This window comes from Trichocoleus sp. DQ-U1 (assembly GCF_039961925.1).
In the GTDB taxonomy this organism is placed as follows: domain Bacteria; phylum Cyanobacteriota; class Cyanobacteriia; order Cyanobacteriales; family FACHB-T130; genus FACHB-T130.
Map to the genome: position 1 here is coordinate 1 of NZ_JAMPKB010000001.1, position 115343 is coordinate 115343.

Sequence of the window (115343 nt, forward strand, 5' to 3'; positions counted from 1 at the left end):
TTGATGATGTCTACTTTCTTTATAAATTCTTTTGAGAATCCTTTGAGTTTCTCGGCTTAAATCTCTAATAAATCTCATAAGTCTCTTGTTTTCTTGACTTTTGTTTTAGCTTATTCTACTTTTTATTATGTGTAATTTATTTTACATAAGCACTTATATACATATAATAAAAATGATTAGAACTGATTACATTTGCTGTAAAACTTGTGGAGAAAAATATTTTTTGAGAGTTGGAGTTGGCTATGAAAAATATCAAGTTCATAGCTTTGACTGTAAATCATGCAGTTTACCAATTTCAATTGCTATAAGAGTTTTAGATCCTCCCAATGCACAGTTTGAAGGAGTAGAGAATGTAATATTTTTGGACAAAACTGTTACATCCATTAATCATTCTGAAGAAGACGGTATTATTATTAACCTTCATCCCTTTTTTGCATTCGATCAAGATGAAATTCACAATCGTTTTGCTTTTCCATCAATGCTATACGTATCAAAAATAACGGAGCATCTTCGTTGGCTTCCTCATAGCAGATTTCAAGATATTGAACGTCAGTTCAACATTCCAAGTGCAAATAATGTGTGGAGTACTGTTAAAAACTTACTACTGTTGGAAAACAATAAGGGAAAGACAAAAATCATCAATAAACTGATTAGACAATATGAAGAGCAACGAAAAGTTTATATACCTGAGACTCAGGTTTTCTCCGTAAAAGATGTCGCATTAAATTTTTTTGATAGTCTTTTTTATCCAAGATTTGGCGCAGTTTCTGAACCTGCACTTGATTTTATTGTTGCTATTAAAAAGAATAGCCCTAATGAATTTCAAAAGTTCTTAAGCTTTTACTTAGGGAATATTAAGCAACAGCATTTAACACAGTACCTCCTAACTTTTTCTGACTACTTCAAAATTTATACTCAGCTAAGCCAAGTTGTCGTCCATGCAAGAATCGGAGATGAGGAAGTAGATGATAAAATAGTTGGCTCAAAGTGTTTTGAAGATGTCAAGCTCTATTACGGTCAAGTCTATGAAGCTTTGACAAGTTGTTTTGTTATATTTGCTTGCTTAAATAATATTCATGCTGAAAGAGCATATGATCAATTTGAAAGTATGACTCTCAATAAATATATTAAGGATGTTAGTAAAGAGAAAAAAGCAAATCCTTTTATTAATATCAAACCATTTGCTGTATTTACAGAAGGTTTAGATAGCACCTTGCGAAACGGTTCACATCACGCTTCGATATGGCGTGATGGAGAAAAGGTTTTCTATAAAAGCGGAGGTACAGGGATGCAAAGAGAAATGCCATTTAGCCGATACTTACATCTCTGCAATAAGCTAACTATTTCGTTGGCAGCTATGTTTAGGATAGAGCTTGAGCTAAGAGACTTTTAGTTTAATGTATAGCTAACAACCGTATTGCAGCGGACGGTATCAATATCTCGGTGGAGATGCAAAAGCTACTCGCCGCCGCTAAATACGAACGTTAGGCAGAATAGCTCTTTGACTTTAGTTTTGATGCTGCTAAACTTAGTATTCTCTTGCACAGTACTTCATTTGAGAGAATGAACACCAAATCAATCAAGGATGATTTACTAATTCTTAATTCTGCCGAAAAAAAAGTTTCGGAAATTCAAGAATTTATCAGTCAGGCAAAGAAACTGATAGCAGAAAATAAATATATTGACATTGAAGAAACTAAAAATAGATGCCTCAAAGAGGCTGCTCTTTTACCAATCATAGGAAACTATACGCCAAGCTTTTCTTCTCTTGAAGCTAATTCGAATAATTTGACTTTGAATCTTAATCAGCAGTTAGATGCTGTACAAAGCATTCTAGAAGAATATAGTTCAAGAATTTACACAAAAAGGATGGAGATTACGCCATCATTGCTGCTAGATATACTTGAGGAAATTGAAGACCTATTAGCTAGATTGCAAGATATCTATCTTGGGAAAAATTTACCTAGTTCTCAAAAAGTTGAGGATTCCAGTCTTCCTAAATTAAAAGAGAAAGTTTCGGATATTGAAATATGTTTCGGAAAGGGTATATCTCAGCCTCAGAGATGGACAGATCTAAATCGACACCTTGCTTTTGGTGAAATTCATGATTTGGATGATATTGTATATCACGACTGGCCAAGTGTAAGGCAAGGTATCTTAAGGAGTTTCTTTCGATTGAGAGACATAGCTTCTTTAGATGGGGAAAGTATCAGTGAACTTAGAAGCCTAGTTAAGCATGTAGCGAATCGGAGTCGATTTAGCTGGAAAGAGCTTAGCTCAGAAGAATTTGAAAGATTAATTTTCCAGGTGATTTCATCTCCAGATATCACTTACGAGAATGCAGAATTTTTAATGCGGACAAATGCTCCGGACTGTGGTAGAGATATTTCAGTATGGAGAGTCTATCAGGATAGTTTCTCTGGCTCAATCCGACATAGAGTAATCATACAGTGTAAGCATTGGCCAGATAGGAGTTTATCTGTCAGAGATATAAGTTATCTGAAGGATCAGCTTCAGCTATGGGAGCCACCTAGAGTGGATGTATTAATCATTGCAACAACAGGATGTTTTTCTGCTGATACAGTGAGGTTTATGGAAAAACACAATCAATCTCCTTCTGCGCTAAGAATTGAATACTGGCCCATTGAAAAGATCAGAAAAATAGTTGACTCACGACCATACTTACTAGAGAAGTTTAAGGTCTAGTATTGTTTGGTATTTCTCTAAGGTGCATATGATCTTCTGCCTAACAACCGCAATGCAGTGGAACATCTCAATATGGTTAGTTGGCTGCAAAGGTTATCTGTATCCGGTGATTGCGAACGTTATGCTTCAGAACAAGTAGCGACGTACATCAAGAGGTTGGATTTACTCTGCATGCAGCTGCACATAATGTTGTGGACAGCTATTTTATATATTGGATTTTCTGTGTGCTTTGGGTCATGTTAGCGATCGCACAATTAGGCACCAACAAGAACCTAATTGTAGTTTTTAAGCAGCTTTGCATCAAGGTATAAAGCAGAGAGCGGCGTTTCAAGAAAAGTTGAAACGCTGCTCTCATTTTTGTCTCTGGCTTCTACTCGCGTTCAAAATTACTGCAAGTTAGCGTAGCTGATACTAGGCTTAAAAACTCCTCGCAGAGGTTTTCGCTAAGACTGAGCGAAGGTCATAGCGATCGAGGTTCATCACCTTGTCCCACGCCGCCACAAAGTCATTGACAAACTTCTGCTGCGAGTCCACACATCCATAGACTTCTGCCAAGGCTCGGAGCTGAGAGTTTGAGCCGAAGATGAGGTCAACACGGGTAGCAGTCCACTTCAGGTCGCCGGTTTTGCGATCGCTCCCCTCGAACTCATACTCATCTTCAGAGGTCGCCTTCCACGTCGTGCCCAAGTCGAGCAGGTTCACGAAGAAGTCATTGGTCAACGTCTCTGGCCGATCAGTGAAGACACCGTGCTTAGATCCTCCAAAGTTTGCACCCAGGACACGCAAACCGCCCAGGAGAGCTGTCATCTGAGGGGCTGACAGGCTCAGTAATTGCGCCCGATCAACCAGCAGCTCTTCGAGCGATTCGCTGTGTTTGCCGCTAGTGTAGTTGCGGAACCCGTCCGCAGTCGGCTCAAGCATGGCGAAGGACTCGACATCCGTTTTCTCTTGCAGCGCATCCGTGCGTCCCGGCTTGAAGGGAACCGTCACGTCGTGACCGGCATTTTTCGCCGCTTGCTCAATGCCCGCGCATCCGCCCAGAACGATCAAGTCAGCGAGCGAAACCCGCTTGCCGCCAGACTGCGAGCTGTTGAACTCCTGTTGAATTCCCTCCAGGGTTTGCAGCACTGTCGCCAACAGCGCTGGCTGGTTGACTTCCCAATCCTTCTGCGGCGCGAGACGAATACGCCCCCCGTTCGCTCCACCGCGCATATCGGAGCAGCGGAACGTTGACGCCGACGCCCAAGCGGTCGAAACCAGTTGGGAGACAGACAGTCCCGAAGTAAGAATCTTGGCTTTGAGGGCAGCGATGTCCTGCTCATCAATCAATTCACGATCGACTGCGGGGATGGGATCTTGCCACAAGAACTCTTCCTGAGGAACCTCCGGGCCGAGATACCGCGATCGCGGTCCCATGTCGCGGTGCGTCAGCTTGAACCACGCCTTGGCAAACTGCTCTGCGAACTCATCCGGGTTGTCGTGGTAACGCTTCGCAATCTGGTTGTAGATGGGGTCCATCTTCATGGACATGTCCGCCGTGGTCATCATGGGGGCGTGCCGTTTCGACGGATCGTGTGCGTCGGGCACCGTACCGGCACCAGCGTCGCCCTTTGGCTTCCATTGCCACGCGCCAGCGGGACTCTTCGTCAGCTCCCAGTCATATTTGAACAGGGTTTCAAGATAGCTATTGTCCCATTGCGTCGGCGTGGGAGTCCATGCGCCTTCGATACCGCTGGTGATCGCATCGACACCGACACCCGTGTTGAAGGCGTTCTTCCAGCCGAGGCCCTGATCGATAATGGTGGCACCCCCAGGATCGGCACCTACGTGCGTCGCCTCGCCCGCACCGTGACATTTGCCAAAGGTATGTCCACCAGCGGTGAGCGCGACCGTTTCTGCATCGTTCATCGCCATCCGAGCAAAGGTCTCGCGAATATCGCGCCCTGAGCCGACAGGATCGGGTTCGCCGTCTGGTCCTTCCGGGTTGACGTAGATTAGACCCATCTGAACAGCGCCGAGGGGATTCAGGAGGACGCGATCGCCTTCGTAACGCTCATTGCCGAGCCAAGCTTTCTCAGAACCCCAGTAGATGTCTTCTTCTGGCTGCCAGACATCCACGCGCCCACCAGCAAAGCCCAACGTTTTGAAGCCCATCGATTCCAAGGCGCAATTGCCTGCGAAGATCATCAGGTCGGCCCACGAAATTTTCTTGCCGTATTTCTGCTTGATGGGCCAAAGCAACATGCGCGCCTTGTCGAGGTTGGCATTGTCAGGCCAACTGTTGAGCGGCTCAAACCGCTGGCTACCCGAACCCGCGCCGCCGCGACCGTCGCCAATCCGATATGTGCCGGCGCTGTGCCAAGCCATCCGGATGAAGAGCGGCCCATAGTGCCCGTAGTCGGCTGGCCACCAGTCCTGGGAGGTGGTCATCAGCTCGTAGATATCTGCCCTCAAGGCAGCTAAGTCAAGACTCTTGAATTCCTCAGCGTAGTTGAATTCCTCACCCATAGGATTGGCTTGGGGGGTGTGCTGGTGGAGGATGCTCAGATTCAAATAATTCGGCCACCAGTCTCGGTTCGACGGCATATGACGAGGCTGAGATTTCTGACCGCCGCCCGTAAATGGGCATCCGCTTCCGCTGCTCATACTATTTTCCTATCAAGATGTGTGGGTCGATTTTTTGATGTATTGCGGGTATTGCCAACAAATAGCACATAGTAATTACTGGAATAATCGATGAACAAATAATCGAAGAGAAATATAATCAACGTTATGATTTGAAACAATGAATTTGTGATTTGCAACAATTAGTTAATTACCAATAAACCAAGAGTGCGATCGCGTTAGCGAAGCGGGACGTAGTCCAGCGCTGCTGCATTCGCCCTACAGCCCTCCCTTGCATCCTACGGCAGGCGTTACCGAAGCGTCGCGCAGATGGCAACTCTATTAGGTTTGTTAAGTTACTACCACAGCGTACTCATTGCGATCGCACTGATTGTTCATTATGGAATTGGATCAAACTTTGCCGTAGGTTGAGTTTCCTTCTGTCAACCCAACCTACGGCAAGGGGCGATCGCACTAGACGGACAAGAGTGTCAGTTATGATGCAAGTATTGCCTGCCACAGAGGAATATCAACCATTACGATTCGTTGACGCCTAGATAAAGTGGAGCTAAGCGCTATGAAAGATACTGCCCAGATTACGGGTTTTCATGCTCATATCTACTTCGATACCTCCAGTCGTGATGTGGCGGCGCGTGTACGTGAAGGATTGGGCGGTAGGTTTGAAGTGCAACTCGGACGTTGGCATGATAAACCGATTGGTCCACACCCAAAGGCAATGTATCAAGTTGCATTCTTACCAGAGCAATTTGGCAAGGTTGTCCCCTGGTTGATGCTCAATCGTGAGGGATTGGATATTCTTGTCCACCCCTCAACAGGCGATGATGTGGGAGACCACACCGATCGTTCTCTGTGGTTGGGAGAGAAGCTAGAGCTGAATATCGAGATCCTAAGGGCGATTGGAATCAGCTAATAATGAGACAGCTAGTGGCGATCGCAGTTGTCTATCTCCCCTAATAAGGGTGTTATGGGGCGATCGCACTCCCATTCACAAAGTGAAGGCTAGCCCCATTTTCACACCTCTCGCCCAGTTCGGTACCTAAACTGAAAGCGATCGCCCAGCATCTGATCGTGTACTAGAAGTTGGTTTTTGTAGGCAATTAGCTTGCTTCATTTGTGAGTTGTGACGGTACACTAAGCTATCTATTTTGTCTTCGAGCGACAGTAACTCCTCATAATATTTTTGGGTTTCATCCGGTCAATAATTGATTCTTTGCAACGTGCGATCGCTTCTACTAAAAAGGTACGCAGCTCAGCCCTTCGTAACAAACTTTCAAAAAATAGCTGTAGTGCCAGTAAATCTGGGAATACTTATATAGATTACCGAAAGGTACTAGGGAACCTGAAATTCATCCAAAATTAGGAGTTCCGCTCCCTCACCTAAAACTATTTGTCATCGCAGCAAGGAAACTTCCATCAAGATGAGTAAAATTACGCTTTCAGAGCGCGTCCGCTACGGGTTCGATAATTTCATGGCTAGAGGTACTGTTGCTCTGATTGGCGGATTAGCCTTGACCTCTCTAGCCTTTATCTTTTTAATGGGGTTCTTGGTCAGCATCACCGGAGTTGCGCCGGAAGGAAGCGATCGCCTTCATCCTCTAGAAGCGATTTGGAGCGTTTTCATGCGGACTCTAGACTCAGGCGCAATGGGCGGCGATACAGGCTGGCTATTTCGGTTTGCGATGCTCTTTGTCACCTTTGGCGGTATCTTCATCATCAGTACCCTAATCGGCATTCTCAGTAGCGGCATTGATACGAAGCTAGAAGACTTACGGAAAGGACGTTCCCGTGTCGTTGAAACCGATCACATTGTAATTTTGGGTTGGTCGCTGCAAGTATTTACCCTCATCTCAGAACTCACCCTTGCTAATGCCAATCGACCCGGTACTTGCATTGTCATTCTCAGTGAAGAGGACAAAGTACAGATGGAAGATACCCTTTCTAATATCTTGGGTAAACGTTCCAAAATTCGCTTAGTTTGTCGCACGGGTAGTCCGAGCAATATTACTGACTTAGGGATGGTTAACGTCCAAACGGCACGCTCAATCGTGATTCTAAGCTCATCCAATGCCCATGCTGATATTCAACTCATAAAAACTCTGCTGGCAATTACCAGTATTCCGCGCAGCGTGTCCCAGCCTTATCACATCGTTGCTCAAGTTCAAGACCCCAGGAGTTCCGACGTTGTTAGTCTAATCGGACGCAACGACATAGAGGTTTTACTGACTAACGATCTCATCTCGCGGATCGTCGTGCAAACCTGTCGTCAATCAGGCTTATCAACGGTTTACATGGAGCTACTTGACTTTAGTGGGAATGAAATTTATATCAAAGCAGAACCAACTTTACAAGGAAAAACCTACGGCGATGCGCTTTTAGCCTACAACGATTCTGCGGTACTGGGAATTAAACACGCTGATGGGACGATCCAGCTTAATCCACCGATCGACAGGTCGTTACAACCCAACGAACAACTTGTTTTGATTAGCGAAGATGACAGTACCATTCATCTGTCTCAACTATCTAATATCCCTATCGATCGTCAAGCGATTCAAGTTAAAGAGAAAAATGCGATCGCTGCCGCAGAAAACACCTTAATTTTGGGATGGAATAACCGCATTTCTACCATTATTCAACTACTCGATCGTTACGTTGCTCCCGGCTCCACCGTTACAGTCGTTGCTGAGTTTCCAGAAGCTGAGGTCGTATCAACTGAATCGCTCAACTTACAACAACAAACTGTGCGGTATTCTCAGGGAAATCCTACTGAGCGTCAGGTATTAGAAAGCCTCGACTTAACTAAATACAACCATGTTCTCGTACTCTGCAATACTGACTTAGAACCAGAGCAAGCGGATGCTCAAATCTTGATTACATTGCTTTATCTGCGGGATATTGCCGATCGCTATAAGTGCAATTTTCAGGTTGTCACGGAAATTTTAGATTTGCGAAATCAAGCCTTGGCACAAGTGGCTCGCCCGGATGATTTTGTCATCAGTGAGCAAATTGTTAGTCGGCTGCTGGCTCAAGTTTCCGAACAGAAAAGCCTCAATGCTGTGTTTGCCGATCTCTTTAGTCCTGAAGGCTCAGAAATTTATCTTAAGCCTGTCGGTGAGTATGTTGCGCTCGATCATCCCGTTAATTTTTACACAGTTGTTGAAGCCGCCAAGCAACGTGGTGAATCGGCAATTGGCTATCGTTGTAAAGCGGATGCTAATAATTCAGGTAGAGCTTATGGGGTGACGATCAATCCCAAAAAAGATCAACTGATTACGTTTGCCCCGCAAGATACGATCGTTCTATTAGCAGAAAACTAAATTTCAGTTTCAATCTTTTTGTATTGATGTACGCGATCGCGATTGACTATCTTAAGGATTCCGACCCTATCCTGGGACGACTCATTGACCAAATTGGTGCGTGTCAACTGAATCAGTACGAACTGGAAGGAGACTTGTTCTTTTGCTTATCCCGGTCAATTCTCCACCAACAGCTTTCCACTAAGGTGGCTAAAGTCATCCACCAAAGGTTTCTCCAGCTTTACCCGGACACTCAGTTTCCTTCAGCGCAAGATGTTCTCAACACGCCGGATGAAGTCCTTCGCAGTGTGGGGATCTCACGCCCCAAAATCTCTTACATCAAAGATTTGGCACGTCACGCGAGCGACGGATTGCCCACGCTTGAAGAGTTAGAAGTCATGGATGATGAGGCGATTATCAAGACTCTGACGCCGATCAAAGGCGTCGGACGATGGACTGTGCAGATGCTTCTGATTTTCCGTCTCAAGCGCTGGGATGTTTTGCCTGTGGATGACTTGGGTATACGTGCAGGCATTCGGAATCTCTACAATCTTGAGGCACTTCCCGACGGCAAGACTACAGAACGTTTCGGACAAAAGTGGAAGCCCTATTGCAGTATTGCTTCGTGGTACTTGTGGCGTAGTCTGGAGCTAAAGCCAGTTTGAAGACTGCTGCGAAAAGGGGGGAAGATGCGATCGCTCTTACCGTTCATTCTCTACATTCAGAGTGTGCGAAGGACATAATTCATATTTTCAATTGTTTATCATATTTGTTATACCAGTAATCAATAACCAATAAAGATGAATTTATTAGCTTATCCCAATTTTCGTCATCTAGTTTAATTCCTTCATTCGCAGGCCTAAAATGAACAATAGAATTACGAACTCTATAAATTAATTCTCCATATTTTCCCTCTTCTTGACCGTCAATAGATACCTTGACCTCGCGAAATAAGTGGATAGCTTCCTCTGGTGAATTTTCAATTAGTTTATTAAGTGATTCATTTTCTTTTGGTCTCCAGCCTATATAGTTTTCAATATCGGCAGAAAACTTCAGTAGCGAATCTCCTATTTTTAGGTTTTTGTGAAAATCTTCTAAAGCTGATATACAAAATAATCTTTCTATACATCTATAGATATCGAGGAATGTATATTTCCAAGAAACAGAAACCAAGCTTAATAATAAATTTTCGCAAGGTATGTTTTTAGAACCTTCAATAAAAAGCTTTTCAAATCTACTGAGTGTAGATCCCGAAAAATTTAAGGAAATAATTTGCCTATTTTTAATAGCATAAAAACCTGATAAACTTATGATATCTATATCATCTTGGTTGATAAAAGGAGAATTATCTTGAATTTGATATACATAAATTGGTTCAAAAAACTTAGCTACTTGAGAAAAACCATACTTAATTTTTTCCTGCTCAGACTCATAAAAAATTTCATTGGCAATATCATAGGGACTTGCATTCTGATTAACAATAACTTTCAGTTCAGATACTAAAGCCGTAAATATACCTGCATTAAGTTCTATAATTTGAAGTAATTCGTCACTAATTTTATGAGTATGCCAACCAATCGCAACAAAGTATTTGTTACTCTCAAATTCAAAAGCTGCTGTTTTGAAGTTCGGTAAAATTGGCTGCTCAACTAAAATCTTTAAGTTTTTCAACCATTCTTTTTCTTCGGTGTCGGTTCCAATATATCGTTGATTTTTATCAGAAATAGGAACCCCAATGTTGCTTGTTTGAACAAAATCAGCTAATACAGCGAATATGTATTGATTAGTGGTTATCATATTTCTAGACATAAGCCGCCTATCAGTAAGCTCTCCAACACGGGGTCATATTATTCAATTCAAAGTTCTCATCAATCAAAACCTTAAAAGCTTCTAGAAAGAATTCTCTTTCAAAATAGCTGGACTTACCTGGTTTTTTACGAATTAATTCATTTAAAGTTTGAAAATCTAAGAAATTTCCCATCTCTTGATTATTTAGTGTTGATAGCTTTTGTAGCAGCTTATTAGCATGTTCTTTAATTTGATTCCATTGTCCATTTTGTTTTGCTGAGTCATAATCAAAACCAGGTCTGCCTAGTACTGATAAAGCTATAGCTGTCACAAAACCAACACAAGCGGGTTGACTGCTAAATAAGTCTTTGCCCTCCTTAAAATATCCTTCTAAATTTTCGCCTTTATACACAGCTATAGCTTTATCAAACTTAGCCAAATAGTCCATTACTTCATAAAAAATGTTTGTAAAGTTGGAGTTAGCTGTTGACTCTATAAAGTCTAATCTAGTAAATTCGTCAGCTAGTTTCTCCTGCAAATCAATTTTTTCCTTTCTAGCGCCAAAAACTAAAAATAGTTCAATGACATTATCAGCTTGAAATTGACCAGGATTTGAACGTCGCCTTTCCTCATTTATTTCCATAATTTCTATAGAAGGAAATTTTTCTTTCAATTCTTTAACGTTTGACCTAAAAACTATTTCAATTTGCCTCCTTAAATTCCACGGAACTTGACCCGTATTTAAGACCAACATCCGATAGGTCAGGCTATTGACTTGAGAAGCAATCCAGTATTCTATACGAATTTTGTTGTTTTTTATATCTGAATTTTTCACTGCTTCAAATAGTGCTGTGGTTCTTTGCATTCCATCAATGATGGATATATTTTCATTAGGAACTTCTACAATCCGCTTTAATAAAAAATCTCTGTTTAAAGTTCCTAGCGTTAAGAAAGTTTCTTCCGGAACAATCACTCCTAGTACAATTGGTGGTAGTACTGCTCCTGCTTCTACATCTTTAACCATTCTGTTGCGAATACGGATAGCTGTTGTTGCTTTTAGAGTATCTCTTTGTCCTTCTAACCCTCCCCTGTTCTCAAAGGTATTCCTTACCATGTCTAGATACTCTGCCACACTCAACTGGACTATAACGGAGTAGCAGTTAACTCTTTCATCTTTTAATATGTCAATATCTCTTATCATTAAGATTTCCTTTTCTACTTCAAGCAACTATTGGCTAGGTTGACTTTGTATCGCAAGTAGGCAGCAGTGCGATCGCTAGCTCGTCAGAGTTTGAGTTTAGGCAGTCGCAGCAGTTTGCTCTTCAGGGAGAAATGCAAGAACAATTCGTTCTGGCGAAATCCCTGCGGCGATTAAGTCTTTAGTGATTCCCTGTTCCATCCCGTCATATTCCACCCACACCTTACCCTCACTTAAAGTCACATAAATCAAATTTCCCCTCACCCGTCGTCCTCTATCCCAACCCACTTGCATCAGTGCATAGCGGTTTTGCGTGTCGTCAAATACCGTGTCGAGTCGAATATCGCCGTGAGAAGGTTTGAACTGAGCGTATCGTTGAATCACCTGCTTTACAATGTCCCGCTCTCGCGTGGTGGTATCCATCCCTTCACCTCTACCGCCTTTACCATCTTTAATCATCAAGCGATCGCTCATCCTAAAATTCAGGAGAACAGTATTTCCCAGCTACTCGCAGCATAGCTGCCAAACTTTTTTCTACATCAGCATCCGTTGTTGCCCAAGACGAAACACTAATTCGCATCGCCGTCTGCCCTTGCCAAACCGTACTGCCACACCAACAAGTCCCCTCGGCTTGAATATCCGTAATAACCCGATGAGTCGTTTCTGCATCCCCAAAGGACACTAAGACTTGATTCAACACCACATCGTTGAGAATGGGATAACCCGCAGCTTTTAACTCTTTGGCAAAGTGTCTAGCATGGCGACAGGTACGCTCAATTAAATCTGCCAAACCCGAACGACCGAGCGATCGCAGTGCTGCCCACACTTCAACGCCACGCGCACGCCTCGATAATTCAGGAGTATAGTCTGACGGGTTGCGCTGATCGCTGACGGTGGGTAAATACTCCGCAGTAATCGCCATTGCCGCTTGCAACGCATTAGCATCGCGAACAAACGCCAACCCACTATCATACGGCACGTTCAACCACTTGTGAGCATCTGTCGCCCAAGAATCTGCCTCTTCCATACCTGCGGTGAGGTGCGCCAACGATGGTGCTGCCGCTGCCCAGAGTCCGAATGCGCCGTCTACATGCACCCAGGCTCCCACTTTCTTTGCATACTCGCAAATCGCTCCAACTGGATCGCACGCGCCTGTATTCACATTTCCCACTTGGGTACAGATAATCGCCGGACGAGTCAGGGTGGGAATGGCATCCGAACGCATCCGCCCCTGTCCATCAACGGGGACTTTCACGACTCGGCTTCGACCTAATCCCAGCAATCCCAGAGCTTTCAACAAGCTTGGGTGTGCTTCCTCGCTGACGGCAACCGTAATCGGTGGCGCACCAAACAACCCGTCTGCTTCTACATTCCAACCCTCTCGTTCGAGTACCGTGTGGCGGGCAGCGGCTAATGCGGTAAAGTTAGCAACGGTTGCTCCCGTAACGAAGGCACCACCGCAGTCGGCGGGAAGATGCAGTACGTCGAGGAGCCAGCGCAGAGCTACCTGTTCTAGTAAGGCTGTGGCTGGAGTGATGCGATAGAGTCCACAATTTTGATCCCACGCGGCAGCTAGCCAGTTAGCTGCCAAGGCGGCAGGCAGGGAACCACCCGTAACAAACCCGAAGAAGCGGGAGCCTGCCTGTGCCATTGATGCGGGTGAGCCAACTCGATCGAGTAGTTGCAAGACAAGTTCAGGTTCGACAGGTTCATTGGGGAGGGGTTCATCAAACTCGATGAGATTAGCGATCGCTTCCGCCGTTGGCGCAACTTGACGAGCGTCTAAGCCTTCAAGATAGCGAATCGCGAATTGAGCCGTTGTTTCCAAGAGTTTTCGCATATCTTCTTCCTTCTTCCTTCCCTGCACGGGACTAAACAATCCCGCATAAGCGAGCATAGCGCTGCTGGAATGATTTTTGGATGCAACAAGCTGCCGCCGCGCCTCAATAGGAATAAGCTCCTGTACCTAAGGAAGATAATTTTAAACAGGTAGGGCTGAACAGCGTTAAAACAAGTTTGAGGTAGTCTCTTAGAGAGGTTGTTCGGATCGCGAGAGGGGTTCTTCAGGCAGCGGGATAAACTCGGTTTCGTGTGGAACCTGCTCAAACCGTCCGTTCTTCCAGTCCGCTTTCGCTTGCTCAATGCGATCGAGGCGGCTAGAAACAAAATTCCACCACTTATGTCGCTCACCGACAGGTTCACCACCCACCACAATGCAACGAGCGTCAGCTTTCGCACTAATGCTCACAGTCTGATTGGGATTCAGTACAATCATTCGTTGTGGCTCCAGCGGTTCGCCATCTATGCTCAGACCGTTTGTAACGCTGTAGACAGCTTGCTCACTATAGTCCGGAGGCAGCGTGAACTGGGTTCCACTCGGCAGTTGTACATCAAGGTAAATCATCGGCGAGAACGTTTGAACGGGTGATGTGCGACCATACGCCTGCCCTGCAATCAGTGTGATTTCGACACCCCCATCTTGCCAAGCGGGGATGTCAGTCGCTGGGTAGTGACGAAACCAAGGTTCGGTCTCCTCCTGTTCCGAAGGAAGTGCGAGCCACGTCTGGATACCATGTAGCCGTCTTTCGCGACTCCGAACCGCATTGGGCGTTCGCTCCGAATGGACAATGCCACGACCCGCAGTCATCCAGTTCACTGCTCCGGGATGAATTTCTTGAACAACCTTGAGACTATCGCTATGGAGTAGCACCCCTTCAAACAAGTAAGTCAGTGTTGCTAAATTGATATGCGGATGCGGTCGCACATCCATTCCTTGACCCGGTGCAAAGGTAGCTGGGCCGAGATGGTCGAAAAAGATGAATGGTCCAACCATCTGCCGAGTTGCGTGAGGCAAGATGCGCCTCGCCTCAAATCCGCCCAAATCTTTAACTTCGGGTTCAAGAACATCACCAATGCTGTTGGACATAGCAAAGATTACCCCGTAATTCTGACCAACGCCTGATTAATTTTCTAATCTTAGAGCTATATCAGCTTCTTCCTTCTGATTAGGGATACAGATTGTTGATTGCATCTTCTCTACAGCCTGGAGCTACTTACCTCAAATGGGTTATGCCACGCTATTACTAGGAGTTAGATGGCACAGATAACTTTGGTATTCTGAAGTCATTCAAAGCAGTTTTAAAGTGATGACTCAGGTTGTAATTGTCGGGGCAGGACCTGCTGGTGCAACGCTTGCACTGCTTCTCGTCAAACGTGGCATCGCCGTCAAACTGATTGAATCCTCCCGTAACTTCCGGAGAGTTTTTCGCGGTGAGGGACTGATGCCCAGTGGGCTAGATGCTCTAGAGCAGATGGGATTGTCGTCTGTGCTAGAGAGCATCCCTCATCGACCTTTAGATGCTTGGGAAGTTCTGATTGAGAATCGGTTTCTGTTTCGAGTTGATGAGCCAATCGAACCGGGTGGTAAGCCCTGCACCCTCGTTTCACAGCCAGCTTTCCTGGAAGCAGTAATTGACAAGGCAAACACTTATCCCAATTTTGAGTTTATCCCCGGCAGTCCTGTGCAAGATTTGCTGTGGAGCGAGCAACGGGTTTCGGGCGTGAAGCTGGGTGACGAGCGCTCTATTTCTGCGAATCTAGTCATAGGGGCAGATGGTCGGAATTCTGTTGTTCGGCAGCGAGCTAACTTGCCTCTAGAACAACAGTCCGGAAGCTTTGATATTCTTTGGTTTAAATTGGCTGATAGCGATCGCTTGGAATCCGAGAACGTATTTTATTCGATTGTGCGCGATCGCAATGCATTTGGGCTGTTTCGCTCTTCCGAGGGGAATCTTCAGATAGGCTGGGCACTCCATGAAGATGCCCCAATGGACTGGAAGCAAGCCGATTGGCCTGATATTTTGGCAGAAGCATCGCCCCCCTGGTTAGCCGAGCATATCCGGACTCACACAGAAAGTATTGAACGGCCTGTTCTGTTATCCGTTGTCGTCGGGCGTTGTCCGCGCTGGTATGCACCAGGGTTACTGCTGTTGGGCGATGCTGTTCACCCGATGTCACCGATTCGCGCCCAAGGCATCAATATGGCTCTGCGGGATGCGATCGTTGCAGCAAATCATCTAGTTCCCCTGTTGCGTGAGGGAGCAACAGATGCGGCAATTGATGCGGTATTACCACAGATTCAAGCTGAGCGGGAGCCAGAGATTATTCAAGCGCAGCAGCTTCAAAGTCAGGAAGCTGCTCAGGCTGAGCTACTGCGTAAAAGCGCACTGCTGCGATGGGCGGTGAGTCAGCTAGCACCCCTGCTGGGCAAGGGCGTGCGCCACTCTTGGTTACAAAGGCAGCGCCAGTTGCGCCAAGGGGTAACGCAGATACAGTTAACGGTGTGAACTAGGGGGTAAACTCCTGTCGTCATGTTTGCAATACCAGTAGAGCCGTTACAGGTAATAACAAGATGAGGAAAATACTATACATACTCATTGGTCCAAAAGGCTCAGGAAAAACATATATTGGAAGTCAAGTCAATAAAAATACAGACATAAAGTTCTTAAGAGTAGAGCCGATCTGGCTGAAATTAGCGCCAGGTGAGAATGGTTGGGAAACAGTTGAGAAGGAAATCGATAAGGAGTTTCAGCAGCATAGTAAGGTAATGATTGAAAGTTTAGGGGCAGGAGACGGATTCAATTAGATGCATTCGTCATTAAGAAATAAATACGAAGTCAAGTTGATAAAAGTCTTTGCTGATTTAGAAGAGTGTTTGAGAAGAGTGAGAAACAGAGACAATTCAGAACACATACCAGTATTAGATGAGAAAGTAGAAGAATACAATAAGATAGCAGCAAGCATTAACCATCAATGGGATGCGGTTATTGATAATAATAGTCCGGCTACTGATGAAGATATTCTTAGGGTCATCGAATCTATATAAGCAGCTCCTAAAATTGGCATCAGTGGTGAAAGCATCAGCAGTGAAGGCATCTGTGCCGACGCATCAATCAAGTTGCGCTTCGCTCTTCTCGCTTCGCTATCGCCTAATTTCAGACCCCATAGTATCCCAGCAGCGAATGAGAGCAAGAGGTCTATTGTATCAAGACAGTCCAGCCTTAAACTCATCTATGAGAAAGTCAATAAAGCATTTAATCTTCGCCGACTGAAAGCGTCCTCGACGGTAAACGACCTGAATCGGGATTGGCTCAGGTTCGTATTCTTTTAGGATGACGTTGACCGATTGATTTTGGAGTTCATCAGTAAACGCCCATATGGGGGAGGTGCCAATGCCAATGTTTGCCAACACGGCTTCACGTAGCGCCATCGAGTTATTGACTTGCAGATTTCCACTCACTGTTACTGTCGTGCCTCGAAAATGCCATTCATTACCCGTAGACTGCCGGGTATAAACAATGCAGTTGTGGTGCAAAAGGTCGGCTGGTATTTGTGGCTCACCAAACTTCTCCAAATAGTCCGCCGATGCGGCTGCGACAAATCGGTATGTGCCGAGTGGCTGTGAGATTAAGTTGGGATCGACAAATTTGCCAATTCTGATTGCTAAATCGATACCCTCTCCAACTAAATCGACAAAGTGGTCAGACATCGTCAGGTCAATCTTGATATCCCCATAGCGATCGAGAAATCGTTTCAGGCGAGGGAGTACCTGCATCTGCCCAAACGCAACCGAGCAATTGAGCCGTAATAGTCCAGAAGGGTTCTGCCGTTTTCCCACACTAGACTCGGCTTCAGAGAGTGCTTCGAGAACGGCTTGGCAACGCTCATAAAAGCGCATTCCCTCATCGGTCAAACTCACTTGGCGCGTCGATCGCAGCAGCAATTGCACGTCCAGATAGTCTTCCAGTGCAGCAATCTGTTTGCTAATCGTGGGTTGAGTGGTACCCATCTCTCTAGCAACGGCGGAGAAACTGCCCGTTTCTACGGTTCGCACAAAACTCTTGATGCAGGTGATGATATCTGACATAGAGATTGATTCTTTTTAGGAATAAGCCATATTCTATTTTGCCGTCTTCTCAAACCCAAAGGAATGAAACATGATTGATGTTGTGAGGCAAATCAAGTTTCTCACCTAACAACTTTGAGCTAACCAATAGGAGAAAAATCATGATTACAGCGACAGACCTGAAAGCCAACTTTGAAGACATCAAGACCCTGGTTTTACAAGGGAAAGCGATGGAAGCCTTTGAGAAATACTATGGCGATGATGTAGTGATGCAGGAAAATGAAACGCCTGCCACCGTAGGGAAAGCAGCGAATCGCGCTAGAGAACTGGACTTTTTTTCTAAAGTGACTGAATTTCGTGCAGCAGAACTGAAAGCGGTTGCTTATGGCGAAGACGTGATTATTTCTGAATGGTTTGTCGATTACACTCATTCTGAATGGGGCAAAGTTACGCACGATCAAGTTTCCGTACAGAGATGGAAGGATGACAAAGTCATCCACGAGCGTTTCTATTACGCTGCCTAAACTGCCTCAACGATTTTTATTAACTCGACAACTTGCTAACGGTCGCGAAAATGCTCCGCCGCCTCAATAACCAGTTGTCGGGCTTGCTCCGGTCCAAAGCGACCTTGCGGCTCAAACGTTTTGCCCTTAGCCGCGTTGTACGACACGAAAAAGTGTTCAATCTCGTGGATGAGGTTCTGATTCAGGTCGTCGAGCGTTTTCACGTCATGCTGGTTGCGGGAGTTGGCGGCAACAGCGAGCAAGCGGTCATTGCGTGCGGTTTTCCCCTCCTCGGTTTGAAAAGCGCCAAAGCCGCCAATGAGCCGCGATGGGACAAGGCAGCCGACGAAGGCAGGCTCCTCCATCAATACCAGCACGTCGATAGCGTCGCCGTCGTCGGCTAGAGTCGAGGGCACGAAACCGAAGTCGTATGGGAAAAATGCGCCTGCTGCCAATACGCCGCCCAACTTGTACAACCCGTACTTCTTGTCCCACTCAAATTTGTTACGGCTGCCCTTGGGCGTGTCAATGATGACGTTGAGCGTTTCGGCATCATCTGAGTCAAACGGAGGCAGGTGGAGAGGGTCGGTTGCCATAGTTTACTAGCACGTATCTATTTCTTGCTAGCGATAGCGTTAGCGAAGCGAGGCGTAAGCCTAGCGCTGCTGCGTACTCCGTTGGAGAAGCCGAAGGCTAGCGCAGATCGCACTCATCCTATCCCGATCGATCATCTAGTTTTATCGAGCGTAGGACATAGAGTTCGACTTTGATAAAAGTAGTGGTGTTTTTTCAGGAAAATGGCAAACCTTTTACCTCGGAAACGTTCTGTGGTCTTTTTAAGCAAGTAGCTTACTGCTTGACTGGGAAAGCTTGTAACCCCCAATTGATTCGGGATATGGCGATCGCTCACCTGATGAATTCTAGGACGAATTTGGCAGATTCTAGAGGGACTAGTTAGCTAATGCCTGGGATAGCTTTGAAAGAGTAGGCGCTTTGTCGGAAGATTCTAGATGGACTGGTGTATTGTAGATAGACTACAGCGATCGCGCTACTATGTACTCAACTATCCACAACCCAATCTACTTGATGGGCTTCAGTAAGGTCAGGAACTTCTAAGCGATCGCGCATTCGCCCAATCACCGCTTCCGGTACATTTGCAGTACGAGAATGATTGCGCCGCAGCAATTCTTCTCAGAAACTTCCAGGTAGACAATGCAAATTCGTGCCTGGTAAGCAGAAAATAGATTAATTAGCGATGAACGCAGTTGCCGAGAGAGATTTGTCGCATTCCAAACAAAGGATTTTTCGACTCTCATGTATTCTTTAGCGATCGCCCTTGCTCGATCCCCTACAGCACCTTGGTCATCTTTAGGAGAGATGTTCATTGCTTGTCGCAGTTCATCGAGGGAGTACCGTCCAATCTGGAAGGTACTCCCGAATCCAATAGTCTTTGCCAGCACCCGGTAATCCTGACATCAGGAGAACCTCGAATCGAGTTTCATCAAAGGCAGCATAGTTTGGATCGCGATTGTCTTTTTGGAAATAGACAAATCGACTATGGTCTGAGGGGAACGGTCGGGGATAAAATAAGCAATTATTCTCTTGACAAAATTCCCGAAAGAACTGAACGCGCTCCAGCAGTTCTAGCTGGTCGTCACACTGGCGACCCCGAACATCAGCTTCTGCCAGCAGTGCCAGCAGGTCGCAGCGAATAACTTGACTGGCTTTAATGACAGCACGTTGGGGGTTGGGTTTGTCCCAAAACCAGAGGGGAAGACTGCCATGCTGCACCAGCGAGACAATCGCCTCCCGTTGATGAAACGGCACGTTGAGCGACCAGAGGATTTGCCGCGCCATCTTTGCCCCTTGGCGGACATGACCCTTGGAGGTGATGCTGCCATCCGCTTCAATTTCAGTTGCAGCAGGTTTTGCCACATCATGCAGTAGGGTAGCCGCAAACAGAAGCGATCGCTCGATGGGTGGTAACTCCCGCCAAGCTGGTAAGCTAATAATTCCTTGCGACGTTGAGTACTGAGAAACTGCTGCTGTTCAACGTCTAGCACATCAAATTCCAAGAAATAATGGGGTAAGGAGTCGTAAAAGACGGTGTGTTTGGCATAGAGCCATTCGCCATAGAGTATGTAGCGATCGCCCAGCACCTCCCAGAACGTTCCTGCATGCCTGTACGCCCATTGTTTAAACAAGTTAAAGTGCTTTTCTCGCTCTCCTCCAGTTAAATAATGTCCCCGGCTTCGCAACAGAATTTGCCCATCAGAACTAAAACTTATGGCAGCATTGGCTCCATCGACTTTTTCTTCGACTGCTACATATTGAGACGCGATCGCGCTGAAAGGTACGCTATCCAAATCTTCATCCCCTGGTTGGAGCCGGGAACCTTCAATATGAGGAGTGCGAGGGTATTTGTACATTAAATATCCCTCACTCGCCTTTCTAGGGGGAGCGTGTGAGACAAGGGTGAGGTGAATAGCAGGCGCGATTGCACTGACGGAGCGAGTTGGAATAAAAATGATAGATCCAACTGCCTCTGGGAAAGGATTGAGATGAAGGCGATCGCTAATAATAATGTTTGATAGAGCGTAGTCCGTAATTCTACTTAGGATATCCTGACGCTTCAGCTTTGCTAATACAATACTTCAAGATTACTGATTGAATGATTCCTGTTAACAATCAATTTTTCAGTAGATATAAATACCTGTAAACTATTAATCGTTCATTCCATTACCAGGCTAAGCGATCGGATAGCTAACTTATTATTCAAACTTATGAAATTGCATTTCATCCCTAGAGGTTGGTGGCGATCGCTCAAGAATCTCTTGTTACTGTTTCTGGCATCATTCATCACAGTATTGCTGGCTGGCAACCCCATCTCTGCGATCGCGCAAAGCCCAATGCCACCAGAAGCAATCGAGCAAATCTCAATCCCAGAAGCGACTCCTCAGAAACGTTTTCAGGAAATTCGCGGCGTTTGGATGACCAACAATGACAATAAAATCCTCAGAGATCGCCCCAAGCTGCAAAATGCTGTCAGTCAACTGGCGCAGCTAAACTTCAACACGATCTATCCTGTAGTGTGGAATTCTGGCTATACGCTTTACGAAAGTGCCATAGCACAACGGGAAGGCATTCAATCTTCTGTCAGCAAAGGCTTACAGGGACAAGATATCATCGCTGACCTGATTGCCCAAGCCCATCGCCAAGGCTTGCTAGTGATTCCCTGGTTTGAGTTCGGTTTCATGGCTCCCCCGCTATCGGAATTGACATCAAATCATCCGAATTGGATTACGCAACGGCGGGATGGTAGCCAAACTTGGATTGGCGCTGCGGGTGAGGTTGTGTGGCTTAATCCCTTCCATCCAGAGGTGCAGCAATTTATCACCGATCTGGTGCTGGAAGTCGTCACTAAATATGATGCCGATGGTATTCAGTTTGACGATCACACCAGTTTGCCCAATGAATTTGGCTACGATCGCTACACGCTTGCCTTGTACAAACAGGAAACCAAGAAAGATGCGCCTTCCAATCCCAAAGATCCTGCATGGGTGCGCTGGCGTGCAGATAAAATTACGGCATTCATGACACAACTCAATAAAGCTGTAAAAGAGAGAAAACCCAACGCAATTTTCTCCGTTGCTCCTAATCCCTACGTTACTGCTTACAATACTTATCTGCAAGATTGGTTGAATTGGGTGCGAAAAGATATTGTGGACGAGTTAATTGTGCAAGTTTATCGTCCCAATCTGCAAAGTTTTCTCGACCAGCTGACCCGCCCGGAAATTCAAGAAGTGCAACAAAAAATTCCAACTGGAGTTGGTGTTCTCACTGGCTTGAGAAATAAGCCTGTTTCGATGCGACTGATTCAATCTAAAGTACGGGCAGCTCGCGATCGCGGCTTGGGTGTAACTTTCTTCTATTATGAAAGCCTTTGGGACGATGCACCAGAACCCAGAGCGGAACGGCAATCTAATTTTCAAAATCTCTTCAACTTCCCGGCTTCCCGCTTTGCGATCAGATAACTTGGGGATCCTTAACTAAGCGATAGCTTCGCTTGCGCCAAGGGCGAACGCGCGCTTCTCCTCTATGCACTAAAAATTCATCTATCTGAGCGATCGCTTGCTTCATTCACGCAAGCGATCGTTTTTTGCTGTCAACGTATCAATAAAACTGATTACTTAAATTGCTTATTCTTATGAATTAGAGGTTCCATTTTGAACGAGGAAAAGATAAGGTTAACCTAATGTTAAGATTTAATGACATTTGTTAACGCAGGAGAATATTTTTCATGTTAGATGAGGTTTTTTGTCATCCTTCTGCTTGTATGAAAGAGAATTATGGCATCTATACCTTCTTTCCCTAGATTGAATAACAGCATTTAAGTTTGCTATAGCAATACGGTTGAATTGCAGAATTTACATATTTATCTGAATCATAGCTTGCAAATTTTAGATAAATTTGCAAGCCACTCGGAGTGCTTTTTCATAACTAATTTTACTGAACTTACTTTCTTTTTAAAACAAAAAAAACAATGAGAAGTTATCTGCCTAAAGGGCGAAATTATCGTACCATTCTGCCTCAGTTAAATTACAAAAGTATTCGTTTGAGAGTAGACAATTACTGCTTAAAAATACGCGGTAGTAAACGTGCAGTTCCTTTAGAGAGACCCGAGCATAGGCATATTCTGTGGAGTTCGCTGGGTAGTTTCATCGGCATTGCAGCCACAGCTTATTTATCGGTGAAAACTGGCGCTCCTCTACTAATGGCTCCCTTTGGTGCTACCAGCGTCTTGATTTTTGGTGTACCTGATAGTCCCTTAGCACAACCGCGTAATGTAATCGGCGGTAATTTTATCGCGGCTCTAGTTAGCTTGACGATTTTGCATCTTTTTGGTGCGGAACCCTGGGCGATGGGAATGGCTGTGGCAACTGCTATTGGCATGATGCAGTTCACAGGGACATTGCATCCACCTTCGGGAGCTGTTGCATTAGTCGTAATGATGACGAAGGCACAGTGGCAGTTTCTGCTAACCCCGGCACTTGAAGGTTCTATTATTTTGGTACTCTGTGCAGTAGTTTTTAACAATCTTGCTCAAGACAGGACGTATCCTAAGCACTGGTTTTGAGCAGTCTGAATCTCTACATGAGTAGTGGTAGAAAGGGTCGGGTTAACTAAGGATCGGAGGTTGATTAACCTCCGATTTTTTGCGTAGGGGCTTTTCTTGTGCCATTCTTCGGCGTTGCTGAATAGTGGGAGGAATCAAGCAGGAATCGGGACATCTCCAAATCTCAAGTAGTGAAGTAACAAGCGGATTGAATGTCTCAGCATCTCTTGGGATTTGGAATAACACAATGTTTTGCGATGTAATCGTGCTAGATAGTGCCGCAAACGTGTATTCTCACCTTCGACTCGTGTCATGTAGGTTTTGCTCACAATCTGATCTCCCAATGGAATAAATCCTGGATAAACACTCCAACCATCAGTGACATAGAAATAACATTGCCATGCTCCAACGATTGCCCACAACGGTGCAAACGTCTTTGCACTATGGTCACCTAACACCCAACCTAAAATGCCTGCTCTAAAGTGGTCTACCGCTGTCTACAGCCAGATTTTGTTTTTTTAGCCCCGACAAAGGTTTCCAGTTCATCAAGTTCACCGACTTGTGGAACCACTTCAGGATCATACGCATCAGGCAGGTGTTCTCCAACCTGTTTGACCCAGTAGATGACAGTCGTATGGTGAACACCTGTCACTCGTTCAATCCCTCGAAAGCCCATGCCATTGACATACATCCGTAAGCATTGCTGCTTGATGTCGTCACTGTATCCTTGAGCCATAGTGTAGCGCTCGATAAACTGACGGCGACAACTAACACAAATGTAATTTTGCTTACCCCTTCTCTTGCCGTTTTTACGGATATGAGTAGATTGACAGTCTGGGCATTGCATCAAAACCGACCCTAATTCATCCCTCTATTATGCAATGCCCATTCTTCTACTGTTTGACCCTGAGATAGCCTTCCCTAAGAAGGATCGTCTATAAATCAGCGCCGTCCCTCTGGCAGAGGATCTAGATGAAGGCGATCGCTAATATTTGTAGTGGGTTGTGGAAAGTCTGGGTTAGGTGAAATAGCACTTTACTTACTTCTGCTGGGTTGAGTAGTTTGGAGACTTGAAGCTATGCGCTGGGAATTCGGTCGTAAAAGCAGCAACGTTGAGGACAGACGCGGGGGTGGGGTTTCTGGGCCTGTGGTAGGGGGCGGGATTGGGACAATCCTTTTGGCAGTGATTGTTGCTCTCTTGGGGGGGGATCCCGGTGCAGTGTTGCAACAAGGACAAGAACCAGCGCCAAGCGATCGCACTTCTTCCCAGTCTCCTCGAACACAATCATCTGCTGCGAACGATCGCATGGCTGATTTCGTTTCGGTTGTCTTGGCGGATACGGAAGATACATGGGGTACGCTGTTTCGCCAAAACGGAGAAAACTATGTCGAGCCGAAGTTAGTTCTCTTCTCAAATTCGGTACAGTCGGCTTGTGGTTCTGCAAGTTCGGCAGTTGGGCCGTTTTATTGCCCCGCCGATCAAAAAGTCTACATTGACTTAAGTTTCTATCAGGATTTGAAGTATAAGCTCAACGCACCCGGAGACTTTGCCCAAGCGTATGTAATTGCTCACGAGGTTGGGCATCATGTGCAGAACTTAATGGGAATTTCGAGTAAAGTTCGTACATTACAGCGTCAAGCTAGTCGCGCAGAGGCGAATCAACTTTCAGTCAGGTTGGAGTTACAAGCAGACTGTTTTGCTGGCATCTGGGCGCATCATGCTAATCGTTCCCGGCAAATTCTGGAGGAAGGCGACGTTGAAGAGGCGCTGAATGCTGCTAGCAGTATTGGCGACGATCGCTTGCAGAGTCAGTCTAAAGGGCGTGTTGTCCCAGATTCTTTTACTCACGGTAGTTCAGCGCAGCGAGTCCGCTGGTTCAAGCGGGGGATTCAGACAGGGGAACCTGCACAATGCAACACCTTTGCAGCAGCAAATCCCTAAGAAAATAGGGTGTTGGAACTTTAGTAGGAAGCGATCGCAATCTCCAAAGCGCGATCGCTTTTTTATTCATGGTTGCGATCGCGCTTTGGAGCTTATCGATGGCAAAGACGATAAAATTCTGTCATAGCGGCAACGATACCGAACTCAAGGTGATGACAACAGCGATTCCTTCATCCCTTACCCTCGAAGAATTCCTAAAACTGCCAGAAACTAAACCTGCCAGTGAATTTATTGGCGGTCGAATTCACCAAAAACCGATGCCTCAAGGCAAACACTCTCGCCTACAACTTAAATTTTGTGATGCTGTCAATGCAGTTGCAGAAACTCCACGAATTGCCTTAGCGTTTCCAGAATTACGCTGTACATTTGGTGGGCGCTCGATTGTTCCAGATGCTTCTGTATTCCTTTGGGAACGAATTCCTTTTGAAGCGGATGGCGAAGTACCGAATGCTTTTGAAATTTATCCGGATTGGACGATAGAAATTCTCTCACCCGAACAGAGAGCTACTAAAGTCATTAGTAACATTTTGCACTGCCTTAAATATGGCACTCAGTTAGGATGGTTAATCGATCCAGATGAGCGGTTAATTTTGGCATTTATTCCAGGACAGGAACCTGTCGAGTTAGCAGGAAGCGCTCGCCTACCAATCCCAAAATTCCTCGCTTTGGATTTAACCGTTGATCGAGTCTTTGGATGGCTTAGAGTTGGTTGATTGGTACTGAACTCTGCATCATACTCAATTGACACTATACATAAGCGCGATCGCTTCCGGCACGTTACGCGATCCCAATCGGGTGATGCTGAAACCAACAGATACCATAATATTGAAGAGCTATGCGCCGTCTACTTTGAAAGATTAGGTTCCACAACATTTGGGAAATTTTGAAAATTGCGCCGCACCCAGTCCATACCCACTTCATTATTGAGTTTAATTTTCTGAGGCGTATTCGGATAAATTTTACCCAAAATATCAGCATCTTGATCAACTACCACCTTGCCAAACTTGAGATATGTCCTGCCAAATAGCTTAAAGGCAGGGTGCTTAGCTTGACCAAATAGCAAAATGTAAGTCCTTGTGCGGTTCTCGGCTTCTGGGATAAAGATGTGACACTGGACTACTTTACCTAATGGCATTTCACCATGAAAAATCACCAGAGATGGGAAGTAGTTTTCCAGGTGGGCTTTGATGCTTGTCGGGAGTAGGAATAAATCGAGTTTTCTCAGCTTTTCTGCCAAGCTGTAAGGGGCGGTGGGCATATCATAAAAGGCATGGGAATGATACCCATTGTCAATGAATTGATGAAATTCCACATTGGTAACTCGGAATAATTCCTGGTGAGTACCGTTTTGGTGATTATAGTCGTGCATATTCAGCAACATAGTCAGCAAATCGGTCTCTACACTTGTATCTGCGGTATGCCCGACAAAGTAGTAGGTATCTGCAATGTCATTCAGGACTGCGGGAATCGGCACTTTTGGCTCGTATCCGCCGTAAGACCAGATGAAATCTCCTTGAATTGTTAACTCTAACGGTTTCAGTTGAGGCAACGTTTTCTTTTCCGTTCCCGGCAAAACGGTGCATCCTTCTGAATCAAACGGCAAGGCATGAAACGGGCAGACGACAGTACTCGTACCATCCGTGTGTGCTTCGCACCATCCTTCTGACAACATTGCTCCCATGTGAGGACAGGCATTGGGCAGGGCATGGATTCCTCCAGCAGCGTTTTTCCACATCACATAATCATTACCATACAGAGAAATCTTCCGAGGTTGGTTCACTACCAACATCGACTTGTGCGCCAACAACCAAGGCGCACCGAAAAGCATAGACTGCATAATGTTCTCCGGTAGAGATAAAATTGTGAATAATCCGTCGTGTTTTCAGAATATGACAGAATATTCACATTCGTCAAGAAGTCTGCGCCGTCAACCCAAACAGCAGCGAGGTAAAGAACGGGTCGAAAAAATCTTGGATGCAGCAGCGGCAGTGTTTGACGAAGTGGGCTATGAAGCGGCAACCACCCATCTGATTGCAGCCAAAGCGGGGACGGCAATTGGGTCTTTGTATCAGTTTTTTCCCGATAAAGCTGCCATTTTTAAGGCGATGGAATTACGCCATACCGAGCGGGTTAAGGCCTTGTGGTCAAGCGCAGATACACCAGAGATGGTTCGATTACCACTCCGACAGATGATCAAGGGATTGGTCAGCGCGATCGCAGAGATGTTTGAACAGCCTGTGTCACGGGTGGTGTTTGTGCAGTTTTTTATATCCCGCGAAATTTTCCAGTCGATCGATGAAAGCATGACCCAGGAAGCAATTGACTTTATGGCTGGTCTCTTAAAGCAAAGAAATTCGGCATTAAGTAAGGCGCAATGTAGTCTATTGGCAGAGGTTTGCGTCCACAGCAGTAATGCTGTCATTCTGTCGGCACTTCGGAACCCAGATCAACAACATCGTCAAGAGTTGGTGCAGCAGATTGAGGACTTGTTGGTGTCATATTTAGAGCCGTATGTAGGGAACGCTCAGTTGGACAATGTAATGAAAGTAATGAAGTGTCTGCATTGTCAATCGGAGCAGCTATCTAAAAACGGGTATCGAAGGGGGAAGCAGTGCTATCGCTGTAAGGAATGTGGGAAACAGTTTGTGGAGAATTCTCAGCGTTTCTGACCCCCGTTCGCTAGCAGTATCAATCGCCCTGACTTCACACCCAAAAAAAGCGATCGCTATCTTTATTCATGGTTGCGAATTGCCACCAATCCCAAAATTCCTCACCGTTGATCCGGTCTTTAGATGGCTTAGGGTAGGCTGATGAGCGATGAATGCATCAGTATGGGCGATCGCACTAACAGACACCTACCATAAAAAGCAACCTACGGCAAAATAAGAGGAAGGTTAATACGGTCGCGGCTATGTCTAAAAGCAAAAAGCACAATCTCAAATGGCTCAAAGAAACCTTAGAGCTAAAAGAAGACCATAACTGGAAATCAAAGCCAGGAACTCGGATCTTCGTAGCAGGACGAGGGGCGTTGCGCTTCGATGTCCCTGAGGATTGGCATTTTGAGCCGGATGAGAAGTCATTCCGGTTTTTAGACCAAAAGCCACCCAACGATGATGCTCGCTTAGAAGCTTCCTTTAATTTACTCCCACCTGGAAACTGGAAAGATTTTCCCTTGGTTCCGTTATTAAAGAAGGTAGTTAAAGATGATGAACGTCAGCCGATCGAGCGAGGGGAAATTATTCAACTCAAGCGTCAAACTGCCCGCATTGTTTGGACTCAGTTCAAATTTATTGACCCAGAAGAACACCGCGAAGCTTATTCCCGAACCTGTATTGGCCTAGGTTCTGGTGTTCAGTGTCTGATTACTTTTGACTACTGGGTGGACGATGCAGATCGCCTAATTCCTGTATGGGATACGGTTATGGAATCGTTAGTGCTAGGGCTTTATATCCGCGATCCTCGAACCGGACTGGCATTACCCGACTAGAGGTTGGGGGATCTAAATTCTCAAACTGTGATGGCAAGAAAAGTTTGCGATCGCTTTGTTCATTCCGAAGAGCGATCGCGCTGGTGCCTACGTGCAGCTAATAACCAACCTACAGCAGCTATCTATTAGGCTGTAGTCTGGGTGTGTACGACATTGTACAGATGAAATTCGTTTCGGGCTAAACCTTCCCAATACGGTTGCTCTGGGTTGAAACCAGGTTGCTTGAGAATTGCTTCAAACGCTTCCCTGCTCTCCCATTGACCGTAGTTAAACATTCGAGTACCATCTAGACTTCGATGAAAGGTAGCTGAGAGTAACCCCGGTGATTTGCTCATTGCACGTTCTAATTCAGCAGAGGTTCGTTTAACCATCTCAGGTTGATTAACTGGCATCATGCGGAATTCAGCAAGGTGCGTCACGCGATCGCCTTGGGCAATTTCAACTTCTGCCGATAGCGATCGACTGGCAGTTACTTCCAGTAAGAGTGAATCAGGCGGGAAGAATTCACTAAACACTGTTGGACGAGGCAAGCTGCGGTAATCAAATTTGGGATTCCATTGGCTATAAGTAAAAACTCGCACTCCATCTAAACTACGATGCACGCTGGCTGATACGAAGAAAGGATTGTCAATCCAGGATTTGATTTGTTCTTGGATAACTGCCTCAATCAAGGCTGACTGATGGCGCTCTGCAACAGTGTACAGGTCTAGCCCAACGAGCGCAGTATTAGTCCGGTCAATCTGTACCATAGTTTTATGCTCCTAACCAGTCAACACATGATGATTGTGCTTCAATGTTATGAATTAGTTGATGAGAGTGAAGACTACCTCGTGAAGCGACATTTGAAACTCATTGTTGGCAAGTGAGCGCATCACCATGAGAGGCTCAGCCATCGGAGGATTCGCGTTCATCTTGGCATACAATTCTTGGGAACTCCACAGCCCATAATTGATTGCGCGGGCACCATCAAGACTTCGATGAAAGTGTGTTGTAATTAATCCTGCTTGTCCTGAGATTTGCCGTATCGCTTCTGCGGTAGCTTCTAAAAAGCGAGGTTGATTAGCAGGATCTTTCAATCTAAACATACCGAAGTTGATGAGTTCCGGCATGTTCGCTGTGACTTGCATTTGACTGTCTGCTGGCTCACTCATAAAAATGTCGTAAAGATGGGAGTCTGGAGCAAAGAAGCCAGTAATCTTAGTCGCTAGAGCGATATCGCGGTTATTGATATAGGCTTCATAACTAGCTTGATTTTGCCACTGCACATAATTGACAACACGCAACCCATCCAAGCTGCGATGAATTGCATTTGCAATGTATCCAGGTTGCTGTTTAAGGATGTCGTGAGTGTAGGCTATCAAACTATCTATCAATAACCATTGTTGGTCGGGTTGGGTAACAAAAATATCTAGTTCTGCCAGAACTGGGTTGTCCTTGAATACGGTAAGCATTTAGATGATTCCTTTGTACTGACTAAGGCTGATTGGTCAAACCGAAACGCAACGGATTGCCCAACCGATAATACAGAGTCTGCTTACTGACGTATAGTCGATTTTTGCAGCTTTAGAAGATTCTTGCTATTTCTGAAGAAATTGTTTCGGTGTAACTCCAGTGAGGCGCTTAAAGTGCCTGCCAAATTGACTTTGACTGGCAAAACCAACTTTCAAGGCAATATTTGCAATACTGTGCTGCTCCTGCATCATTAATTCCTGAGCGCGTTCAATCCGACGTTTAATCACATATTGGTAAGGAGAGTAACCTGTAGACTGCTTAAACAGTCGGGCAAAATGATACTGACTCATACCGAGTTCGGTGGCGATCGCTTCTAAGGAAACATCTTCAGCTAGATGAGCCTGGATATAGTCGATCGCCTGTTGCAATTTATGGCTAGGCAAACGACCTGAGTAAGATCGTATTTCTCGCCTTCGAGTTGAATAGTGCCGTAATAGATGAACAGCTAATGCATTTGCCATCGATTCTGCATAAAGGCGATCGCTTAACCCGTCTATTTCTAGTTCGGTTTTGAGTGCCAAACCAATTTGCTGGATCAAAGGATCGCAAATCTTAAGCTGTGGCGCAACTTGAGCATCGTCTGCATCAACCGATTCGTATAGGGCAGAAGTAAACAGCTTCGGTTCAAGGCGAAGTAACAAGAATTCCGCATCAGTATCCCAAAACAGTTTGCGATGTAGATAGGGAGGTGTAATCATAATGTCACCTTCAGCCAGACGATTGCTGCTGCGTCGCCCATCTATCGTTCGTTCTAACTGAATCGGTTGACCAAGATGAATACTGAGGAGATAATTCGGAAGGCAACACTCAGACTCCTGATTAGCGGGTTGATGATGGTGTTCAACCTGAAGAATATCTGAGACAATGTCTTGACTTCGCAAAATTGGCGATCGCGGCACAACCTGTAAGACAGCATTTTTTTGGTAGAGTCTTGGTTCATGCACTCTCTTCTAGCACTTGTGCCGTACTGTCATTAGACCTCCTGCATGAATCAGGAAGCATATGCCAGTTCATAGTTGAGTAGCCCAGCAATCAAGTTTAAGCGCAAACCAAATCGTTTCCTACGGTTACGATAGCGCCCTGAAAAGATGCGAAAAATCTTGAAGCGACGAATTACATGCTCAACCCGCACTCGCAGTCGTGCTAACGCGCGGTTATGCTGCTTTTCTTCTGCTGGCAACGGTTGCTTGCGTGGTTTCTTGGTGGGTGTACACGCGCCCCGATGCAGTTTGGCGAATCCGGGAAGAGCCTCGAAGAGCTAAACACACTTGTGACGTTACAAACGGCAAGCGACTTCGCTTGAGTACCTTAAAGTCATGGGTTCTGCCCGTATCCACTGCGGTACAAATGACTTGCCCACTGTCATAGTCCACCAGCAGTTGAGCCTTCAAGGTATGACACTTCTGCTTGCTACTCTCCGTAGCGCTTCTGTTTTTTTGGGGCGTTCAATCTCCATCTCGCCCACATCTACCACCCACACGTTCCACTCCCAGCCCGGTTGATACAACTACCGTTGGCTTGGCAAGCGAAACTTGCCACTTTTGATCAGCAGGTCTTCCACCTTGTGGATAATCCGCCCCACCGTTGTCTCGTGCAAACCCCAACTGGCTCCAATGTGAAACTGACTCCGATACTCTCGCCAATACTCCAATGCCACCAGCAGTTGGTCTTCCACTCTCAGCTTCGGCTGTCCTCCACGCCTTCCTTGACGCTCTAGGTGCGGGCGTAGCACAGTGACCATCTCGGCAAAAGTTGCACGGCTGACACCACACAATCGCTTGAACTCACCTGCTGAAAGCGGTTGTAAGTCTGGATACGGCATAGCACTTCTGAGGCTTCGATACGGTTTCACTCTAATTGTGCCGCCTGCGATTACAAACTGGCACACTATCTTCCGATTCGTGCAGGAGGTCTAATGATTATCCACCCTATTCAACGGTGTACTACAAATATCCGCAAGTGGCGCTTCGGACGGGAGTTGGAAGCGCATTCACGATCATCTCGTTCAATGGGTCAGGGTTGATGCCAATCGCAACAGCAACCCAACCGCGGCGAGTCTGGATTCCCAAACCGTTCCTACTTCTGTCATGGTTCACCAAGCCGTTGGCTATGATGGCGGCAAAAAAATTAAAGGTCGCTTTCCGCTTTACTCTGGTTGACACATTGGGATTGTTGATTGTCGTGCAGGTGGTTGCAGCCAGTGTGCCCGAACGAGAAGGAGCCAAGCAATTGCTCGCAACGTTGAACCAAGAACGTCACCGGGTTCCTCAACTGACTCGAATTTGGGTCGATGGTGGGTTTTCGGGAGAAGCGTTTCTACATTGGGTCATTGATACCTTCCGTTGGCTTTTAGAGGTGGTTCTGCGACCAGAGGGCGCTCAAGGATTCGTCCTACTTCCTAAGCGTTGGACTGTTGAACGCACTTACGGTTGGCTGCATTGGTGTCGTCGCTTAAATGTCGATTATGAGCGAATCCCAGCTTCCTCAGAAGCGTTCATTTATATCGCCATGAGCCGACTGATGCTACGCAGACTTGCCTGACCCTTTATGTACTCTCTCCGTCTTTCCAAACATCCTCTGACATCCTCAAATATTGAATAATAGTGTTGACAATAGTTATCGATGAAGCCGACTGTATTTACTGCTTCTCTACGTGGCGTAACCATTGCTGTTACTTACTGTTTCTGGTTTTCTTCCTGATTATCCTCTCCCCCTAGTAACAAAAGAGGGATTACACTAAGGCAGACAACGACTACCTCTCCATTTTCTTCATTCTCTTTTTTCTCTCACCAATGAATCAGCCCTGCCCTGTTCTGGAGCTTGCCTAGAGGGATTGGGTGTTACAGGCGTTGGAGCAAATTTAAGCCGTGGGTATCGGTGCCGCAGGTGCTGAACAAACCATAAGTGGCAGCGAGCTGTTCCACCTCCTTGGTTTCTCTAGCACTGGTTTGCCAAGGGCTAGGGTTGTTGTAGGCGTAGTAGGTTTCAACGCCGTCAATGCCTGCCTCAGCGGCAGCAGGGATAAGTTTTGCAGCAGGAAGGCGGTAGCGGGCTGGATGAGCCAACACGGCAAAACCACCCGACTGATGGACGGCGGCAATCACATTGGCAGCGTCAGCATCGCTTCCCTTGGGTGCAGAGCCTTTCAGATATTGCTTCATCGCAGAGTGTTCTGGATCGAAAGCATAGCAAAGGATGTGGACTTCTGTGTTCAGCAGGCTAGAGGTGATTTCGGTGCCGATCCACAAGTGGGGTAAGTGGGCGGAATCAGGATTCGTGTAGGTGTTTTGCAGCCAGTATTGAGCCTCTTTGAAACCGCCAATCGTATGGTGATCGGTGATCGCCAGCCCTTTAAGACCTATCGCGATCGCCTGTTCCATCAACGCACTCGGTGACAAACGACCATCCGAGTAGACGGTGTGCATATGAAAGTTATAGGAGTGCGGACAACTATCAGCCTGAATCGTCTCAAAGACTTGCCTGAGTGCTGTTGTATTCTGGGCTGGTGGCTGGGATGAAGCAGAAGATTGAGCAAGATTGATCGCCATAACCGCCGAGTAGCTGTGCGCGTTCGTTGACAATTGTTAACATATACCCTAACAAAACTAAAGAGGAATTGCGTTGGGACATTCTATGTGTATTCCATGCTGAAAGTCGCCTTTGGCAAAAATTTTCTGCCTAAGTCGGCGACCATTGGCGGGCAGTTTCATTTAAATATTCAGTTTGAAGTTTCTAGCGGCTTAACCGTTCTATTTGGGCCATCTGGCTGTGGCAAGAGTTCGACATTACAAGCGATCGCAGGGTTGTTGCGTCCGGACTGGGGCCGGATTGAAGTGGCGGGAACAATCTTCCTGGATACTAAAGAGCGTTTGAACTTGCCAGCGCACCGGCGAAATGTCGGTTATGTCTTCCAAAACTGCGCCTTATTTGGGCATTTGAACGTAGCGGAAAATATTGGCTTTGCTCTCAACCGCTGGCAACGGCACCGGCGGCAGCAGCGCGTTCGCGAATTGGTAAATTTGTTAGAACTTGAGGATCTGGTACATCAACCCGTGCAGAAGATTTCTGGTGGGCAAGCTCAACGAGTAGCGATTGCGCGGGCTTTAGCTCCCTACCCTAAAATTCTGCTTCTTGATGAACCTTTCAGCGCCCTCGATGATGATTTGAGAGCAACCCTCCGAACCGAGTTGAAAACCATTCAACGTCAATTTAACTTGCCGGTTGTCCTGGTGACTCATTCACGAGCCGATGCCCTGGAACTCGCCGATCGTTTAGTAATCTTGGCAGCAGGACAAGTTGTTGCAGTCGGTCAGGCGGAGCATTTGCTCGATTCCCGTTCCTATTCTATTCCGGGGAAATTCCAGTGGGGTTAGAGGAAAGTGATGAGTGATGAGTGTTGAATTAAGAGAATTATCTTAACTCAACACTCGAAACTCATTAGTCATAAATCTCCTTGGTTGCGGATTTTCCAAGCCATTTCCAGCACTTGAGTCCAGCGCTTTTGTAACTGTTTGGGCGTGCATCCGAGTGTTTGAGCAATCTCCCGCTCGTTGACTTGAGCTTGTTTTAACTGCAATAGCTGCTGCTGTTCCAGAGAAAGTTGATTCCAAAACGCTTCCCACTGCTGAGAAGAGAGTCCCAGCTTTTGGTCGAGATCGGCTCCCAACCATTGATGTACCAGCTTCCAGTTATTTTGACGAGAGAATTTTTCCACATGGTACTTAAAGCGCTGTTGCAAGTAGTCGCGCTGACGTGCGGTTAAACCCAGGATTTCGTCAATCTCTGGTGCGGAGAGGTCTTGCAGCTTTAACACCAGGTAATTGACACAGTCCTCTTGACCTTGAGCTTGCAGGTATTCCATCAGTTCAGCAACGACGCGATCGCGCAACACTGCTTCCGCCGGATCAATCGTATCGGCAACCAATTGCGATCGCAGCTGGTGCATCGCCGCTGACCGACTTTGCGTGTCCGCATCTTCACCTCTGGGAAACTCAATCGCCTTCTCAATATCCATGCTCGTCTCAGCAGGCTGGCGGCGAGCAAACCCCTGTGCCCTCAACACAATCAGCTGCTGGCTGGTGCCATTCGGTAAATTGATGCGACGCTTGGCATACTGTTCGCTGAATGCCATATACTCCGCCAGTTCCAGTTGAGTGCGGGGAGTGTAGTCTATTGTCAGCTCGTTTTCCCGCCGGAAAGCTTTGATTGACTCGGCGTAAAACTCTTGCAAGAAGTCCTCAATCAGGTTGTAGCGGGCTTGAAAACCTAACTGAGAGTTGGGCGACACTACATAGCGATAAACCATCGCGCTGAGGTTGCTGTGCAGTTCAACCCGACCCCGCTTAGAACCCAGCCGGTAGTATGACAGACACTTTTGCAACCGATGCCGTCCCAGATTTAACTGCCAAGAGCGAACCTCGCCAGAAGTCTGGATGCGCGGACTCTTGCTGCAAATCCGCTGTACCTCTAGAGCGATCCGGTTAGCGATCGCCTGAACGTGCAATGACGTCGTTTTGATTTCAGTCCGCAATTCCTCTAACAACAGGCCGGTCATCGTTTCCACGTCGATTCCCAACAGTTGCTCGGTCGAGTGGCATAGATTTTCAGAAGATTGGCTGAGAGAATTAATAGTTGTCATGGTGAAAGCCCCTGGTAGCGACAGTATTCAAAGTCAACAAGAGCCACTGAGAACGGTTCAAAAGTTTTGTCTCCCTTCAGGCAGCGCCTGCGATTGACCGTCTCAACTCTCTATATATAGACTGTAGGGGCTGATTGTTAGACACCGGACAGCGGGTGTGTTACTACTCTCAGCTCACTATGGGTCATCTCTACGCTCTCTCCCCATTCCATCTGACCTAAAAGAAGCACTAACCCTTGCTGTATCTGGGCTTGCGCCCCTCAAACTATCGACGCACAAGTGTTGTCGCAAAGCGGTAGGAGCTGGTGTTGAGTGGACAATCCAGGAAGTGGATTGCTGGTAGGGTTATCGTCCGAATTCCCTAGTGCCGAGGCTGTAGTTAATTGTCTTTAGTTCGCAAAGGGATTTTAGATTAGCGATTGGGGATTTTGGATGTAAAAGCTTTAACTCAATCTTTAATCTTTAATCTTTCATCTAAAATCAACTGACCGATGTCGCCCAAGCCGTTGCAGCCTCCCATCCCAGACCGCGCCGGACGATGACAGGTTCCTCATCTGTCAAATCTAAAATTGTGGAAACCCCATCTCCTGGTTCCGAGCCAATGTCCACAATCAGATCGACTAGCTTGTCTAGCTGGTCAAACAATTTTGCCTTCTCCAACCCTAGGGTTGGGGCGTTGCCATTCTCATCCACGAGGTGCGCTGAGGTGGAAATAATCGGATTGCCTAATGCCTGCAACAGCGACTGGCACACTGTATGCTCCGGAACCCGAATACCCGTCGTTTTGCGCTTAGGACTCATCACCAGCTTCGGCACTAATTTGGTGGCGGGTAGCAGAAACGTGTAAGTCCCAGGAATTAAATTCCTCATAATCCGATAAGCGACATCACTGACGATGGCATATTGGGCAATGTTGGACAGAGACGGACACAGGAACGTCAGGGGCTTATCATTAGATAGCTGCTTAAGGAGCCTCACACGCTCCACCGCTGACTTGACATTTAGGTCACAGCCAATCGCGTAGACAGTATCAGTGGGATATAGCATCACAGCGCCTGCTCTTAGGGCACCTACTATTTGTTCTATTCCACGAGTTTGCGGTGTATCAGGATGGATATTGTAGATTGTCGCCATAATGCAGAATCCAGAACTGAGACTACAGAATTCAGAATCCAGAATTTTTCCTGACTCCTGATTACTCCTTATGAACAAGCTAGCGTATCTAGAATGTCCAACAGGAATTGCCGGTGATATGTGCCTGGGGGCACTTGTAGATGCGGGAGTTCCCCTAGATTATTTGATAGAAAAGCTCAAGAGGCTGGGAATTTCCCAAGAATACCAGTTACGAGCCGAACACGTTCACCGGAACGGTCAGCAAGCTACTAAATTTCACGTAGATTTGAGCGATCGCGATCGCACCGATTTAAATCACCACCCCGAACATCACCGGCAAAATGGTGGGCATCAGCATCCCGATGGCGATCGGGTTCATTTTCATTCCCCGACGCGGCATCTACCAGAAATTGTCCAGTTGATTGCAGCAGCAGAGTTTCCGTTACGAGTACAAGCGTCCAGTTTGGCAGTGTTTCAACGGCTGGCAGACGCAGAAGGAGCGGTTCACGGCATTCCCCCAGAAGAAGTTCATTTTCATGAAGTCGGGGCGACTGATGCCATTGTAGATATTGTCGGCACTTGTCTGGGCTTGGATTGGTTGGGGATTGACGAACTATACTGTTCGGCACTCCCCACTGGTGGCGGGATGGTTAGAGCAGCTCACGGTCAGCTAGCGGTGCCGGTACCGGCTGTATTAAAGTTGTGGGAATCGCGCCAGGTGCCAGTTTATAGTAATGGCATCGATCGGGAACTGGTGACACCGACTGGAGCAGCGATCGCTTGTACGCTTGCCACCGGCTTTGGATCTCCACCCCCCATGACGATCCAGCGGGTTGGAAATGGTGCCGGTTCCCGTCAGTTACCGATTCCCAATATTCTGCGCCTCTGGATTGGTGAGGGTGTGGAGACGCGATTTGCTTCTCAACAAGAGTCGGGATTCCTTCAGCCTTCCGAAAGCCCCTCTTTAGAAATAATTTCGGTGCTGGAAACCCAAATCGATGACTTGAGTCCCCAAGCCATCGGCTATGTGTTTGAGGCACTGTTTAACGCCGGTGCGGTGGATGTCTTCACGCAACCGATTGGGATGAAAAAGTCTCGTCCTGGCATTTTGCTGACGGTTATTTGCCATCCCGAACAAATATCCGCTTGCGAAGCGATCTTATTCCGAGAAACGACGACACTCGGCATCCGGCGTCAGACACAGCAACGCTCAATTTTGCAGCGAGAAATTCAACAGGTTCAGACAGAATATGGCTTCGTTCGCGTCAAGGTTGCCTGGACGGGGCATCCTAACCAGAAAGCGATCGCGAATGTGCAGCCAGAATACGAAGATTGTGCCGAATTAGCGAAGGCAAATAACCTTCCCTGGCGCGAGGTGCATCAACTGGCGCTCAATACCTGGTATCTCCAGAACAGTCGCAATACTTGAATTTGCTGCCAGCAAGACCCAGATACCTAACTAGATTTCTGGAATTGCCAAACCCATTCCTGTATTACGACTGGTTTGAAAATCACGTAAGGAAAATCCTGATGTATCGAATTAAGCAAGTGCCCTTAGCGATCGCGATCGCCATTGCTAGCCTCGTGGCGCTATTGACCATTAGCGGTTTCCTCGGCACTGCTGCGAACTCTCAGCCACCTCAACCAACTTCGGAAATCACTACAACTCAAGGGATAGACCTAGGGCGTTCTTTCCGAGAACTGGGCATTGAAGGGTCAATTGTGGTTTATGACCAAAATAAAAACCAATTCTACGAACATAACGCGCCTCGAAACTCAACGGCATTCTTCCCCGCTTCAACCTTCAAGATTTTCAACGCACTTGTGGCATTGGAAACAGGGGTGATTCGAGATGAGGTGACTGTTTTAACCTGGGACGGCATTCAGCGTAACATCGCAGCTTGGAACCGAGACACCAACCTGCGCCAAGGTTTCAAAGACTCAACGGTTTGGTTCTACCAAATTTTGGCTCGGAAAATTGGGCACGAACGGATGCAGAAATTTATCAATCAAGTCGGCTATGGAAACCGTCAAATTGGGACATCTGAGCAAATCGATCGATTTTGGTTAGATGGCCCTTTAAAAATTACGCCCAAACAAGAGATTGAGTTCCTGCAACGTCTCTATCGCGGCGACTTACCCTTTTCCCAACGCAGCTTAGATTTGGTCAAAGATATTATGGTGCGCGAACAAACTCCAGACTATGTGCTGCGCGGAAAGACGGGCTGGGCGGACAGTACGAATCCTGAGAATGGCTGGTTTGTGGGATATCTGGAACAGAACAAAAATGTTTATTTCTTTGCCACAAATATGGATATACGAAATGATAACGATGGCGTCAATCGCATTGAAATTACCCGGCGCAGTCTTAAAGCCATAGGACTACTTTGATTTTCTTTAAAAACAGTCTCTTAGACGATTTATCGCAATTCTATTTGAGCTGTGAGGCAATCCTTCAGATCCCGGACTTCTTTAAGAAGTCCGGGATCTCGCCTTCGCGAATTATTTAAGACTGCTATATCAGTAGCGTTACTTGCACTCAGCTAACCTTTAGACTCTAAAATAGTCCTCGCTTGATCGAGCCTAGAACCAATCATGACCCTAACCTCCTCAATTAACAACACAACTCGGCTGCAACTCGCCCCTCTAGAAATTCCGACTCGTTTGCTGCTGGGTCCAGGCCCATCCAATGCCCATCCCGCTGTCCTTCAGGCGATGAATACCCCTCCGGTGGGGCACCTCGATCCAGCATTTCTGGCACTGATGGACGAAATCCAGATGTTGCTGCGCTATGTTTGGCAGACAGAAAACCCCCTCACCATTGCAGTCAGCGGGACGGGAACGGCAGCAATGGAAGCAACCATTGCCAACGTTACCGAACCCGGTGATGTGGTTCTAGTGGGCGTTAGCGGGTACTTTGGCAACCGCCTCGTGGATATGGCAGGACGATATGGTGCGGATGTGCGAACGATTACCAAACCTTGGGGGCAAGTGTTCCCTATAGACGAACTCCGAACCGCCTTAGAAACTCATCGCCCTGCGATTCTGGCTTTAGTCCATGCCGAGACCTCCACGGGGGCACGCCAACCGTTAGAAGGAGTCGGTGACCTCTGTCGTGAATTTGATTGTCTGCTATTAGTGGATAGTGTGACCAGTCTGGGGGGCGTCCCCTTGTTTCTGGATGAGTGGAAGGTTGACTTAGCTTATAGCTGTAGCCAGAAAGGGTTAGGTTGTCCTCCCGGTGCTTCGCCGTTTACGATGAGTCCCCGTGCAATTGAGAAATTGCAACAACGTGGCACGAAGGTGGCTAACTGGTATTTAGATATGACGTTGTTGAGTAAGTATTGGGGTAAAGAACGCACCTATCACCACACTGCTCCAATTAACTTGTACTATGCTCTGCGGGAAGCGTTGCGTTTGATTGCAGAAGAAGGAATCGAAAATAGCTGGACGCGCCATCAAAAGAACGTCGAGTATCTCTGGGAAAGTTTAGAAAACTTAGGACTAGCGATGCACGTTAAACGAGAGTTTCGCCTGCCAACGCTGACCACTGTTTGCATTCCAGAAGGTGTGGATGGCAAAGCGATCGCGCGTCAGCTACTCAACGAACACAATATAGAAATTGGCGGCGGACTGGGTGAACTCGCGGGTAAAGTCTGGCGTGTGGGTCTTATGGGATTCAACAGTCGTCCAGAGAGTGTGGATCGCCTTGTGGAGGCATTAAAGCAGGTTTTACCTCATTAGTTGAGGATTGAGGGTGCTAAGGAACCTGGATTAAACAACTTACACTCATTGGCGTTCTGTAAGGGCATGGCTGTACCATGCCCCTACGCAAGAAATCGGAGTCCCAGTCAATTTGTCGTGATTATGAACTTAGTACCCAGCGTCTAATCAGCCTATGGCAGCATTTTGATACCGGCTAAATTCTGATGTCAGATTTATATTTCTTGATCAACACATCTGCAATCCTATTTTGTTTTTTAGTTGCCATCTATAGCATCCCTATCTCTTCGCGAGGCAATTATTGTGAGATAGGATGCCAGAAAGAAGGATAAAAAGAAAAATGTCACAGCAGCAACTTCAATGGCAAATCCAGTCAACGGTTGAACCACCGGCGGCATTTATTGACGAAGTCAGACGCCACGCCCCAGGATTACCCGGACATTATGCCGCACAGATGTTGTGGCAACGGGGGATTCGCGATATTCAGCAATTGTCGGGGTTTTTAAATTCTCAGTTGTATCACCCGGCAAGTCCCTTTGAATTTGGGCAGGAAATGCAATGGGCTGTAGAACGATTAATAAAATCCCGTAACGCGGGGGAAAAAGTTTCCATTTGGGGAGATTTTGATGCTGATGGGATTACCGCAACATCGGTTCTCTGGGATGGACTGGGACAGTTTTTTACCCAGCAGCAGCAGCTAGTTTATTACATTCCCAATCGTTTAACGGAGTCTCATGGACTCAATGAACGGGGAATTGACGCCCTTGCCCAGGATGGAACGAAGCTAATTGTAACTTGCGACACTGGCAGCACAAATCTGAAGGAAATTGAATATGCCCATCAACTAGGGATTGATGTAATTGTCACGGATCACCACACCCTGCCAGAGGAACGTCCAGCGTTGACAGCTATCATCAACCCCCGCTATTTATCCAAAGCTCATCCGATGTTTCACCTTTCGGGTGTGGCAGTTGCCTATAAGTTAGTAGAAGCACTTTATGAAACTTTGCCGGATGTTCCCCAACAGCCGTTAGAAGATTTATTGGATTTAGTGGCAATTGGTTTAATTGCTGATTTAGTCCAGTTAAGCGGTGATTGTCGCTACCTGGCACAGCGAGGAATTTCAGTACTGCAACAGCAAACCAAAAAGCGGAATCGTCCTGGGGTTGCTCGTCTATTAGAATTGTGTCAGAAAAGTGGCGATCGCCCAACGGACATTTCTTTCGGTCTTGGCCCTAGAATTAACGCTGTTAGCCGCATTCAAGGGGATGCTTCCTTCTGTGTGGAGTTACTTACCAGCCGCGATGAGAAGCGCTGTCAGCAGTTGGCATTAGAAACAGAATTAGCCAATGCCCGTCGTAAATCATTGCAAAAAGATGTCGCCGCTGAAGTTAATAAAAAATTAAGCCAGTTGGACTTATCAACCACTAGCGTGATTGTTCTTTGCGATACGCAATGGCCTGTCGGTGTCTTGGGTTTAGTGGCGGGGCAAGTGGCGCAGGAAACAGGGCGTCCTACGATTTTGTTGAGTACAGAGGGCGACTTGAGTGAAAACGCTTTAGCACGCGGTTCCGCCCGTTCTGTGAATCAAGTCGATCTTTACCAGTTGGTGAAAGCGCAAGAACACCTCTTACATCGATTTGGCGGTCATCCCTTTGCCGCTGGGTTGAGTCTCCCAGTTGATAAGATTCCCCTGTTTACAGAAGCTGTTAACCAGCAATTGCGAGCTTCTGTGGGCACCCCAGATGGGACACCTTTAGCGCCGATTGTGCAGGCAGATTTGGTGTGTACGGTCAGTGAATTAGGAAGAGATTTATTTTGGGAACTGAAACTATTAGAACCCTGCGGAATGGGCAATCCAGCACCAAAATTGCTCATTCAAAATTGCTGGTTTGAAAATAGTTGGAATAGCAATACTCAGGACTTAAAAGGCGCAAAAGTTCAATATATCAAAACTACTTTTAAAATTCGGGATGACTCTTGCGAAACTGGGTTTTCCGGAATCTGGTGGGGACATTATAAGGAAGAGCTACCCCAAGGTAGATGCGATGCAATTGTCGAGCTTGATTTTAATAGCTACGAAAATCCTAATAAAGGGATTAGACCTCACTATGAAGTGCGGATAATTGCCGTGCGTTCTTTAGAACAGCCGCAGCAGTTAGGCACTCCGAACCAGATAGACTGGATTTTAGACTGTCGTGAGGAGTCCGCACTTGCTACTGCTGCGCTATCAGTTCTGCCAGTTCGAGAGTGCCCCAGTAGCTGGGATGAGCTGCAAGTGTGGTTCAGGCGGGCAATTCAGGCAAATCAAACCCTCGCGATCGCGTATTCTCCCCCAGAACCCGTTCCCCCCAGCCAAATCTGGCTGCAACTGTTAGGAATTGCCAAATACCTCAGTCGCACGGGTCAAGAGGCGACGTATACTCAACTGCACCAAAAGCTGGGAATTAGCGATCGCACTCTCCAACTCGGATTAGAAGCTATTTCTCATCTCGGCTTCCATGTTAAACAACTCGACTGGATGGTTCAAATTACTTGGCATTCCCAGGAAGATGCCGCTCATTCTGATTTAGGGAACGGACAATTACCGAAAGCAGAGACAGCCATCGAACAATTTATCGCAGCAGTTCAAGAAGAACAATTTCGCCAAAGGTACTTCTATGAAATTCCCTTGTCTACCATTCGAGCGATGGCTGCTCAAACTGCGGTTTATTAAAAAATGAGTCGGCGATCGCATTTGTTACTGCTGGGTAAGAGAGTGCGATCGCGACTCGCTACTGAATATTCCCCTGGTGTTCGCACTTAAAACCCCGCTGACGCCAATCTTTTATATCTACATCCTTCAGGGGAATTAATTTTGAACATTTAGGCTGATAAACCTGACTCACCATTGCCCACAACAAACTACGAGATAAGTCCAATCCTGTCTTGAAAGAGGATTCTCGATTGCCAGGAATGCCTTGTTCGGGAACAATCTCTGGCTCTACCCAAATGCCTTGAGCGCCCATGAGAATCTGTGCTAGCCACTTAGCTCGTGGTAGATGGGTACCGGAAGTAATTAGTTTGACTTTTTTTACTCCCCATTCGCGTAGAATCGGCACACTATAGTAGAAGTTACCAAAGGTGGAGTCTGCACACTTTTCTAACCAAACTTGCTCTATGGGAGCATTTTCCCGTTGAAAAATTAGCAAAATGCACGGTTCGGGAGAACCTTGAGAAATTAATATGCGGGTTTGCGGGTATTCTTTTGCAAGCTGAGCTACGTATATTTCTCTACGAATACTACCTCCTAAAACCAAATAGGCATCTACCGGACCGGACGCCGCAGAGCGCAAAGTTAGCATAATGGTTAATAACCATGTCCCCAAGATGACGCTAAAGATAGCGATCCCTGGTGTTAGAAGTTGTCGCCATCTTCTGAAACTAGCCCGCCTAGATAAGTTGATGCGATCGCGCACAGTTGAACTACCTCTGCGTTTTCCGGGCATTTTGAGAATTTGAAGGGTATTTAGCCGATGCTTAACACTACTTTAGCTAGCCAAGCGATTTTGTTGTTCTTTTACTCTGGCGGCGATTACACTTAGGTAGACAAAAATTTGCAGGGGAGTCTAGCTAAATTAGACTGTTATCCTTGTTACAGAGACGAATAAGGAGGACACTGGGCGAACTGGCACAAAATTGATGCAGCCTGGTTAATTAACCTGAGTATCTTAGAAATAGTTCGTTTCAGGCGTCACGCGGTATCTACACATTAAACCCCACCCGTTCGAGCCACCGTTCATGAATCCATCCCCAAAAAACTTTTCCTTGCTCCATGTTGCTCTCTTTGGTGGAGCGATCGCTACGACAGCAGCTTTATCTTTCTTTGGCTCCTCCGTTCGCGCTGCTCTACAGGAAAGTCCAAAATCAGTCGTCGATGAGGCATGGCAAATTGTCAACCGCGAGTATGTTGATGGCACCTTTAATCAGGTGGATTGGCAAGCAAAGCGGCAACAGCTGTTGAACAAAAACTATAATTCCCGTGAAGATGCCTATAAGGCGATTCGGGAAGCATTGGAAACCTTAGGCGATCCCTACACCCGCTTTTTAGATCCTAAACAGTACCAAGCCCTCACCAGTCAAACTTCCGGCGAACTTTCTGGCGTCGGTTTGCGCTTGGAACTGAACGAAAAGACTCAGGTTCTTACCGTCGTAGAACCCATTGAGAATTCCCCAGCAGTGAGAGCGGGACTTCAGACTGGGGACAAGATTTTGACAATTGATGGCAAAGCCACAAAAGGGATGAGTGTGGAAGCCGCCGCTAACCTGATTCGGGGTGAGGTGGGGACGAAAGTAAAGCTTAAGCTGTCACGAGACGGAAAAGGCGACTTTGATGTGACATTGACCAGAGCGCAGATTGAAATAGCAGCCGTCCGTCAGTCGGTCAAGCAGGAAGGCAAGTTGCGCGTTGGCTATATCCGTCTGAATGAATTTAGCGCTCACTCAGCAGAGCAGATGCGCCGCGCTATCCAATCCCTGAATAACGACAAAGTAGATGCTTTTGTATTGGATTTGCGGGGAAATCCGGGTGGATTATTGCACGCGAGTGTGGAAATTGCCCGGATGTGGATGGACAAAGGTGCTATCGTCCGTACCGTAGACCGCAAGGGAGACAACGAAGAATTTGCGACAAATCGCACGGCGCTGACACAGTTGCCTTTGGCTGTGCTGGTAGATGGCAACTCGGCAAGCGCCAGCGAGATTCTCTCAGGTGCGTTGAAGGATAATGGTCGAGCCACAATTATTGGCTCTCAAACCTTTGGCAAAGCGTTAGTGCAGTCGGTACATTCTCTCTCCGATGGTTCGGGTTTAGCGGTCACGATTGCCCACTACTACACGCCCCTAGGAACGGATATCAGCCACAAGGGGGTGACTCCGGATATCAAGATTGACCTGAACGACGATCAGCGAAAGCGTCTGGGGACGAATCCATCGCTGGTGGGAACTCAGCAAGATCCCCAATATGCTCGCGCGATCGCAGCTTTGGAAAACACCCGCCTTGCCCAACCCAATAAACCTCAACGGACCCGACCGATTAGCGTCCGTTAAGAGCAAAGGAAGTGAGGGCTGAGGACTGAGGGTTGAGGACTGAGGACTGAGGAAAAGAGGAAGAAGTAAGAAGAAACTGGAGAAAAATTGACTGCTTTTAAATATTTCTTTTCTTCTAGCCCAGTCCTCAATCCTCAGTCCTCAGTCCTTTTTTGTTGGTATTTTTGTTTCTCAACGGCAGCGCGAAGACCGCCTGTAATTCGAGCAACTTCTTGTGCCTGTGTTAAAAGCTAGTTGAATTCAGTCTGCTTGAGATAACCAATATCAAAGGCGACATAGAGTTGAGAACGAAGTTCGGCACAAGAAGATTTGGCGATAGAAAGAAACTGATGAAACTCTGCCCGACCACCTCGCTCGAAGCCTTCTGCAATATTAGACATTATGGAGACTGCTGCTCGTTGAATTTGCCTAGAAAGCCCAAAGTCTTTTGCAAAATCACCCTGTTGAGTGACTTTATAAATTGATTTTGTAAGGATTCTAGCTTTTTGCCAAGCAATCAAATCTTCAAATCGCTCTACTCTATCTTTCACTCGCCTATCCCCCTCTATTTCTCACTGACTCGCCTGTAAGACGCCTTCACTCCTGACTCTTGACTCCTGATTCCTGGCTCTTGACTCCTGATTCCTGACTCCTAACTCTTCACTTCTCAGTCCTCAGCCCTCAGTCCTCAGTCCTAACTCTTCACTCCTCACTTTTCTGTAGCTGGCTAACTAAGTGAACAAGTTCTGGCAAAATTAGCTGTTGGATGGCAAGTTTAACGGCATTGGTAGAACCGGGGATGGAAAATACCAATTTGGTTTGATAGACACCGGCAACGGCGCGAGATGCGATCGCCCGCGAGCCAATTTCTTGATAACTGAGAAACCGGAACAATTCGCCAAATCCAGGCAAGATTTTTGAGAGCAAGCTTTCTAGAGCGTCGTAGGTGGTATCTCTCGGCGCGATGCCAGTGCCTCCATTGAAGATCAAAGCATCCAGATCCGGGCGTTGGGCGAGTGCTTGCAGCTGCGCCCGAATCTCCTCCGGTTCATCTTTCAGAATGGCGTACTCTGAGACCGCGTGACCGGCATCTCGGAGCAACTGTTTAATCAATTGACCGCTTTTGTCGGTTTCGGGCGATCGCGTATCGCTAACAGTGATAACAGCGCAAGTCACTGTCATCCTCTCCGGGTCTGGGTGAGGCAGATTGGTCATGGGTAAGCTATTCCCTCAAGAGTTTTGAGTTTTTAAAAACGGGCTTTTCTGGGATATCTTACTGCCACACGGCTGTCCGATTAACCGTTCCTACGAATCTTGACTCCTGATTTCGCTAGCTCTCGGTAAGGGCACGCGCATTCAAATACTGTTCGGTTAACTCAAATTTTGCACCAAGCCCTCAGAATGGAATTTTGCGGCGATTGCATTCCAAGTCCTAAAAGCGCGAACCAACCGAAAATCAAGGGTTCTGTAACCTGCTCCCGGCAGGTTTTCATGTGTGCTTGCTGTCGCTGTGCGGTTTCAACCGCTCAGTGGAGGGGTGTAGAGACGCATTAGCGAAATGGTGCATTCGTGCTGCGACACGTTAACGCAGTGCAGTGCCGCACCATTTCGCGTCTCTACCAGAGGTTACTGGTAGGCAAATGAGCTTATCCGAACCGGATTGCATGGGTATTGCCTGTGCCCCAAGCACTTAGGTCTTTATTTAGGACTGGCTAAGTTCCAAACCATGATCTTTTGCATACCGTTGCATGAAGCGCATGAAGCGATCCCATTCTTCAGGAGACTTCATCAGGTAAGTTGCTTGGAGGTCTTTTGCTTGACCGTTGACAAATACGCCCTTGACTTCTCTCGTCAACAGTTCTCCTTCCTCGTCAACCATGTACATCCCAGTGATTTCCCCTGAGGTTTCGGTGTTAAAGGCGTTGGGACTTTCAAAATAAAACGTAGCGGTGCCATGAGCGCCACTCTTAGAGCGGGTTAGCTTTACATCCGGTATGACTTCTTCGTTGATCCCTCTGGAAAATTGAATTTGAGCCATAATTCTGCCACCAAGTTTTTATGATAGATAACTTAACATTTTCTCATTATTTAGAGCGGACTGGTTCAGCTTTTACGGGTGCTTTTGGGCACTTTAGTACCTCGGATGCCACCAAGAGACCTGAGTTAGACGAGCAATCAAGTTAGAATTAAACATATTTTCCTGAAAATTGGCAGAAATAAGCTTTTTTAGGGCGATTAGTCTGGCTTAGTTTCTTAAGCTCAAAAATGCTACTTTAAGCGCTTCTAAAAGGGAAAATTAGCTTAAAATCACGGATGCGATCGCCTTTTTTGGTGTGAGATGAATCTTGAATCTTTACTCCGACTCAATCGCCTAATTCGCGTCATCGGCTTCGATGATGCGCCGTTTGCACGCCGTAGGGGTGGTAGTGCCTCCATCGCTGGGATCGTTTGTGCAGGCACCCGCTTTGAGGGCATGGTGTGGGGAAAGGTGCGGCAAGATGGCTGGAATGCAACTGATACCGTTTGTAAGCTACTGCTCGGTAAAAAGTTCTTGCCGCAATTACACTTAGTGCTGCTCGACGGCATCGCTTTTGGCGGTTTTAATGTGATTGACCTTCCTAAGCTTGCCGAGCGATTGGAACTCCCCTGCGTTGCCGTAATGCGGCGTCAGCCTGATTTAGCCGCCGTCAAACAAGCCATTCACCACTTGCCACAGCCAGAGCGACGGCTCAAGCTTTTGCAGCGTGCTGGTGGAATTTATACCTTCCCGCCATTCTTTTTCCAAGTGTGCGGTGCTGAGCCAGACGTAACATCTGCGGTGCTGCAACGTCTGACTGACTGCGCCAACGTTCCAGAGGCATTACGTCTGGCGCATTTAATTGGAGCAGCGGTGGTGAAGGGAGAAAGCGGACGTTCGGCGTAAGGATTTGGTAATGAGAGTTTTGAATTTTGAGTTTTGAGGCGAGCGAAAGTCCTTTAACTCAAAACTTTTTCCCAATTATCAAAAAACAACCATTAGGCGGGATGAAAGTAAAAAGCTGCTCCCAAAACGATGTAGGTTGCTAAGAGCAGTACGCCTTCTAACCAGTTAGAGCGTCCGTCTAGACTGATAAGATTGGCAACAGTGACAGCGATCGCTACCGCAATCACTTCAAAAGGATTGAAGTTGAGATCCATTGGTTGACCAATGACAACTCCTACCAAAACTAAAATTGGAGCCACGAGCAGGGCAACTAATAAACTAGACCCCATCGCCACAGAAACAGATAAATCCATATTGTTTTTGAGAGCAACGTTGACCGCAGTTACATATTCGGCAGCACCGCCAACCAGAGGCAACAGAACAACACCTGTAAATAAGGGAGTCAAACCCAGACCTTTTGTTGCTTCCTCCACAACTCCCACAAAAATCTCTGACTCAAAGGCAACTGCAACCGTAGAGGCTACTAACACACCAATCCAGAGCCAAAGATTCGGTTTGTGGGCAGTTGATTCAGCTTCAGAACCGATTGAATTTGGTGAGTCTAAATCGACTAATCCCACCTCGTAAAGATAGCTATGAGTTTTTAAAGAAAACAGTAACGTCAGAGCATAAACTACGATTAACACAGTGGCAACTGTGAGGGAGAGATTGCGAATTGCATCGAGTGGAACACCATTTGAGGTATTGATGACCGTCGTGGGCAAAATAAGAGCGATCGCTGCCAGCGTCATCGAGGAACCATTCACCCGCGCCACAATCGGCTTGAATTCCTGTTCTTTATAGCGCAGTCCTCCTAAAAGCATGGAAAGGCCCATGACCAGGAGTAAATTACTGATAATTGTTCCAGTAATACTTGCTTTAACAATGTCAACTAAACCAGCATTTAGAGCTGCTAAAGCAATAATTAGCTCGGTCGCATTTCCAAAGACTGCATTTAACAATGCACCAATCGAAGGCCCCGTAACGACGGCAACTTCTTCAGTCGCAGTGCTTAACCAAATTGCTAGGGGGACGATAGCGATCCCTGATGTAATAAAAATGGCAAGCGAACCCCACCCTAAATATTCAGCAGCAATTGAAATGGGTACAAAAATTAGCAGGACGTAAGAAATAATTTTCTTGATTGACATAGCGAATTGTGGCTGAAATTGCAGAGCATGATGAATTTTCCCACCCGATGAGACGTAGGAAAGTAGCAACGAGTTCTCCCCTGGATGGTTGAGACGAGTCATACTTTCACTGCTTGATGTCATCGAAAATTGGGCACCTCTCACCTCTGTAAGAATATCTGGAAACTTGTCAATTGCACCCTGTCGTTTCTCGTATGCTGATGTAGAAGCAGGAGGACTCGATGCCAGACGACAAACGAGAGGAAGGAAGAACCGCGCCTCGCCCCAATCGAGTGGGAGTTGCTCTGATAGCCGTCTCCGCAACGGGTTTTGCGACGCTGGCAATCTTCGCCAAGCTTGCCTATGCGGAAGGGTTAGATTTGTCCAGCACCCTGGCTTGGCGATTTACAGGCGCGGCAGTGGTACTCTGGGCGTGGCTGGTGTGGCGAGACGAGTGGCGCTTAAAACCGCAAGATGCGATCGCTGCCACCCTTTTAGGAGGCGTGGGGTATGCTATCCAAGCAACTCTGTTCTTTGGCGCTCTTGCTTACACCAGTGCTGGCGTTGCTGCTTTGTTGCTTTACACCTATCCTGCCTTTGTCACTGTCTTGGCGTGGGTAATCGAAGGCGATCGCCCTGGGTTCTACCGAAAAATTGCCCTCAGTTTAGCCCTCACCGGCTGTTTGCTGACTGCCGATTTGGGTGGAACCACCGTGCAGCCTTTAGGGTTAAGCTTGGGGATCGCATCGGGAGCCTGGTACGCACTTTACCTAACCTTTGGGGCGAGATTAGTGCGATCGCTCTCTCCGGTGACAACCAGCGCCTATCTCTCCTTAGGAGCCGCCCTATCTTTTATGGGAGCCGCTTGCTTGGGGCAGGGGCTGATTTTTCCCCACACGACCGTCGCCCTAGGGACAGTAGCCGGGTTGGCAGCGATCGCCACGGTGCTGCCCATCATTACCCTGTTCGCGGGTATTCAGCGGTTGGGAACCTCCAGAGCTGCCATTCTCTCCACCATCGAACCCGTGGTGACGGTGCTGCTGGGAATCATTTTCCTAGGAGAGCAACTCGTAGGGAGACAAATATTGGGAGGGTTACTGGTAGTCAGTTCGGTGGTGTTAATTCAGGCGTTTCCTCAAGATTAGTCGCTTGATTTACCCTCGCAGGGGTCTTGACGCAATTTGATCCCTTTGCTAAGTTCATGGATGAATGGACTTATTGCATAAAACTTAAATAAAAGAGTGATAAGTTCCATAGCGACCTAGAAAAAACTGGCTTTTGCCAAAATTCTCAGGTACGCAGTAAATTCTCAAAATTAAACCAAATTAGACGCTTCCCCCTATGCTCAGCAGCAGTTTTTACTTTTATTGGTTTAGGACGGTTCACCGGCAGTGAATCCAGTGCCCGCATTGGAACCGCCCGGTGAACCGCAGAGTAAAATCTGCGGTTTTTTTGTTTTAAGGAGCAACTTTTCATGGTGATGACCTATTTCAGTAGCTGGTTTTATGGCTTTTATTTTTGGCCCACAAGTTCCGGGTAAATAGCGTCATGCCAATGAATCGTCTATAGCCCGGAACTAGAAAAGGTTCCGGGCTTTTTTGTCAACTCCCTCGCCCTACTCCCTCCTGCAAGGAAGGGTCAGAAAAATCTTTTAGCTTCAAGGAGACTCAAACCATGATTAACGCCAAACTTGCCTCGCAATCCCACGCCAATCACCAAACTACTGTCAAACTTTCCGAACAAGTTTCCATCGGTGGGACGGAACTTGCGATCATCGGTGGGCCTTGTACAGTGGAAAGCTTAGAACAGATGGAAACTGTCGCTAGCCAACTCGCCGCTGCACCCGTTCAGGCGCTGCGTGGCGGTGTCTACAAACCCCGTACCTCTCCCTATGCGTTCCAGGGAATGGGAGTGGAAGGACTCCAGATTTTGGCAGATGTGCGATCGCGTTATGGCATACCCGTCGTCACAGAAGTGATGTCAATTGGGCAAATAGAAGCTGTTGCGACTCACGCGGATATGCTGCAAATTGGGAGCCGTAATATGCAAAACTTCGATTTGCTGAAAGCTTTGGGTCAAGCTGGCAAGCCAATATTGCTTAAACGTGGTCTAGCTTCTACGATTGAAGAATTTGTCATGGCGGCGGAATATATTTTAAGCTACGGCAATCCCGATGTGGTGCTGTGCGAACGGGGGATTCGCAGCTTCGATAACTATACGCGCAATGTGCTGGATTTAGGCGCGGTAGCGGCTTTGAAGCAGATAACCCACTTACCAGTCATTGTCGATCCGTCTCATGCCGTCGGTAAGCGGGAATTGGTGGCACCTTTGGCAAAGGCAGCGATCGCCTGTGGTGCAGATGGCTTAATTATTGAGTGTCACCCAGAACCCGAAAAATCCGTTTCCGATGCTCGTCAGGCGCTTTCCTTAGAAGATATGGTGGATCTCGTTCATAGCTTAAGACCTGTAGCCGCAGCGGTTGGGCGAAATATATCCGAAGTAGGGGCGGGTTTCAGTTTAAAACCTGCCCCTATTCATTTCTCTGCCAAAAAACCATGTGGACTTACGGCTTAATCCTATTGATTAATTCTGTCGCGATAGCAATCTTCTTTAAGTTATACGCGAGTATTCGCCCGCCTTGTAGAGACAAGGCGGGGGAGAAATCAGCAGGATTACATCACATCTTTATTTTTTGTTTTCACCCGCTCATAAAACTCCTCCATCACTTCAATAAAAGAACTATCTTTCTTCCAAAAAGGCGGAAAATCCCCCTGCTTTTTAATTAAAATTGCTGGCAAGCTTGCCAGCGATGCTACTTCAACAGTTTGAGGCAGTCGCTTAGTCCCCAACCAAAATTCTCTGGGATTTACCTTCTCAGTAACCGGGACTTTTTCCAGTGGGGTGTAGTAAGACGCCGAGGATTCTAAAGGAATTTCTTTTGCTATGAGTTCAGTGGATAAAACCTCTCCTAAAGAAGATTTCGCCAGTTCCGCTTGCAGTGCCTCTTTAGATAAACCTCTGAGTTCAAACAAGAGAAACGGATTGTGGTCTAGTTGGGACGCTACCAAGTAGTAGACACCCGCGATGTGTTTGCAGGGATTGGCGTAATCTGGACAAGAACAATTGGTTTTAAAATCTTTGCGATTGTGGGGGAGAAGATGCAATCCTAGGTCAGAAAAAGCATCTTCAATATTATCGGGAACTTCATTCATCAATAGCTTGGAGACAAAGCTAGCTTTTGATGAAAGGTATTTAATCGCCTTCGACCAACTGGATTTATCAATCGGTGTAATTTCAATATTTATAATATAGGTAGGTTCTTTGTAAACTCCAAAATAGGGATTAACTGAACCTTTGACAGTAGCAGTAATTTGATTTTGGTCAATTTGGTAGTGGAGGACTTTCCCCCCATTCGCATAAGAACGTCCTCGTCCTAATCTCGAAGGATCGGTAAAAGCTTCTAAGGCTTGAATAAAGCGTTTTCCCCACCAGGTACGGCTAAATTGAGCCATGATTACTCCAAGATTGCAGCTTTGTTCAGTGAAATCAGTTGTTTAAAGGCTTCGTTATCAAGTTCTGTCAGCCAAGCTTCATCGGTACCAACAACAGCAGAAGACAGCTTTTTCTTATCTTCAATCATTTTATCGATGCGTTCTTCCAAAGTCCCAATTGCAATAAATTTGTGAACAAATACATTTTTATTCTGACCAATCCGAAAAGCTCTATCTGTCGCCTGATCTTCAACGGCGGGGTTCCACCAGCGGTCAAAGTGAAAGACGTGATTTGCTTTCGTTAGCGTAATGCCAACGCCGCCAGCTTTGAGAGAGAGAATAAACACTGATGGTTCAGTTTCTGGGTTTTGAAATTCGGTAATCATTTGTTCTCGCTTGTTGCGGTTGGTGCCTCCATGAATGTAATAAGTGTTGTAGTGACAAGTATGCTTGAGGTATTTTTCTAGGGAGTCGCAGATTTCCTTGAATTGGCTAAAAATTAACAAACTTTCGCCTTCAGAAATGGCTTCCTCAACCATTTCTGCAAGACGGCTAAGTTTATGCGATCGCGCGGTTGAAAATTCGCTCCCATCTTGTAAAAATTGCGCTGGATGATTGCAGATTTGTTTCAGCCTCAGCAAGGTTGACAAAATTAACCCTTTGCGCTGAATGCCTTCGGAATCATTAATTTTTTCGCTCACATCTTTGACGACAGCTTCATAAAGAGAAGCTTGTTCTTTCGTCAAATTGCAATATAATTTTTGTTCGACTTTATCTGGCAGATCGTTAATAATTGATTGGTCAGTCTTGACTCGACGTAAAATAAAAGGCTCTACCAATTTCTTCAACGTCGTAGATTTTACCCGATTATTATCTTTCTGAATTGGGATCTCAAAACCCTTGCGAAATTGTGCTTCTTTACCCAAATAGCCAGGATTCAGAAAGTTAAAAATCGACCATAAATCCAGTAACCTATTTTCTACTGGGGTTCCCGTTAGTGCCAGTCGATGGTTAGCAGTCAACTTTAAAATTGCCTTGGTTTGAGCAGCTTTAGGATTTTTGATATTTTGCGCTTCATCCACCACCACTCGATGCCATTTCAGACTATGCAAAAGTTTTTCATCTTTTCGAGCCAAAGTAAACGATGTAATCACGACATCATGCTTAAGGCAAGCTTCTTTAAAATCAGCGACTTGTTGAAAGCGGCTACTGCCATGATGCACCATTGCTTGTAGATGAGGCGCAAATTTTTCGATTTCTTTTTGCCAATTTCCGACAACTGATGTTGGTGCAATTAACAAAGTTGGTAGGATTGAATCGGCAGATTCTTTTTCATTCACCAGCCGAGCAATGACTTGAACCGACTTACCCAATCCCATATCATCAGCAAGACAACCATTTAGACCGAGCGTTTCTAAATATTGCAACCAGGACACGCCGCGTTTTTGGTATTCGCGTAAATTTCCCTGCAACTTCGGCGGATTTTGAACCGGCTCTAGTCTACTTTTATCCTCCAATTTCGCCATCATTTCTGACAATGTCTGGTCATGCTCGACTTCAATATCATCCTCCGCTGCTGCGGCTAATTTCATGAAATCTAACAAAGTCATTTCTGGCTGTTCTTTAGCCTGAGATTGCCAGAATTCCAACATCTGCTGCATCTTTTCTTGGTCTAGTTCTATCCACTGACCGCGAAATTGCACCAGCGGCGTTTTAGCTTTGACGAGTTGCTGCCATTCTTTTTGAGTAACCGGCTGACCGCCAATTGATAGCTCGTATTGATACTCAACAATCGCGTCTAAATTAAAGTACCCTTTGTTAGCAGCTTTGGATTTACTAACGCTTCGAGAAGACGTTTTCAGCCGAACTCTAGCTTTCCGACGACCATCCGGCGTCCACCAGGCGGGAACGATGACTTTGTAACCGGAATCTTCTAATACCCAGGCGCTTTCTTTGAGAAATTCAAAGGCTTCTTGCAGATTAAGTTGCAACCCGATTGGCTGGTCAGTTTCCAATCCCTGCCACAGTTTAGGATACATCCGCGCTGCATATCCCAAATTCAAAAGCAGATTATTTTCAAAATCTTTGCCAAAGTATTTTTGAATATCTTTTTTACTTTTCTGATTCAGCTGCCAATAATCCCCTAAAGAAAGTTTTAAGGATGGATCTTGTTTGGAATTAGCCAAAAAAGTAATTTGCCAGTTATCGGTTTCCGAGTTAGCTTCTTGTAACTGAAAGCAGAGGTCAAAATTTCCTGTATTTTGGCTGCGGGTTAGTTTAGCTTTCCAGGCATACCACTGCTTGTATTCTTCTAAAGCTTTTTCGGTAGTTTGCGGGTTTTTGCTGTCCGGATAGAAACAATCATAAAGGATGGTATCTGTAATCTGCTGATCGAATTTAGCAGTCGAGGGAGTATGGGTGACAATTTCATGCAACAGACATTCAGAAAAGTGACGGAGTAAGCTTTCTTTAGAAAAAAATTCTACTGTTGTCCTGGGTACGGCAGAACCGGCAACGCAGACTAAAGGCATATAGTCTACGTATCTTTGAATTAATGTTTCATATTTTTCAGAAACAATTTCCCATCCTGAATAAATTTCAAAGGAATTAGCGGTTTGCTTGCGTTTTCCTTTGGTTACAGCAGGAAGTTCTCGATATTTGAGACTGGGAATATATTGGTCTTTGAATATAATTTGTTTAAATGCTTGGGTATAGTGATACCAAAATAAGAGGTCTGAACCAATGATAATTTCGCCAAAGTTATGTAAAGCCAAGAAGTGAATATCGTTAAGCAGTTTAATAACATTGCTAACCTTGGCATAGCTATAACTGCCGGTTTTTACCCTAGTATTTACTTCATAAGTATCGATTTCCCAGTCCGTAAATTCTTCATAGTCTTCGTTAACTTCTTCTTCCAAATATTTAATTAATTCAGGAGAAGGAAGAGGCTGGTTGTTCGCGGTGGGAAGAGCAATGTATTGAGTAGAAATATTCTCGCTAATCTTATGATAGGGTGCTGTGGCGATTCCCAGTTCATTGCTTAGAAAAGCTTCCAAGTCGTCTTTGGCAAGATGGCTGGGATGGCTGTTTTTTTGCGAGTTGCGGCGTTTTTTTAAAATTGGGGTTTCTACCCACAGGTAAAATGCACCTGTTTGTAGGAAATTAGCTTCTGCCTTAGGAATCCAAGTACCGTGGAGGATTTTCATAGGTAGATGCCTCAAGGAGAGTTTTCTCAAATTGTAGCGGGTTAAGGATGCGAACCTTTCGCAGAAGTCGTCCCTTGGGGACATTGCTTCTTATCTGTTGCAATTATTTAGCTATTTGCGTTCCTAGTGTCAAGTTTTCTAACTGGCTTCTGGATTAAAAAATGTAACGGTAAAAGTTAAAATCCGAGTAAAACAGAGCCTTCTACAAAAAACAAAGATTGGTCTTAGAAAGGCAGCCAATATGCTAAACGGTTAATTTCAGTTGTAGCTGAGACTTTTGGAGGGATTCACCCTCTTGTGAATAGGCTTGTACAGATAGCCGTCGTGGTTGCTGTATACACAGTTACAGCCCGGAACTTTCCCACCAGAGATAGATGTTAGCCATGCTAGTAGTTGCACCTACAGACTGACAGCGGTTCTACCGCTAGCACGACAACATTTAAATTGGCGATTGTTATTCTGATTAAGGAAAAAAACACCGGATGGGCGTTATGCCGCAGTGGCCCAGAATCGGACATCAAAGAAGAGCGACGTCAGATGTCCGAACGGTTTAAATAACAAAAGGCCTAGAAGGTGTGGAGTTTTTGTCGCTTCCTCCACTTTGTTACTACCGAGGGGAGGCGCAACCCTCCATCAGAGCGGTCTTAGGTAGTAAACGCTTGTGCTGTAACAACTCATTGTCTATGCAAAAAAGCCTTGACTCCTTTTGGAGTCAAGGCTTTTCTGTCTGATTATCTTATCTGCATCCTAAATGATTTGTGAAGGCGAGATCCGCGATTTCCAGACAGAAGTTGGGGATCTCAAGGGCTGGCTCATTACTCAAATAAAATTGCTATATCTGCGATCGCTGTTGGCAATTTTCTGTATTTCTTCAGCAATTTATTTTCGCTACCCTCAGCCCCTTTTTAAAACCTGTACGCATAGCAGGCTCCCCAAACCCCTCTCCGACCTCTATAGAGGGGTTTTGAAGAGGAATGCACTAGGTTAGATTTGCGAGGCCTTTGAGCGAATTAGAAAAACTTGCACCTGGCGTGGCTTATCTGGGAACAGGTTCATAGTTTGTTCCTTGCAACAATAATGAAACCAGCGGGGATGCCATGAGGGTAGTGATAATTGCCATAACGACCATGATGGTAAATAAGGTTGGAGTAATTACACCTTCCTCTAAACCAATGTTGAGGATAATTAACTCCATCAATCCTCGTGCGTTCATTAGCGCCCCAATGGTTGCGGACTCGCGCCAACTTTCACTGGCGAGTTTTGCTGCCAACATACAAGCTAGCCCTTTCCCCGCGATCGCTATCAGGATAATCAGTAATGCGATCGCCCAGAGTTGCGGCGTGTTGACTAACCCGATTTGCGTGTTCAGTCCGGAGAAAACGAAGAAAATCGGGAGCAAAAACGAAGTCGTCAAAAACTCCGTGTGGTGGCGCACTTGATCGGCAAATTCGCCCCGTGGCATCACCGTACCCAGAATAAACGCCCCAAACACCGCATAGATGCCTACCAAATCGGTAAACCACGCGCATACCATCAAAACGATTAATACTAATGTCAGGGTTTGCATCGTCACGCCCTTCTCTTGCTTCGTCCGACGTGCGAAAAAGGTAAATGCCGGTCGTCCGACGAAAATCATCAACAACACATAGCCAAAACCCCCGCCAATCGCAAAAGCGGCAATACTGGCGCTGCCTTTAATGCTGGCGAGTACAATCGCCAGCAAACACCATGCCGTCGCATCATCAATCGAACCTGCCGCCAGTGCCAGCGTGCCGAAGCGGGTTTTGGCGATGCCGCGTTCGTATAGCATCCGGGCGAGCATGGGAAATGCTGTAATTGACATGGATGCGCCCAGATATAAGGCTGCTGCCGGACGAGTAATTCCAGGTTTGAAGAGTTCGCCATTGCCGTACAACAACAAAGCTGCGATCGCGCCTAAGATAAAAGGAGCCAAAATTCCTGCCCCAGATACCAAACCGGCACTCTTGACTCGGCGCTTGATCAAATCGGTATTAAACTCTAAGCCGATCAAGAACATATAAATGACCAACCCAATCTGGCTGATGGCAAAGAGAATCGACATCGATGGGTTGGGAATTTTCGTCGCCGCATCAATCACAATCGGGGCTTTGGGGAACAGCCATTGCTGCACATCAGGAAGCAGCAGACCAAATAGAGATGGCCCTAACATCACCCCCGCGATCATCTCGCAGACAACATCGGTTTGACCAAAATAGCGCCGCCCAATCATCGACACAATGCGACAAGTAGCGAGAATAACGGTTAGTTGCAGCAATAACTTTAAAACGAGATCAAAATTCGACATCCTATGCCTCTGGGTCGGGAGTGTTGCGATGTATCTAGGAGTAAAGTGCTGAGAGTTTATATAGAATCAGCGCTTACATCCCGATTTCCGTACCCAAACTTTTTTCAGCAAGTTTTTGCAACATAACCTAGAAAGTTGCTCTAGGAATCTAGGGAATATTATTAATGTGAGAAAATTTCACACCCCATTAGAATGAATACAGCATCAGTAAGCGGCTGTAAGACTTTAACCTGCTAAGCGTGCGGCTTTCTATTCAGAAAATACACCTTTTGGTATTAGGATTGGTTTACTGAGTTCTTCTCCTTCTGCCGTTAGATGCCTTTTCTAACACGGCTAAATTAAGGAAACTCCTCATGTCAGTCCCCAAAGATCCTCTTCAGCCAATAAAAAATCGACTTCTTGCCGCTTTGCCTGACGAGGAGTACGAACGTCTGGTTCCCCATCTAGAACCCGTCTCGCTCCCACTCAATCAAGTCCTCTACGAACTTGGCGTACCAATTGAATACGTTTATTTTCCCCAACAGGGAATTGTTTCTTTACTCAGCGTGCTGGAAGATGGCTCGACTGTGGAAGCTGGAATGGTGGGTAATGACGGAATGGTAGGTCTCCCCATAATTTTAGGAGGCAACAAAACGAGCAACCGAGCGTTGGTGCAGGTCGCAGGCAATGGCATGAGAATGAAGGCAGAGCAGCTCAGATCCGAGTTTAAGCGGGGAGGGGTACTGCAAAGCCTGCTGTTGCGCTATACGCAAGCACTGCTGACTCAGGTTTCTCAAGGAGTCGCCTGCAACCGCCTGCATACGATAGAAGAGCGACTTGCCCGGTGGCTGCTAACCGTTCAGGATCGCGTGGAATCAGACCAGTTTCCCCTCACTCAGGAATTTATCGCCCAGATGTTGGGCACGCGCCGTTCTGGCGTCACGGTGGCGGCTGGCACCCTCAGCAAAGCGGGAACGATTCGCTACAGCCGTGGCAAAATCACCATTCTCAATCAAGGCGACTTGGAAGCGATCTCCTGCGAGTGTTATGGAATTATCAAAGCCGAGTTCGGTCGGTTGCTTGGCACGGAACACCGTTAGATGGCGTTGTACTAGATGGTGTTTCCCTAGATGCTGTTGCACAACTGTGGCTAGGATTAATGATTGGGCGAGCGTTGTATATAGGGTTTCTCTTTTGGATGCAATAGATTCGGAACCTCACCCCCAACCCCTCGACCTTCACGGAGAGGGGAGAATATTCAACCCTGGGTTCACGAATAGCTATCAAATTCATTCTTCAAGCGGGCGACGCTGGGTAAATGGCGGATAAATTCTTTTTAAATTGTTTGTTTTCTCGTATGTGCGAAAGCGGACAGACGGCGTTTGCGATCGCGTTTATTGTTTAGATAGTACCAAGTGTAACTTGAGCTGAAACTGTCATTCTGCGCGGTTTCCTAAGCGCTACTAAGGGGAGCCAAGCACGAAGCGCACAATCGTAGTACATGGTGAGATGCTACCGTCACCATCACAAGAGACAGTTACACATCATTAGATAGACAGCTTTGAAGCTCCGTCGTGTTGCCAAGTATGAAGGCGAAGATGGCAACTGAAAAATGTGATGAGTCTCAGCAAAGCTGAGCTAAAAGGGGTTTTTGACCACAAAACATGACTAGATGCCGATAAATCTTGTAGGTTTCCCTAAATATGTGCGAAACCGGACAGACGTTACTGTTACTCGTGTTTATGCTTGAAATAGTCAGGTATTAAGTTCCTCTCGTGTCCCTTGTTGTCTCCTTTAATAAACGACTGAATTAGGGAGTTTCCATCTGTCAGGGTCAAAGGAAATAAGAGGTGTAAAATGAATAAATTAACAAGAATGCCTTTTACATATAATGATACGAACCAAGAAAAACTTTGGGGAAATGGTTGGAATAAACTAACTCCAAAGCAGAAAGAATTGGTTTCAGAAATTCTTAGGAATTTAAAACAAAGAAGCCTAGAAGCCTGGTAGTGCGACTCCCTGTTAAAAATAGGTGGATAATTATCTTTCAGAGTGCCTTGTCCTCAAAGTTGGTTGCTTTGATACCAAGGGTCTAAAAACCTCTTCATCCTTTGGAATATCTGTTACTGTTTGCTCTACTTTGTGAGGATGAATCTAGATGCATTCACCGATAAAGTAATTACAGCGATCGCAATTTATCTAGATAATGCTAAATATCAAAAAAATAAACATCAAAATCCCGCCTTGCCCCGAAAGCGGGGCAAGGCGGGATCGATTTAGGACAATTGCTAAAAAATACACCTCTACTTGACAGGTCGCTACACTTTTACTTGTATAACGATAAATGATGCCAATATCACAATCAACTGCCTATACGACTCCGCCCCGGACTAAAGCAGCTTATGAGTTAGAAGCTTTGCTGGACTACATAAAGCGAAGTCGTGGTTTTGATTTCACCAGCTACAAGCGTCCTAGTTTGATGCGTCTGGTAATGAGCCGGATACAGAAAGTGGGGATCGACAGCTGTACAAAGTATATTGATTACCTAAAGGCGCATCCCCAAGAATTTACTCACCTATTTAACACACTTTTAGTCAATGTTACTTCTTTCTTCCGCGATCGCTCAGTTTGGGATTATTTGTCTCACGAGCTGATCCCTCAGATCGTTGCGAAGAAGGAACCAGACGAACCGATTCGAGTTTGGAGTGCTGCATGCGCTTCTGGAGAGGAAGCTTACTCGTTAGCAATCATCCTTGCGGAAATACTGGGAATCGAACAGTTCCAGGCGCGGGTCAAAATCTACGCCACAGATATCGATGAGGAAGCGCTTAAGCAAGCTCGTCAGGGAACTTATACGGCTAAGGAAGTTGCGGGGATTCCTCCCGCTTTGTTAGAGAAATACTTTGATAGCACTCCTAACAGCTACATTGTTCATAAGGAGTTGCGTTCTGCGCTACTGTTTAGTCGCCACAACTTGATTGAAGATGCGCCCATCTCCCGTCTCGATCTGCTGATGTGCCGCAACGCCCTGATGTATTTTAATCCCGAAGCCCAACGAAAAATCCAGTCCCGCTTTCACTTTGCGCTCCGGGATAGTGGCTTTCTCGTATTAGGTCATGCGGAGGGACTGCTCAACAGCCCTCAGACTTTCAGCACCGCAGATTTGAAGCGACGTGTTTATACAAAGACGCCAAAGGTGAATGTGCATCTGAATGCATCTGAGGTGCAGGACTCCAAACGCGATCGCATCCGCCAAGGTGTCCAGACTAAAGGTGTCCAGACTAAGGGAGAGGAGTTGCGATCGCTTACCCAGACAAGCCCTGAAAAGGCAGTGAAGCCTCTAGAAAAGCAACCCTCATACTTCCAGCAAGAGTTGCAGCAAGAGTTGCAGCAAGCGTTCCAGCAAGTGTTCCAGCCAGAGTTCCAGCAAGTGTTTCAGCCACAGGTAAAAACCAAGCAACCCTCGTCTACCCATCAAGCGTTAACAACCGAGCAGACACAACTCCTGGTGCTTCAAGAAGAGCTAAAAACCGTTCAGCAAGAACGTCTGGATCTCAAAAAACAGTTGAACAGGACTCAAGAGGAACTCCAGTCCACCCACGAACAACTACAGACGATGAATCAGGAGTTGCAGTCTCTCAGTGAAGAACTGTACCAGCGCAACGAAGAACTCAATCAAGCCAAAGCTTTGTTAAAGAAGATGACTCAACCTAAATTTCATGGAGTCGCCTAGCGCGTTGTGTCCCTCTTATCGCACTTCTCGTTGGGATGCAGTGCAATTTAACCCCATCGCGGCCCCTTTCCACTTGTGGAGATCGAGTTGGGGGTGAGGTTAGGAGTGTGTATTGCAACAAAGTGGCGCAAGTCTAAACAGAGGGATTTCTCGGTGACGCTGCAAGCCCACACGATAGCGCTATTCTTTGTGTAGGTAGTTTACACCTAGCCCATCGCTACTAAATCATGTTCGAGCGGCGCACTGCGATTTCTCTATCGAATATCCTGCTAATTGTCGTCACCAGTTTGTTGGGAGTGTTGCTATGGCAGCTGCGGAGTCTCCTAGTCATCCTCATGGTTGCCGTAGTCATCGCAGCGACGATTTCCCCCCTCATCGACAAGGCTGAACGCTTGCAGCTTCCCCGGTGGTTGGCGGTCATTGTTGTTTATGTAACGCTAATTTCTGGCATCGTTGGGGCGGGATTGATTATTGGCCCTACCGTAGCCGCGCAGATTCAACTGCTTGCCGTCAATTTGCCAATATACATTGAAAATCTTCGGGCACTCATTCAGAAAATTGTAATCAGTTACAACGACGAGCGACCCGATTTAGTCAACCAACTCCTTGATACCCAAGCGCTAACTAGGTGGGTGTTTAGTTCCAGTCAACAAGTCCTGCTGCGCTCTTACGACATCACCAAAGGAATTATTGGCGGCGTTTTTAGCTTAATTTTGGCTTTATTGATTTCCGGTTATATGGTGGCGGGTAGTCAAAACCTGGTTAAAGGTTTGGTGCAGCTATTCCCGTCACCTTGGGATGAACGTCTGGAGGCTCAAGTGGCACCGATGAGCCAGCGGATGGGGAATTATATCCAAGGTCGAGTTGCGGTTTCAGGGATTTTAGGGGTAGCGATTACCCTTGGCTTAGGTTTTTTAGGGCTATCAGAGTTTGCACTCGGACTTGGCGTGATCGCTGGTTTCACCAATTTGATCCCCTTTGTGGGGCCAGTTTTGGGAGCCATTCCCGCTCTCATCGTGGCAGTTTCTCAAGGTGGGTGGACGTTCCTGTGGGTGCTGCTGTTGTTCGTGATTATCCAGAATGTGGAAACTTATGTCCTCGATCCGCTACTGGTAGGTTCTTCTGTGAAAGTCCATCCTTTGTATCAACTGCTGGGGGTGCTAGGAGGAACGCAGGTTTTAGGCATTCTTGGCGCGTTGATTGTTCCTCCTTGGGTGGCGGGTGCCGCTGTCCTGTTGGAAAATCTTTACTTAAAACCTAAATTGATAGCCGAAAATAAAGCGGGTGTTATCGTCGAAGCCTCACCTGATTCCACCGCTATTCCCCTCAAATCTTCAACAATGAAGTAGTCAATTCTGGGTCGTTTTTTTAACTTTGCTTACCTCTGCATTCTTTGCTGAACTCGGAACCTCACCCCCAACCCCTCTCCGTGAACGGAGAGGGGAGAATATTGAACCCCTCTGGGTGAAGGTCGAGGGGCGGGGGTGGGGTTAAACTTTACTGCTTCCAATAGAGAATTGCTATTCGCTGGATCTTGCATCCCTCTTAGGTTTCGTCTTATCAAACATAAAGTTTTACGACAGGTAGTTGATTTGATCGGCAAAAATTCCGTAGCATTTGTTACAGAAATGTTTTGAAAATAGCTTATCAGTGGAGGCTCTTAACTGCGACGGAGAGCAGTCAGCCAACTCTGAGTGCTGTTATCGCTATTGGAGGGGAAACAGATATGACATTGAATTATTGCGTACTTCCTTTGCTGTCTCGGACTAGAAGCTGGGCACCTCAAACCAATCGAACCCAGTCTCAGATGGATTATCAGGATTCAACTTGGGTACAGTTGCTAGAACTTCCCAACCCTTATAGCCACGATGAAGCGTTGCTACTTTGCCAGCAGTCTGAGGACGAATGGGTAGCATGGATTCCGGATCATGGTGAAGCGGTGCTGCATACAAGCCAGTTTATTAGAGTTCGTTAGAAGGATGCGAGTAGAGCGATCGCTACGCTTTATGCAACGCAACTCGATAAGCGATCGCATCACCTCCAACTCCTCTTGTTAAGGCACGAACCGCCCTAAAATGCCTTTCGCAATCTTTCTATCCCTCGGATTGGAAGAAAGCAAGCGCAACAACAATTGACGAAAAACCCAACGCCTCAGCAACGGCAAAAATAACAGCGACAGACGCTTAAAGGCTACTTGCAAGAACCACGCCATCGCCGCCGATGCTAACAGCGTCCATAAATTCAGGCGCTGTAAGTTAGAGATAACTGTCGCAGCCGTAGTTAGTAAAGAGAGCATCCAAGATAGGCCATTCAACCATAAGGCAATCTTGAGCTGTAGCTGATTGAGCAGTTGATCGATTAGCCAGTGGTGAGCAGTTGCGATCGCTAAACACCAAATAGAATCTTTAAGACAATCGTGGCGAATTTGGTGAATGATATCTCCATCGAGAGCGATCGTACTCTGCATGACAAAGTTTTCCGCTACTGACTCTCTACTCTCCGCTTGCTCGTAGTGAGTGCAGAAAATCAGCCCAGACTGCAAGCAGCTTCCCGCATCTACTAGCGCATAAGAACGCAACTCTGCTAGCAAACGCCGGGAAATGGATAAGTTTTGTCCATTGGTTTTAGCTTGCAAAATTTGATCGAGGATGTTTTCATCTAAGTTGAATCTGATGAAATGAGACACTAACTGTCCCTTTGCGTCTTTGACTTCCTCGATTTGAATGCATGAATCTAAATTAAGAGGTTGCCTAAAGGAACCTGATAGATAATTTCCCACTCCTTCTCAGCTCATCTTTCCTATTTTTTTGGCCTATTTTTTTAGCTCGGTTTTTTCAGGATTAATTGCGGTTTTTGAATAAATTTTTCATTGAGGAACTGCCTTGATTGACCAACGATTCCACTAAACTTACCATAAATTCTAATAACCCATGCCACTGTTTTTCACCCGCAGTAACACCCTGTCTGTGGATATCTAAAATGATATCTTTATGCTCGTGTTCAAAAAGTCTCTGATGATAGCGGTTGATAATATCTCCATCTAACTGAATGATTGATTGGGCATAAATCATATCGGTTGTTACTTCTTCAACCGGGTCTAATGCTTGCGATGCTTCGCTTTTTTGCAAAGACTTATTCCGATTATCCAGGGCTGCTTTCAGCTCATCAACTTTCCGCAAGCTCCGTAAAAATCTACTGTCATCGAGTAAGTTTTGAATCTTGTTAATCTCAACAGCCGGATTCGCAGAAGGACTCAGCGGGTTAGGCAGTTTTGTTTTTTGAATATCCAGTTCTGCTGTGGGATCGCTGAGAACTCGGACATATTCCCTGAGCTGTGAAGCATCCTGTTCTAAAAGTTTCTCCTCAAGGCAATATAGGCAATACTCTGTCTCGATTTGTTTACGCAGACTCAGATACCGAGGCCATAGAGATGGATGGATTCCTGTTCTTTCCAAATAGGTTGTGGAAATTGGGTAAATATCTCGATACGCTTCCCAAGGAATAAACTTAGTCCCGCTAATATGATCCACGACCATTGTATTTACTTCGAGAGCCGTGATGTCGATTAGCACATCGGTCAGAGACTGCAAAAAGTTGTTAAAATTTTTCCGCAGGTTGGGATTAATCTCGTTGCTGTTGGTATCTGGTGTATTGACCATCGTTGTATAAATCCAGTTTGGTTTTAATGATTATTTGGAGGGTGGTGGAGGCGATGGATTGTCAAATTCGTTTTCATCTTCTTCAAATTCATCAAACTCATCAAACGGCTTTGGCGGTGTTTGTGAAGGCGGTGTTTGTGAAAATAAAGCCTCTTCAATGTTGACGGGCGATCGCGTATCTGACATCGGTGGAGAAGGCTGGGACGGCTCCACGGGAGTGTCTCCAAACAAAACCGCTATGGGATCTGAAATGCCGCTAGGATTGCTGATATCAGGCGTCGTTGACGGCTCCTCATCTTCTTCCCAGCCATCGTCATTCTCATTCCAGACCTCATCTTCAACAGGCGCAAACCTCGCTGAGAAGGGGTGTGTCGGTTCCTCCTCGACTTCCACTTCTTCCCACTCCTCCTCGGTTCCCCAGTTCACCGCCGAGCCAAATTCCGGCCTCCACCCTGTCTCAAATGGCGGTTCCTGGATGACGGCTTCTTCCCGCTCCTGGGCACTCACGGCTGGCTCTACAGGGGTCTCTGGGGTCGCTGGGGGCAGGAAATCCGGGGGAAGCGCCGAGCCGAATTCCGGCGTCCACCCTGGCTGAAACGGTGGTTCCTGGATGACGGCTTCTTCCCATTCCTGGGCACTCACGGCTGGCTCTACAGAGGTCTCTGGGGTCACTGGGGGCAGGAAATCCGGGGGAAGCGCTGAGCCGAATTCCGGCGTCCACCCTGGCTCAAACGGTGGTTCCTGGATGACGGCTTCTTCCCATTCGGCACTCACGGCTGGCTCTACAGGGGTTTCTGGGGTCGCTGGGGGCAGGAAATCGGGTGTGACGGATGGAGTAGGTGCAATGGCAGGAACGGTGTCAATCTCCACGCGGGGGTCAAATGCGATCGCATCTGTTGGCGACCCCTCAACAAGCAAAACTTCAGGCTCAATTGTCACGATAGAAGCTGCGGTTTCGTCTGGTGGTAGGCGAGGATCAACTCTAGACTTGTCTGGAGGAATCGGGGCAGCTTTAGGATTCTGGTACCCGACTCTTAGCAACATCCCAAATAACTTTTGCAAACTCTTGAGATTGTCGTTGATAATCGCGCGGCTTTGCTGAACTTGCTCTAGATGGAATTGTCGCAGTTCGCTATAGGGGCCACTGTTGAGAAAGCGATCGCCAATCTCGTTGGTGATGTCGCCCTCAACGATATTAATCCGAGTCTGCATCCGAGAACCTGGTTGAGGCTGTTCTTCGCTTGTCCTGTCATCTACGTCGGCAGAGCTAACCCAGGTGGTGATTTCTAACTCAATCGTCTCACTGAGTGCCGTAGAAAGTGCCTCAACAATTTTGCCAGCTTTGAGTTGTTGTTTGAATTTATCGCTTGCCGCCATAACCAAATTTCCAGCCAATTGTGAGTTGTCAATAGAAAGAGGACTGAGGACTGAGGTTTGAGGACTGAGGACTGAGGACTGAGGTTTGAGGACTGAGGTTTGAGGACTGAGGTTTGAGGACTGAGGTTTGAGGACTGAGGTTTGAGGACTGAGGACTGAGGTTTGAGGACTGAGGACTGAGGACTGAGGTTTGAGGACTGAGGTTTGAGGACTGAGGTTTAAAGTAACTAGGGTACAAGCCTTTTCAAAACGGAAATTAGAGGCGCAGTTTGTTTCAAGTTGATGTAGCCCCAAGGAATAAAGCGTCCTGATTTCAAGCCCCTATTTTTAAGTCTGGGGTATACTCAACACTCAAAACTCAGTCCTGAAGAGAAGCTTAACCTTTGACTTGCATTTATTTTGGCTCTCAAGTGTTCTGACTCTTAAGGATTATCTGAATCGATAGGAGGTAAAACTTGCTGTAGATTTGAACGCGATCGCGATCCAGGTATCTCAGACAGCGTGTTCGTTAAAACTGTAAACAGCTGTTGCAAGTTTGCCAGGTTTTCCTGAATAATTTCCCGACCTTCGTGAACTTGCTGGAGGTGAAATTCCCGCAGTTCGTTGTAGGGGCCGCTATTCAAAAATTCGCTGCCGACTTCATTTTCTATATCACCATCCACAATGTTGATGCGGGTTCGCATACAGTGACCGGGTAAAGGTTGACCGGATAAAGATTGGTCTGTCCTCACCCCAGGCGAGGCATCTGAGTCAGCCGATGAAACCCAGGTGGTGATTTCTAACTCGATGGCTTCGCTGAGTGCCAAGGTGAGCGCCTCAAAAATTTTGCCAGCCTTGAGTTGTGCTTTAAACTCGTTACTTACTCCCATGAAGAAAAGCCCTCCAAAAGCTTTGCCTTAGCCAATATTAGACACGCAGATCCTTTGCCTCAATCAAAAATCTAGGAACCTTAACAAATTCCGGAGCAATTTAAGAAAAAGGCACCAATCAATTATCAGTTGTTATTTGCTGGTAGCAATGGACAACAAACTTCTTTCATTTTTTATCCTGCCAAAAGTCGGTGACATCATATCCCAGTTCACCGAACATCTGGCGAAGTAGTGGCAAGCTCAGACCAATGACATTCGTATGGCAACCTTCCAGTTTGTCTACAAATAGTCCCCCTCTGCCTTCCAGGGCAAAGCAGCCAGCACATTTAAGGGGTTCGCCAGTGGCGACGTAGGCTTCAATCTGGCGATCGCTAGCATCGGCAAAATAAACTTTTGTGATGCCGCAGCGTACCACGGTTTTGTCTTGCTGCTGGTCAATTAAAGCATGACCCGTATAGAGTTCGCCGATTTGGGAGCGCATTTTTTGCCAACGGGCGATCGCTTGTGCTGCATCTGCTGGTTTCCCATGAATCTCACCGTTAACCAGCAACACCGAATCGCATCCCAATATCAAAGCATCTGGAAATTGATTCGCAACCGTTTCCGCTTTCCGCAACGCCAGAGTTTGCACCAATTCGGATGCAACGCTAGTTGAGACTTGGGACTCATCAAAATCACTAGGGCAAACCACCGGCTCGATTCCGGCACTTTGCAACAGGCGACGGCGGGCTGGAGAAGCGGAGGCTAAGACTAAAGTGGGAAGGGTCATCGTTCTGTTGTCAGTGGCGAGTTGCTAATTGTCAAAAGTTTTAAGTGTTGAGTTTTGAATTAAATAATTCTCTTTTCGCCTCAACTCTTATCACTCTCATCACTTTTATGAGCCATTAGCCATCAGCCGATCGCTATTAATAGACGGAAAATGAACTAACGACTTGCTCTAACAATGGCTTCAACTTTTCCCAGCGTTTTTCTGTGGTAGAAGCGTTGAAGGTGACAAGTTTACCGCGACTGACGGCGATAGAGGCAAGATTATGGCGTTGCTGATTGGGGAGTTTGACGGTGTATTCCAGTATGTAATAAGTCTTAGAGTTAGATTCCAGCTTTTCAGCGTTCACTAATTCTGCCTCGCGTCCCGATCCTGGGGGTGCGATCGCGCTTTTTGATAATTTGTATCCCACTTCCGTCGGTGTCCCCAACTCAGCGAGGCTTTTCTCTGCCCCAACCGGGTTAATGACGACTGACACATTTTCAGAAGGCTCAATGATATCGTGGAACACCACATCGGCTCCACCCTTCACCTCGACTGGAAGCCAGCCGTTGGGATATAGGAACTGATAACCGTCGGTGCTATCTACATAGCTTTTTAAGCCACTGGTGGCACTAGCGACAGTGCAACTTTGCAAGCTTACGCTTAATACCACCAGTAGTAGTGCGGCAATCCGTTTTAGCATTTCCCTCTTTCCTTGCAATTTTGTCACTAAGCGCCATTTGTCTCATTTTCCCACTTCCGGGGAACTTCAGAGGAAACAACGCTACAGAGGAAATAACCTGGTTTGCCGTCTCAAATAGCCGCAATTCTCTATTGGATGCAGTCCCGAACCTCACCCCTAACCCCTCTCCGTTCACGGAGAGGGGAAATATTGAACCCCTCCCCGTGAACGGGGAGGGGCAGGGGTGGGGTTCCGAGTGTCTATCGCCCAAGATTTTTTGTCCGAATGCGTCGCCCCTACTCGCACCGAATTATTCAGGCAATTTCACCATCTCTCGCACGTTACCGCGCACGCCACCCACTCCCTGGCTAAACTGACGATCTTGCTGATGGACGATCGTTGGCATCCCATATTTCGGTGCCATGATAATCACCCCAAAACGGTCTACCTTCAGATGGGGAATGCATTGCAGGCGGTAGCGTTGTAAAAGCATTGCCAGCACGATTTTGATTTCCATCATGGCAAAGGCTGCACCGATGCACATCCGAGGCCCAGCGCTGAAGGGATTGTATTCAAAAATAGTGGGTTCAAATCCTTCCCAACGGTGCGGATTAAAAACCGCCGGTTCTGGATAGAGTTCGGGCATCTGGTGAGTCTGGTAAATACTGACAAATACCTCCGTTCCCGAAGGCAAGGCATAACCACCGAGTTCAGTCGGTTGCGCGGTGACGCGCCCATTCCAGGGGACTGGCGGCAATACACGCATACTCTCTTTGATAACTCGCTCTAATAACGGCAACTGTTGCAATTGCTCGACTGTCGGCGCTTCACCATGCAGCACGCTTTCGAGTTCGTCGAGGAGATCGGCAAAAATTTGCGGATGCTGCGAGAGGAGGAACAGCGTCCAGGTAAGTGCATTGGAACTGGTTTCGTGTCCGGCTAAAAAGAAGACGCCAGTATGTCCCAGCAATTCATCATCGCTCAGAGCGAGGCCAGTTTCGGCGTCACGAGCTTGGATCAGCATCGACAGCACATCCCCATCGTCAGTGCCCTTTGCCCTTTTAGTTGCAATCAGCGATCGCATCTCGTCGTCAAGTTGGGCGATTAGATTCAGAAAGCGATGGTAGGGCAATCCTGGTAAGTCCACAGGGAATAGTGCCATCATGGGGGTTCCCAGCAAACCTACAGTATCCTGAAAAAGTTTCCCGGTAATGCCGCCCATCTCGCCAACATCAGCACCAAACAGTGTCTTTGTCGCCACTCGCATTGTCAGCAGTCGCATAATCTGGTCAATGTCACTTTGCTCCCCAACCCGGATTTGATCGAGTACCGATTGGGTGATGGTAACGATATCGTTGCGGTAGGACTCGATGCGCTGTTTGTGAAAGGCGGGCATGAGGAGTTGACGAGCTTGCCGATGGCGATCGCTATTGATGCCAAAGAGTCCCACGGCAAAGTGCTTCAGGGGTTCTGTCCGCGCCGAGGCTTCCCGCCTGCGGTACAATTTTCCGGATAAGGGATGCTTATAATAAATCTCGTGCTGGGTCGTTACTTGGCGCACGAGTTCCGGGCCATAGACAAATACAGTACCGGGACAATTGGGGAGCGGTGAATAAAGATTTGTGCCCCCACCATAAGTCAGGGAGACAACTGAGCCATAGGTTTGGAAAAGGTCGCGGGTATAGCCGATCGAGTCGGATGCGAAGCGATAAATATGGGTAGCACGTCCGAGAATGGGTCCTGGACGGGGGCCGGGAACGGTTAAATTAGGCTTTAGGGTGGTCGAAGTCATCGTAGTCTCCTTCGGTGATGACATCAAATCAAGCAAATGCGCGAACAGTCTGTAACTGTATGCGCTTAACCTTAACTGCCTCTTGAGTTTACTTGCTCCGTTGGGTTAACTATCTTCATCAACCGGAAGTTATTGCGATCGCGTTTTTGGTCGGGTGCCAGATAACTACGGCTTAGACGGTTTTATCGAGCTAACTGGACTCAGGATGCATGGGCTTGTATCTCATCTAAGTGGCACTTATCTTGTTCAATGCCCTACAGGAGAGGACAAGCATGGGAACTGACAAAGATTCCAAAAAAGCAGGGCGGCGATATACCTCATTTGAACTTCAGGGCGTTTCCGTACATCTGAAAGAACCCTTCTGGATAACGGTTCTAGGCGTTTTTATGGTTATCCGGGGTGGAATGTTTTTGCTGAATCCTCAACTGGCAACCTTAGAATGCGATCGCCGCCAATCTTTAGGTATGTGTAAACTCGTGGTGTCGAGTTTGCGAGGGGAAACCGTGACTCCCTTTCCACTCGATCGATTGGAGAAAGCAAACGTTCAGAAACATGGAAAATCAACTCAGCTTGTCTTGCAAACATCTGACGGGAAACTCTACTTTCCAATGAATAACGGTTTTAGTTTTACAGAAAACAAAACCTCCCAGATCAATGCATTTGTCCAAGATTCAAAAGCTAAGTCTCTAAAAGTTGAGCAGGATAATCGTTGGTACGTCTATCCGCTCGGAGCTAGTTTGATAATGTTAGGAAGTTTATCTCTCTGGTTTACCTTAAAGGATTTTCTAAATCAGTCTAAACGTCGCTCTAATTTTTAATCCTCTTTGCAAGCGCGAACTGACTTGTCAGCGCCTTCGCTATCGCGTGTTTGGTTGGGTGCGATATAACTACGCCATAGGCGGTTTTCTACAGCTAAGTAACAGTTGAATAAATCGTTATGTCGCTCGCTTGGGAGCCGTCGGTGAAGCAATTTTGCAGAGGCGATCGCTTTTGCAGGGACGATCGAGTTGGGGCAGAAAAAATCAGATTTCCCCCTACCTTCGACAGACGATTGTTTCTGTTTTCCCCCGATTGGTAAATCGAACCTGTGAAACCGAAGTAACGATATGGAAGTTAAAGTTAGCGACACCTGCACCTTTGTCTCCGATTACTTCTAAAGTCAATTCCCCCTGATGACCGGAACTCCCTGGATCGGAAATAATATAGTTTCTGCCTTGGGTCGGTGCCACAACTTTCACGCTGCCTACTCGTTCTAGAATGGGCTGACAAGTTTTGATTGAGTTCACCACTTCCTTGTAATCCCCAAATTGTATGTACGCCCATTCCTGCCGAACTTCAGCAGGAGCTTTGACACTGGGGAAACTGCCGTTGTGAAGCCAGATTAAGGTTAAGGCGATCGCGCACGGAATTAAGGCTCTAAACAATAAAACTCTTAGCGTGGAATTAGATTTACTTCGTTCATATCTACAAGCAATCCGAATTCCTAAAAAAGATAGCAAAAGTGAAATAGGCAAAATAATATATGGAGAATAAAGCAGGTACGGGATTGGGGTTAGGAAATTCAGGAAAAAGGGTAAACTGCCAACCAGCAAACCGATGATGCAACCCAACACCAAAAACGATGGCTCAATTGCCGATTTTCGGGTTGAAATCTGTTGAAACGCCAGAGCCGTCGTATAGACACCCAGAAGATATAGCCCAAGAGCGATAGTTGCCCCTAACCTAAACCAGCCAGGAATGGTCATTGCACGATAGTTGAAAAAATAAGAGTTCAGAGACGTGAAGATCCCGAGCCATGCATAGGAAAGCCCCACCAACACAGCCAGTAGCGAAACTATATTTTTTCTCACCAGACGATCGCTCCCAAACGCACATAGCTCCTCTGAATACATCTGTATCTTGATGTTTTACAGAATTTAACGCTCTATATACTTCTGATTGGATCGACGTTCCAATTAATAACGGTTTTATCCTTTTCTAGAGTTAACAGGCTGATAAAACCCAGCGATTAAATCAGTCTGAATCTTCCCAAAGATTCAGGCAGGAAACCGTTAAAAATCCTAGCGTGAAGGTATGGCTCTCTCTGATGACTAACGAGCCGGGGACGCTGCGCGATCGCTATGAGGCAATACAAAAGCTTTCCTGCTTATTGGACACGGCGACAACTACTCCGGCTTGGGGTAGCAGGCACGATCTTACCGTTCGCGATCTCTCAACTCTCTAGTTGTTTGCAACAGAATTTATTGACAATGGAAAGTTCAAAGCAAGCTGATTCTTCCGCTACAGAAGGACGATTATTATCCCGTCCAACTCGCCCGACAGCAACCGCAACTACTGGATTGCACCCGCTAGGGCTGGACGGACAGCGGGATGGTTTCATCTATGTACCCAAAAGCTATCGGGCAGACCGCCCTGCGCCACTGGTGTTGATGTTGCATGGGGCAGGAGGCGATTCAGAAGGGGCGCTGAATATCGTCCGCCATCTGGCAGATCCCTTCCAGACAATTTTGTTGGCAGTAGACTCGCGCCGACAAACTTGGGACGTTATTCGGAGTGGGTACGGTGCCGATATTACTTTTATCGATCGGGCGCTAGCACAAACCTTCAGCCGTTATGCGATCGCTCAAAATCAGGTAGCGATCGCGGGTTTCTCTGATGGAGCTTCCTACGCCCTTTCTGTGGGCATTACCAATGGCGACTTGTTTAGCCACATCATTGCCTTCTCACCGGGATTCATGGCTCCTGCCGGACAGGAAGGGAAGCCGCAGGTATTCATTTCTCACGGGAAGGGGGACACGGTGTTACCGATTGAGCGATGCAGTCGCCGGATTGTGCCGCAGTTACAACGGGCAAGCTATGACGTGCAGTACCACGAGTTCAATGGTCCCCATACGGTTCCAGGCGCGATCGCTCAAGCTTCAATGGAGTGGTTTACCCAAACAGCACCGAAGGAGAATTGAGCATCCCTGCTTCTTGAATCGCGGCAAAGGCAGTTTCCCCTAAAATGCGATGAGTCGCTGTTGTTGGATGAATGCCATCCCAGAACAAAAACTGGTCTGGACTGCCAGAAGTCCCAGCGCCAGCCAAACAGGCATTGAGGACATTAGTAAAGCCAAACGCTGCCGGATTCGCGATCGCTTCTCGATACAGCCGATTGGCATCTAGAGTCGCAATCTGAAGGTCAGAATGCTGCTGAGCTACCTTAAGCGATCGCCTCAAACCTTGATTATGGGCTTGGGTTAATGCACTGAGTCTGGCAGCATTTGCACTGGTTCGGGTAGTCGGCAACTGTCCCAAATCGGGTAAGTTTACCACCAGGAGCTTTTTAGCACCCTTATCAGCCAGAGAAGCGATCGCTTTAGTGAGATTTTCAACAGGAATTGTGGCTAGCTCGACTCCCTGTAAATAATCATTTCCCCCCGCCCATAGCACATACAGTGCCTCTGAATTCAGCGGTTGATGTGTTTGGATAAACGATTGCACCTGAGCTAGCAAACCAGGGACAAAACTGTTGCGATCGTTTCCTGAAGTTGCTCCTCCGTAAGCAAAATTTTTGGTTTGATTCGAGTCGAGATGCAGGCAAAGGGCAAGATACTCAACCCAAACCCGACCATTTGAGTAACGCCCCTGAAAGTAAGGTGGGTTGGGTGGATACATTCCTCCTGTCGCTCGGAACACCGTCCCCGCATCCGAGAGACTGTCGCCAAACACATAGAGTTCTGTAATCGGATGAGTGTTCTGAATAGATGTTGTGAGTACAGCCATGACAAAAATCAGGTCTCAAGTCCTGCTGATAAAATTCCGTTCTTTCTTGGTTCTTTCTTGAAAGATCCGAAGAGTGCTATTTTTACCTGATTAAAACCAACTTCAACAATTATTGGTGGTTCTAATTTTCAGTAAAGATGTTGGCGATTTGTCGCTTCTCTAGGCTAACAAGCTGACTTCAGCAGCGGAGGACGCAACCGAATACTTTCTAGTGTGGATTTTGCCAATAGCCTAAAATGCGATTGCTGCTCAACGCCAGGGAATTAGCCCAGCTTGTATACCAAAAAACAATCGTCAATCCTCTAGGAGTTAGATGTAATTTCCGAGAGGAAGCGAAACAATTGAAGCAGCCTAATCCCGAAGATAGGTCTGTTTCCGCTTCCGTTTATTTTCTGGGAGTCAAATTCTTCTCCCCATCGTCAATAACGAACCGCACTCAAGAATTCGTTTTCGTTGCGAGTGATGTACGCGCTGAGGTTGTTACAAAGGTATTGCCATGACTTCAAACCAAACTACATCCCAGGCGAGTAGCCAAGAAAATTCTTCCATCCATCAGCGCGATCGCCGCCCTCTGATTGTGGCTGGTATTGTGTTAGGAATGAGTCAGGCTGGATTTTTTGATGGGATTGTCATTCATCAATTATTACAATGGCATCATATGTTTTCCAGTGTTAAAACTGATGCTACCGTTGCCGGTTTGGAACTAAATACTCTTGGCGATGGGTTGTTTCATCTGTTTGATTGGCTATTAACATTAATTGGGCTTTTTCTGTTTTGGCGAGCCGCAAAACAAAGTCATTCTTTGTCAGCACCAACCTTTATTGGTTCACTATTACTAGGATTTGGAGCGTTCAATCTTATTGAAGGAGTTATCGATCATCAGATTTTAGGTATTCATCATGTCAGACCGGGTTCGCATACGTTAGCTTATGATATTGGCTTTTTAGTGATTAGTTCCTTAATCGCTAGTGCTGGTTGGATAGTATTGCAATCAGCAAAATCTAATAAAAATGAAGCTGAAACGTAGAAGTTTGAGCGAGTCAGTATTGAGAACAGTCATTATTGCTACTAGGCAGACCTTATATATGAAGCAGTCCTACTGATTCGTGAACGTCAGAACCCCGACTTCTTAGAGAAGTCGGGGTTCTGAATACATAGAGTATAACTATTGACAAAGATTCAACAATTCAACAGTTAATACCCGGTATTTAAATCAGCTCTCCAGTAACCTCTAACTGAGTATGTGTAATCCTTTATGTTGTAAACTCTGCTCGATCTGTTGCATTTCTTCGGTCGTTTCTCCAGCAACAATTCCGTAAATTTCGGTGTAGATTTTCCCGTATTTAACCTTCTCCAAAGCTGACAATATCGTAAAATCTTTACGCTCCAATTCTGGTTTCAACGTGGCAAGAATGGACTCTAATGTCCCATCCATCCGATAATCGCTAGAATACTTAGCGACTTCTTTTCCCAGTCCCAGCAAAGTATGACGCTGTAAGCAGAGTGGAGTCGATCCATTCACTCGAAAATTGGCATCGATTGCATAGAGTTGTCCGTCTTTATCTTCCAATACATCAAAGCCAATCACGCCGAAATACCCTTGTTGATGAGCATACTTACCAACCGCAGCAATCATCTCAAAGAACTTGCTCATGTCGGTTTCTCGGTAGTGAATGAGTCCTCCTAAATAATTGCCTTCTGGAGTGACAAGTTGGGTTGTAGTGCCAATCAGCGTAATCTCTCCTGTCTTGCTGACATAGAACTGCACGCAGTAGTTCTGCACTTCATTCTTGACAAATTCCGAAACAATAATCGTATCCACGAACTTAATCTCTAGGTATTTCCTTAATTCATGCAAGCAGTAGTTTAACTCGCTGGCGCTTTTGATAATATAAGTACCTTCGCCTGAGAGTCCGTGGGAGGTTTTGATCAAGTATGGGAATTGTGGTAGCTGAATGTCTTCCAGGCTAATTTGGTGCAGATTGTAGGTTTTATATTTTGGACATTGTATCCCCAGATCGGCTAGCGCTACTTTGCTAAGCAAGCGGTAGTGAGTATCCGGATGAACAGCGTGTTTTTCTGGTTTGAGATGATCGAAGGGAAATAGAGTGATGAGTTTGTCAAAGCGATCGCTTTGAGATTCTTCCGGAGTATCTATCTGGCTGAGTTCATCCAGATAAGTTGAGCAGTCTATCCTCTCTATGTTTTTGTAGCTGAAACCAAAATGTTCCCGCCAATAGTTAATCAGCGCGTCTTCTGGCGAACTGATGATAACTCCTGGAAGGAGATCGCCTAACACCGCTAGATTTTTCCAAGCTTCCTTCTGGCAAATTTTATCGAAGGAAGTTTTGGTGGCTTCACTACTACCGTCTTGAATATAGTATTTTTTATTGTTAGGGTAAGCAGCCCAAGTCGCAGTCGCCGGGTAATTTAGGATAAATGCATACCGCCCATCTGTGATGTCTTGAGCAAACAGATCGGAAAGAGAATTCCCCTGAAAGTATTGAAAGTCGTATGTTGAGTTCATAAAAAATTACCCCTATGAAGCAAAAGCAGGCTGCACAGCAAACAATCAGTATTCTCTCAATAAACCAATTTTTCTATCATCTTCCTAGGGAGTATTCACTTCAGGAGCAATGGGAAGATAAGCAAAGCTGATAAAATGCCCACACAACTTTTGCTTAGAGAATGAATGAATTGTTATCATTCAGCAATTTGAGCTTTTCTAGCTACTTGCATCACCGCCTCAATCTGAGCTGAACTGAATACGAGATACCCGACTTCTCCAAGAAGCCGGGTATCTGAACTGCTACCATCTCACAAAGGTTGGGGTGGGGTTCCATCCCGTCTTAAATGGGTAGCCAACTCGATTATGCGGCTGGTGAGTGAGGCGTCTGCATCTGTTCTGTATGTGGCTCAAAGGATGCTACTTTTGAGTTGTTTTCTTCTTCTTTCTTGATAAACGCCACTGGTTTGTCCATTTCTGCGGTCATATAAGCTACCGCCATGTCAGACGAGTTGTACGACCACCCAATACGTCCCTGACGGTCTATCAGGATGCAGCCAGCCTCTCCTTCAACCTTAGAGACAAGAGTGTCAATCGCCTTCTGTGCTGCTTCCTCTGGATGGGTGTCTCCAGCCAAAAAATCAATCGCTGTCTTGGCAAGAACCACTGGGATAATTGACTCGCCATCACCCGTCGTTGAGCAACCGCCCAAGTGGTTATCAGCGTATAAGCCGCAACCAACCAGGGCTGTGTCGCCAACGCGACCCTGTGGCTGACCTGTAGTGCCCCCAGTGGAGGTTCCGGCAACTATGGTGCCGCTAGCATCTAGAGCTACACAACCGACAGTGTTAGGACGGTCGATAACTTCCTGCTCCTCTTCCCACTCCTGCTGCTGCTCCTTACTGATCAGGTCTTCTTTTGCACACATCTCCATCTCGTGTTCAGCAGCGAAGCGTTCGCCGCTCCGCGCTACTAGGAACCGGGCTTTTTCATCCATAATCTTGTGTGCCACCGAGATTGGATGACGCACTCCTTGAACTGCTGCTACCGCTCCCCAACCCAATCGATCGCCCTCCATCATCGCCGCGTCTAGCTCTACCTCACCTTCACTGTTGAGAGTCGCACCAAATCCGGCGTTAAATGTCTGGTCGGCTTCGAGAACCCGGATGGCTGCTTCTACGGCTTCTCCAGCACTGCCCCCACTGCGAAGCACTGTCCAACCTGCTTCTACAGCTGCCAAGCAGCCTGCATGGTTCGCTTCAACCTTGCCCTCTGTAATGGTTTTTGCTCCACCATGAACGATTATGCTTATTGTCATACGTGCCTATTTCTAAATTCTGGTTAGATGTATGTAAATGCGATCGCGCAAACGGCTTTGTGAAACAATCGCACTCATCCCTGCGTTAGCCTAAGTAAGCCTAAGCACCTAGCAGCGTAAAGAAAGACTGCTTAGGGAGCTTGCTCAGCTAAAGCCGGGTTTGGCTATTGACCCGATTGCGATCGCTGTGTCTAGTGGTTGGAATTCCCTACAGGTAATATTCCCCGTCGTTTGTTCCCTGTTTTACATTTAAGGGCAGCCTTTAACTTACAGCTTCATCCCTATAGAATGTCTTACTTGCACTTAAGGCTGAATTCTGTATGAACTAAATTTGTAACTTTAAATACAAAAACTCTTAAAATTGCTGGTTGTTGCATCGGTGTTGCTCCCCGTTCATCCGTTTATCGCTGGGAATGAAATAGCGCTGGTTTGCATGGGGTAGTACATCTTTCAGATTTCAGGGTGAAAACTCTCTGGTTGGAAACACTCTCCTCTATCAAGCCTTCCCTGTAACGCCACGCTTCAAAGATTTCGTTCCTGCCATCATCAAGAGTTTTTGAGTCAATTTTATAAACTTTTAAGAAATTTTTATATCCATTCTCTTTTCTTTTAAATGACCTTAGCTTTAAGCCGAGTAAATTCAAAACCTTGCTAAGCACTTTTATGCAACTTAGGCGCTCTTTTTCGGTTTCCATCGGAATGCTGATTCCGATAGCACGTTTAATGTGTTTGCTACACCGGAGTGCAGTCGCTTTGAGTTCAACTAAGTCTAAATCAGTTTCTTTAAATTCACGCTCCGGATGGATAAATTGCAGCACTCCTAATGCTCTAAGTGCCTCTATTTTCAAAGTGTAAGTATTCAAATCTGGCAGGAAAACTTTACCCTCGCCTCTTTCCAACTGCTGATGCCATTCTTGTTGATCTTGTAGTTGAAAATACTCGCTTTCGTGAGTCAAATAGTAGTGAACCAACAACTGTGAATAATATCCCCGATCGTCCCGTAACTTTAATTGAGGAGTCACTTCTACCCCATAGCGCTGTTTCAAGATGTATTTCTGCACTTGATTTCGCTCCTCATCTGTCAAAGAACGCTTGGTTAACAGACGCTCATATTCTCTGGGTTCAATGTCTGGAGAATTCGCAACTGCACTCGCTGCTTGTAATTCAATTTGATTCCGAATTTTGACAATTTGATGCTTGATAAATTTAGTCTTTTTGCGGCGCACTTCAAATTCTTGTTGAATTTTAACAATTTCTCGAACCAGCTTCTTAGAAGTTTCCCAATCGCGAGGAGCTGCTGCTAAAAGCGCCATCCGTAGCTCTCTGAGACGCTCGTGAGGGGGAGCATCGCTCATGACATTTACCTGATGTCCTTCAGCGATTAATCCTTCTAACATCGATTGACGGTACAGAGTAATCGAAGCATTTACTCTGGCTGCAAATTTTGCCCAACTTCTGAGGTGAATTAAGTCATAAACTAAAGGCAAATCAACATCAACTGGATGAAGCGGACTCATCAAAGCTAGGTTTTCTTTCTGATTTTCTTGGTACCAGTGAGACAGTACCCGATAATTCTTACTACCACTGCCAATCATGCCAATGCCTCGTTTGGCACACCAAACAATTCGCGGCACGCTCTGACGAACTCTGGCTAATGCTTGTCGTGCTTCCGAGTCTGGGATTACGCCTTGAAAAATTCCATAAACCCGGTCGAAATGTTCCACGTCAATGCTGACTCCCGTACCTAGGCTAGGAGTCACAAAAACCGCGTCATAGTCTAAGGCTTTTTGATTGATAGCTTCAACAAAATTGACCGCCTCATGACCGGGAGTGCTGGTTGTTTGGGAACTAACTACTAAGGTCTTGGGGTATTGTCGAAGGAACTGTTCTAGACGTTGTTTGATGTAGCGATCGATGGTTTCTGAACTGTAACGACCGGAACGACTATCGGTTGTGACATAACACTTTCGTCCGGCTATCAGATCGAGTTCCAACTGTTGAATTAGCAGAGTAGGGTTTGGGGTGTTGTGGAAGGTGACATCCCAGCCATCAGGCTTCCACTCATTTAATACAACCCACGGCTCAATTTTAATTCCTGCTAGTCCTTTCAGGTAGTCTAGGGAAAGGTCTGATAAGTCAGCATCTTGAGCGATAACCAAACCGCCAGTTTGCAGCACAGTGGAGATTAGCTGCTGGAAGACTCTTAATATCTTGATTCGCTTGTCTTTACAAGTGTCACTGTTGAGGAGATGCCATAAGGATTGCTCAACTTCATCCAGAATCACGATCGCGCCTTGCCAATGTTCTGGGTTCAGCTTCCAAATGGAATCAATACAGAGTCCTAAAGATGGGGCAATGGGTAATAAGTTATGCAAATTTTTATCCCGCTTTTCGAGTGTGCGGTGATTAATCCAGTTCACTCCAATTTTTTCGCACAAGAACTGCCCTAGTTGGATTCTATGGGTGAGCAGCAGAACGCGATCGCCTCTATTTTTCGCTTCTTGGATTAGCGATACCAATGCGGTAGTTTTCCCGGTTCCTTTAGCAGACTTGATTCCGACTAATCCAGAGGTGGGAAAAGGCAATTTTTCCAGGTAGCGCCGGTTGAGGGTGAGTGCGGGGGAATAGGTTAACTCGGTGTGGGGTTTGCTTTTGGCCAGGTCAGTTTCTAAGTTGAGGCTGGCTTCATAGACTGTCTGGAAGGCGGCAGCGCCTTGGGCGACTATAAAATCATCAACGCCTTTTTGTAATCCGGGAAGCCGGATAATTTTGACCGGGCACTTTTGTTCCTCTAACAGTTCGCCCAGTTGAGTTTGCGCTTGATTGACTGCTTTGATGGTCTTGGGTTGAGTTTCGTAGTCAAAGCAGATAAAAAAAGTGCGTTTGAGTCGCGTGAATGCCAGAAGGTCGGGAATTAATTGTCGGCTAAGAACATTGCCTTGAAAGTCTTTGGTGACGCGGTAGCCGCTAGTAATGCCCGGTAAAGCGATCGCAGCATATCCTTGGGTTAACAAAGCCGCTGCTTTTTTGGCTCCCTCGCAAAGGATCGTCGGGATTTTCATCTCTAGCACCCACTGCCAAAATCCCAGCGCTTCTCCGTTTTGAGCGATCGCAATCTTCTCTGGCATAGGGACACCGTAGCGCGATGCCGTCTGCTGCCAGATATGAAGCGGCACTCTCAGACAAAAAATCCGTGTCGGCGTGCAGGGCGGATGCTCGTACTTGATGAGTTTACCCTTTTTATCTGGTCTGGGATGGTTCGGCTTATAACACCCCCACTCCATCAACCGCCAATCGTTAAGGGGATCGAGTCCCGAACACCACCAGCCTCCTTTTGCCCCATGAGCATAACGATGTAGCCACCAACTGCTCACCATCCCAGTATTCGTCCGGGGAATGCGATTGGAGATCAACAAATACTCATAAAAGGCGTCTCCTTCCAATGAGATGAAGTTGAGCAAAGCCAGATCGCGGTCAATACCGCTGTCTAAGGCTAATTCCTGAAAGTGTTTGGGGTTTAGGCTGGGTGGATGCATTTGGAGGAGTATAAAACTCTTGAGACATCAACGGATCTAAAACCGTACCACGAACCAGCCGATTAAACAGCTAAAGCGTGGATGTCTAATTCACAGACCCAACTCCTGAAACCCTTGTAAAATCGTAGTTTTTTCCGGTGCCGTTCCCCAACAGAGCGCACCAGCGCAATAAATTTTGGAACCTCACCCCCAACCCCTCGACTTCCACGGAGAGGGGAGAATATTCAACCCCTCCTCGTGAACGGGGAGGGGCTGGGGTGGGGTTCATTAAAATATAGCCGTTCTCACTTGAGTCCTTGAGTGCAAGCCACACACTCGGAACCTCACCCCCTACCCCTCGACCTTCACCCAGCGGGGAATATTGAAGCCCTCCCCGTAAACGAGGAGGGGCTGGGGTGGGGTTCAACCTTACTGCATCCAAATGAGAATTGCCGCCATGAATACCGACTATTCCTTTAGGCAATACACAATAATCGGGTGGGGTTGCCCCTTTACCTGCTGGGGAGGCAATTCTTGAGTCGAAATCGTCGAGGGTAATTGCTTATGAGTCGCCGCACTCAGCAGCAACGGTGTTCCAAGTTCTTTGGTCAAAGATTCGATCCGCGAGGCGACGTTCACCGGATCTCCGATCGCAGTGTACTCTAAGCGCTGGGGTGAGCCGATACTGCCTAACACCACAGATCCCGTATGAATGCCAATTCCCATTGCTAAAGGAGCTTGTCCCTGTTTTTCTAAGTCGCTATTAATCGATTGCAGACTGGCGAGCATTTTTTGAGCCGCTGCAACAGCCTTGGTAGCATGATTGTGGGGATCATCTCCGACGCCAAACAGCGCCATAAATCCATCCCCTAAGAATTTGTTTACCATTCCCCCATGTTCCTGCTCAACAATTTTTACCATTTCAGTTAGGAACAAGTTCAGCATCGCCACGACTTGCTGGGGAGAGGAAACCGCACTTCGGGCTGTAAAGTTGCGGATATCGGCAAACATAATTGTTAATTCCTGCTCGACTCCGCCTAAGCTGGGATCGCGCTGGAGAATCTGTTGGGCAGCGGTTTGACCGACATGACGACCAAAGGTTTCTTGCAAGCGTTGTTTGTCTCGCAACTCCTCAATCATGTCGTTAAAATCATCAATTAAAGGGCCAAATTCATCGGCTCGCAGCAATTTAATGTGGATATTAAGGTTCCCAGATGCTACCATCCGAGCCGCCTGTTGTAGCTCCTCTACGGGTTCAACGACTAATTGACCGACCATCAAAGCACTGCTAAACCCGAAGACCATACCCAACACCCCGACGGCGATGGTAAACCAGGGATCGGGCGTTGCGGATGAACTAGCGGTCAAGCTTAAAAGTAATAGCGAAGCAATCGGACATACCCCAGCAGATATTGCCCACACGAGTCCTCGTTGCCGAAGCGAGAGGGGGAAAGCCCCCGGTGTTTCCGCCGGGTGAGCTTCTTGAAACAGCAACGGGTACAACAGTCGCTGGGTAAACAGCTCAACGATAAAAAAACCTTGAGGAACCGCAATCAGCGCTGCAACGATCACCGAAATCGACAGGTGCAAGAATACGCGCCGGTCGAGCGTTCCCGGAGCATAATGCAGGGGGAGTAGAAATGCGGGAATGCACAACAGCCAACCGATTCCAGCTATAAGCATTCCCCACCACGGCAGATTAATCGCTCGTTGTCTGGCTTTAATCAGATGCTCGGCTCTCAAGGTTTGCTGGTGTAGGATCTGCTGTAAAGGGTGCTGTAGCGACAGCACAATCTGCACCCACAGGAACAGCGCGACTGGGTAGACGACAACGTTGTAAACCAACAGAGTATTGACAAAGACTCTATTCTGCGCGGGAGTCAGCAGCGATTGAATCTGGGTCAGGTTGTACCAGATATTAAATGCACTGCCAATCAACTCGGCAGCGAGTGGCGCACAGGCAATCATCCCTAGACGATAAAGAATGAGCCAGTTTAATTGACTCCTATCAACCAATCCATAACGGGATGCCATGTCCGCCTCCTTGATGGGGAAAGCCAATCGTTGTTGGCATGGTTTTACAGCGATCGCTTCCCGGCTTCTGGTTTTACCGATTCCTACGGCAGTGTGTCTTACTCATCATTGTGCGAAAAAGATAAGTATTTCAGTGATTTCTTACCACTATGCTTTACAAATTGAGCTGTTTCCGGGGCATTTTCAGATGAACTGACAAACTCAGCCAATTTTTTAGTCGGGGAGGAATTATTACCCAATGCCTCGCCGCTACGAGATGCCAAGATGAATCCAGATGCATTGCCATGTCCCAATGGCAATGCCGTGTCCCTACGCTCATTGGGATGAATCGCAATTTCACAAAAAAGCCTTCTTTATAGAAGGCAGAATCTCACTGATGAGTAAGCAGTTCTTGAGTGGTAGATAGATTTATATATAGCGATTGTTTAAGGCGGGATTCCAGTCGCTTTTTTGAGCGAACCTTATTTGAGGTAGCTTAAATGCGTGACATTCACTTGCGCGATCGCTTAGTAAAAAAAATGCCCTCTCATCTCTTCCGCTGAAAGGGCATCGTCTAACTGATGGGTGTGAGAAGGGTTTTCACCATGCTTCTTAAAAACAAGCATAAGTCGGCAATGTGACAGGGGTATGACAAGTAAATAGCAATGCTGCGATCGCTGTTGCTCGTCTTGCCCTCGTTCCTCTAAAACAACCAAACCGTGTTATTTACAAACTCAACGATGGACAACCAGAACCGAGCAGGGGGCATGATGGAGGACGTAATTGCTGACGCTACCGAGAACTAACTCACCAATTGCAGAACGACCCCGACGCCCCATTACGATGAGATCGGCACCCCAAGTTTGGGCTAAGTCACAGATGTTTTCACCCCGACTGCCAAGGCTTTGGGTGAATTCGGTACTAATTCCTGCCTTCGTTGCTTCATCTGCACGCGATCGCAGTAGCGCCAAGTATTGACTTTCAAATGCATCCCACTGCTGTCGATAGTCGCTTGGGACATCATCGCGTCGCCAAGGATAGTAATCCAGACCGGGCATGCCAGGAATCCCCGGACTGCCCTCTTCATTCGCAGATAGGACGTGCAATAGCATCAGACTGGCATGGAACGCTTTCGCTAAGGATACGGCTTCATCAAAGACTTGCTTGCCGATTTCAGAGCTATCCATTGCCACGAGAATTTTGTAAAACATACACACCAGTCCCAACCTGTTTTTGTTGCCAGAATGCAGCACTTCTTGACCAGCGAAGCCTGGATGTTTAGCTCTCCTTGCGGTTTGGGCTATGACTACCAGTTCCTCCATTATCAGAGGTGCAGATGATACTCTTCGACCAAATTAGTCGAGACTGGGCAGGAATGCCAAAGAGCAACTGGTCTAGCGCTTTACTTGTCTGGTAGCCGAGGACTAGCTTTCCCAACCAGGGTATCGTTGCCAATCCCAGTCGCGATCGCTATCCATAAAAAAATGCCCTCTCATTCCTTCTGCTGAGAGGACATCGTTCTTTAACTGATGGATATGTCAGAAGCAATTACCCTATGCCTACATAAAGTTTACTCATGCAAATGTGACATCAGGGTGACAACTACATAGCAATGCTGCGATCGCCAATTACCTACCGTGAAGATTGTTTAATTTGATACCGTTTTTCCCCGGAAAAGCTTGTGAAATCAGCGTCCCGCAACGATCCTCTACCTTTCCTTTAGTTGATCCCAGCCCCACTGGTAGGGTTAAACACACTTTACTAGAATTAGCAACACTAGCAGTAGTGGAGTGAAGGGGCTACACTCAAACTAGCATTGCTCGTGGCAGCACTCTTCGCGCCGAGGTCTGAAAATGGTGAACACTAGCGCGGTCGCTCTCAAACCCTGCATCTCACCCAAACTGGTTGAGCAGTTTCCGGTTGGGTGTCGAGTCAGGCGCTTGGACTTTTGTACGGAAGGGGTAGTGGTGAAATACGAGGCGGGCGATCGCATAGGCTACACAACGGATGATGGGTGGTATGATTTTCCTCATCATTCCCAGCTCCAACGGATTGATGCGGATGAGGTGGATTGGTAAATAGCACAGACTTGTCAGGGGTAGGCGAACGCTTCGCTTTGAAGACACGCGATCGCGTCTACCCAAAAGAGTCGCTCATAGCGTTTTTGCCGCCACTTTAATGGCTGAGAAATTGCTGGATGTAGCTAGCCAAACTTTGTTGTAATTGCCAGTCAGTGCTAGGAATCGGAGTTAAATAAAATCGCTGTCCTGATAAAAGCATCAGAGTAAGCCGGTAAAAGCGAATTCCTCCTAAGTTAGATTCTTCTACTTGAACCCCCGTAATCTTGTCAATTGAATAACCCGTTACTTGAGTTCCCAGCCAACCTTTTTGTTTGAGAATTACTCGATTGAGATGTTTATCAAACCGGCAAGTCTTCACCGGACTTCCAAACATCATCAAGTTAGCGCAAAAAATGCAGAACAATCCAAAAAAATCAATCGGCCAATTGGAAGAAATAAAAACGAGAAGCCCTAAAACAGCGGTAAAACTACTCAGCATCCAAATGCCAACTGGGCGTTCTCGCAGGGTGAGTAATGTAAAAGTTTGCTGAATTACCTTCATCGGTTTAGCTGTGGATGCGATCGCACCTCAAGAGCAGATTTGCTCTTGCTACTGTCATAGGCCACGCCTGACAAGAATAACCAAAACTGTTGCCACGAATCATAAAAAGCAAAAATCCCACTTCCCAACTCGACGCAAGTCGATGTCTTGACGCGCCATAAACCCATCATAAGACTGCCAACTTAAGTTGGGACAAACCTTCTCGACCAAGCCGTCTCTGGTTCCTGGGAGCGAATCAAGGAGCCACTCAGTAGTTTTTACCACCTCCTGCTAATGGGTGACCAACAAGCGGGATATTGAAATATCCAGTTGCATGAACTGAGCGTGCGAGGTGGAAGGGAGAACGCTTTGGTTAGTTTGGAATAGTCAAACACAGGAATTCCAAGAGACTTAAGCCATGCTTGCTAAAGAATCAACTCAAATATCAGTCAAACCAGCTCAACTCAATAAGCCCGTACTGCAAATAGGGAACTCTGGAGCCGCAGTAAAAGAATTACAACAACTATTAACTAAAAGGTTTGCTTATAACGGAGCTATCAACGGAAACTTTAATGGAGAAGTCGAATTTGCCGTTCTTGTTTTTCAAAATTGGATGTTTCTCAAAGAAGATGGCGTCGTGGGTCAAATGACCTGGCAGGCTCTCTACACCGGCGCTCCCGTAAATATGCCAGTGCTGAAACGAGGCGCTAAAGGTGAGATAGTCATCACGCTTCAGAGTGTACTGTCTTTATCTGGTGATTTTGATGAAGAAGTGAATGGAATCTTCGGACCCCACACTGAAGCTGCTGTGAGATCCTTTCAACTGCGTAGTGGTCTATTAGCAGACGGAATTGTGGGCGAAAAAACCTGGTACGGGTTGAGTAAGGTGCGTCAACAAATCGGGGGGTGTTGAGCCGGTTGCGTGGATACGCTTTTCAATACTTGCACATTTCAAGCGATCGCTAGCCGTAGATTTTGACCTGGTGACGCCACCGGCTGAATTCTACCAAACCGCTCTCCTGCTTGCGAATGTGATGCACCTCACACTCACCATCCGAGGTGCATCACGAGGGGTTCCAAAGTTCTGTCACCTAAATCTTTTTAAACAATCACTTTTGCTTGCGGGTTGAATCACGATTCGCCATAGTATTTTCACCGATATTTAGGGCATTAAGTTCCCGTGCCCTAATGATGATCCCACCGAGTCAACCCCAACCCTCAGTAACATCCAACGTCCTTGATACTGACGTTAAAGAAGTTCCCAGCCAATATAAAGGCTGGTCAATTAGTACAAAAGTGATTGATGGAAAGCTATGGTTGCGTTGGCAACATCCCCAAGAATCCTTCCCCCGGTTTGGGTGTCCTGTAAACGAAGCTGGCCTTGCTTCAACCATTGGTCATGTGCGATTCCTCATCGATCTCGCCATCAAGTTGGAGTCAGGAGTGCCCGCGAGAAAGCCTTTGACATCAAATGACTCAAATGTCTCCGACCGGATAGAGCGATCGCTTTTTCGGGTTGATTATATGGATGGGGATTCACCACTTGCATTTGTAGGCTGAATTTCACTGACAATTTCATAGAAAGCAGTGGTCGGCGCTTCCTCAAACAAAGGATTCATCTGATTTAAGATGGCTTGGTATGCCTCGCTTTGATTGGCTTGCATATCTTCGATACTCTCCCAAAGAATAATAGCGATTCCTCGGTCAGTCCCCGGTTCTTGCAGTAAGTACGACCCCTTAAAGCCGTGCGTGTACGTTGAGACAGCTTTTTCATAGAGTTGCTCAGCCTCATCAAATTTGCCAGGTTTGAATTCTCCAATCGCAACATAGGCAAATTTGTGCTTTAAAAAATCTTGAAACTCTGTCATGGTTTCCTCCTAGAAGCTGGGGTTATCGCGGTTTTGTCGGGGCTAAGCCTACGGTACGCTAATGGGTTGAAGGGAGAACCGCTTGATTGATGCGATCTGCTGAAAGCAGCAGCGCTTCGCTATCGCGCCCTTCATCCTCGATCATTGATCGGGAATTTGCTTGATGTAGGCTTCGGTATAAAGGGTTAAACTACCCTCTTGTACATCCATCTCCTTAATGCGGATTGCCATCCCTTGGAGGTCAAAATAGGGCAAGTTTGCCAGTTCTCCTAACTTCTCCATCAAGGCGATCGTGAGTTCCAGTGAAATGCCTTGTCCAGGATTACAGCTAAACCCCTCCAACAAGATTGGCGTTGAAGAAGTGCGCGGACGCACTACGGCGGCGAAACCGACTTGTCGAGCCTTATCCACGTCATGCAGTAGCATTTTTCCACTGAATTCCATCTTGCCCTCACCCGGCAGATGCATTTCCAGTTCTTGCGGTTCCAAGGTCACGAGTTGACCATCTGCATTCAACTCCATGCTTTGAAACTTGCTGCGGATGTAGTCTGAGTTTAAAGCGCGGTTGATATCTTGTTCGGTGAGGACAACACGGGCAGTCGCGTCTAGCGGATGGTTCAGCTTAATCTGCCCGAAAATCGCGTCAAATAGATTGATCGCAATATTATCGGCGTGCAATTCCATTTCCTGCACGCGAATATCTTTCTGAATCGCCAGACCCCGACCTTCAACCGAAACTGAATTAGCCTTTCCTTGAGCCATCTTCAGCAAATCGGTTCGGACATCTACATTGATGTTCTCTACGCTATCCATCTGGCTAGATAACCCCATTTCGACAGCCTGGGAGAGGGCCTGCTCCTCTAGGCGTGGCTCGTCTGTCATAGTGCTTAATCTCAAGAAGTGTGCTGATACTGGTTACTCTAGACGCTCATCACTCAGCAGCGTATCTGCATCTCGGAATAAACAAAATGTAATAAATCATCTAGTCCAATATTTTTTGGCTCTGACAAACCTAACCCCCAACCCGTTCCCATGCAGGGAACGGGAGCCAGAGCCATTTTCACAGTTCCTCTGGGGATTGGAGAGGGTTTGGGAAGAGGTAAAACGCTCCATCCATTCCCGATCTCAAAGTATTGCCTACTTGCTTATCAGTCTAAATGTGTCGTTTCTGGAGACAAGATAAGCCATGAATCTGGGCTGTAGTTCGTTGTTGAAGGATTTTGACAGATATGAAAAAGCGCCTGGGAGTCTTGCCGTGTTTCGACCCCAGACGCTTTTTCTTCTAAACTTGCTCCTCACACAACTAAAGAATATCGCTTGTTCAATCGAGCCGATACTCTAGTACGTGACACTTGATCAACTGACACGCGCTTGATAAAAATCTTTACATTATGGTTGATGAGCGCCCAGACGGAGGAAAATCGCTCGGCGGCTACAATATTAAGCTGGTCTCTGGGCGATCGCTCTTTTGTAACGTGACACACCCAATACATTCCAGGTTGCCGAAGCGTCGGTCATCTTTACAATCCCCGATCGGGATTCATCCAGAACAACCCACGCCATTTTTCAGTATCAGACCCGATTTAGGAATTTTAGGTGTATTCAATTTGAAGGAAAACCGCGAGAACTCCGAGAATTGCCACCCCAACAATGGTTTCCCGTTGCTCATCCCAAAGACGGCGCAAGCCATAAAAAACATAGGTAAACGCTGCACGGCGTTCTCGTCCGAGTTCAGCCATGAGCAATTGAACTTTAGCATCTACCTCTTCAATCGAGACTTCGCCCTTTTCATAGGCAGCTTCTAACTGATCTAATTTGCGCCAATATTCTTTGGTTGCTTCAAACAGGTTAGGCATCATAACTTAAAGGTGTATTCTTTTATTGTTAACTTATGTGAATTAAGCTAACGCGCCTGTCTGGGTGGTTGTGTCTATAAAGGGGTAGAACCCGATTGTCTATAAATAGGTAGAACCCTGGTTGCGTGAGTCTTCAAATCCCTAAATGGGAGAGTCCTTCGGCGGGAAGCGATCGCTTCTCTTATTGGCTGACCAGATGCAGCTTCTGGCGATCTGAGATCGCGGTAAACTCAGATGTTGCACCCGATTCCTTTTTTCTAACTTCCGGAGTTAATTACCTTGGGCATAGAACTACGCAGTTACGTATTTCTAGACAGCTTGCAGCCTCAGCACGCAGCTTACATGGGGACGGTAGCACTAGGGTTCTTGCCATTGCCAGGAGATACGTCGCTGTGGATTGAAATCTCACCGGGCATTGAAATTAACCGGATTACTGATGTCGCCCTCAAAGCTGCCTCTGTACGTCCAGGGGTGCAGGTGGTCGAACGACTATACGGGCTACTAGAAGTGCATTCCAGCCGCCAAGGGGAGACGCGGGCGGCGGGTAAAGCCATTTTGGAGGCGCTGGGAGTGCATCGAAATGAATGTCTCAAGCCGCACGTCGTTTCTAGCCAGATTATCCGCAACATTGATGCTCACCAAACGCAGCTGATCAATCGCACGCGGCGAGGACAGCTACTTCTGGCAGGGCAAACGCTTTATGTATTAGAAGTTCAACCTGCTGCTTATGCAGCACTGGCGGCGAATGCGGCGGAGAAAGCGGCGGCAATTAACATCTTGGAAGTGCAAGCTGTGGGAAGCTTCGGACGCCTCTATTTGGGCGGAGCAGAACAGGATATTCTGGCGGGTTCTGCGGCAGCGTTGGTGGCGCTAGAAGGCGTGCCTGGTCGTGAAAATCCTGCTAGTTGGCGTCAAGAATAGCGAAAGGATGGGGATGACGAGGGAGAGAAGGGGAATGCGATCGCTCTTTACAAATGGGCGATCGCTTGCTTTCAAAGAAAGCCACTTCAGATTAAAGTCAATGCGTTAGCACTGGTGGGTTAAGCAAAGGAAATCTAAATGGCAAATCTAGAGCATCTTGCACTACTTCAGAACGGTGCAGTGAAATGGATTGAGTGGAGAAGAAAAAACCGACAAATAGAACCCGATTTGAGCGAAGCCAACCTCAGAGGGGTCAACCTCAGAGGCGCAATCCTCACAGGCGCTAACCTGAGAAGGGCGGATCTGTGCAATAGTTTACTCATCGCCGCTAACCTCAGCCAGGCTACCCTCAGCGATGCAAATCTCCACTCCGCTTCCCTAATGGAGGCAAACCTGAGTGAAGCGAACCTCAGCATTGCGAACCTCAGCATTGCCAACCTCAGCGATGCCGATCTGGGCGATGCGAACCTGATCGGGGCTGACCTCAGAGGAGCTAACCTAAGAAGAGCGAATCTAACTAACGCGAACCTGATCGGCACCGATCTCAGAAGCGCTAATCTTCACAAAGCCGATCTCGGTGCAGCAAAGCTGGCTAGAACGAACCTCAGCGAAGCTAACTTGATGGCAGCGAACCTAATAGCCGTCGATCTCAGTAATGCTAATCTTTACGACGCTGAACTACTAGGAGCTTACCTTTACAAAGCTGACCTACACAAAGCAAACTTAATCGAGGCTCACTTCAATGGTGCTTATCTCTTTAGGTCTAACTTGAGCGAAGCGAACCTGACTCAGGCTGATTTCAGATGGACTAACCTCAGCAAATCGAACCTCTCCGGCGCTAATTTGAACAAAGCGAACTTGAGGGGTGCTAATCTCACCGGCGCTAACCTCACTGCGGCGAATCTTACCGGCGCTAACCTCACCGGCGTTAACCTGACGCGGACGATACTCCAAAAAGCAATCATGCCTGATGGCACAATTCACCCTTAGCTGGCAATTAAATTTTGGGTTGTAGAAATGCGATTCATGGCTTCTTTCCGCCAGACCCTTCAAAAATCCCAAATCTAAAATCCTAAATTAGTCTAACTCATGAAAAAACTGATTGTAATTACAGGGGTAAGTCGGGGTCTCGGTCTTGCCATGACTGAAAAATTTATTGAGCAAGGTCATACAGTTTGTGGGTGCGCCCGTTCCACAGAAGCAACACAGAAACTTGAGCGAAAATTTGGAACGCCCTATCATTTTCCCAGCGTAGATGTTGCGGATGAATATCAAGTAAAAACCTGGCTGAGCAACTTTTAAATAACTACTCATCCCCTGATTTATTAATTAATAATGCCGCATTAATCAATCAACCCGCCCCGCTTTGGAAAGTTGATAGCGCGGAATTTTCTCGACTCATTGATGTCAATATTAAAGGAGTCGCGAATGTAATCCGCTCCTTTGTTCCAGCCATGATTCAAAAGAAAAGTGGCATCATTGTCAACTTGAGTTCAGGGTGGGGTCGCTCCACGTCGCCTGAAGTTGCACCCTACTGTGCTTCTAAGTGGGCAATTGAAGGATTAACTCAATCGTTGGCTCAAGAATTACCTTCGGGAATGGCAGCGATTTCCCTCAACCCAGGCATTATTCATACCGATATGTTAGAGACTTGTTTTGGAGAAGAAGCGGCTGCTTACACAGCAGTAAAAGATTGGGTTAAAAAAGCGGTTCCGTTTTTATTGCAAATAACACCAAAAGACAATGGTGTGTCGCTGACAGTTCCTTCATAACCTTTCTATGCGGTTAATCTATGAACGAGAATTAAAGACAGAAATAAACTTTACTTCTCTTTGTACTATAGGGGTTCTCACGTGAGTGCAATATACACTCGGAACCTCACCCCAAACCCCTCTCCGTTCACGGAGAGGGGCTTTGAATATGGCTCCCCTCCCTTTATAGGGAAGGGGCTGTTCTTGTCAGGTCTGGGAGCGCTTTGATGAGCAAAACAAGTCACTTGTGTGTAGACCGTAGCTCTTTAAAGGAAAGGGGGTGGGGAAGAGGTTCTCTGGGAGGAAATAAATCAACTCAAGCTGTCTGTAATTCAAGGCTTGGATAGTCAATATATCCCTTCTCATCGCCACCATAAAAGGTGGAGCGATCAGGCTTATTTAGGGAAGCATTGAGTGCAAAACGTTCTGGTAAATCTGGATTGGCAATATACAGTCTTCCATAAGCCACCAAATCTGCATTGCCAGAAGCCAAAACAGCATTCCCTAAGTCGCGGTCATATCCTCCTGCGGCGATTAAAGTCCCTTTGAAGATAGGACGGAAGTATTCGGTAAACAAGCCTCCTGTAGAGTTATCGAGGCTAGTATTGCCATCGGTTCTTGGCTCAACGATGTGGAGATAAGCGAGGTTGAAACGGTTGAGTGAATCGGCTACATAACTGAACAAAGCAGATGGATTGGAGTCAGACATACTGTTGAAAGTGCCGCTTGGGGAAAGGCGAATTCCTACCCGTTGTCCACCCCAAACACTGACGACCGCTTCAGTCACTTCCATCAAAAGTCGGGCACGGTTCTCAATTGAACCGCCATATTGGTCGGTGCGTTTGTTCGTCCCATCCTCAAGAAACTGGTCAAGGAGATAACCGTTGGCACTATGAATTTCAACCCCGTCAAATCCAGCAGCTAAGGCATTTTCTGCCCCTTTGCGGTATTGTTCGACGATTCCTGGAATTTCTTCAGTTTCTAGGGCACGAGGTATGACAAAGGGTTTTGGGCCTTCATTCGTCATTGCTTCACCTTCGGGTGCGATCGCGCTGGGCGCTACTGGCAGTTGTCCTTCCGGTTGCAGTAATGGGTGAGAAATCCGCCCAACGTGCCACAACTGTAGAAAAATCCGCCCCCCACGGGCATGAACTGCATCTGTCACCAGTCGCCATCCTGCCACCTGTTCTGCTGAGTGAATGCCTGGAGTATTCGCATATCCCTGTCCTTGAGGCGATACTTGAGTGGCTTCTGCGATAATTAACCCCGCCGATGCCCGTTGTGCATAATAAGTCGCATTCATCGCTCTAGGAACATTTCCCGCTCCCGCACGCATCCGGGTTAAGGGAGCCATCACGATTCGATTGGGAAGTTCTAAAGAACCCAGCTGAACAGTTGAGAAAAGATTGATATTCTCGCTCATTGACTTAATCTCCATTGGAACGACATTACAGTTTTTGATTGCACAACGCAGACATCAGGAACACTAGCTCGCTAGTGTATGAGCGGTGCGGATAAGAGTTACCCGCACCGCCAACAAACTAGATAGTTAGTTAATCGCTACTGGCTTTGTGGTTAAGCTGTTCTGTGGAAGTAAAGCTTGAAGTTTGTCAGACAGCACTTCCAAAGGAGCTACGCCAGTGGCTCGATCCACCACCACACCATCTTTGAAGAACAGAAGCGTTGGCACGGCTTGGATGTTGTATTGTGTAGCGATGTGTCCATAGGCGTCAATATTCAGCTTGCCAACTTTAGCAATTCCTTCAAAATTGGCAGCTAATTCTGCAACTAATGGGTTGAGCATCCGGCAAGGGCCACACCAAGCCGCCCAGAAATCTACCACAACTGGAACTGAACTTGCGAGGACTTCGGTTTCAAAGTTGTCTTCGGTCAAGGTGACATATTTCGCGTTGTCTGACATGGTTTCCAGCCTCCTTCAGGCTGTAGATCAAGGTGAGGAGAGTATCAGCAGTTATTGCAGGAAGCGCATTGCATCATTTCATGCGATCGCATCCACTCAACTCGCTGCTAAAAGTTACCAGTCTGGTTTCAATTCCCTCAGGGGTTTAGTAGTTAAACAACCATTTGACTAATATACTAGAACAATCTTTCCCTAATAGTCAAGTGGTTGTTTAACTATTTCAATACTGAGCGCCAAGACGTAAAATAGAAGTAAGACGGTGAGTTTTCGCCAACGGCATACATTCAGAGCGTCAGACACGCCTGTACTGTCGTTCAACCTTCTTTTAGTGTTGACATCAGGAGTAATGCAGAGTCTTGTTGGGGCTTTCTCGTGGCTTCTTTTAGTAACCCCTACTTCCCATGATCGATAACAACCATAGCGTTCAACTGCCCTCTGCGTCTCAAGCTGCCGTTCAAGACATAGAACTTCGGGCTAAAATCTTTGCAGCTCTCTCCGATCCAACACGTTTGAGGATTGTGGAGATGTTAGCTTCTTGTGAGGAAATGAGCGGCAGCGAAATAGCCAATTATTTAGGGATTAGTTTAGCTCTCTTCTGTCACCATTCCAAGACACTGGCGGAAGCAGGATTAATCCAGATCCGAAAAGAAGGTCAAACCAAGTACAACTCGCTGAAACGGGAGTTACTGTTTGATTGCTTCGCCAGTTTTACACCCAAACAGCTAGAAACAACCACAGTTGAAAATAATTCTAGATCCAACTAACCGCTGTATGTTGATGATTTTGCAAGGAATATAGGTTTTCCTTGCGTACTTAAGCGTAGTCGTGAACTTTTCCGTCAGGCATTCTGGCTTCAGTTAAGACAGCTTCACTGAGGTTGGTTTCAATTAAACTTGCTTGCGTTAAATTTGCCCTGAGTAAAATAGCTTTACTTAGGTTTGTTCCTAGTAAAATTGCCCCAGTAAGGATGGCACCCATTAGCTTGGCTTTAGATAAGTTGGCGTATCTCAGGTTTGTTTGGTTCAGGTTTGCCTCACCTAACACGGCTTCTTCCAAATTTGCCCCTTTCAAATTTGCTCTGGTTAGATTTGCTCCCCGAAGATTTACCTTACTTAAATTCGCTGCCCCCAAGTTAGCTTCAGTGAGGTCTGCTTGACGTAAGTTTGCCCCTGTTAAGTCTGCTTCGCTGAAATTGACTCCGCGCAAATCTGACCCTCTCAAGTTCGCCAAACATAGATTCGCTTTGCTAAAATTTGCTTTATTTAAGCAGACAAAAGCTAATTTTGCCTTATATAAATCTGCTTTTCTAAAGTTCCTTTTTCCGGCTGTATATAGCTGTACAATGTTTTTGAAATTCATCGTGAATAACTCCTATTTTCTTATGACTAAGACTCGCCAAAGGCGGGATAATGCGTCAACCCACCGTCAAAAAACCGAGTTTGGCTTGTGATGTAAGTAGCTTCGTCAGATGCCAAAAATGCCACCGATGCTGCCATTTATTCCGGCGGACTTGCCCGAAACCTTGGGATATAAACTTTCTACCTCAGCCTTTGCTTCTAAGTCATGTAGATGCGCGTAACTGTGGCACCCAGCCCCGTAGCATTGACCCCAATACCTTTAGTATTTCGGCGCGATCGCATAAAATTTTCTATGCCGCCTTTCTGGCAGGAAAACCAACCTATTCTGGCTTAAGGATAATTTCGTGAACGCTGGAAATGGTGAGAATAACATCACTCCTATTCTGTTTTAGAAAGTGTTTAATCGCTTAGGGGCGCTTATCGGTGCGCCCCTAAATAAGCGCCCCTAAGATTAATTTTTTGGAATTCGCCAACAGCATCTTAAAAGGGAGGCTAACTTCTCCCTTTTAAGATGCCGTTAAGGGAGCTGTTGCAGATTATTGGTGAAATAGTATCAGCAAGATTAGTTCGGCTGGATGGAACTAGCAACAGGATATCCCGGTTATTTCAAATTATCCGGGACAGTTTCAGGCACAACCCAGGAGTAAATAGTATGCTGGCGACCGGGGCTACTTTCTACCTGCACTACTTTCTCAGGTTTCCATTCACCCATGTCGTAGTTGTGCGAAACAATGCGAGTGCCTGGTTTAAGTTCCTTGAGGAGCTTCGGTCGCAGCCGCAAGTTCACCTCAGGAAGCAGGTACAGCGTTACCACCGTGGCATCGCTGAGGTCAGTGGCGAATAAATCTTGTTGTAAAAACCGCACGCGATCGCTTACACCCGCTTTTTGGGCATTTTCTCGACTTTCTTGAACCAGTTGCGGATTGATATCTACACCAGTTCCGCGAGTGCCAAATTGTTTTGCAGCGGTAATCACGATTCGTCCATCGCCACTGCCGAGGTCGTAGAGTACATCGTTCCCTTTTACCTGCCCCTGTTTAAGCATTTCGGCGACGACGACTTCGGGCGTTGGCACAAAGGGCACATCCGCTGGCTGTTGTTGGGTTTGAACGTCGGTTGCGGGTGCTTCGGCTTGAATATTCGGTGCGGCGGGCGCTTGGGTTTGAGCATCAGATTGAGCTTGTGCATCGAACTGGCGTTGTTGGGTGCAGCCTGCGAACAAGAAGCTACCCGCACTCAAACTAGCAACCAGCAACAGCTTAATTTGTTGTAATTGCATTGCATCTTCTCCTTTTGAGTTGTTAACGTTTTGTTCAAATTTGCCGACGACGAGATAACAGCAATAGCGGTGCGCCAGCGATCGCGACAGCCACTCCGACAAGCGCCCCAACCCCTGTATAGGCAACGCTGGAGTAGAGTAAATAAGCACAGATTGCACAAAAAAGCAGGGGCGTCAGAGGATAGAGAGGGACGCGAAAGGGTCGCAATACTTGCGGTTCTCGAACCCGTAACACTAACAACGAGACACCTGTTAGCAGGAAGAAGAACCAGAACACCGGCGCAGTGTAGTCCACCATCGTTTTAAAGCCTTCGCGGGTCAGAGTTCCCAGAAACACGAGGGCTAACGCGATCGCACCCTGCACTAGCAAGGCATTGGCTGGCGTACTGGCGCGATGGTGCCAGCGTCCGAGGAAGCTGAACAAGGAAAAATCTTGTCCGAGGGCGTAATTGGTACGTGCGCCGGTGAAAATCGTGGCGTTGATCGCACCCAAGGTAGAAATGGCAATCAGGAAGCTGATAAACCAAGCACCGGGTTCGCCAACTGCACGACGCATCAAATCCGCTGCTACGGCTTCTGAGGCTGCCATATTCGCCAATCCTAAACCGTGGATGTACGCGAAGTTTATCGCTAAGTAAATTGTCGTGATGATGCCGATACTCACTAGCAGCGATCGCACCATGTTTCGGTTGACGTTGCGTAACTCGGCTGAGATATAAGCCGCTTCATTCCAGCCGCCATAGGACAACAGCACGAAAAGCATTGCCATCCCAAAGTTTGTTTGGGATGTTGCTGGTGCAGCAGGCACCTCCGGGAGACTGGGAACGGCAAAGGCTAAACCCCCAATTACCACCAACAGCAAGCCACCCACTTTGGCGACTGTTAGCCAATTCTGCGCCCACTTTCCTTGCTGAACGCCGATGATATTTAAACCTGTCAACAGGGCGATCGCAATCCCTGCGTAAAGTGAGGATGAATAATTCCCAAGGCGCAGTAATTGCGAGGCATAGTCTCCGAATACGAACGCCAACAGGGCAATCGAACCTGTTTGAATCACCGTCATTCGCGCCCAAGCAAAAAAGAAGGCGATGTTTTTGCCGAAGGCACGCATCAAGTAATAGTAATTGCCCCCAGCGTGAGGATATGCCGTTGCCAATTCTGCGTAGCACAATGCGCCGACTAAGGACATCCCGCCACCCAGAATCCACAGGGAAAGTGCAACCGCTTCACTCCCAGAAGCAGCAGCAACTAGGGATGGTGTCTCGAAAATCCCGGCACCAATCACGATACCGACAATGAGGGCGATCGCGTCTACGAAAGCCAGCGCTGGCTTGGGTGCTGCTGTTTTGCTTACCGCGAAGACTTGATTTGGGAGACTGTCGTTTACCCGTCTGCTCATTCTGGCACCTTCACCGTTGCGATCGTAATTTCTTTGAGTTGCGATGTGAAAAGATTAAAGCAAAGTCGGTTTACAATCCGGAGAAAGTGTAACCAACTCCGATTAATAATCCCACCTCTGTTTCATCAACAAAACCGACATTCACGCCAGCGGTTGCGGTGAATTGGGATGATAATGGAACATCGACCCCGCCCGTAATCAGTGCGCCAATAGTGCTATCGTCACCCGTTGAAATCGCCACTCCGCCTCCAATATAAGGGGCTACACGGTATCTGATTTGTTCCACTCCTTGAGAGGGGAAATCGTAAGTAAGTGGAACCAGAAAAACTGTATTATCGCCAAATAAAGCAGCGGGTCGCACAGAAAAATTCCGAGTGAGTCCAATTTTGCTAATGACTGCAAAGGCACCTTCACTCAAAGTTGTATCGCCACCCAACCCAATGTTGCCTGCAACCCCGATATAACTTGGGCCAGAGCGAGTGGCTCTACCAGGTATTACATCCACTTGAGCGATTTCCGGCGCTGTGGTTTCAGTCGTCGCTGCTTCTGGGAGTTGAGGTGTTGAAGGTTCAACAGTCAAAGCCGACGCAGACGTTTTCACCCTTTTGTCTACAATCTGCTCTGGGTTTACCGCATCGGAGGTTGCGATCGCTGTTTTCTCAGGAATTTCCTGCTTTGTCTCGCTAGAAAGGTTAGATGGAGATTGATTCGCCTCGGCTGATGCAGTGGCAGTTGGCAATTTTATTTCTGAAAAATCTTGCTCTTGAATTGTTGATTCTGTCAGTACCTTTACAACAGAATCAGGTGAACCTGAATTCGCTACATTCACTTGTTCTTGTACAAAGAAAGTTGTAACTTGGTCAGATTGAATTGGAGTCTTATTTGATTCAGAATTATGATTAGGTACTCTGGCAAACGCATCTGTCTTAGGGGTGAAGTCGTCAGTTTCAGCTTGAGCTGATAAACCACTACAAACAACAGCCAGAGCGGCAAGGCAGAGTAGAGAAGTACCTCTGAACAACATCGGATTTACACTAACTCCATGAAAAAAAGTGTTGAAAACTAACTAAAGAAAAATGATTTAGGAGTGATAACCTTCTGCTCCTGCTATCTTCAGTGTTGGCAACAAATGTGACTAGAAAGTGACAGTGGGAGCATCCCGTATTTGCAAATCCCCCACAGACTGGAAGTCTGGGGCTACACAAACAAAGCCTGCCTCCGCAGGCTGAATTGATTCCGCGCAGGCGGACTTGGTTGAATAGAAGCGAAGCAACTTATGTCCCCTCTTCTTCTTGAAGGGGGGTAAGGGGGGTTGGCGTAGCCGCGATTTCCAATCGCCAGGTTATTTTTGCTACTGGAGTGGCAGCTCAATTTGAAAAGTTGATCCTTGACCGACTACACTGGTGACTTCGATCCCACCTCCATGAGCTTTGACGATTTGCTCAGCGATCGCTAATCCCAAACCAAAACCCCCTGTAGTGCGAGAGCGATCGCGATTCACCCGATAAAACCGTTCAAAAATATGGGGCAAATCAGTCGCCGCAATCCCCATCCCAGTGTCTGAAACTTGAATAATAGCCAAATGCGATCGCGTAAACAATCGCAGTTGAACTTCACCGCCCTCCAGGGTATATTTGCAAGCATTACTCAGCAGGTTCATCACCGCCAGACGGAGCAACTCTGGATCGGCCTTCACCTCCAAGCTCTCAGTCGGCAGATTACTAACAAAATTTAGATTTTTGGTGGCTGCTTGCGTTGCATAATTCTCTGCTAGCTCCTGTAGCAAAAGAGTTAGATTAATCTTTCTCAAAGATTCAGGAGATAATGACCCATCATTCCGAGCCAAAAACAGCAGATTACTCACCAGCGAATTCATTGACTTAGCAACATTCACAATCTTGTCTAGCCGAAGCCGTTGCTGTGAATGATCGTCAGACAGCAACCCGACTTGTGCATTGCTAAGAATCGCCGCCAATGGTGTCCGCAATTCATGGGAAGCATCTGCGGTGAAGCGATGCAGTTGCTCGTAAGCATGACGAATCGGTTGCATCGCTAGCCCCCCCAAAAACCACCCAGTCAGGCTAATTACCCCCAAGGTGACTGGCACCAAGAGCGTCAGAACCAGCCGCAATTCAGACAAAGCCTCTTGAGTGGATGTCAGGGAAGTCGCAACCTGGAGATAACCAATTAATACACTCTTCTCGTAGACAGGCAGCGTTACCTGACGCAGCCAACGTGCAGAGCCATTGGCAGTTTTGATGGTTTGAAATCCATCTGTCACCGTCAGCTTCTCTGGGGGAAGCGTACCAAAAAATTGCACCAATTGCCCTTTGGCATCGTACCAACGCCCATACGCCAGCCCACTATCCAACGGCTGTGGGTTATTTCCCAAAAGTGGCACATTGTCCAGCTCTACCTGCCACTGACCATTGCGACGCTCATAATTCACGCTCGCTGCCATTACCTTGGTTTGTTGGTAGAGTAATCGATCCAATGCTAAGAGCGCGTCTGCAACTTCTACGTAGTAGACGACTCCTGCAAAAATCACCAAAATACTTCCCATTGATAGGGTGAACCAGCGAGCCAGATTGCGACGGCTACGACCAAACATGGAAAAAGGCAAAGTTAAAAAGCGCCTGAAGATTTAGGGAAGCAAAGTTACACCCGAATTTGGGGCAAGACAGGCAAAAAGCAAAAGAAAGATTTATTCTGTCATTTTGATTCATTTCTCTTTTGAATTTCTTCTCTTTTTACTTTTGACTTCCCGAAGGATTGAGGCGATATCCCATGCCATAGACTGTTTCAATCCAATCTGCCGCACCGACTAACTGCAAACGCTGCCGCAGCCTCCGGACAAGGGTAGTTACGGCATTGCTCTCTGGTTCTGCACCCCACTCCCACAAGGCTTGTTCAATTTGATCGCGGGTTAAGACCTGATGAGGGTGGCGCAGGAAGTATTCTAATAGCTGAAACTCGCGGGCGGACAATTGGATAGTTGTCTGTCCCCGTTCAACAGTCAAGCTATTCAAGTGCAGTTGTAAATCTTCTATGCGGAGGATATCTCCCTGCCATAGAGGCGATCGCCTTCCCAATGCCCGCACCCGTGCCAAAAGTTCGATAATATCAGTCGGTTTAACCAGATAATCATCAGCACCTGCATCCAAACTCGTAACTTTATCCACAGTCGTGTCTTTGGCAGTCAGCATCAACACCGGCGAGGTTTTCCCTGCTTGTCGATACTGGCGACAAAGGCTCAACCCGCTGACTGTCGGCAACATCCAGTCTAAAATTAACAAGTCATAGTCTTTTTGAGAGATCAGCCATTGGGCAGTTTCCCCATCCTCAATGCCATCGACAATATGTCCGGCTTGCAACAAAGCTGCGTTTAGTGGCTCTAATTGTTCGGGGTCGTCTTCTACCAGTAAAATTCTCATAAGACGCTTTAGTGAAACCTCTTTTCCGGAGAATCGTCGATCGCGCTGCTCATAGTAGAGAAGCCTAAAGCGATCGCACGTCTTCCACCAGTCAGATTTTTATCGAGTACCGAAGAAAATCAAGAGTCAAAAGTGAATCTTCTCTTTTTATATCTTTTAAATTTTGACTTTTGATGTCGAATTTGATTGTTTTTTTCCCTTAAACTCAATTAGCTGTGAAGCTAAAATTCCTCACCTCTCCCTATGTCCTCTCCCCGTTGGTTACAAAGATTACATTTTTTAGGGCTAGAATTTTGGCTACCTCTACCCCTGCTAGGAATTATTTTTTGGGTTGGGGGTGGACTGGTAACAGACCAAGCATTAAGTCGCTCCTACGATACGGTTGATAAGCTTCAAGCTGATACACAGTTGGAAGTGCAACTTTCAGTCACCTTGCTAGTCATCAAAGCAGAAATTGACAAAGAGCAGGGATTTACCAAAGTACAGGTCAAAACGACAGATTCGACACTCAAAAAGTTAGAATTTGAGTTTCCAGTAACAGAATTCAGTCAGGTGGAAGCTGCGATCGCGCAAGAGTTAGGACTGTCTGTTGAAAATGTTAGGACGCTAGTGCGTTACCAATTGAAAAACCGATCCTTCTAGACAGTTACTCTCACTCAATCCGAACTCTCTGAACCCTCTACTTCCGGTTCTCTTTCCCCGCTCAGAACAAACCTGCGCTTACAATCTGAGCGATGCTAGCAGATGGAAAAGTACAGAATTAACAATACTCAGTGCTAATGAGCCAAGCAAAGCACTCCAAAAACCCCACCGTAACCGAAATCCTGTCACTAACCAAGCGGCTAAACCGAAAATAACTGCATTTAAGACAAACAGGAATAAACCAAATGACAAAAGAATGAATGCTCTGTTAAAACCCTAAGATGGGTTTTAACAGAGCATTCAAAATTCCAAAAACTGCTGCGGAAATTGCGGCTTTTCCAAAAGTGTCAATTTCTACGCCAATCGGCAGCCGGGAAATAATTAAAAAACTGATAGTAGTGACTAACCAGGTGATGAGGATTCCAACCATAACCAAAACTCCTTATCATCAATCGTTTTGTTACAGGGTCGGGCAAGTTTCCATCTTCAGGGTCATCAATAAATGTGACCAGAAAGTGACAGTAACCTTGGAATTCAGAATTAGCTGAATAACCAGCCTTGGAAACCAGCAAATCTCGCCGGGAAAAACCGAATTAATTGGGTTCTCCATTCCGGGAGTCCCGAACCCAATCCAAACCGTCGCGAAGAAAAACTCCTTTTTATCTTCCCCCGCTTGCGCTTGAAGTGAGAGAGTTTTAAGTAAATTTTTGTAATTGAGACGATTTGAATTTTTTGCCGGAGAAGATTCGTTTGGCGGTGGGAATTCAGGGGAGCGGTGGGTGAGCAGTGAGCTTGCGATCGCATCCTCAACTCCGGTAAACCTGGAAATCTCGCTTGTGGAGCCGCTTTTTTCTACAGAACATCCGGAGTTTTTCCGCCGTTTACATTGCTGTTGTGATCGCTATTTAAAGATTTCTGCGAGCGCACATCTCAACCCAAGTGGTTGAAAGCATTACGCAAATTATCGCTCCAGCTTGCGATCGCGGTCATCTCCTGCGAATTTACCTGTTAAACCGATTGATGCTGAGGCATTGCGAGGAACGGTTCCGTAATATTCTAGGTACCGCTGATTCGTCCAGTTAAATTGGCAATTACTGCAATTAATTCAGCAGGTTCAACGGGTTTGGCAATATGGGATTGAAAGCCTGCTAAAAGCGCAGCCGTGCGGTCTTGAGTTCTAGCATAGGCGGTCAGGGCGATCGCGGAAATTCTGCCTTTATTGTTTGACTCCAAAGCTCTGACGCGACGCAACAGAGCATAACCGTCTTCATCTGGCATCCCAATATCACTGATTAATATATCTATCGGTGGTGAAGATTGGGTCAGTGCTGAGATGGCTTCGTCTGCTGAAGCGGCAGCGATGACTTCTGCCCCACAAACTTCCAGCGTGTAGGCGAGCAAATCCCGCATATCCGGGTCATCATCCACGATCAGTATCTTCAATCCCTCTAGTTGAGAGGAGCAGTCAAATGGGACACTGTCTCCCACGGTTGGATGCACCCGTTCTGGTTCAATCGCTGTTGGCCCAACGGCAAGCAGGGGTAGTTTGACGGTAAATGTTGCACCTTGTCCTTCTCCGGGGCTTTGAGCATGCACCGTTCCCCCATGCAGTTCTACCAATTGGCGAACGATCGCTAAACCCAGCCCCAATCCGCCAAAGGAACGAGTGATGGAACCATCTGCCTGACGAAAGCGCTCAAAGACGTAGGGGAGGAATTCTGCACTGATGCCTTGACCCGTATCTGCCACCACAATCTCAATATGAGAATTAATCCGTTGCAGACCAATCTGAACCCGCCCCTGTTTCGGTGTGAACTTGATCGCATTGCTGAGCAAATTCCAGACAATCTGTTGTAATCGCTCGGAGTCTCCTAAAACAGGGCCTGCTGCTGGATCGAGCACCGACTGCAAGCGAATATTCTTGGCATCAGCAGCAGGACGCACCGTATCGATTGCTGCCTGAATCGCGGGCAATAGGTCAACTGTTTGCACATTGAGGCGAATCTTGCCTGTAATGATGCGGGAAATATCCAGGAGATCGTCAACCAACTGTGCCTGGGATCTGGCATTGCGCTCTATCGTTTCCAACGCCCGATGCATCTTGGCTGCGTCTACCTTGCTAGTTCTCAGGATATTAGACCAGCCAAGGATGGCATTGAGAGGGGTTCGCAGTTCGTGGGATACGGTGGATAGAAATTCATCCTTCAATCGATTCAGCTTCTCAGCTTCTACTCGTGCTTTCTGTTCCTGCACCAGAAGTTTAGCTCGCTCTTCTTCCGCTCGTTGACGCTGCCGAATCTCTTTGGCTAATTCATCGATCTTCTTGTTCAGCAGGGTGAATCGGCTACTGGCAGATTCCTTGTTTTTCAAGCGTAAGAGAATAAGTGCCGGGGATTCAGGCGATCGCGGTCGGATGACCGCTCCTTCACAGCGACACAAGCAAGTCTCTCCATTGTTAGCATTGAAGGTTAATGAGCCAATCACCATTTCTCGACTGCTGGAACAAGCACGCAGATACTGTTTAACCTTATCAGCAGGATCGACGACCATCTCAAAGAGCATTTTCTCTTGCAGGAGCTGACGGGGTAGCCCCAGCATCTTGGAAAATGGCGGATTGGCAGCCAGAAGCTGACCATTTCCGGCAATTAGGAGCATGGGTTCGGGTAAAGGTCTAGCGAATTCGAGAAACTGTTCGGGTGTCACCCCTCGTCATCTCCCTCACTCTCTCCTTTGAAGTATTCTCTGCCGTGACTTTCTTCTGCCTCTGGGGTGGGTTTCAAATAAACAACCACACGGCATCCAGGCGCACCCATTGCGATCGTCTCTTGCAGTTCTACTTTGGCGTACCCCAGATTGTCCGCTGCAATGGAGCCAAAAACATTGGAGGTCATCATACACATAGCAGGGCGATCGATGACTTTTTCGGCAAACGGGCACGCCCGGTTCCCTAAGACAATCTTTTCATCCGTTTGTTCAATAATATAAAAGTCACCTTGGATTCGCTTCTTCAAATCTACCAAAACATCAGCAACTTGCTCTCGCGTTAGATGGGATACCTCTAGAGCCGCTTTATAGTCCCGGTCGATTTGCCTCCCCATGTTTTGACCCACGACACTAATAAACCCGGAGGCTTCCTCTAAGCCCACGACATCCTGTAATGTACCTGCCAACTCTCGAATTAAGGTACGTAAAAATATATCCCGCTCTAAAGGAATTTCGAGTCGCTTCATGGATGTTTCAGACTTAAGAGAACTATTCATAGCAATATCTCGTGAATGGGGATCGGCAGCCCTTACTCAAGGCTATAATGCCACCCGGCGAAGTGGCACTTTAATACATCTAAAGATAGATGTCTATACTGATACTACATGGTCAGACGAGCGCTCTGTGGCGAGAGGGCGATCGCTCGTCAGCTAGTAATGGACTACTACCAATCTTCATCCTCATAACGGCTTGCGCTTCACAGGCGGCAAGTAAAATATAATTCAGCATAAGTATATACCGACCGTCCGGTGCAAGCGTTTTTTATTAGATATTCAAAAGACTGGAATTGCTCGGTTTCATCACTCAATCTAGTCTACGAGGTGACAGAAAAGGACTAAAAGGAGAATGGCGATGAAAAAAGTAGCAGTATTTGGCAATGCTGGAGGCGGTAAATCAACTCTAAGCAAGAGACTATCCGAAATCACGGGTTTGCCACTTCACGTCTTGGACAAGATTCAATATCAAGTGGGGGGCACGCCAGTTCCCCATGAAGTCTATAAGCACGGCCATCAGCAAATTTTAGTTACTGACCGATGGATTATTGACGGTTTTGGTTGCAAGGAAACCGTCTGGCTGCGACTTGATGAAGCGGATACTTTGGTTTTTGTGGATCTACCAATCCATGTGCATTTTTGGTGGGTAACTAAACGAATGATCGCAGGTTTTTTTAAACCCCCTGAAGGCTGGCCTGAAAAAAGTCCAATATTAAAGAGTTCACTTAATAGCTACCGCGTACTTTGGTTATGCTACAAATATTTGACCCCCAAATATCGTGAGTATATCGAACAGGCGCAAAATACTAAAAGGGTTTATCACATCAGCTCTACCGAACAGATTTCGCAATTTTATGAATTGATTGGAAATGAGACCAACTTGGAAGATGGTACAGCTTAAGTATTATTAGACTGAAAGTTTCTGTCTAATACTCTCGCATCAGATTGATAGATTGACGAATTCCCGATCTCAGACCAAATCAGATGAATCGGTAGAAATATTCCGGATCGGATGCTAGTTCAGCGAGATAGACAGAAACTTCCTCTCAACCTAGCTTCGCTCCGCTTGGTTGGCTTCTTGCACATCTCAATCCAAGTGGTTGAAAGCAGCAAACAAATTACCGTTTCAGCTTGCGATCGCAGTCATCACCTGCGAATTAACTTTCAAACCAGTTGATGCTGAGGCACTGCGAGCAACGGTTTGGTAATTGAGAGGCGATCGCTTTGTAGGGTGGGAGCGATCGTCCGTTAGGAGTAAATTACTAACAATATCTGTCATCATAATGGCTGTATTCAGCAGATGCAGACACCTCTCAAAAACAAAGAAGGCTGATAATGTTCTGCTGCAACACGATTGTTATAGGGTGTTTACTGGCGTGCATTAAACTAACGCATTTCCGCCATCAATTAGTAGAGTAGCTCCTGTCATGAAACCGTTACCCATCAGAAATAAAACCCCATCAGAAATCTCTTTTAGCTTCTCCATTCGCTTTACAGGAAGCTTTTCAGCAATTGCGTTAACAACCTCTCCAGGCTGTTGACCCTCATTAGAGTAAAATTTCCTAGTAAATTAAGGAGATGAGTTGATTGCAGATTCGCAAAGATGACCTGACAGGTAAAAAGATTGCTGATTTTCTCCGAGAACATCTCGAAGATATGCATGAAATTACGCCGCCTGAAAGCGTTCATGCTCTTGATTTAGAGGCATTGCGATCGCCCGAAATTACTTTCTGGACGGCTTGGGAGGGTGATGAATTACTCGGATGCGGATGTGGGGCACTCAAAGAACTAGATTCAAAAAGTGGTGAAGTCAAATCAATGCGTACCGCCAAGGCTCACCGTCGTAGGGGTGTCGCCTCAAAGATTCTGGAACACATCATCAAAGAAGCCGAACGGCGTGCTTATGATTGCCTAAATTTAGAAACAGGGGCAATGCCTGAGTTCGCTCCAGCACGAGCATTGTACGCGCGGTATGGGTTCGAGTACCGAGGCCCCTTCGCTGGCTACATTGATGACCCGAACAGCATATTTATGACGAAAAAGCTCGGTTGATTCGCTTCTCGAAATTAGCGTATTTGTTGAAAATCTCGTAATGACATCTCTCTGGATTGTAAAGCGATCGCTAATCCAGTAAAAGCACGATCGCCCATCGGAATTCGTCACTCGGTTCATTGCTAACTTCAAGCGTGCGATCGCTCTCACTCATGCACCGATCCATCGGGCATGATTGCTCCCTGCAACTCTGCATCCGTCAGCACAGCACCTGTCAAATCAGCATCTCTCAAATTGGCCTTGCGTAAAATTGCTCCTGTAAGATCGGCGTAACTCAAGTCAGCTCCTCGCAAGTTGGCTTCGCTGAAATCGGTTGATTTCATTCCTTGTTGTGGCGTTCGATTTAAATGAGCGCGGCAAAGCTTTGCACCATTTAGATTTGCCCGATACAAAACAGCTCCACTCAAATTGGCGTAGCACAGGTCTGCATCGCTGAAAATCGCATGACTCAGATCCGTCGCTTGGTCGGACGTAGAATGCAAATTGGCGTCAAACAAATTGGCACGAAATAATCTGGCGCGGACTAAATTCGCACCTCCTAAGGTTGCTTTACTCAAGTTCGCTCGCTCCAGATTGGCGTAACTCAGCTCGGCACCACTCAAGTCTGCCTCTCGTAGAATGGCTCGCTCCAAATCAGCTTCGCTCAAATCAGTTCCGCACAAGAGCGCTTCGCTGAGGTCTGCCTCCCGGAAGCTGGCTCGGCTAAAGTCCGTTTTACCCAATCGCGCTTGCCGTAAATCTGCCTGATTGAAGTTCACACCAGGAAGGTGAGCATTCTGCAAATCAACCTCTCGCAGGTTGACCCTTTGAAAGCTTCGTTTGCCTTCGGCATACCGATTCAGGATCTCTTCAATAGTCATCTCTGTTGCCTTTAAGTGTTGCAACTGTAGGGGGTTCTCTTGAAAAGAGGTTCGCTCAGCCATCACCGTTCAAGCTAAGTATTATTCCCCAGTCTCATTATAGAAACGCAGTTTGAGGAACTTGTCAGGAAATGCGATCGCTAAAAGAGATCCCGCCACAGGCAGGTACGCACCCGATTCGATCTCAACACGTTCCGGTTAACTCCGCCATCACCTCAGCGACAGACATAATTCGGTCTGCGCGTCCGGCGTATGCTCCGAAAAAGATTAAGCCGTTCTCTATATCTCTATCCGCTGCCTTGGCGAGTGCCTGAATGATGCAATAGGTTTTTCGGCTCACCCGACACAGGCAGCTTTCTAAACACTTAGCCATGCATTGTCGTTCTAAATCTGGGGATGCAGCGGCAGCGATGCTTCTTCTAATTGATGGATGGCAGCCAATGCTGATGGTGTAAGAAATGTCATCGGATAGTCACCAAAACGTCACATTCGCTGAGTAGGCTGATAGTAAGAACTGCAAAGTTCTACTCCTCACACCATAAAATACAGCCCTCTTGTTCAACAGCAAGAGGGCTTTTTCTTTAATGACAGCAGTTTCAGGTTTCAGATCGTCGTCAAGCAATTGTCATCACAATTTCTTGAATAAATCTTTGGGTGAAAATTGCGATCGCAAGAATAACTGCGTAATGTAACAAGTGTTTCCTTGCCGCCAAACTCCGATACCCGTCTCGGCGTATTCGGCTTGCAAAATATTTGCGCGATGTCCGGGACTATTCATCCATCCTTCAACAGCTAACGGTACGGGTTGGGGAGCATTCACACTTTTAAACAAATTTTCCCCGACCATCCAGTAGGAGATTCCCCCCGCACGAACCCGTTTAGTCAAAGTGCTGCCGTCTGGACTATCGTGGCTGAAGAAGTTCTCACGAGCCATCTTCTGACTGTAATTGCGAGCAACCCGTGCTAATTTTTCGTTGTTTTGAAGTGGATTTAAGCCATTCTTTTGGCGGACTTCGTTGATCCGCTGACGGACAGAAGCTTCCATCTGGGCACTGGTGAGGGATTGAGCGGCGCTGTTAGGCAATTTCGGCGCTTCGGGTACATCCTGTCCAGGCAATTGCCGCAATAACTCTGCGGCAGGTTCGCACCCCACCAATCCTAGAGCCATCGGTATCCAGAATATCCAAGCTATCCTTGGTCGTCGCTGACGCCTGATGGTTGCCTTTAAATTTTGCGCGGGTATGCTTCTGCTGGTTGCTGTTTTAGTTTGTTGAATTTGAATCAATCGAAAAATCCTTTTGTGATTCATCGCTGCTGGCATCAGCCATCATGTTGAGCTAGTATTCTCAGCTTAGCGAGAACCGAGATGGCTGTGCTGGACGACAATCGGCACATTCGACTTTGTTTGCGATCGCTGTCACTTTCTAGTCACATTTGTTACTAACACTAAAGAAAACAGAATCTATGCAAGAAACTCATACTTTTTGGTTTTTTGTCTGCAACAGATAGACTTCTTGCCTCTAGAGGAGCCAACAAAATGACAGCAACAGCGAAAGAGAAATCAGTGGGAAATCAGTGGCATCATCTACCTGTGGGAGAAGTTGCTCAGAATTTAGACAGCAACATAGAAACAGGTTTGACATCTGCTGAAGTAACAAAGCGACAGGAACGTTTTGGAGCGAACGAACTCAAGGGTAAAGCCGGAAAAAGTCCCTTAGTGCGATTTCTCCAGCAATTTAATCAACCGCTCCTGTATATTTTGTTAATTGCTGGTGCAGTCAAGGCATTTCTAGGGGAATGGGTGAATGCGTGGGTAATTTGGGGCGTGACGCTAATTAACGCCATTATCGGATTTGTCCAAGAATCAAAAGCCGAAAGCGCGATCGCTGCCTTAGCTTCTTCTGTCCAAACAGATGCAAATGTACTGCGCGAGGGTCAAAAAGTACAAGTTCCTTCGACTGAGTTAGTACCGGGCGATCTCGTACTCCTCACTTCTGGAGACAAAGTACCCGCCGATTTGCGACTGGTGAAGGTGCGTAACTTGCAAGTGAACGAATCTGCACTCACCGGCGAGTCGGTTGCAGTACAAAAAGAGGCGGAAACAGAAGCCCCGCTTTTGCACCTAAACGCACCCTTGGCGGAGCGAACCAATATGGCTTATGCTGGCAGCTTCGTGACATTTGGTACTGCCAGGGGCGTTGTCGTCGCAATTGGGGAGGCGACTGAAACCGGGCGAATCTCCCAGTTAATGGATCGGGGAAGCAGCCTGACAACCCCCTTAACTCGCAAATTTGACAAATTCAGTCGAAAGTTGCTGTACGTCATTCTAGGAGTCGCCGCGCTGACGTTTGCAGTGGGATGGGGGTACGGCAATTCCTGGGTAAAAATGTTTGAAGCTGCCGTAGCCTTAGCCGTAAGTGCGATTCCCGAAGGATTACCCGCCGTTGTAACGGTGACGCTGGCGATTGGCGTTTCCCGCATGGCTCGTCGTCATGCTATTGTCCGCAAGTTGCCAGCCGTTGAAACTCTGGGTGGTGCCACAGTCATTTGTTCTGACAAAACCGGCACCTTGACTGAAAACCAGATGACGGTACAAGCCATTTATGCCGGAGGTCAGCACTATACAGCCAGCGGTAGCGGCTACAATCCGGCAGGGGAAATCCTGTTAGAAGAAAAGCCGATCAACCTGAACAATTTCCCCGTTCTTCTAGAGTGTTTAAAAGCCGGATTGTTATGCAATGACTCCCATCTAGAAGTCAAGGACGAGCAATGGGTTGTGATTGGCGATCCGACAGAGGGAGCTTTAATTGCTGTTGCCAATAAAGTGGGATTAAAGCAGTCAAACTTAGAGCGAGAAATGCCTAGGTTGGATGTTATTCCGTTTGAGTCTGAATTTCAGTACATGGCAACGTTGCATGAAGGTAAAAGCGATGGGGACGGGCGGGGAAAATCCGGTACAACGATTTATGTGAAGGGTTCGGTGGAGGCAATTCTCCAGCGCTCTCAGCAGATGCTAGATGCTGATGGGAGTTTGATCCCTGTGGATGGACAGACGGTGCATCGGGAAGTCGATGCAATGGCAGAACAGGGGCTACGGGTGTTGGCGTTGGCGAAGAAGCCCGTGTCAGCCGAGCAACAATCAGTAGATCATGGTGATATTGCAAAGAATCTGATTTTTATCGGATTGCAGGGCATGATCGATCCGCCGCGAAAAGAAGCGATCGCCGCCGTGCAAGCCTGTCAGGAAGCGGGGATTCAAGTCAAAATGATTACGGGCGATCATGCTGTCACCGCCGCAGCGATCGCTTCTCGCATGGAATTGAAAAGGCATGGGGAAGTTCTGGCCTTTACCGGACAAGAACTTGCTCAAATGAATGAACAAGAACTGGCGACGGCGGTAGAAGATGGAGTCGTATTTGCCCGCGTCGCACCGGAACAAAAACGGGGATGGGGTTAACGATGCGCCTGCACTCAAGCAAGCAGATATTGGGATTGCAATGGGAGGTGCGGGGACTGAGGTGGCAAAAGAAGCCGCCGATATGATTTTGACCGATGATAACTTTGCCTCAATAGAAGCGGCTGTTGAGGAAGGTCGTACCGTTTACCGAAATCTCCTGAAAGCGATCGCCTTCATTCTCCCCGTTAATGGTGGCGAATCGATGACGATTTTGATTAGCGTGTTACTCGCTAGAGAATTGCCCATCTTATCTTTACAAGTTCTCTGGCTAAATATGGTTAATTCCATTGCAATGACCGTCCCCTTAGCCTTTGAGCCTAAATCTCAGCAGGTGATGCAACAGCCTCCACGCAACCCGAATGAACCCTTGCTTTCTGGCAGTCTGTTAAAGCGGATCTTAGTAATTTCTGCTTTTAACTGGATTGTAATTTTTGGCGTATTTGAATGGATGAAACAAACAACCGGGAATATTGAGTTAGCCCGCACAATGGCAATCTAGGCTTTAGTGGTCGGGAGAATCTTTTATCTTTTAAGCATTAGCCACTTTGGAAATGCTGTCATCGCCAAAATTCGTGGCATCGGACGCATTCGCAATTCTCCAGCCCTAGCAATTGGGATTGCCTGCACTGTGCTTTTGCAAGTAATCTTCAGTCAGTGGAGCCTAATGAATGGCTTATTCTCAACAACACCACTGAACTTAAATCAATGGCTCATTTGCCTGTTGGTGGGGTTGCCAATGATTGCAGTAGCCGCCTTCGTCAATCGCTTTGATCCACAACACTAATCCCATTTTAGATTTTGAGTTGTAGAAAGCTTGCGGTTATCGCATCTGTTGTCAGTAGCTATCCGATTCTGGCTGCAAGGCTGAAGACATGGCTTGTTGTTTAAGCGCGTAGACCCGTCCAAATTCTGTGCTTCTGGTTGCTGATTCCAAACAACCCAAACTTACTTACAGTTTCTATGCAGCTTAACGTGTTCTTGAAGATACATTTTGTCAGCACTCAGCGCTTTGGATTTCACTGGAAAATAGGGCTGTCAGGATGGAGTCTCCTCGCCCATGCGGGTACTGACTCTTTTGATGCGATCGCGCACCGTTATCCTCGGTTAAGTGGAGAGAAGGGGAGAGAACTGCCGATCCAAGTATGCGAGCGCCTCTTGCCCCTACATCATCCTCAATATTGCGTTTTGTAATACTTTTATGGCTCTTTTCCAGATCAAATCCTAAAATGCTATCATCGCAAATGAGAGTTGATTCGGTTGCAAGGTTTTGTTTTTATTGACTGGCTTTTTCGTCTTGGTCTTAACAGACTCCTCTCCGAAATCTAAATCTCCACGTTCCTATGATTTTGGAGTCGATCTATGTCTATTTATGTAGGTAATTTGTCCTACGACGTTACCGAAGCCGATTTAACCGGCGTTTTTGCAGAATATGGTTCTGTAAAGCGGGTTCAGCTACCCACTGACCGCGAAACAGGTCGTCCGCGCGGCTTTGGTTTTGTGGAAATGTCTACCGAGGCTGAAGAAACAGCTGCCATTGAAGCCCTGGATGGTGCTGAATGGATGGGTCGTGACATGAAAGTGAATAAAGCCAAGCCCCGCGAAGACAGAAGTTCGTCCGATGGTGGCGGTCGCAGAAACAACAGTTTCTCTCGTCGCTACTAAAACATAAAGAAGAAGCCCCCAGACATGGGGGCTTTTTTATTGGTCGCTGGAGTGCGATCGCGCTCCCTTCGCGCCCCCTTCGCACTCCAGACAGGTGGAGAGTTTAAGGTCTGGGGGGATTACCACACTGCGGGCTAGGATTATTTAAACATAGCCAAATTCCTGGCATGAGGTCGGTGTTGTTGTTGTTCATAGTACTTGTGGTTGAAGGACTAGCTGCGGGGCTAGCTTCAGGACTGGCTTCAGGACTAGCTTCAGGACTGGCTTCAGGGCTAGCTTCGGGACTGGCTTCAGGACTGGCTTCGGGACTATCTTCGGGACTATCTTCGGGGCTGGCT

The 115343-nt window shown here is 46.8% G+C and carries 105 protein-coding genes and 9 pseudogenes (1 of these 114 running past the window's edge); 51 read left to right on the forward strand and 63 right to left on the reverse strand.

Annotated elements, in window-relative coordinates:
* Positions 1-172: 172 nt before the first annotated feature.
* Entirely contained in the window at positions 173-1393 is a 1221-nt protein-coding gene (locus tag NDI34_RS00005) for a hypothetical protein (protein ID WP_348231468.1), read from the forward strand.
* Between the two features lie 170 nt (positions 1394-1563).
* Positions 1564-2706: a restriction endonuclease gene (locus NDI34_RS00010; RefSeq protein WP_348231469.1), complete on the forward strand. Its 1143-nt coding sequence runs from the start codon at positions 1564-1566 to the stop codon at positions 2704-2706.
* Positions 2707-3123: 417 nt separating this feature from the next.
* On the opposite strand, the gene katG is transcribed toward NDI34_RS00010, so the two are convergent.
* Positions 3124-5352, reverse strand: coding sequence for a catalase/peroxidase HPI (katG, locus tag NDI34_RS00015; protein WP_348231471.1), 2229 nt, complete (start codon positions 5350-5352; stop codon positions 3124-3126).
* Positions 5353-5887: 535 nt separating this feature from the next.
* Between katG and NDI34_RS00020 the strand changes: the two genes are divergently transcribed.
* From NDI34_RS00020 to NDI34_RS00030, 3 genes are all read left to right on the forward strand, one after another.
* The gene (locus tag NDI34_RS00020) at positions 5888-6241 is read left to right on the forward strand and encodes a DOPA 4,5-dioxygenase family protein (protein ID WP_190985803.1); all 354 of its coding nucleotides are present in this window, start codon (positions 5888-5890) and stop codon (positions 6239-6241) included.
* A 508-nt stretch (positions 6242-6749) separates the two neighbouring features.
* Entirely contained in the window at positions 6750-8645 is a 1896-nt protein-coding gene (locus NDI34_RS00025) for a potassium transporter TrkA (RefSeq protein WP_348231472.1), read from the forward strand.
* Positions 8646-8668: 23 nt separating this feature from the next.
* On the forward strand, positions 8669-9289 hold the full coding sequence (locus NDI34_RS00030) for a DNA-3-methyladenine glycosylase (protein ID WP_348231473.1): 621 nt from the start codon (positions 8669-8671) through the stop codon (positions 9287-9289).
* 79 nt (positions 9290-9368) lie between these two features.
* On the opposite strand, the gene NDI34_RS00035 is transcribed toward NDI34_RS00030, so the two are convergent.
* From NDI34_RS00035 to NDI34_RS00055, 5 genes are all read right to left on the reverse strand, one after another.
* A complete protein-coding gene (locus NDI34_RS00035) occupies positions 9369-10421 on the reverse strand; it encodes a hypothetical protein (RefSeq protein WP_348231474.1) in 1053 nt (350 codons plus the stop codon).
* Positions 10422-10443: 22 nt separating this feature from the next.
* Complete coding sequence (locus NDI34_RS00040; protein WP_348231475.1) at positions 10444-11640, reverse strand: hypothetical protein; 1197 nt, start codon at positions 11638-11640, stop codon at positions 10444-10446.
* Between the two features lie 69 nt (positions 11641-11709).
* Positions 11710-12033 carry a XisI protein gene (locus tag NDI34_RS00045; RefSeq protein ID WP_348231585.1) on the reverse strand — a complete coding sequence of 108 codons (324 nt, stop codon included), beginning with the start codon at positions 12031-12033 and terminating at the stop codon, positions 11710-11712.
* A gap of 52 nt (positions 12034-12085) precedes the next feature.
* Positions 12086-13450 carry an aminotransferase class V-fold PLP-dependent enzyme gene (locus NDI34_RS00050; protein WP_348231586.1) on the reverse strand — a complete coding sequence of 455 codons (1365 nt, stop codon included), beginning with the start codon at positions 13448-13450 and terminating at the stop codon, positions 12086-12088.
* 189 nt (positions 13451-13639) lie between these two features.
* On the reverse strand, positions 13640-14536 hold the full coding sequence (locus tag NDI34_RS00055; RefSeq protein ID WP_348231476.1) for a pirin family protein: 897 nt from the start codon (positions 14534-14536) through the stop codon (positions 13640-13642).
* Positions 14537-14756: 220 nt separating this feature from the next.
* Between NDI34_RS00055 and NDI34_RS00060 the strand changes: the two genes are divergently transcribed.
* From NDI34_RS00060 to NDI34_RS00070, 3 genes are all read left to right on the forward strand, one after another.
* Complete coding sequence (locus NDI34_RS00060; protein ID WP_348231477.1) at positions 14757-15956, forward strand: FAD-dependent monooxygenase; 1200 nt, start codon at positions 14757-14759, stop codon at positions 15954-15956.
* Positions 15957-16021: 65 nt separating this feature from the next.
* Positions 16022-16255, forward strand: coding sequence for a hypothetical protein (locus tag NDI34_RS00065; RefSeq protein WP_348231478.1), 234 nt, complete (start codon positions 16022-16024; stop codon positions 16253-16255).
* Complete coding sequence (locus tag NDI34_RS00070; RefSeq protein WP_199302971.1) at positions 16256-16495, forward strand: hypothetical protein; 240 nt, start codon at positions 16256-16258, stop codon at positions 16493-16495.
* Positions 16496-16654: 159 nt separating this feature from the next.
* Here the strand turns inward: NDI34_RS00070 and NDI34_RS00075 are convergent, their stop codons facing one another.
* Positions 16655-17536, reverse strand: a complete 882-nt coding sequence (locus NDI34_RS00075; protein WP_348231480.1) for a LysR family transcriptional regulator — start codon at positions 17534-17536, stop codon at positions 16655-16657.
* 140 nt (positions 17537-17676) lie between these two features.
* Here NDI34_RS00075 and NDI34_RS00080 point away from each other — a divergent pair, with 140 nt between their 5' ends.
* Positions 17677-18039 (forward strand): SnoaL-like domain-containing protein, encoded by a 363-nt coding sequence (locus NDI34_RS00080; protein ID WP_348231481.1) that lies wholly within the window; start codon positions 17677-17679, stop codon positions 18037-18039.
* Between the two features lie 35 nt (positions 18040-18074).
* Here the strand turns inward: NDI34_RS00080 and NDI34_RS00085 are convergent, their stop codons facing one another.
* The 4 genes and pseudogenes from NDI34_RS00085 to NDI34_RS00100 all read right to left on the reverse strand — a co-directional run.
* Positions 18075-18614 carry an inorganic diphosphatase gene (locus NDI34_RS00085; protein ID WP_348231483.1) on the reverse strand — a complete coding sequence of 180 codons (540 nt, stop codon included), beginning with the start codon at positions 18612-18614 and terminating at the stop codon, positions 18075-18077.
* A gap of 540 nt (positions 18615-19154) precedes the next feature.
* Positions 19155-19478: an AAA family ATPase gene (locus NDI34_RS00090; RefSeq protein WP_348231484.1), complete on the reverse strand. Its 324-nt coding sequence runs from the start codon at positions 19476-19478 to the stop codon at positions 19155-19157.
* Positions 19417-19953 carry a hypothetical protein gene (locus tag NDI34_RS00095; RefSeq protein WP_348231485.1) on the reverse strand — a complete coding sequence of 179 codons (537 nt, stop codon included), beginning with the start codon at positions 19951-19953 and terminating at the stop codon, positions 19417-19419. Before NDI34_RS00095 ends, NDI34_RS00090 begins: the two co-directional genes overlap by 62 nt.
* Positions 19954-20021: 68 nt before the next feature.
* Positions 20022-20447: pseudogene (locus NDI34_RS00100) on the reverse strand (RNA ligase family protein); the annotation flags it as partial.
* A 354-nt stretch (positions 20448-20801) separates the two neighbouring features.
* Between NDI34_RS00100 and NDI34_RS00105 the strand changes: the two are divergent.
* Positions 20802-22052, forward strand: coding sequence for a glycoside hydrolase family 10 protein (locus tag NDI34_RS00105; protein ID WP_348231486.1), 1251 nt, complete (start codon positions 20802-20804; stop codon positions 22050-22052).
* 509 nt (positions 22053-22561) lie between these two features.
* Positions 22562-23155, forward strand: a complete 594-nt coding sequence (locus tag NDI34_RS00110; protein ID WP_348231488.1) for an HPP family protein — start codon at positions 22562-22564, stop codon at positions 23153-23155.
* A gap of 134 nt (positions 23156-23289) precedes the next feature.
* Here NDI34_RS00110 and NDI34_RS00115 read toward each other — a convergent pair.
* Positions 23290-23981 (reverse strand): annotated as a pseudogene (locus tag NDI34_RS00115) (IS1 family transposase).
* 231 nt (positions 23982-24212) lie between these two features.
* Here NDI34_RS00115 and NDI34_RS00120 point away from each other — a divergent pair.
* Complete coding sequence (locus NDI34_RS00120) at positions 24213-25076, forward strand: neutral zinc metallopeptidase (RefSeq protein WP_348231489.1); 864 nt, start codon at positions 24213-24215, stop codon at positions 25074-25076.
* A 152-nt stretch (positions 25077-25228) separates the two neighbouring features.
* Complete coding sequence (locus NDI34_RS00125) at positions 25229-25789, forward strand: Uma2 family endonuclease (RefSeq protein ID WP_348231587.1); 561 nt, start codon at positions 25229-25231, stop codon at positions 25787-25789.
* A gap of 131 nt (positions 25790-25920) precedes the next feature.
* On the opposite strand, the gene NDI34_RS00130 is transcribed toward NDI34_RS00125, so the two are convergent.
* A complete protein-coding gene (locus NDI34_RS00130; protein ID WP_190673137.1) occupies positions 25921-26913 on the reverse strand; it encodes a Rieske 2Fe-2S domain-containing protein in 993 nt (330 codons plus the stop codon).
* Between the two features lie 52 nt (positions 26914-26965).
* Here NDI34_RS00130 and NDI34_RS00135 point away from each other — a divergent pair.
* From NDI34_RS00135 to NDI34_RS00145, 3 genes and pseudogenes are all read left to right on the forward strand, one after another.
* A pseudogene (locus tag NDI34_RS00135) lies at positions 26966-27568 on the forward strand (TetR/AcrR family transcriptional regulator); the annotation flags it as partial.
* Between the two features lie 57 nt (positions 27569-27625).
* A pseudogene (locus tag NDI34_RS00140) lies at positions 27626-27730 on the forward strand (TetR/AcrR family transcriptional regulator); the annotation flags it as partial.
* A 257-nt stretch (positions 27731-27987) separates the two neighbouring features.
* Positions 27988-28563: a hypothetical protein gene (locus tag NDI34_RS00145; protein WP_348231490.1), complete on the forward strand. Its 576-nt coding sequence runs from the start codon at positions 27988-27990 to the stop codon at positions 28561-28563.
* Positions 28564-28688: 125 nt separating this feature from the next.
* Here the strand turns inward: NDI34_RS00145 and NDI34_RS00150 are convergent, their stop codons facing one another.
* From NDI34_RS00150 to NDI34_RS00165, 4 genes and pseudogenes are all read right to left on the reverse strand, one after another.
* Positions 28689-29312, reverse strand: coding sequence for an antibiotic biosynthesis monooxygenase (locus NDI34_RS00150; protein WP_348231491.1), 624 nt, complete (start codon positions 29310-29312; stop codon positions 28689-28691).
* Between the two features lie 54 nt (positions 29313-29366).
* Positions 29367-30014 carry an antibiotic biosynthesis monooxygenase gene (locus NDI34_RS00155; RefSeq protein ID WP_348231492.1) on the reverse strand — a complete coding sequence of 216 codons (648 nt, stop codon included), beginning with the start codon at positions 30012-30014 and terminating at the stop codon, positions 29367-29369.
* 126 nt (positions 30015-30140) lie between these two features.
* Positions 30141-31019 carry an AraC family transcriptional regulator gene (locus NDI34_RS00160; RefSeq protein ID WP_348231493.1) on the reverse strand — a complete coding sequence of 293 codons (879 nt, stop codon included), beginning with the start codon at positions 31017-31019 and terminating at the stop codon, positions 30141-30143.
* Between the two features lie 47 nt (positions 31020-31066).
* Positions 31067-31897, reverse strand: a pseudogene (locus NDI34_RS00165) (IS5 family transposase).
* Between the two features lie 200 nt (positions 31898-32097).
* Between NDI34_RS00165 and NDI34_RS00170 the strand changes: the two are divergent.
* Positions 32098-32616, forward strand: a complete 519-nt coding sequence (locus NDI34_RS00170; RefSeq protein ID WP_190525056.1) for a transposase — start codon at positions 32098-32100, stop codon at positions 32614-32616.
* 299 nt (positions 32617-32915) lie between these two features.
* Here the strand turns inward: NDI34_RS00170 and NDI34_RS00175 are convergent, their stop codons facing one another.
* Complete coding sequence (locus tag NDI34_RS00175) at positions 32916-33623, reverse strand: PHP domain-containing protein (RefSeq protein WP_348231494.1); 708 nt, start codon at positions 33621-33623, stop codon at positions 32916-32918.
* A 96-nt stretch (positions 33624-33719) separates the two neighbouring features.
* On the opposite strand from NDI34_RS00175, the gene NDI34_RS00180 reads away from it, so the two are divergent.
* On the forward strand, positions 33720-34448 hold the full coding sequence (locus NDI34_RS00180; protein WP_190414849.1) for an ATP-binding cassette domain-containing protein: 729 nt from the start codon (positions 33720-33722) through the stop codon (positions 34446-34448).
* A 68-nt stretch (positions 34449-34516) separates the two neighbouring features.
* Here the strand turns inward: NDI34_RS00180 and NDI34_RS00185 are convergent, their stop codons facing one another.
* Together NDI34_RS00185 and NDI34_RS00190 are read right to left on the reverse strand one after the other, a co-directional pair.
* Complete coding sequence (locus tag NDI34_RS00185; protein ID WP_190426837.1) at positions 34517-35713, reverse strand: HetZ-related protein; 1197 nt, start codon at positions 35711-35713, stop codon at positions 34517-34519.
* 480 nt (positions 35714-36193) lie between these two features.
* Positions 36194-36847 (reverse strand): L-threonylcarbamoyladenylate synthase, encoded by a 654-nt coding sequence (locus NDI34_RS00190; RefSeq protein WP_190414847.1) that lies wholly within the window; start codon positions 36845-36847, stop codon positions 36194-36196.
* Positions 36848-36917: 70 nt separating this feature from the next.
* Here NDI34_RS00190 and larC point away from each other — a divergent pair, with 70 nt between their 5' ends.
* The 4 genes from larC to recJ all read left to right on the forward strand — a co-directional run bounded on the left by larC (position 36918) and on the right by recJ (position 43265).
* Positions 36918-38255 carry a nickel pincer cofactor biosynthesis protein LarC gene (larC, locus tag NDI34_RS00195; RefSeq protein WP_348231495.1) on the forward strand — a complete coding sequence of 446 codons (1338 nt, stop codon included), beginning with the start codon at positions 36918-36920 and terminating at the stop codon, positions 38253-38255.
* A gap of 101 nt (positions 38256-38356) precedes the next feature.
* Positions 38357-39217 (forward strand): class D beta-lactamase, encoded by an 861-nt coding sequence (gene blaOXA, locus NDI34_RS00200; protein WP_348231497.1) that lies wholly within the window; start codon positions 38357-38359, stop codon positions 39215-39217.
* Between the two features lie 204 nt (positions 39218-39421).
* Positions 39422-40570 (forward strand): alanine--glyoxylate aminotransferase family protein, encoded by a 1149-nt coding sequence (locus tag NDI34_RS00205; protein WP_348231498.1) that lies wholly within the window; start codon positions 39422-39424, stop codon positions 40568-40570.
* 319 nt (positions 40571-40889) lie between these two features.
* On the forward strand, positions 40890-43265 hold the full coding sequence (gene recJ, locus NDI34_RS00210; protein ID WP_348231499.1) for a single-stranded-DNA-specific exonuclease RecJ: 2376 nt from the start codon (positions 40890-40892) through the stop codon (positions 43263-43265).
* A 58-nt stretch (positions 43266-43323) separates the two neighbouring features.
* Here the strand turns inward: recJ and NDI34_RS00215 are convergent, their stop codons facing one another.
* On the reverse strand, positions 43324-44037 hold the full coding sequence (locus NDI34_RS00215) for a YdcF family protein (protein ID WP_348231500.1): 714 nt from the start codon (positions 44035-44037) through the stop codon (positions 43324-43326).
* Positions 44038-44329: 292 nt separating this feature from the next.
* Here NDI34_RS00215 and ctpB point away from each other — a divergent pair, with 292 nt between their 5' ends.
* A complete protein-coding gene (gene ctpB, locus NDI34_RS00220; protein WP_190414839.1) occupies positions 44330-45637 on the forward strand; it encodes a carboxyl-terminal processing protease CtpB in 1308 nt (435 codons plus the stop codon).
* A 134-nt stretch (positions 45638-45771) separates the two neighbouring features.
* On the opposite strand, the pseudogene NDI34_RS00225 reads toward ctpB, so the two are convergent.
* The 3 genes and pseudogenes from NDI34_RS00225 to psb28 all read right to left on the reverse strand — a co-directional run bounded on the left by NDI34_RS00225 (position 45772) and on the right by psb28 (position 47654).
* Positions 45772-46167, reverse strand: a pseudogene (locus NDI34_RS00225) (four helix bundle protein).
* A 151-nt stretch (positions 46168-46318) separates the two neighbouring features.
* Positions 46319-46831 (reverse strand): MogA/MoaB family molybdenum cofactor biosynthesis protein, encoded by a 513-nt coding sequence (locus NDI34_RS00230; protein ID WP_190414837.1) that lies wholly within the window; start codon positions 46829-46831, stop codon positions 46319-46321.
* A 487-nt stretch (positions 46832-47318) separates the two neighbouring features.
* A complete protein-coding gene (gene psb28 / locus NDI34_RS00235; protein ID WP_190414836.1) occupies positions 47319-47654 on the reverse strand; it encodes a photosystem II reaction center protein Psb28 in 336 nt (111 codons plus the stop codon).
* 300 nt (positions 47655-47954) lie between these two features.
* Between psb28 and NDI34_RS00240 the strand changes: the two genes are divergently transcribed.
* Positions 47955-48539 carry a DUF99 family protein gene (locus NDI34_RS00240; RefSeq protein ID WP_348231501.1) on the forward strand — a complete coding sequence of 195 codons (585 nt, stop codon included), beginning with the start codon at positions 47955-47957 and terminating at the stop codon, positions 48537-48539.
* A gap of 92 nt (positions 48540-48631) precedes the next feature.
* Here the strand turns inward: NDI34_RS00240 and cax are convergent, their stop codons facing one another.
* Complete coding sequence (gene cax, locus NDI34_RS00245) at positions 48632-49729, reverse strand: calcium/proton exchanger (RefSeq protein WP_190415026.1); 1098 nt, start codon at positions 49727-49729, stop codon at positions 48632-48634.
* A 221-nt stretch (positions 49730-49950) separates the two neighbouring features.
* On the opposite strand from cax, the gene NDI34_RS00250 reads away from it, so the two are divergent.
* Positions 49951-50853, forward strand: coding sequence for an EamA family transporter (locus NDI34_RS00250; protein WP_348231502.1), 903 nt, complete (start codon positions 49951-49953; stop codon positions 50851-50853).
* 529 nt (positions 50854-51382) lie between these two features.
* Positions 51383-52282: a 3-deoxy-7-phosphoheptulonate synthase gene (gene aroF, locus NDI34_RS00255; RefSeq protein ID WP_348231503.1), complete on the forward strand. Its 900-nt coding sequence runs from the start codon at positions 51383-51385 to the stop codon at positions 52280-52282.
* A 98-nt stretch (positions 52283-52380) separates the two neighbouring features.
* Here aroF and NDI34_RS00260 read toward each other — a convergent pair whose 3' ends face one another.
* From NDI34_RS00260 to NDI34_RS00270, 3 genes are all read right to left on the reverse strand, one after another.
* Positions 52381-53220 carry an SWIM zinc finger family protein gene (locus NDI34_RS00260; RefSeq protein WP_348231504.1) on the reverse strand — a complete coding sequence of 280 codons (840 nt, stop codon included), beginning with the start codon at positions 53218-53220 and terminating at the stop codon, positions 52381-52383.
* 2 nt (positions 53221-53222) lie between these two features.
* Positions 53223-56405, reverse strand: coding sequence for a DEAD/DEAH box helicase (locus NDI34_RS00265; protein ID WP_348231505.1), 3183 nt, complete (start codon positions 56403-56405; stop codon positions 53223-53225).
* Between the two features lie 1036 nt (positions 56406-57441).
* Positions 57442-58731: a cation:proton antiporter gene (locus NDI34_RS00270; protein WP_348231506.1), complete on the reverse strand. Its 1290-nt coding sequence runs from the start codon at positions 58729-58731 to the stop codon at positions 57442-57444.
* A gap of 353 nt (positions 58732-59084) precedes the next feature.
* On the opposite strand from NDI34_RS00270, the gene NDI34_RS00275 reads away from it, so the two are divergent.
* The 5 genes from NDI34_RS00275 to NDI34_RS00295 all read left to right on the forward strand — a co-directional run bounded on the left by NDI34_RS00275 (position 59085) and on the right by NDI34_RS00295 (position 64418).
* On the forward strand, positions 59085-59810 hold the full coding sequence (locus tag NDI34_RS00275) for a Crp/Fnr family transcriptional regulator (protein ID WP_190438337.1): 726 nt from the start codon (positions 59085-59087) through the stop codon (positions 59808-59810).
* Between the two features lie 757 nt (positions 59811-60567).
* Positions 60568-60720, forward strand: coding sequence for a hypothetical protein (locus tag NDI34_RS00280; RefSeq protein WP_348231507.1), 153 nt, complete (start codon positions 60568-60570; stop codon positions 60718-60720).
* 334 nt (positions 60721-61054) lie between these two features.
* Positions 61055-62443, forward strand: a complete 1389-nt coding sequence (locus NDI34_RS00285) for a CheR family methyltransferase (RefSeq protein WP_348231508.1) — start codon at positions 61055-61057, stop codon at positions 62441-62443.
* 227 nt (positions 62444-62670) lie between these two features.
* A complete protein-coding gene (locus NDI34_RS00290; RefSeq protein ID WP_190430723.1) occupies positions 62671-63792 on the forward strand; it encodes an AI-2E family transporter in 1122 nt (373 codons plus the stop codon).
* Positions 63793-64169: 377 nt separating this feature from the next.
* Complete coding sequence (locus tag NDI34_RS00295) at positions 64170-64418, forward strand: hypothetical protein (RefSeq protein WP_190430724.1); 249 nt, start codon at positions 64170-64172, stop codon at positions 64416-64418.
* A 78-nt stretch (positions 64419-64496) separates the two neighbouring features.
* Here NDI34_RS00295 and NDI34_RS00300 read toward each other — a convergent pair whose 3' ends face one another.
* From NDI34_RS00300 to NDI34_RS00330, 7 genes are all read right to left on the reverse strand, one after another.
* Complete coding sequence (locus NDI34_RS00300) at positions 64497-65129, reverse strand: hypothetical protein (protein WP_348231509.1); 633 nt, start codon at positions 65127-65129, stop codon at positions 64497-64499.
* A gap of 154 nt (positions 65130-65283) precedes the next feature.
* Positions 65284-66102 (reverse strand): hypothetical protein, encoded by an 819-nt coding sequence (locus NDI34_RS00305; RefSeq protein ID WP_348231510.1) that lies wholly within the window; start codon positions 66100-66102, stop codon positions 65284-65286.
* 30 nt (positions 66103-66132) lie between these two features.
* Entirely contained in the window at positions 66133-67773 is a 1641-nt protein-coding gene (locus NDI34_RS00310) for a hypothetical protein (protein ID WP_348231511.1), read from the reverse strand.
* Positions 67774-67901: 128 nt separating this feature from the next.
* Positions 67902-68348 carry a hypothetical protein gene (locus NDI34_RS00315; protein WP_348231512.1) on the reverse strand — a complete coding sequence of 149 codons (447 nt, stop codon included), beginning with the start codon at positions 68346-68348 and terminating at the stop codon, positions 67902-67904.
* Positions 68349-68514: 166 nt separating this feature from the next.
* Positions 68515-69117 carry a nucleoside triphosphate pyrophosphatase gene (locus NDI34_RS00320; protein ID WP_190689144.1) on the reverse strand — a complete coding sequence of 201 codons (603 nt, stop codon included), beginning with the start codon at positions 69115-69117 and terminating at the stop codon, positions 68515-68517.
* Between the two features lie 136 nt (positions 69118-69253).
* The gene (gene psbP / locus NDI34_RS00325) at positions 69254-69799 is read right to left on the reverse strand and encodes a photosystem II reaction center PsbP (protein ID WP_190430730.1); all 546 of its coding nucleotides are present in this window, start codon (positions 69797-69799) and stop codon (positions 69254-69256) included.
* 289 nt (positions 69800-70088) lie between these two features.
* On the reverse strand, positions 70089-71570 hold the full coding sequence (locus NDI34_RS00330; protein WP_348231513.1) for a cytochrome P450: 1482 nt from the start codon (positions 71568-71570) through the stop codon (positions 70089-70091).
* A gap of 272 nt (positions 71571-71842) precedes the next feature.
* Between NDI34_RS00330 and NDI34_RS00335 the strand changes: the two genes are divergently transcribed.
* Positions 71843-72388: a hypothetical protein gene (locus tag NDI34_RS00335; protein ID WP_348231514.1), complete on the forward strand. Its 546-nt coding sequence runs from the start codon at positions 71843-71845 to the stop codon at positions 72386-72388.
* A gap of 216 nt (positions 72389-72604) precedes the next feature.
* On the opposite strand, the gene NDI34_RS00340 is transcribed toward NDI34_RS00335, so the two are convergent.
* Positions 72605-73315 (reverse strand): hypothetical protein, encoded by a 711-nt coding sequence (locus tag NDI34_RS00340; RefSeq protein ID WP_348231515.1) that lies wholly within the window; start codon positions 73313-73315, stop codon positions 72605-72607.
* A gap of 341 nt (positions 73316-73656) precedes the next feature.
* On the opposite strand from NDI34_RS00340, the gene NDI34_RS00345 reads away from it, so the two are divergent.
* Complete coding sequence (locus NDI34_RS00345; RefSeq protein ID WP_190428724.1) at positions 73657-73794, forward strand: hypothetical protein; 138 nt, start codon at positions 73657-73659, stop codon at positions 73792-73794.
* Positions 73795-73819: 25 nt separating this feature from the next.
* On the forward strand, positions 73820-74530 hold the full coding sequence (locus NDI34_RS00350; protein WP_348231516.1) for an alpha/beta hydrolase-fold protein: 711 nt from the start codon (positions 73820-73822) through the stop codon (positions 74528-74530).
* Here the strand turns inward: NDI34_RS00350 and NDI34_RS00355 are convergent.
* Positions 74502-75335, reverse strand: a complete 834-nt coding sequence (locus NDI34_RS00355; protein WP_348231517.1) for an SGNH/GDSL hydrolase family protein — start codon at positions 75333-75335, stop codon at positions 74502-74504. The two genes, NDI34_RS00350 and NDI34_RS00355, sit on opposite strands and share 29 nt — an antisense overlap.
* 496 nt (positions 75336-75831) lie before the next feature.
* Between NDI34_RS00355 and NDI34_RS00360 the strand changes: the two genes are divergently transcribed.
* On the forward strand, positions 75832-76362 hold the full coding sequence (locus NDI34_RS00360; RefSeq protein WP_348231518.1) for a DUF2243 domain-containing protein: 531 nt from the start codon (positions 75832-75834) through the stop codon (positions 76360-76362).
* A gap of 204 nt (positions 76363-76566) precedes the next feature.
* Here NDI34_RS00360 and NDI34_RS00365 read toward each other — a convergent pair whose 3' ends face one another.
* From NDI34_RS00365 to NDI34_RS00380, 4 genes are all read right to left on the reverse strand, one after another.
* Entirely contained in the window at positions 76567-77862 is a 1296-nt protein-coding gene (locus NDI34_RS00365) for a carbamoylphosphate synthase large subunit (protein WP_348231519.1), read from the reverse strand.
* A 343-nt stretch (positions 77863-78205) separates the two neighbouring features.
* Complete coding sequence (locus NDI34_RS00370) at positions 78206-79159, reverse strand: isoaspartyl peptidase/L-asparaginase family protein (RefSeq protein ID WP_348231520.1); 954 nt, start codon at positions 79157-79159, stop codon at positions 78206-78208.
* 401 nt (positions 79160-79560) lie between these two features.
* Positions 79561-82695 (reverse strand): plasmid replication protein, CyRepA1 family, encoded by a 3135-nt coding sequence (locus tag NDI34_RS00375; RefSeq protein ID WP_348231521.1) that lies wholly within the window; start codon positions 82693-82695, stop codon positions 79561-79563.
* A 447-nt stretch (positions 82696-83142) separates the two neighbouring features.
* Positions 83143-84708, reverse strand: coding sequence for an adenylate/guanylate cyclase domain-containing protein (locus tag NDI34_RS00380; RefSeq protein WP_348231523.1), 1566 nt, complete (start codon positions 84706-84708; stop codon positions 83143-83145).
* Between NDI34_RS00380 and NDI34_RS00385 the strand changes: the two genes are divergently transcribed.
* Positions 84707-84904 (forward strand): hypothetical protein, encoded by a 198-nt coding sequence (locus NDI34_RS00385; RefSeq protein WP_190536724.1) that lies wholly within the window; start codon positions 84707-84709, stop codon positions 84902-84904. The two genes, NDI34_RS00380 and NDI34_RS00385, sit on opposite strands and share 2 nt — an antisense overlap.
* A gap of 517 nt (positions 84905-85421) precedes the next feature.
* Here NDI34_RS00385 and NDI34_RS00390 read toward each other — a convergent pair.
* On the reverse strand, positions 85422-86009 hold the full coding sequence (locus NDI34_RS00390) for a universal stress protein (protein ID WP_242034026.1): 588 nt from the start codon (positions 86007-86009) through the stop codon (positions 85422-85424).
* Between the two features lie 531 nt (positions 86010-86540).
* On the opposite strand from NDI34_RS00390, the gene NDI34_RS00395 reads away from it, so the two are divergent.
* Positions 86541-86765: a hypothetical protein gene (locus NDI34_RS00395; RefSeq protein WP_190414545.1), complete on the forward strand. Its 225-nt coding sequence runs from the start codon at positions 86541-86543 to the stop codon at positions 86763-86765.
* 97 nt (positions 86766-86862) lie between these two features.
* Here the strand turns inward: NDI34_RS00395 and NDI34_RS00400 are convergent, their stop codons facing one another.
* Entirely contained in the window at positions 86863-87309 is a 447-nt protein-coding gene (locus NDI34_RS00400; RefSeq protein ID WP_190986023.1) for a hypothetical protein, read from the reverse strand.
* A 397-nt stretch (positions 87310-87706) separates the two neighbouring features.
* Between NDI34_RS00400 and NDI34_RS00405 the strand changes: the two genes are divergently transcribed.
* Both NDI34_RS00405 and NDI34_RS00410 read left to right on the forward strand, forming a co-directional pair.
* Positions 87707-88201, forward strand: a complete 495-nt coding sequence (locus NDI34_RS00405; protein WP_190986025.1) for a peptidoglycan-binding protein — start codon at positions 87707-87709, stop codon at positions 88199-88201.
* A gap of 275 nt (positions 88202-88476) precedes the next feature.
* A complete protein-coding gene (locus NDI34_RS00410) occupies positions 88477-88848 on the forward strand; it encodes a hypothetical protein (protein ID WP_190672066.1) in 372 nt (123 codons plus the stop codon).
* On the opposite strand, the gene NDI34_RS00415 is transcribed toward NDI34_RS00410, so the two are convergent.
* From NDI34_RS00415 to NDI34_RS00430, 4 genes are all read right to left on the reverse strand, one after another.
* Positions 88809-89156, reverse strand: a complete 348-nt coding sequence (locus tag NDI34_RS00415) for an antibiotic biosynthesis monooxygenase (RefSeq protein WP_190430564.1) — start codon at positions 89154-89156, stop codon at positions 88809-88811. The two genes, NDI34_RS00410 and NDI34_RS00415, sit on opposite strands and share 40 nt — an antisense overlap.
* A gap of 141 nt (positions 89157-89297) precedes the next feature.
* On the reverse strand, positions 89298-90038 hold the full coding sequence (locus NDI34_RS00420) for a DUF2993 domain-containing protein (protein ID WP_190430565.1): 741 nt from the start codon (positions 90036-90038) through the stop codon (positions 89298-89300).
* A 558-nt stretch (positions 90039-90596) separates the two neighbouring features.
* Positions 90597-90719 (reverse strand): hypothetical protein, encoded by a 123-nt coding sequence (locus NDI34_RS00425; protein ID WP_348231524.1) that lies wholly within the window; start codon positions 90717-90719, stop codon positions 90597-90599.
* A 29-nt stretch (positions 90720-90748) separates the two neighbouring features.
* The gene (locus NDI34_RS00430) at positions 90749-91015 is read right to left on the reverse strand and encodes a hypothetical protein (protein ID WP_190414553.1); all 267 of its coding nucleotides are present in this window, start codon (positions 91013-91015) and stop codon (positions 90749-90751) included.
* Between the two features lie 276 nt (positions 91016-91291).
* On the opposite strand from NDI34_RS00430, the gene NDI34_RS00435 reads away from it, so the two are divergent.
* From NDI34_RS00435 to NDI34_RS00445, 3 genes and pseudogenes are all read left to right on the forward strand, one after another.
* Positions 91292-91933: a hypothetical protein gene (locus NDI34_RS00435; RefSeq protein ID WP_190414554.1), complete on the forward strand. Its 642-nt coding sequence runs from the start codon at positions 91292-91294 to the stop codon at positions 91931-91933.
* A gap of 138 nt (positions 91934-92071) precedes the next feature.
* Positions 92072-92923 (forward strand): pentapeptide repeat-containing protein, encoded by an 852-nt coding sequence (locus NDI34_RS00440; RefSeq protein ID WP_190986026.1) that lies wholly within the window; start codon positions 92072-92074, stop codon positions 92921-92923.
* 99 nt (positions 92924-93022) lie between these two features.
* Positions 93023-93705, forward strand: a pseudogene (locus tag NDI34_RS00445) (SDR family oxidoreductase).
* A 295-nt stretch (positions 93706-94000) separates the two neighbouring features.
* Here NDI34_RS00445 and NDI34_RS00450 read toward each other — a convergent pair.
* Together NDI34_RS00450 and trxA are read right to left on the reverse strand one after the other, a co-directional pair.
* On the reverse strand, positions 94001-95107 hold the full coding sequence (locus NDI34_RS00450; protein ID WP_348231525.1) for an alkene reductase: 1107 nt from the start codon (positions 95105-95107) through the stop codon (positions 94001-94003).
* Between the two features lie 126 nt (positions 95108-95233).
* Positions 95234-95605: a thioredoxin gene (gene trxA / locus NDI34_RS00455; RefSeq protein ID WP_348231526.1), complete on the reverse strand. Its 372-nt coding sequence runs from the start codon at positions 95603-95605 to the stop codon at positions 95234-95236.
* A gap of 401 nt (positions 95606-96006) precedes the next feature.
* Here trxA and NDI34_RS00460 point away from each other — a divergent pair, with 401 nt between their 5' ends.
* Positions 96007-96369: a metalloregulator ArsR/SmtB family transcription factor gene (locus NDI34_RS00460; protein ID WP_190414558.1), complete on the forward strand. Its 363-nt coding sequence runs from the start codon at positions 96007-96009 to the stop codon at positions 96367-96369.
* A 49-nt stretch (positions 96370-96418) separates the two neighbouring features.
* Here NDI34_RS00460 and NDI34_RS00465 read toward each other — a convergent pair whose 3' ends face one another.
* Positions 96419-96964, reverse strand: coding sequence for a pentapeptide repeat-containing protein (locus NDI34_RS00465; protein ID WP_348231528.1), 546 nt, complete (start codon positions 96962-96964; stop codon positions 96419-96421).
* Positions 96965-97014: 50 nt separating this feature from the next.
* On the opposite strand from NDI34_RS00465, the gene NDI34_RS00470 reads away from it, so the two are divergent.
* Entirely contained in the window at positions 97015-97311 is a 297-nt protein-coding gene (locus NDI34_RS00470; RefSeq protein ID WP_190689107.1) for a hypothetical protein, read from the forward strand.
* A 253-nt stretch (positions 97312-97564) separates the two neighbouring features.
* Here the strand turns inward: NDI34_RS00470 and NDI34_RS00475 are convergent, their stop codons facing one another.
* The 5 genes from NDI34_RS00475 to rppA form a co-directional block, all read right to left on the reverse strand.
* Entirely contained in the window at positions 97565-98242 is a 678-nt protein-coding gene (locus NDI34_RS00475; RefSeq protein WP_190414561.1) for a class I SAM-dependent methyltransferase, read from the reverse strand.
* Positions 98243-98276: 34 nt separating this feature from the next.
* Positions 98277-99641, reverse strand: a complete 1365-nt coding sequence (locus tag NDI34_RS00480) for an amino acid permease (RefSeq protein ID WP_348231529.1) — start codon at positions 99639-99641, stop codon at positions 98277-98279.
* A 70-nt stretch (positions 99642-99711) separates the two neighbouring features.
* Positions 99712-100290, reverse strand: a complete 579-nt coding sequence (locus NDI34_RS00485; protein ID WP_347276245.1) for a hypothetical protein — start codon at positions 100288-100290, stop codon at positions 99712-99714.
* A gap of 702 nt (positions 100291-100992) precedes the next feature.
* Positions 100993-102252: an ATP-binding protein gene (locus NDI34_RS00490; protein WP_190430572.1), complete on the reverse strand. Its 1260-nt coding sequence runs from the start codon at positions 102250-102252 to the stop codon at positions 100993-100995.
* Positions 102253-102391: 139 nt separating this feature from the next.
* The gene (gene rppA / locus NDI34_RS00495) at positions 102392-103075 is read right to left on the reverse strand and encodes a two-component system response regulator RppA (RefSeq protein ID WP_190414564.1); all 684 of its coding nucleotides are present in this window, start codon (positions 103073-103075) and stop codon (positions 102392-102394) included.
* Between the two features lie 243 nt (positions 103076-103318).
* On the opposite strand from rppA, the gene NDI34_RS00500 reads away from it, so the two are divergent.
* Positions 103319-103717 carry a hypothetical protein gene (locus NDI34_RS00500; protein ID WP_348231531.1) on the forward strand — a complete coding sequence of 133 codons (399 nt, stop codon included), beginning with the start codon at positions 103319-103321 and terminating at the stop codon, positions 103715-103717.
* 78 nt (positions 103718-103795) lie between these two features.
* Here NDI34_RS00500 and NDI34_RS00505 read toward each other — a convergent pair.
* The 3 genes and pseudogenes from NDI34_RS00505 to NDI34_RS00515 all read right to left on the reverse strand — a co-directional run bounded on the left by NDI34_RS00505 (position 103796) and on the right by NDI34_RS00515 (position 106977).
* Positions 103796-104147: pseudogene (locus NDI34_RS00505) on the reverse strand (phage holin family protein).
* A 626-nt stretch (positions 104148-104773) separates the two neighbouring features.
* Positions 104774-106420, reverse strand: a complete 1647-nt coding sequence (locus NDI34_RS00510) for an ATP-binding protein (RefSeq protein ID WP_190685323.1) — start codon at positions 106418-106420, stop codon at positions 104774-104776.
* Positions 106417-106977 carry a methanogen output domain 1-containing protein gene (locus NDI34_RS00515; RefSeq protein WP_190685326.1) on the reverse strand — a complete coding sequence of 187 codons (561 nt, stop codon included), beginning with the start codon at positions 106975-106977 and terminating at the stop codon, positions 106417-106419. The genes NDI34_RS00510 and NDI34_RS00515 overlap by 4 nt, the downstream gene beginning before the upstream one ends.
* Here NDI34_RS00515 and NDI34_RS00520 point away from each other — a divergent pair.
* Positions 106946-107134 (forward strand): hypothetical protein, encoded by a 189-nt coding sequence (locus NDI34_RS00520; RefSeq protein WP_348231591.1) that lies wholly within the window; start codon positions 106946-106948, stop codon positions 107132-107134. The two genes, NDI34_RS00515 and NDI34_RS00520, sit on opposite strands and share 32 nt — an antisense overlap.
* A gap of 198 nt (positions 107135-107332) precedes the next feature.
* Positions 107333-107875, forward strand: coding sequence for an adenylate kinase (locus NDI34_RS00525; protein ID WP_190536713.1), 543 nt, complete (start codon positions 107333-107335; stop codon positions 107873-107875).
* 225 nt (positions 107876-108100) lie between these two features.
* Here NDI34_RS00525 and NDI34_RS00530 read toward each other — a convergent pair whose 3' ends face one another.
* Positions 108101-108256 (reverse strand): hypothetical protein, encoded by a 156-nt coding sequence (locus tag NDI34_RS00530; protein ID WP_348231532.1) that lies wholly within the window; start codon positions 108254-108256, stop codon positions 108101-108103.
* A 305-nt stretch (positions 108257-108561) separates the two neighbouring features.
* Here NDI34_RS00530 and NDI34_RS00535 point away from each other — a divergent pair, with 305 nt between their 5' ends.
* The gene (locus NDI34_RS00535) at positions 108562-109026 is read left to right on the forward strand and encodes a GNAT family N-acetyltransferase (RefSeq protein WP_190685335.1); all 465 of its coding nucleotides are present in this window, start codon (positions 108562-108564) and stop codon (positions 109024-109026) included.
* A 146-nt stretch (positions 109027-109172) separates the two neighbouring features.
* On the opposite strand, the gene NDI34_RS00540 is transcribed toward NDI34_RS00535, so the two are convergent.
* The 3 genes from NDI34_RS00540 to NDI34_RS00550 form a co-directional block, all read right to left on the reverse strand.
* Positions 109173-109886: a pentapeptide repeat-containing protein gene (locus NDI34_RS00540; protein WP_348231533.1), complete on the reverse strand. Its 714-nt coding sequence runs from the start codon at positions 109884-109886 to the stop codon at positions 109173-109175.
* Between the two features lie 184 nt (positions 109887-110070).
* Entirely contained in the window at positions 110071-110259 is a 189-nt protein-coding gene (locus tag NDI34_RS00545; RefSeq protein WP_190416070.1) for a hypothetical protein, read from the reverse strand.
* A gap of 255 nt (positions 110260-110514) precedes the next feature.
* Positions 110515-111171, reverse strand: a complete 657-nt coding sequence (locus NDI34_RS00550) for a CAP domain-containing protein (protein WP_242030594.1) — start codon at positions 111169-111171, stop codon at positions 110515-110517.
* A 252-nt stretch (positions 111172-111423) separates the two neighbouring features.
* Between NDI34_RS00550 and NDI34_RS00555 the strand changes: the two are divergent.
* From NDI34_RS00555 to NDI34_RS00565, 3 genes and pseudogenes are all read left to right on the forward strand, one after another.
* Positions 111424-114127: pseudogene (locus NDI34_RS00555) on the forward strand (HAD-IC family P-type ATPase).
* A 176-nt stretch (positions 114128-114303) separates the two neighbouring features.
* Entirely contained in the window at positions 114304-114534 is a 231-nt protein-coding gene (locus NDI34_RS00560; RefSeq protein ID WP_190416072.1) for a hypothetical protein, read from the forward strand.
* 168 nt (positions 114535-114702) lie between these two features.
* A complete protein-coding gene (locus tag NDI34_RS00565) occupies positions 114703-115005 on the forward strand; it encodes an RNA-binding protein (RefSeq protein ID WP_190416073.1) in 303 nt (100 codons plus the stop codon).
* 103 nt (positions 115006-115108) lie between these two features.
* Here NDI34_RS00565 and NDI34_RS00570 read toward each other — a convergent pair whose 3' ends face one another.
* Positions 115109-115343 carry the 3' portion of a hypothetical protein gene (locus tag NDI34_RS00570; protein WP_348231534.1) on the reverse strand. Its footprint extends 191 nt past the window's final position, so the window shows 235 of its 426 coding nt (coding positions 192-426); its start codon lies off the right edge, out of view; the stop codon is at positions 115109-115111.

Coding starts and splice junctions, on each gene's coding strand:
- NDI34_RS00005 (WP_348231468.1), top strand. CDS start 173: ATGATTAGAACTGATTACATTTGCTGTAAAACTTGTGGAGAAAAATAT.
- NDI34_RS00010 (WP_348231469.1), top strand. CDS start 1,564: ATGAACACCAAATCAATCAAGGATGATTTACTAATTCTTAATTCTGCC.
- katG (WP_348231471.1), bottom strand. CDS start 5,352: ATGAGCAGCGGAAGCGGATGCCCATTTACGGGCGGCGGTCAGAAATCT.
- NDI34_RS00020 (WP_190985803.1), top strand. CDS start 5,888: ATGAAAGATACTGCCCAGATTACGGGTTTTCATGCTCATATCTACTTC.
- NDI34_RS00025 (WP_348231472.1), top strand. CDS start 6,750: ATGAGTAAAATTACGCTTTCAGAGCGCGTCCGCTACGGGTTCGATAAT.
- NDI34_RS00035 (WP_348231474.1), bottom strand. CDS start 10,421: ATGATAACCACTAATCAATACATATTCGCTGTATTAGCTGATTTTGTT.
- NDI34_RS00045 (WP_348231585.1), bottom strand. CDS start 12,033: ATGGATACCACCACGCGAGAGCGGGACATTGTAAAGCAGGTGATTCAA.
- NDI34_RS00050 (WP_348231586.1), bottom strand. CDS start 13,450: ATGCGAAAACTCTTGGAAACAACGGCTCAATTCGCGATTCGCTATCTT.
- NDI34_RS00055 (WP_348231476.1), bottom strand. CDS start 14,536: ATGTCCAACAGCATTGGTGATGTTCTTGAACCCGAAGTTAAAGATTTG.
- NDI34_RS00060 (WP_348231477.1), top strand. CDS start 14,757: ATGACTCAGGTTGTAATTGTCGGGGCAGGACCTGCTGGTGCAACGCTT.
- NDI34_RS00065 (WP_348231478.1), top strand. CDS start 16,022: ATGAGGAAAATACTATACATACTCATTGGTCCAAAAGGCTCAGGAAAA.
- NDI34_RS00070 (WP_199302971.1), top strand. CDS start 16,256: ATGCATTCGTCATTAAGAAATAAATACGAAGTCAAGTTGATAAAAGTC.
- NDI34_RS00075 (WP_348231480.1), bottom strand. CDS start 17,536: ATGTCAGATATCATCACCTGCATCAAGAGTTTTGTGCGAACCGTAGAA.
- NDI34_RS00080 (WP_348231481.1), top strand. CDS start 17,677: ATGATTACAGCGACAGACCTGAAAGCCAACTTTGAAGACATCAAGACC.
- NDI34_RS00085 (WP_348231483.1), bottom strand. CDS start 18,614: ATGGCAACCGACCCTCTCCACCTGCCTCCGTTTGACTCAGATGATGCC.
- NDI34_RS00105 (WP_348231486.1), top strand. CDS start 20,802: ATGAAATTGCATTTCATCCCTAGAGGTTGGTGGCGATCGCTCAAGAAT.
- NDI34_RS00110 (WP_348231488.1), top strand. CDS start 22,562: ATGAGAAGTTATCTGCCTAAAGGGCGAAATTATCGTACCATTCTGCCT.
- NDI34_RS00120 (WP_348231489.1), top strand. CDS start 24,213: ATGCGCTGGGAATTCGGTCGTAAAAGCAGCAACGTTGAGGACAGACGC.
- NDI34_RS00125 (WP_348231587.1), top strand. CDS start 25,229: ATGACAACAGCGATTCCTTCATCCCTTACCCTCGAAGAATTCCTAAAA.
- NDI34_RS00130 (WP_190673137.1), bottom strand. CDS start 26,913: ATGCAGTCTATGCTTTTCGGTGCGCCTTGGTTGTTGGCGCACAAGTCG.
- NDI34_RS00145 (WP_348231490.1), top strand. CDS start 27,988: ATGTCTAAAAGCAAAAAGCACAATCTCAAATGGCTCAAAGAAACCTTA.
- NDI34_RS00150 (WP_348231491.1), bottom strand. CDS start 29,312: ATGGTACAGATTGACCGGACTAATACTGCGCTCGTTGGGCTAGACCTG.
- NDI34_RS00155 (WP_348231492.1), bottom strand. CDS start 30,014: ATGCTTACCGTATTCAAGGACAACCCAGTTCTGGCAGAACTAGATATT.
- NDI34_RS00170 (WP_190525056.1), top strand. CDS start 32,098: ATGCCAATCGCAACAGCAACCCAACCGCGGCGAGTCTGGATTCCCAAA.
- NDI34_RS00175 (WP_348231494.1), bottom strand. CDS start 33,623: ATGGCGATCAATCTTGCTCAATCTTCTGCTTCATCCCAGCCACCAGCC.
- NDI34_RS00180 (WP_190414849.1), top strand. CDS start 33,720: ATGCTGAAAGTCGCCTTTGGCAAAAATTTTCTGCCTAAGTCGGCGACC.
- NDI34_RS00185 (WP_190426837.1), bottom strand. CDS start 35,713: ATGACAACTATTAATTCTCTCAGCCAATCTTCTGAAAATCTATGCCAC.
- NDI34_RS00190 (WP_190414847.1), bottom strand. CDS start 36,847: ATGGCGACAATCTACAATATCCATCCTGATACACCGCAAACTCGTGGA.
- larC (WP_348231495.1), top strand. CDS start 36,918: ATGAACAAGCTAGCGTATCTAGAATGTCCAACAGGAATTGCCGGTGAT.
- blaOXA (WP_348231497.1), top strand. CDS start 38,357: ATGTATCGAATTAAGCAAGTGCCCTTAGCGATCGCGATCGCCATTGCT.
- NDI34_RS00205 (WP_348231498.1), top strand. CDS start 39,422: ATGACCCTAACCTCCTCAATTAACAACACAACTCGGCTGCAACTCGCC.
- recJ (WP_348231499.1), top strand. CDS start 40,890: ATGTCACAGCAGCAACTTCAATGGCAAATCCAGTCAACGGTTGAACCA.
- NDI34_RS00215 (WP_348231500.1), bottom strand. CDS start 44,037: ATGCCCGGAAAACGCAGAGGTAGTTCAACTGTGCGCGATCGCATCAAC.
- ctpB (WP_190414839.1), top strand. CDS start 44,330: ATGAATCCATCCCCAAAAAACTTTTCCTTGCTCCATGTTGCTCTCTTT.
- NDI34_RS00230 (WP_190414837.1), bottom strand. CDS start 46,831: ATGACCAATCTGCCTCACCCAGACCCGGAGAGGATGACAGTGACTTGC.
- psb28 (WP_190414836.1), bottom strand. CDS start 47,654: ATGGCTCAAATTCAATTTTCCAGAGGGATCAACGAAGAAGTCATACCG.
- NDI34_RS00240 (WP_348231501.1), top strand. CDS start 47,955: ATGAATCTTGAATCTTTACTCCGACTCAATCGCCTAATTCGCGTCATC.
- cax (WP_190415026.1), bottom strand. CDS start 49,729: ATGTCAATCAAGAAAATTATTTCTTACGTCCTGCTAATTTTTGTACCC.
- NDI34_RS00250 (WP_348231502.1), top strand. CDS start 49,951: ATGCCAGACGACAAACGAGAGGAAGGAAGAACCGCGCCTCGCCCCAAT.
- aroF (WP_348231503.1), top strand. CDS start 51,383: ATGATTAACGCCAAACTTGCCTCGCAATCCCACGCCAATCACCAAACT.
- NDI34_RS00260 (WP_348231504.1), bottom strand. CDS start 53,220: ATGGCTCAATTTAGCCGTACCTGGTGGGGAAAACGCTTTATTCAAGCC.
- NDI34_RS00265 (WP_348231505.1), bottom strand. CDS start 56,405: ATGAAAATCCTCCACGGTACTTGGATTCCTAAGGCAGAAGCTAATTTC.
- NDI34_RS00270 (WP_348231506.1), bottom strand. CDS start 58,731: ATGTCGAATTTTGATCTCGTTTTAAAGTTATTGCTGCAACTAACCGTT.
- NDI34_RS00275 (WP_190438337.1), top strand. CDS start 59,085: ATGTCAGTCCCCAAAGATCCTCTTCAGCCAATAAAAAATCGACTTCTT.
- NDI34_RS00280 (WP_348231507.1), top strand. CDS start 60,568: ATGAATAAATTAACAAGAATGCCTTTTACATATAATGATACGAACCAA.
- NDI34_RS00285 (WP_348231508.1), top strand. CDS start 61,055: ATGATGCCAATATCACAATCAACTGCCTATACGACTCCGCCCCGGACT.
- NDI34_RS00290 (WP_190430723.1), top strand. CDS start 62,671: ATGTTCGAGCGGCGCACTGCGATTTCTCTATCGAATATCCTGCTAATT.
- NDI34_RS00295 (WP_190430724.1), top strand. CDS start 64,170: ATGACATTGAATTATTGCGTACTTCCTTTGCTGTCTCGGACTAGAAGC.
- NDI34_RS00305 (WP_348231510.1), bottom strand. CDS start 66,102: ATGGTCAATACACCAGATACCAACAGCAACGAGATTAATCCCAACCTG.
- NDI34_RS00315 (WP_348231512.1), bottom strand. CDS start 68,348: ATGGGAGTAAGTAACGAGTTTAAAGCACAACTCAAGGCTGGCAAAATT.
- NDI34_RS00320 (WP_190689144.1), bottom strand. CDS start 69,117: ATGACCCTTCCCACTTTAGTCTTAGCCTCCGCTTCTCCAGCCCGCCGT.
- psbP (WP_190430730.1), bottom strand. CDS start 69,799: ATGCTAAAACGGATTGCCGCACTACTACTGGTGGTATTAAGCGTAAGC.
- NDI34_RS00330 (WP_348231513.1), bottom strand. CDS start 71,570: ATGACTTCGACCACCCTAAAGCCTAATTTAACCGTTCCCGGCCCCCGT.
- NDI34_RS00335 (WP_348231514.1), top strand. CDS start 71,843: ATGGGAACTGACAAAGATTCCAAAAAAGCAGGGCGGCGATATACCTCA.
- NDI34_RS00340 (WP_348231515.1), bottom strand. CDS start 73,315: ATGACCATTCCTGGCTGGTTTAGGTTAGGGGCAACTATCGCTCTTGGG.
- NDI34_RS00345 (WP_190428724.1), top strand. CDS start 73,657: ATGACTAACGAGCCGGGGACGCTGCGCGATCGCTATGAGGCAATACAA.
- NDI34_RS00350 (WP_348231516.1), top strand. CDS start 73,820: ATGGAAAGTTCAAAGCAAGCTGATTCTTCCGCTACAGAAGGACGATTA.
- NDI34_RS00355 (WP_348231517.1), bottom strand. CDS start 75,335: ATGGCTGTACTCACAACATCTATTCAGAACACTCATCCGATTACAGAA.
- NDI34_RS00360 (WP_348231518.1), top strand. CDS start 75,832: ATGACTTCAAACCAAACTACATCCCAGGCGAGTAGCCAAGAAAATTCT.
- NDI34_RS00365 (WP_348231519.1), bottom strand. CDS start 77,862: ATGAACTCAACATACGACTTTCAATACTTTCAGGGGAATTCTCTTTCC.
- NDI34_RS00370 (WP_348231520.1), bottom strand. CDS start 79,159: ATGACAATAAGCATAATCGTTCATGGTGGAGCAAAAACCATTACAGAG.
- NDI34_RS00375 (WP_348231521.1), bottom strand. CDS start 82,695: ATGCATCCACCCAGCCTAAACCCCAAACACTTTCAGGAATTAGCCTTA.
- NDI34_RS00385 (WP_190536724.1), top strand. CDS start 84,707: ATGTCCGCCTCCTTGATGGGGAAAGCCAATCGTTGTTGGCATGGTTTT.
- NDI34_RS00380 (WP_348231523.1), bottom strand. CDS start 84,708: ATGGCATCCCGTTATGGATTGGTTGATAGGAGTCAATTAAACTGGCTC.
- NDI34_RS00390 (WP_242034026.1), bottom strand. CDS start 86,009: ATGGAGGAACTGGTAGTCATAGCCCAAACCGCAAGGAGAGCTAAACAT.
- NDI34_RS00395 (WP_190414545.1), top strand. CDS start 86,541: ATGGTGAACACTAGCGCGGTCGCTCTCAAACCCTGCATCTCACCCAAA.
- NDI34_RS00400 (WP_190986023.1), bottom strand. CDS start 87,309: ATGAAGGTAATTCAGCAAACTTTTACATTACTCACCCTGCGAGAACGC.
- NDI34_RS00405 (WP_190986025.1), top strand. CDS start 87,707: ATGCTTGCTAAAGAATCAACTCAAATATCAGTCAAACCAGCTCAACTC.
- NDI34_RS00410 (WP_190672066.1), top strand. CDS start 88,477: ATGATGATCCCACCGAGTCAACCCCAACCCTCAGTAACATCCAACGTC.
- NDI34_RS00415 (WP_190430564.1), bottom strand. CDS start 89,156: ATGACAGAGTTTCAAGATTTTTTAAAGCACAAATTTGCCTATGTTGCG.
- NDI34_RS00420 (WP_190430565.1), bottom strand. CDS start 90,038: ATGACAGACGAGCCACGCCTAGAGGAGCAGGCCCTCTCCCAGGCTGTC.
- NDI34_RS00425 (WP_348231524.1), bottom strand. CDS start 90,719: ATGGCGTGGGTTGTTCTGGATGAATCCCGATCGGGGATTGTAAAGATG.
- NDI34_RS00430 (WP_190414553.1), bottom strand. CDS start 91,015: ATGATGCCTAACCTGTTTGAAGCAACCAAAGAATATTGGCGCAAATTA.
- NDI34_RS00440 (WP_190986026.1), top strand. CDS start 92,072: ATGGCAAATCTAGAGCATCTTGCACTACTTCAGAACGGTGCAGTGAAA.
- NDI34_RS00450 (WP_348231525.1), bottom strand. CDS start 95,107: ATGAGCGAGAATATCAATCTTTTCTCAACTGTTCAGCTGGGTTCTTTA.
- trxA (WP_348231526.1), bottom strand. CDS start 95,605: ATGTCAGACAACGCGAAATATGTCACCTTGACCGAAGACAACTTTGAA.
- NDI34_RS00460 (WP_190414558.1), top strand. CDS start 96,007: ATGATCGATAACAACCATAGCGTTCAACTGCCCTCTGCGTCTCAAGCT.
- NDI34_RS00465 (WP_348231528.1), bottom strand. CDS start 96,964: ATGAATTTCAAAAACATTGTACAGCTATATACAGCCGGAAAAAGGAAC.
- NDI34_RS00470 (WP_190689107.1), top strand. CDS start 97,015: ATGCGTCAACCCACCGTCAAAAAACCGAGTTTGGCTTGTGATGTAAGT.
- NDI34_RS00475 (WP_190414561.1), bottom strand. CDS start 98,242: ATGCAATTACAACAAATTAAGCTGTTGCTGGTTGCTAGTTTGAGTGCG.
- NDI34_RS00480 (WP_348231529.1), bottom strand. CDS start 99,641: ATGAGCAGACGGGTAAACGACAGTCTCCCAAATCAAGTCTTCGCGGTA.
- NDI34_RS00490 (WP_190430572.1), bottom strand. CDS start 102,252: ATGTTTGGTCGTAGCCGTCGCAATCTGGCTCGCTGGTTCACCCTATCA.
- rppA (WP_190414564.1), bottom strand. CDS start 103,075: ATGAGAATTTTACTGGTAGAAGACGACCCCGAACAATTAGAGCCACTA.
- NDI34_RS00500 (WP_348231531.1), top strand. CDS start 103,319: ATGTCCTCTCCCCGTTGGTTACAAAGATTACATTTTTTAGGGCTAGAA.
- NDI34_RS00520 (WP_348231591.1), top strand. CDS start 106,946: ATGGATGTTTCAGACTTAAGAGAACTATTCATAGCAATATCTCGTGAA.
- NDI34_RS00515 (WP_190685326.1), bottom strand. CDS start 106,977: ATGAATAGTTCTCTTAAGTCTGAAACATCCATGAAGCGACTCGAAATT.
- NDI34_RS00525 (WP_190536713.1), top strand. CDS start 107,333: ATGAAAAAAGTAGCAGTATTTGGCAATGCTGGAGGCGGTAAATCAACT.
- NDI34_RS00530 (WP_348231532.1), bottom strand. CDS start 108,256: ATGATGACAGATATTGTTAGTAATTTACTCCTAACGGACGATCGCTCC.
- NDI34_RS00540 (WP_348231533.1), bottom strand. CDS start 109,886: ATGACTATTGAAGAGATCCTGAATCGGTATGCCGAAGGCAAACGAAGC.
- NDI34_RS00545 (WP_190416070.1), bottom strand. CDS start 110,259: ATGGCTAAGTGTTTAGAAAGCTGCCTGTGTCGGGTGAGCCGAAAAACC.
- NDI34_RS00560 (WP_190416072.1), top strand. CDS start 114,304: ATGCAGCTTAACGTGTTCTTGAAGATACATTTTGTCAGCACTCAGCGC.
- NDI34_RS00565 (WP_190416073.1), top strand. CDS start 114,703: ATGTCTATTTATGTAGGTAATTTGTCCTACGACGTTACCGAAGCCGAT.